Below are 112,468 nucleotides of genomic sequence, written 5' to 3'. Positions count from 1 at the left end.
GCTCGCCGCCGAGCTCGGCCGCGTCGACAACGCCCTGCGCCAGGAGGTCGACCGCTGGAAGGTCGCGGTGGGCACCGGGCCGTTCAAGTTCGAGCGGGTCCGCGCCGACGCCGCTCTCGATGATCTGCTGCAGCGTGCCGTCGCCCGCACCAAGGACGGCCCATTGGTGCTGTTCATCGACGAGGTCACCGTGCTCGCACGCAACCTCGAACGCGAAAAGCCCGGCGGCGGAGACGCGTTCCTGCACCTGCTGCGCCGCTTCCGCCAGGAACACTCCGGACGCCTGGCCACCGTCCTCTCCGGTTCCATTGGCTTCCACCATGTCTCGGAAGACGCGCTCAGTTCGGTCAACGACATCCGCAAGGTCACGGTCGGGCCCATCCGCCACGACCACGCCACATACCTCGCCGAGTGCCTGCTGCTCGGTGTGAACGTCCCGACCACCGACCGACATCAGGTCGCGGAATCCATTGCAGCAGCGGCAGAGAACGTGCCGTACTACATCCAGCACCTGGTCGCGGGCGCGGCACGAGAAGGGTCCGTCAAGCCAGACCGCATCGCGGAGCTGCTTTCCGCCGCCATCACCGATCCGCACGACCCCTGGGACCTGCGGCACTACCGCGACCGCCTGCGCAACTACTACGGCGACGACGCCCCCGCCATCGCCGGACTGCTCGACATCTACGCCCACGCCCCAACCCCGTTGAGTGTCAACGCAACACTGCAGTTCCTGAAGACCGAGGGCTCACCCATCACCGACCGCGACCAGCTGGTGTCCTTCATCGAGCGCCTCGAGCAGGACCACTACCTGCGCCGCGTCGGCGACGACGACTGCTTCGCCTCCGGACTGGTGCAGTCGGCTTGGCGAGCCATGAGGCGGTAGGTGATGACTCATCCCGCCTTCTCCCCGGGCACCGTCGACCCCGACGAACTCGACGCCCGCACCGTCGGGCGCGGGCCCCTGCTGAAGCGACTGACGGATCGCATCGTCAGCTCCGCGCAGGACGGCTCCCGGCCGCACACCTTGCTCATCGCCCCTCGCGGTGCCGGTAAGACCCACACGCTTCGGGTCGCGATCCATCGCGCGCTGAAGCAGCGTAAGGCCGCCAAAGCCACTCTGCTGCTGGCACTTCCAGAGGACGCCCTGGCCATCGGCAGCTATCCGGACCTGCTCGTCGAACTGCTGCGCACGCAGGGACCGGACACATACGAACGAGCGCAGGAGCTTCGCGGCGACGCACTGGAGCTGGAACGGGAAATCCTCGACCTGGCCGCGGGCCGCATGGTGCTGGTCGCGATCGAGAATGCCGACCGCATCTTCGATGCCATCGGCGAGGCAGGTCAGGGCAGCTTTCGCGCCTGGGTCGAAACATCCACCGCCGTCCTGGTTTTCGCGACGGCACCGGCGTTGTTCCCGGCAGTCTCGTCCCGCACCCACCCGTGGTATGGCTCGTTCATCATCGAGGAACTACCTGACCTCGCTAACGCTGACGTCGCCGAGCTCCTCACACAGCACGCCCGCGCGCGCGAATTGGCCTCGTATGTCGAGACTTCCGAGGGCCGGGCCAAGATCGACGAGGTGGCCCAGATCATCGGCTGGTCACCGCGTAGCTGGCAGATCATCGCCGAGACCGTCGACCGCGCCGCACTGGAAAGCGTCACTCCCGCTGCCCGCGCGGTATTGGAACAGCTGACGCCGCACTACCAACAACTCCTCTGGCAGCTTCCGGCCGGCGAACAACGCCTGATCGTCGAACTGGCGCGCGCCGACGGCGCCCGGACTGTCACCGATCTCGCTGCCGCCGTGGGCATTTCGAATCAGTCGGCGTCCGCGGCGCTGGGCCGCCTCACCACCGGCGGCTGGGTCCACGCTGCAAAAGCAGACTCCGGCGATCGCCGCGCCACCTGGTACGACCTCAGTGATCCGCTGCTGCGGAACTACTTGCACTACCGCGAGCGACGCCAACACTGACGCCGTGAGCGGGCCGCCAGAGCACACACATGGCAGAGGTGCGATCAGCGGCGGCGACCCGACTCCTTGACGAACCTGTCACTTAGTGACACAGTTGGACTGTCACTAAGTGACAGAAGGGAGGGCTATGAGCGACAAGCAGGACCAGGCGCGGCTTGCGGTGTCGCGCATTGCCTGTGCCCTGTTCTGGGAACGGGGCGTCGCCGGAACCAGCGGTGACGACATCGCCGCGGCCGCCGGACTCTCCACCCGCACCATCTGGCGCTATTTCCGCAGCAAGGAGAGTTGCGTCGAACCCCTGCTCGCCAAGTCAGCCGACCGGTTCGTGGCGAGCGCCCGGCGCTGGCCGCATGAGCTGTCGTTGTCGGAACACCTTGCGGCAGATGCCATTACGCATCCGCTGTCACCGCAGGACATCGAGGACGAGCTCAGCGCGATCCGGCTGGCGACCATGACAGCATCCGACCCCGCGCTGCGCACTGCGTACCTGATGGTCCATGACCGCATGGAGCAGGGACTCATCCCGGTCATCGCCGACCGATTGGGCTTACCCGACGACGATCTCACCGTCCGCCTGTGCGCGGCGGCCGTCACGGGCGCCTTCCGGGTCGTCGACGAAGACGTGAGCAGGGCAATCGTGGTCGACGGCAAGAAAGTCAGCCAGGAGGAGGCGCTGACGCTCATGGACCGGGCGATCCGCGAAGCCACCAACGGCAGGCTGGGCGGCCCAGTCAAGCGCTGAATATCCCGCATTTATCACGAGCCGGCGATGCCGGCCCGTCGAACAAGCTTGTCCAAGAGAGGAATTCCCATGGCATTACCCGAACTCATCTCGGTCGAAGACCTTTTCGGCGCACCCGAGCGCACAGCGGCGACGATCTCGCCCGACGGAACCAGGATCGCGTACCTGGCACCGTGGAAGAACCGTCTGAACGTCTGGGTGCAGGACGTCGAAGACGACGCGACAGCGCGGTGCGTCACGGCCGACGAAACGCGCAGTGTGTACATCTACCGGTGGACCGACAACCCACGATGGATGCTCTACATGCAGGACACCGGAGGTGACGAGAACTGGCATGTGTACCGCATCGACCTGGAGAACCCCGATACGCCCGCGGTGGACCTGACCCCGTTTCCCGGCACGCGAGCGAGTTTCGAACTGCCGAAGAGGTTGCCGGGGAAGGCCATCGTGCAGCTCAACAAGCGCAATCCCGAACTGTTCGATGTCTACGAACTCGACATTGCCACAGGCGAACTCACGCTGCGCGCGGAGAATCCCGGCAACGTCGTCAACTGGCTGAGCGGGCCGAGCGGCGATCTGTTCACCAATACGCTGACCGCCGAAGGCGACGTCGAGATCTCGCATTGGGACCCGGCAACGAGCACGCTACGTCCGGTCAAGGTCTACGACGGCAGCGACTACCCGGTGGGCATCTTCCCGGTCACCGTCACGCCGGACGGCACGGGCATCTGGCTCCCCTCCTACGAGAACAGTGACCGGTCTCGACTGGTCGTGGTCGACGTCGCTGACGGCACCGAGACCGAGATCGACAGCCACCCGACATTCGATCTGGGTAACCAGATGGTCCTGCCCTCACCGTTCATCCTCAGCCAACGGACCGGTGATCTGATCGGCGTCCGCTACTACGGCGAACGTCAGGTCATCCACCCGCTGGACCCGAATTTCGCTGCGGTGCTGGAGAATTTGGTCAAACTCTCGGACGGCGACCTCGCCGGCATGTCGTCCGACGACAGCGGTCAGCGGTGGGTGGTCAGCTTCACCCATGACCGTGATCCGTGGGCCACCTACCTCTACGACCACTCGACTGGCGAAAGCCGGCTGCTGTTCCGGCCTTACGCACGTCTGGATCCCGATGCGCTCGCCCCTATGACACCCGTGACCATCACGTCGCGCGACGGGCTGGACCTGCATGGGTATCTGACGCTGCCGGTCGGGATCGAACCCGTTGGGCTGCCGTTGATCCTGCTGGTCCACGGCGGTCCGTGGGCGCGCGACTGCTGGGGCTTCCAACCCGATGTCCAACTGCTGGCCAATCGCGGATATGCGGTGCTGCAGGTGAACTTTCGCGGCTCGACGGGCTACGGCAAGGCCTTCACCAAGGCCGCGATCGGGGAATTCGCGGGCAAGATGCACGACGACCTGATCGACGCCGTGGACTGGGCCGTCAAGCAGGGCTACGCCGATCGGGACAAGGTGGCGATCTACGGCGGCTCGTACGGTGGCTACGCCGCGCTGGTGGGCGTGACGTTCACCCCGGACGTGTTCGCGGCGGCCATCGACTACGTCGGGATCTCCAGTCTCGCGAACTTCATGCGCACCCTGCCCAACGTGGCCCGGCCCTTTCTTGCCACCAACTGGCACACGTACGTGGGCGACCCCAATGACCCTGCGCAGGAGGCCGACATGCTGGCCCGCTCCCCCATCACCAAGGTGGATCAGATCCGCACACCACTGATGGTTGTCCAGGGCGCCAACGACTCTCGCGTCGTGCAAGCAGAATCCGACAACCTCGTCGAAGCATTGCGCGCCCGCGGAGTCGAGGTCGAGTACATGGTCAAGGCCGACGAGGGACACGGATTCCTCAACCCCGACAACCAGATCGACATGAACCACGCCGTCGAGCGCTTCCTCGCCAAGCACTTGGGCGGTCGCGTCTGACCGCACATTCGCCGCGAAACACAACAGGCCCCCACCAGAAGGTGGGGGCCTGTTGTGCAGAAAGGAATTACAGCGACTGCAGGATCTCGCGAGCCAGTGCAGCGGTGGCCGACGGGGTCTTGCCGACCTTCACGCCGGCAGCCTCGAGGGCTTCCTGCTTGGCGGCGGCGGTGCCCGACGAGCCCGAGACGATGGCGCCGGCGTGGCCCATGGTCTTGCCCTCCGGAGCGGTGAAGCCCGCGACGTAGCCGACGACCGGCTTGGTGACGTTGGCCTTGATGTAGTCGGCGGCACGCTCTTCGGCGTCGCCACCGATCTCGCCGATCATCACGATGACCTTGGTCTCGGGGTCCTTCTCGAACGCCTCGATGGCGTCGATGTGGGTGGTGCCGATGACCGGGTCGCCGCCGATGCCGATGGCGGTCGAGAAGCCGAAGTCACGCAGCTCGTACATCATCTGGTAGGTCAGGGTGCCGGACTTGGAGACCAGACCGATCGGGCCCTTGCCGGTGATGTTGTTCGGCGTGATGCCGACCAGCGCCTCACCGGGGGTGATGATGCCCGGGCAGTTGGGGCCGATGATGCGGGTCTTCTGACCCTTCTCGACGTTGTAGGCCCACGCGTACGCGCTGTCCTGCACCGGGATGCCCTCGGTGATGACAACCAGCAGCGGGATCTCGGCGTCGATGGCCTCGATGATGGCGTCCTTCGAGAACGCCGGCGGGACGAAGGCGATCGACACGTCGGCGCCGGTCTCCTTCATGGCCTCGGCCACCGTGGCGAACACGGGCAGCTCGATGTCGTTGCCGTCCTTGTCGACGTGCGAGACCTTGGTGCCGGCCTTGCGGGCGTTCACGCCACCGACGACCTGGGTGCCGGCCTTCAGCATCAGCTTGGTGTGCTTGGTGCCCTCGCCGCCGGTGATGCCCTGGACGATGACCTTCGAATCCTTGTTCAGGAAGATAGACATAAGTTGTTGGCTCCCTTACTTGTTCGCCAGCTCGGCGGCTTTGTCGGCACCGGAATCCATGGTCTCGGCCTGGATCACCAGCGGGTGGTTGGCCTCGGCCAGGATGCGCCGGCCCTCTTCGACGTTGTTGCCGTCGAGACGGACGACCAGCGGCTTGTTGGCCTCGTCGCCCAGCATTTCCAGAGCCTTGACGATGCCGTTGGCAACCGCGTCACACGCGGTGATGCCACCGAAGACGTTGACGAAGACGCTCTTGACCTGGCTGTCGTTCAGGATGACGTCCAGACCGGCGGCCATGACCTCGGCCGAGGCGCCACCACCGATGTCGAGGAAGTTGGCGGGCTTCACGCCGCCGTAGTTCTCGCCGGCGTACGCGACGACGTCCAGCGTCGACATGACCAGACCGGCACCGTTACCGATGATGCCGACGGCGCCGTCGAGCTTGACGTAGTTGAGGTCGTGCTCCTTGGCCTTGAGCTCGAGCGGGTCGGTGGCTTCCTTGTCCTCGAACTCGGCGTGGCCGGGCTGACGGAAGTCGGCGTTGGCGTCCAGGGTGACCTTGCCGTCGAGGGCGAGGATCTGGTCGTCCGGGGTGCGAACCAGCGGGTTGACCTCGACCAGGGTGGCGTCCTCGGCGACGAAGACCTCCCACAGCTTCTGGATGGTCACGGCCGCGGCGTCGAGCACCTCGGCGGGCAGGTGGCCCTTCTCGGCGATCTCACGAGCGAAGGCCAGGTCAACGCCCTTGACAGCATTGACGGGAACCTTGGCGAGACGCTCCGGCTTGGTGGCGGCGACCTCTTCGATCTCCATGCCACCCTCGACCGAGCACATGGCCAGGTAGGTGCGGTTGGCGCGATCGAGCAGGAAGGAGATGTAGTACTCCTCCGCGATGTCGCTGGCCTCGGCGACGAGCAGCTTCTTGACGATGTGGCCCTTGATGTCCAGACCGAGGATGTTCTGCGCGTGCGTGAGGGCGTCCTCCGGGGTGGCGGCGTACTTCACGCCACCGGCCTTACCACGGCCACCGACCTTGACCTGAGCCTTGATCATGACGGGCTTGCCGATCTCCTCGGCGATCGCCTTGGCGTCATCGGCGGACTCGGTGACCCGGCCCGGTGTAGTAGGGACGTTGTGCTTGGCGAACAGCTCTTTCGCCTGGTACTCGAAGAGATCCATGAGCTCTGAGAAATCCCGTTCTGTCTGCGTTGACGGTTGAATTCACTTCAGCATTGGGCCGCACTGGCTCGCTCGGCACTTTAGCCACGTACTAATGAGTAGCCAGCACCGCCTACTACCCATGTGGTACATCTCACCTGAGAGCAACCAGTGAGGCAAATCACAGTTCCCGGCCAATGACACCTATAGGTTGCCAATCGGTTCTGATTTTCAGTACCGTCATGGGCGGTCTCGGTAACGGTACGGTCACGGAGCAAAGGAATTTTCGGTTGGCTGAGCACGATTCGTCTGGTACTCCCCTCGGAGAGGCGACGAACGCCGGCAACACTGAGAACGCTGCCCGCACCACCATCAAGCTCTCCCGCGCTGTGAGCCCTGCCGAAGTGACCGACATCATCCCGTTCAACGAGTTCGGCGACCTGCACGATCTGGACCTTTCTGAGAGCGCTTTCGACCGCGATTCCCGCGTCAACGCCGCCCCCGAGCTCGACGATCTGAACGACACCGACGACGAAACTCCCCTGACCCTGACAGTTCCGGCCGAATTCCGGCAGCCCGAGGGCGCTCAGCGCCTCTCCGCGAGCGCCTACCGCGACAGCCACACCGACACCAGCAACGGTCTCGACGACACGGACGTCATCGATCTGCGCGCGAGCCGTGGCACTCACCGCAAGCCTGAGCCCGCCAATGGCGTGAAGGGCCGCCTGGTCGCCGCCGCGATGGCCGTCGGCGCCACCGCCGCCGCCGGGTACTCGATGATGACCAGCGCCGACCAGCCGACCAGCACAAAGCTGGCCGCTGACCAGGTCATCCGCGCGGACGGATCGACCGGATCCTCAGATGGCCTCCAGATCGTCAACGTCGAACCCGCCGCTTCCTCCGGCGCGGTGCACGCCCAGGAGCTCGCCAATGGCGCAGCGTTCGCACAGGAGCGCGCCGAGCGCGAAGCCCGGCTGGCCCGCCCGCTGTTCGTGATGCCGACCAAGGGCGTTTTCACCTCCGGCTTCGGTTACCGCTGGGGCGCACTGCACGGCGGCATCGACATCGCCGGCCCGATCGGCACGCCGATCGTCGCCGTATCCGACGGCGTCGTCGTCGCCGCGGGCCCGACCGCCGGTTACGGCGCCTGGGTCAAGGTCCGCCACTCGGACGGGACCGTCACGCTGTACGGCCACGTCAACACCTGGGTCGTCTCGGTCGGCCAGCGCGTTTTCGCCGGCGACCAGATCGCCACCATCGGCAACCGCGGCAACTCGACCGGCCCGCACTGCCACTTCGAGGTGCTCCTCGGCGGCAGCCAGCGCATCGACCCCGTGCCGTGGCTGGCACAGCGTGGCCTGAGCCCGGGTAACTACGTCGGCTGATTCGTGACGGACGACAACAACGCCGACGGGCCAGCCCAGACGCATTCGTCCGACCCCACCCAATCTTTCGGACGCCAGTCTGACGACGAACCCAGAACGGGGTTGATCCGGCGTGCGCCGACGGGTGCCATTCCCGTCGCCGACGCACCGGCGACCAGCATCATCCGCCGCACACCAACCGGCGCCATTCCCATCGCCGATGCACCTCCGACGAGTGTCATCGAGCCCGCGACCGGCCTGATCCGGGCCGAGGATGCACCTGCGACCACGTTCATCCCGGCCTCGGGCCCCGCTCCGGCAGCGGCTCCCGCTCCCGAGTCCGCTCCGACGCCGGCACCGAAGCCGCCGCCCGGCCCATTCGCCGCCTGCGCCACCGCCACCGCGTGCATCTTGAGTGGCTGGGCGACGGCCGTCATCGCCACCTCCCTGATCGCCGGGTGGTGGCGCACCGATCCGCTGTTCTGCGTCGCCATCGGTTTCCTCGCCGCGGTCGGCTGCGGCGCCACCATCGGCGGGCAGATCGCGGTCCTGCTGCGGCGCCGCACAGGCCGGGTCGTGGTGGTGGTCGGTGCCTTGGTGACGCTGGTGATCTTCGCCAGTTTGTTCGTCGCCGGGGCCCAACTGCCGCCGATCGTCTACGGCATCCCGGTGCTGCCGATCGCCAGCATGGTGCTGGCGATGCTGCCCGTTACCGGACGCTGGTGCACCAAAACCTGACGCACCGAAGCGATTCCGGCTAAAAATCAGGGAGATCGCACCGTCCGACTTTCGCGCGCGCCGACGCTAAAGCTTCTGCACCGGAGCGTGGTTGTGCATCAGTTTGACCCGGCCGGAGCTGCCGAAGTCGATGAGCGACATGGCCGACTCGCCGACACCACTGACCTCTTCGACGCGGCCCAGGCCGTACTTGTCGTGCGTGACGCGGTCACCTGGTGAGAGCACCACCAGCGGCTTGTTGCGGTTCGGCGCCGGCCGCATGGGCGACGGACGTCCACCACCGAGACCACCACCCGATCCGCCGGACCCGTAGCCCCGCGGCGCCGACAACGATGGTGGCGGCTCGACGCGACGCCAGTCGATCAGCTCCTGCGGAATCTCCTGCAGAAAGCGCGATTCCGGGTTGAGCATGGGCTGCCCCCACGACGAGCGCACCTTGGCGCGGCTGAGATACAGCCGCTGGCGCGCCCGGGTGATGCCGACGTACGCCAGCCGGCGTTCCTCGGAGAGTTCGGTCGGGTCACCGAGGGCGCGCATGTGCGGGAACATGCCGTCTTCCCAGCCGGTCACGAACACCACGGGGAACTCGAGGCCCTTGGCGGTGTGCAGCGTCATCATCGTGACGACGCCGTCGCCGTCTTCGGGGATTTCGTCGGCGTCGGCCACCAGCGAGACGCGTTCCAGGAACGCGGCCAGCGCTCCGGTGTCGGGCACGTCCTCGTCCAGTTCCTCTTCCTGCAACGCCTGTGCGTTGGCCAGGTCGGTGCTGAATTCGTGTGCGACGCTGACCAATTCGTTGAGGTTGTCCAACCTCGCCTGATCCTGCGGGTCACTGGACGCCTCCAGCTCGCGGCGGTAGCCCGTGCGGTCCAGCACCGTCTCGACCAGGTCGCCCAGCTCGCCGTCGAGCCCGCCGCGCAGGCTGTCCATGAGCTCCACGAAGCTGGCGATCGCCTTCTCCGATCGGGAGTTCAGCATCGGTACCCGGCCCTCGGCCGCGGCTTGCAGCGCGTCACTGAAGCTGGCGCCGGTGTTCTCGGCGTACACCGCGACGCAGGCTTCGGCGCGGTCACCGATGCCGCGGCGCGGGGTGTTGAGAATGCGTCGCAGGCTCACCGCGTCGCCCGGATTGTCCAGCACCCGCAGGTACGCGACGATGTCGCGAATCTCCTTGCGCTCGTAAAAGCGCATGCCCCCAACGACTTTGTACGGGATACCGGCCCGGATGAAGATGTCTTCCACCGACCGCGACGAGTTGTTGGTGCGGTAGAACACCGCGACGTCGCCGTAGCTGAACTTCGTGTCGATCCCGCTGCCCTTGGTGGTCAGCGCGTCGATCTCCTCGGCGATGAACCGTGCCTCGTCGTGCTCGTTGTCGGCGACGTAGCCGACGATCAGCTCACCCTCGCCGGCGTCGGTCCACAGCTTCTTGTCGCGTCGTCCGGCGTTGCGGCTGATGACCCCGTTGGCGGCCGACAGGATGTTCTGCGTGGAACGGTAATTCTGTTCCAGCAGAATGGTTTTCGCGTTCGGGAAGTCGCGCTCGAAATCCTCGATGTTGCGGATCGTCGCGCCGCGGAAGGCGTAGATGGACTGGTCGGCGTCACCCACCACGCACAGTTCGGCAGGCGGGACTTGATTGTTACTGTCGGCGCCTTCCGCCAAATGGTGCCCGACGAGCTCGCGCACCAGCACGTACTGGGCGTGGTTGGTGTCCTGATATTCGTCGACCAGGATGTGCCGGAAACGGCGCCGGTAGTACTGCGCGATCTGCGGAAAGCTCTGCAGCACAGCGACTGTCTCGCCGATCAGGTCGTCGAAGTCCATGGCGTTCGCGGCCCGCAGCCGGCGCTGGTATTCGCCATACACCTCGGCGACGATGCGCGGCAGGTCCTCGTCGGCCTCGGACGCCTCTGAGGCGGCCTGCAGCGGGTCGATCAGTTCGTTCTTCAGGTTCGAGATCGCGGTGGCCAGCATGCGCGGTGAGTACCGCTTGACGTCGAGGCCCAGGTCCTTGCCGACCATCATCAGCAGCCGGCGCGAGTCGTCGGCGTCGTAGATGGAGAAGTTGGAGTTCAGCCCCGGCAGCAGCGAGGCCTGGTTCCGCAGGATGCGGACGCAGGTGGAGTGGAACGTCGACACCCACATGGACTTGGCGCGCGGACCGATCAGCTGGACGACGCGCTCACGCATCTCGGCGGCAGCCTTGTTGGTGAACGTGATGGCCAGGATCTGGCCGACGCCGACGTCGCGATTCGCCAGCAGGTAGGCGATGCGCCGGGTCAGCACCGCGGTCTTGCCCGAGCCGGCACCGGCCACGATCAGCAGCGGCGAACCCTCGTGCAGCACCGCTGCACGCTGCTGCGGATTGAGGCCGTCGAGAAGCTGATCGATGTCGGGGGCTGTGCTCGTCATATCAGCTCAAACTTACCGCCGGGGTGCGACAAGCCACGCATTTCCCCGGTCGCTTCGCTCGCCTCTTTGCGCTGGCACCGGCCGGGATGGCACACTCAAAACGTGCTCAATGCGCAGCAGCGATTTTTCTACGGGTACCGGACGCCGGTACCCGGGGTTTAGCTGCTTCCCTTCAGCCCCGTGGTCCGCATCCGGATCCGGGGCTCGTTTGTTGTGTGAGGCCTGAATTCGGATGACACCAGAATCCACCAACAGCGAGGAAACCATGTCGACCGAAACTGAACTCCCCAACATCGACGAGCTCCGCCTGGAGATCGATGAGCTGGACGCCACCATCCTGGCGGCCGTCGCCCGTCGCACCGAGGTCTCCAAGATGATCGGCAAGGCCCGGATGGCCTCCGGCGGCACCCGGCTGGTGCACAGCCGCGAGATGAAGGTCATCGAGCGCTACAGCGAGCTGGGCCCCGAGGGCAAAGACCTCGCCATGCTGCTGCTCCGCCTGGGCCGCGGACGCCTCGGCCACTGACCAGACTTCCCGCGAGCGGCCGTGTCTGCACGGCGACACGCCGACTTCGGTGTGTGGTTTGCGCACCCTCGCGGCTGGTGAGCGGCCCCATTTGTACAAGCAACCACGGCGTGTTGCGTACAGACACGGCCGCTCGCGCCAAGGGTGAGGGGCGGCTAGGCGTCAGGGGGTCAGGGCGATGTACTTGGTGTCGAGGTATTCCTCGATGCCTTCGGTGCCGCCCTCGCGGCCGAATCCTGACGACTTCACTCCGCCGAACGGCGCCGCCGGGTCCGATATGACTCCGCGGTTGACGCCGACCATGCCGGATTCCAACGCCTCGGACACCCGTAGCGCCCGGTCCAGCGACTGCGTGTAGATGTAGGCCGCCAGGCCGTACTCGGTGTCGTTGGCCGCGGCGATCGCCTCGTCCTCGGTGTCGAAGCCCGTCACCGGGGCGACGGGCCCGAACACCTCTTCCTTGAGGATGCGGGCGTCCGCGGGTACATCGGCCAGGACCGTCGCGGGATAGAAGTAACCCGGCCCGCCCGGTGCCGTGCCGCCGACCGCGACGGTCGCGCCGCGCGACACCGCGTCGGACACCAGGTCGGTGACGGTGCCGACCTGCTTGGCGTTGATCAGCGGGCCGAGCGTCGCGTTCTCGTCCAGGCCGTTGCCGAGCGTGAACTCGCTCATCCGCTGCACCAGCTTCGTCGTGAACTCCTCCCGCACCGCGTTGGCGACGTGGAATCGGTTGGCCGCCGTACAGGCCTCGCCGCCGTTGCGCATCTTCGCGAGGATCGCGCCGTCGACGGCGGCATCGATGTCGGCGTCGTCGAACACCAGGAAGGGCGCGTTGCCGCCGAGTTCCATCGACATGCGGAGCAGCTTCTCGCCGCCCTGCTGCACCAGCGCCCGGCCGACGCCCGTCGACCCGGTGAAGGTCAGCTTCCGCAACCGACCGTCGTCCATGAGGGCCTTGGTCAGCTCGCCTGGGCTGGTGGTCGGCAGCACGGACAGCACGCCCTTGGGCAGGCCGGCGTCGGCCATCAGTTTGGCCAACAGCAGCATGGTCAGCGGGGTTTCGGCAGCGGGCTTGACCAGCATGGTGCAACCGGCCGCCAGGGCCGGGCCGATCTTGCGAGTACCCATGGCCAGCGGGAAGTTCCACGGCGTCACCGCATAACACGGGCCGACGGGCGACTTGGTGACGACGATGCGCCCGGTGCCGGCCGGGCTCGGGGTGTAGCGGCCGCCGATGCGGACGGCCTCTTCGGCGAACCAGCGGAAGAACTCGGCGCCGTACTTGACCTCGCCGCGGCTCTCGGCGAGCACCTTGCCCATCTCGAGCGTCATCAGCGTGGCCACGTCCTCGGCCCGGGCGGTGATGGTCTCGAACACCGACCGAAGGATTTCGCCGCGCTCACGGGGCGGAGTTGCCGCCCACTCCTTTTCGACGGCCGCCGCGGCGTCGAGTGCGGCGATGCCGTCCTGCGGCGTGGCGTCGGCGACGCGCGCGATGACATCCTCGGTAGCCGGGTTGTGCACTTCGAACGTGGATTGACCGACGCGCTCCTCACCGCCGATCCAGAGGCCAGTTGGGACAGACGACAACAGCGCGGCGATGTCCATACACCCATCATGTACGGCGGCGTTTCCTGCGTCACACTAGGGTTTGAGGCATGGCTGATCACACTCCCGCTGCCGACATCACCACCACCTCAGCCTGGAAGGCGCTCAGCGCGCACCATGCCGCGGTCGAGGCGACCACGCTGCGCGAGTTGTTCGCCGACGACCCGGACCGCGGCCGGGAGCTGACGCTGACCGTCGGCGACCTGTACATCGACTACAGCAAGCACCGCGTGACAAGGGAAACCCTTGCGCTGCTGCTCGATCTGGCCCGGGCAGCCGGTCTGGAGGAGCGGCGCGACGCCATGTTCGCCGGCGAACACATCAACACCTCCGAGGACCGCGCCGTGCTGCACACCGCGCTGCGGCTGCCCCGTGGCGCCTCGTTGGTGGTCGACGGCCAGGACGTGGTCGCCGACGTACATTCCGTGCTCGATGCAATGGGGACATTCACCGATAAGTTGCGCAGCGGTGAGTGGACCGGAGCCACCGGGCAGCGCATCACGACCGTCGTCAACATCGGTATCGGTGGTTCCGATCTGGGGCCCGTGATGGTCGACCAGGCCCTTCGTCACTACGCCGACGCGGGTATCTCGGCCCGGTTCGTGTCGAACGTCGACCCGGCCGACCTGGTGGCCAAGCTCGACGGACTCGACCCTGCCACAACGCTTTTCATCGTCGCCTCCAAGACGTTCTCGACGTTGGAGACGCTGACGAACGCCACTGCCGCCCGGCGCTGGCTCGTCGCCGCGCTGGGTGACGACGCGGTCGCCAAGCACTTCGTCGCGGTATCGACCAACGCAAAGCTGGTGTCCGAGTTCGGCATCGACACCGCAAACATGTTCGGGTTCTGGGACTGGGTCGGTGGCCGCTACTCCGTGGACAGCGCCATCGGGCTCTCGGTGATGGCCGTCATCGGCAAGGAACGGTTCGGCGAATTCCTGGCCGGCTTCCACCTGGTCGACGAGCACTTCCGCACCGCGCCGCTGGAAGCGAATGCGCCGGCGCTGCTCGGCCTCATCGGCCTGTGGTACTCGGATTTCTTTGGGGCACAAGCACGTGCGGTGCTCCCCTACTCCAACGACCTCGCCCGGTTCGCGGCCTACCTGCAGCAGCTGACCATGGAGTCCAACGGCAAGTCGGTACGCGCCGACGGCAGCCCGGTGACGACCGATACCGGCGAAATCTTCTGGGGCGAGCCGGGAACCAACGGCCAGCACGCCTTCTACCAACTGCTGCACCAGGGCACCCGGCTGGTGCCGGCCGACTTCATCGGGTTCAGCGAGCCGACCGACGACCTGCCCACCGCTGACGGCACCGGCAGCATGCACGACCTGCTGATGAGCAACTTTTTCGCCCAGACCCAGGTGCTGGCGTTCGGCAAGACCGCTGAGGAGATTGCGGCGGAAGGGACGCCGGCCGACGTCGTCCCGCACAAGGTGATGCCCGGAAACCGGCCCACCACTTCGATTTTGGCGACCAAGCTGACGCCGTCGGTGGTCGGTCAGCTGATCGCGCTGTACGAGCACCAGGTCTTCACCGAGGGCGTCATCTGGGGCATCGACTCGTTCGACCAGTGGGGTGTCGAGCTCGGCAAGACGCAGGCCAAGGCGCTGCTGCCGGTCATCACGTCCGACGCCTCGCCCGCCCCGCAGTCCGACAGCTCGACCGACGCCCTCGTGCGTCGCTACCGCGTCGAGCGCGGCCGCGTTTCCTAGGGATTTGTGCACGATTTTCCGCGGCCGGCGCGGAAAATCGTGCACAAATCCCTAGGCGAAGTACTTGGTGAAACGCGGCGGCACCAGCTTCATCACCTCGACCAGCGGCCACCACGGCCAGCCGGGGACGACGGCGCGGCCCTTCTCCTTCTCGATGGCGTCGACCATGGCTTTCACGCCGGTCTCGTTGTCGACCATGAGCATGGTCGAGTTGGACTTGGCCGTCATCTCCGACTCGATGTAGCCGGGCTCGAGGACCGTGATCTTGAGGGGTCCGGACGGGTACTCGGCGCGCAGCGACTCACCCAACGACGTGACGCCGGCCTTGCTCGCGGCATACGCGGCCTTGAATCCCGGCACCCCGACGTTGCCGAGCACCGACGACACCAGGACCAGGTGGCCCCTGCCCGCGGCCTTGAACATCTCCAGCGCCGTTTCGATCTGCACCAGCGCCGCAACGAGATTCGTCTCGATGGTCGCCTTGTTCGCCCACAGCTTGCCGCCGCCCAGCGGGTAGCCCTTGCCGATGCCGGCGTTGACGATGACGCAGTCGATACCGCCCAACTGATCGGACAGCTCCTCGAACACCTTGGGCACCTGGTCGTGGTCGTTGACGTCCAGCGCCGCGATGGCCACGGTGACCCCGGGGTACTGCGCCGTCAGTTCGGCCTTCAGTTCTTCGAGGTTGTCCAGCCGGCGGGCACACAGCGCGAGGTCGCGGCCCTTGGCGGCGAACTGCCGGGCCATACCGGCGCCCAGGCCCGAGCTCGCGCCGGTGATGAGGATTTTCTGCCGAGTCATGCCTGCAGCGTAACCAACTCGACACCTGTCAAGAAAGGTCGGATGATGCAGGATCGAAGGATGAAGCTCGCCGTCCTGCTGGTCGCCGTCGTGGGCATGACGTCGGTGCCCCTCGCCCACGCCTACGACGACCCGCTGTTCCGGTTGGTCGACACCGCCGCTCAGCGGCTGCAGACCGCCGATCCGGTGGCCGCGGTCAAGTGGATCAACGGTGGCTCGATCGAAGACCCCGCACGGGTGGAGCAGGTGCTGAAAGCCGTCGGCGCCCAGGCCACAGCGTCGGGTACCGACCCGGAGTTCGTGCAGAAGGTGTTCACCGACCAGATTCACGCCACCGAGGGCATCGAATACCTGCGGTTCAGCCAGTGGAAGTTCGATCCGGCCGCGGCGCCGACCACCGCCCCGGATCTGTCCGAATCACGCACGGCGATAGACGGTTTCAACCACACCATGGTCGCCGAGCTGGCCGCACAGCAGGGCATCCTGCACGGTCCGGGCTGCGCCGCCGCGGTCGATACTGCCCGCACACAAGTCACCATGAACCGGCAACTCGACCCGCTGTACCAGCAGGCGCTGGTGGCAGCGACCAAGAACTACTGCAGCTGAATCACTTGAGCAGCTTGGACATCCGGCGGTCGGCCAGCACCTTGCCGCCGGTCTGGCACGTCGCGCAGTACTGAAAGGACTTGTCCGCGAAGGACACTTCCCGGACCGTGTCACCGCACACCGGGCACGGCAGCCCCGTGCGGGCATGGACCCGCAGCCCAGAGCGCTTCTCCCCCTTGAGGGTTGCCGCCCCCTGCCCGACCGATCGGGTCACGGCATCGGTCAGCACCGAGATCATCGCGTCGTGCAGCGCACTCAGCTGTTCGGCCGTCAGCTTGCCCGCGGTCGCGAACGGCGACAGTTTGGCCACGTGCAGGATTTCGTCGCTGTAAGCGTTGCCGATCCCCGCGATTACCCGCTGGTCGGTGATGACGTTCTTGATCCGGCCGGTGTTGCCGGCCAGCACCGCGCCCAATTCCGCCGGCCCGAGTGACAGCGCGTCCGGGCCCAACGTGGCGATCTGCGGCACGGCCAGCGGGTCGTTCACCAGCCAGACCGCCAGCCGCTTCTGGGTTCCCGCCTCGGTGAGGTCGAAACCCGGTGCCTCACCCGGTTTTCCGAGATGCACCCGCAGGGCGATCGGCCCCTTGCCCGGTTTCAGCGGCGCGGCCGCCAGCTTCTCCGACCACCGCAACCAGCCCGCCCGTGACAGGTGGGTGATCAGGTGCAGGTCGCCGACCTGCAGCCCGAGGTACTTGCCCCAGCGGTTGGCACCCGTCACCTCCAAGCCGTACAACGCGGTCGGTGGCGGGTCGAAGGTTTTGAGCACCGAGAAGGCGGAGACATCGATGCGGCCCACCGGCAGTCCGACCGCATGACGACGCAGGTGATCGGCGAGCGCCTCGACCTCGGGAAGTTCCGGCATGGGTTCAGGCTAGCGACTGGATGTACCGCATGCTGTACACATGGCAGACCGCTCGGCACCCGCCCCGGCCACCAATCCACTGCGACGCATCCTGGTCATGAATACTGTGCCGCGCCGCTGGCCGTTCGCGCTCCGGGCCTCGATCTGCATGGTGGTGCCGATTCTCGCCGGGTGGGCAGCCGGCGATGTGTCGGCCGGGCTGATCGCCACCATCGGTGGATTCACGTCGCTGTACGGCAGCGGGCGCCCGTATCTCAACCGCGCGATGTATCTCGGCGCCATCGCCGTCTCGTTCGCGGTGGTCGTGGCGCTCGGCGACTGGGCGGCGGCAACCCCGTGGTCGGCGGTGCTGGCGGTGACCGTGATCGCGATGGTTGCCGTCCTGATCTGCCAGGCCCTGTCGGTCGGACCGCCCGGTGCCTACATGCCGGTGCTGGCGTGCGCGGCTGCCGTCGGGATCGCGGCCGAGCACCTCAGCCCGTGGCGGCTGGGCGCGCTGGTGCTGGCCGGCGGCGCGTTCGCCTGGGTGGTGCACATGGCCGGGGTACTGGTCCGTCCGCGCGCGCCGGAACGCGCCGCGGTCGCCGCTGCCGCCGAAGCGGTGGCCACCTACATCGAGACCTCATCACCCGACGCGCGGCACCGCGCCGCGCAGCTGCTGCACGAAGCGTGGATCACGCTCGTCACGTTCCAGCCCGTCCACCCCAAGCCCGATGACGCCCTCTATCGGCTGCGGATGACGAACCGCCGGCTGCACGTGTTGTTCGCCGAAGCCATGGCGGCCGCCGACCGCGGCCAACCACTGTCCGTCGACGACGCCGCGCGGGCCCGGCAGCTGGGCACGGTGCCCGACGACATCGGCGGCAGTTTCGAGGGCCTGATCCCGCTGGGACGGCCGTCCGTCGCGACGCTGCTGCGCCGTGCGGTGACGCCGGGGTCTCCCGCCCTGACCGCGGCACTGCGCACCGCGGTCGCCGTCGCGATCGCCGGCACCGTCGCCGTCGGTCTGAACATCGACCACGCGTACTGGGCCATGGCGGCGGCGGTGCTGATGCTGCATCAAGGCTTCGATTGGCGGCGCACCGTACAACGCGGCATCGAACGCACCCTGGGCACCTGGCTCGGCCTGGTGCTGGCGGGCGGTGTCCTGATCGCCGCGCCGGGCGGACCGTGGCTCGCCCTGATCGTCGGCACGCTGCAGTTCGTCATCGAGATGTTCGTGGTGCGTAACTACACCGTCGCGGTCATCTTCATCACGCCCGCGGCCTTGACCATCGCGTCGGGCGGACACCACATCGCCGACGTCCCCGCCATGCTGCTCGCCCGCGGCATCGACACCGTGATCGGTTGCGCGGTGGCACTTCTGGTGTTGTGGGTGACGCGGCGCGGCCATCCCGCGGCGCGCCCCGCCGAGTCGATCGCGGCCACGCTGGACGCCGTCGCGGTCGTGGTCGGCCATCTGGCCGCAGGTCAGGTGACCACCGATCAGGCCCGCAACGACCGTCGCGACCTGCAGCTCCGCGCGATGGCCATGCTTCCGGTCTACGACACCGCCATCGGCGGTTCACCCCGGAGCCGCGTTGCGGCAGAACGGCTTTGGCCGACGATCGTCGCGACGGAGCAGCTCGCCTACCGGACGCTCGCCGCGGGCTGGGCCACCGAGCGATCCGAAGCGCCGATCACCCCGGACGCCGCCGCACAGCTGACCGCGACGCTCGCCGACCTGGCCGACGCGGTCCGCACCGGACGCCCGGCAGCCGACATCACCGAGCCACCGGCGTTCGGCGCCAACGAGTTACGCGCGATCGAGGCGTCGCTGACGTAGGGTTTGTGCACGATTTTCCGCGCCGACCGCGGAAAATCGTGCACAAATCCCTAGCTCTCGACGGCGCGCTGCACCAGACCCAGCGCCCAGCCGACGATCGACAGCAGGATCGCCGCCCAGATCGCGGTGAACCAGAACTGGTCGATGCCCAGGCCCCAGTGCGTGGTGTTCTCGGTGATCCACGAGGTGATCCACAGCATCCAGGCGTTGATGACGATGTGGATCAGGCCGAGGGTGAGGATGTACAGCGGGATCGCGAACAGCTGCACGATCGGCTTGATGATGGCGTTGACCAACCCGAAGACGAACGCCACCACCAGGATGATGCCGACGCGCTCGAGTTGGCCGGCGCCCACGGGGAAGACGAAATAGATCCCCGACACCATGCGCGTGACCAACCACAACGCCAGGCCGGTCACGCAGGCCCGCAGCAGCAACGATTTCATGCTGTCGATTCTGCCCGCAGCAGATAGGTGTCCATGATCCAGCCGTGCCGCGTCCGGGCCTCGGCGCGCTCCCGGGCGATCCGTTCCCCGACCTCGCCGACGGTGCCGGCGATGAGCATCTCGTCGGGCGTGCCGAGGTAGGCGCCCCACCAAATCCGGTTCTGCGGTGGGCATTCCAGGAACGAGCACTCGCCGTCGAGCATCACCACCGCGGCGCCGGCCAGCCCGTGCTCACGCAGCTGACGCCCCGTCGTGATCAGCACCGGCTCGCCAATGTCGTTGAGCGGGATGCGATGTCGAGCCGTGAGAGCCTGGATGGCCGTGATGCCGGGGATGACGTCGAACTCGAACTCGACGTGTTCGGCGACGCGGTCCAGGATGCGCAGCGTGCTGTCGTAGAGCGACGGGTCGCCCCACGCGAGGAAGGCGCCGACGCCGTCGGGCCCCAGTTCGGTCTCGATGGCCTCCGCCCACAGCCGCGCTCGTGCGGCGTGCCATTCGGCCACCGCTTCGTGGTACTCACGATCTTTGGCCCTCACCGGATCCGGCAGCGCCACGAACCGGTAGGCCGGGTCTTCGATGAAACGCTCACAGATCAGCCGGCGCAGCGCGACGAGGTCGTCCTTGGTGTCGCCTTTGTCCATCGCGAAGAACACCTGCGTGTCGTTGAGCGCCGCGACGGCTTGAGCGGTGACGTAGTCCGGGTCGCCGGCACCGATACCGATGACGTGGATTGTGCGCATCCGCGAAGGCTAGCGGCCCGCGACGGCCCAACTTTTATCCAGTACCGCAGGTATTGACTACCTCTGGTATCGGACGTAGCTTCGGATTACAGACACTTTCGAAGGGATGTCAACGATGACAGCTTCGGTCAAAGGCCAGACGACGCGCGCGGAATTCGCCGAACGCCTGCTCAAAGGCTCGGTGCGCAAGTCTTACGCGCCGATCGTCGACATCGACTGGGACGCGCCGATCGACCCGGACGAGTACTTCCTGCCACCGAAAGTGGTGTCGCTGTACGGCACCCCGCTCTGGGAGTCGATGAGCCGGGCCGAGCAGATCGAGCTGTCCCGCCAGGAACTGGTCAACACCCTGTCGGCGGGCATCTGGTTCGAGAACATCCTCAACCAGGCCCTGCTGCGCAAGGCGATGCATCAGGACCCGACCGCGAGCGCCACCCACTACGAGCTGACCGAACTCGGCGACGAAACCCGCCACATGGTGATGTTCGGCAAAGCCATCGAGAAGGTGGGCGCCGACCCCGTACGGCCCAAGTGGTATCAGCGCACCATCATCAACATGCTGCCGTTCGCCTTCCAGGGCTCGGTGCTCTGGGTGGCGGCGCTCATCGGCGAGGAGATCTTCGATTCGCTGCAACGCAGGATGATGGACGATCCCGAGCTGCAGCCCATGGTGCAGCGGCTCATGCGAATCCACGTCACGGAAGAGGCCCGGCACATCCAGTTCGCCCGCGACGGCCTGCGCAAGCGCGCGCCGGAGATGTCGTGGCCCAAGCGCTTCTGGATCGGCAACCTCAACGGTGTCGGCGGCCTGTTCTTCCGGTTCCTGTTCACCAACAAGGTGCAGTACCGCCGCGTCGGACTGGACGCGCGGGCCGCGCGCCGGATGGCGCGGACGTCGCCGCACCGGATCGAGACACAGATCGCCGGGTTCGCGCCGCTCGCGTCGTTCCTGGAGGAAGTTGGACTCCTCGGCCCCATCGCACGGCGGATGTGGCGGCGGAGCGGGTTCCTGCCCGGAGGTCCGGTGGCGCCTGCGGCGCGGGCGGAGATCGCCGAGGCCGAAGACCTGTACGACGGACCCGCCACCATCGACGGCCGCGACGTCCGGGTCCGGCTGGCCGGACACCTCGATCCGATCGACGGCCAGTACCACTGGCGTGGAACGGTTTTCGAGACGCTCGACGAACTGCCCCGCACTGCCGTCACCGTGGCGGTGGGCGAACGCACCGCGACGGCACGCGTCACCGAGCGCAGCCAGCAGGGCGGCTACGCCATCAGCGGCACCGGCTTGCCGCCGTTCCCGCTGAACTGACGACCACTGAATGGGCCGTACCCGGTCCATGAAACTAGAACACGTTCTAGTATCGCTTCATGAGGTTCACCTACGCCGAAGCGATGACCGATCCGAAGTACTACATCCCGCTGGCCAAGGCGGCCGACGAGGCCGGCTACCACGCGATGACCATCCCGGACAGCATCGCGTACCCGTTCGAGTCCGACTCGTCGTACCCGTACACCGCCGACGGCAGCCGCGAGTTCCTCGACGGCAAGTCGTTCATCGAGTCGTTCTCGTTGATCGGGGCCCTGTCGGCCGTCACGACCAAGCTGCACTTCAACATCTTCGTGCTGAAGCTGCCCATCCGGCCGCCGGCCTTGGTGGCCAAGCAGGCCGGGTCCCTGGCCGCACTCTTCGACAACCGCCTGGGCCTGGGCGTCGGCACCAGCCCGTGGCCGGAAGACTACGAGGTCATGGGCGTGCCATTCGCCCGCCGCGGCAAGCGCATGGACGAGTGCATCGACGTCATCCGCGGCCTGACGCAGGGCGACTACTTCGAGTACCACGGCGAGTTCTACGACATCCCCAAGACCAAGATGACGCCCGCGCCGACCAAGCCGGTGCCGATCCTCGTCGGTGGTCACGCCGATGCCGCGCTCAAGCGTGCCGCCCGCAACGACGGCTGGATGCACGGTGGCGGCGACCCGGCCGACCTCGACCCGCTGCTCAAGAAGCTCGCGCAGTACCGGGAATCCGAGGAGCGCATCGGGCTGTGCGACGAGTTCCAGATTCACGTGATCTCGATCGACGGCTTCACTGTCGACGGCGTGAAGCGCCTGGAAGACAAGGGCGTCACCGACGTCATCGTCGGCTTCCGCGTGCCCTACATCATGGGCGAGGACACCCAGCCGCTCGACGAGAAGATCAAGCACCTGGAGATGTTCGCCGAGAACGTCATCGCCAAGGTCTGAGCGGCTATTCGTCGATGACGTGGACCGCGGCCTCCTCGGCGGAGGCCGCGCTCCCGTCGATGCCGACGTCCCCGGCGAGCAGCTCACCGTCCTGCTCGCCGGCCACGAGCCGACCGGACCGCTGGTCACCGACCTCGTCGTCGCCCCACTGCTCGTCGGGATCGTCAACATCGTCAAGCTGCAGTGCCGGGTCCGGCTCTTCCTCGGCGAGCAGTTCATCGAGGGTCTCGTCATCCCGGGGCTCGCGCCACTCGTCCGGCGGCGAGTAGCCCTCGTCCAGCAGGTCGTCGACGCCGCGGTCGATCAGCATGTCCTCCTGCGTCAGCTGATCGTCATCCTCGTCGGTGTAATCGCCTGAGCTCATGGCCCCAGAATGCCACCGAACGGCCCCTTTCGCGAGCAGACACAAATGTCCCCGACACGGCGAGGTGTCGGGGACATTTGTGTCTGCTCGCGGAACGGGATCACAGCGTGCGGCTGATGATCTCCTTCATGATTTCGCTTGTGCCGCCGTAGATCTTGTTGACGCGCGCCGCCGCGTAGGCCCGGCCGATCGGGTACTCCATCATGTACCCGTACCCGCCGAAGAACTGCACACAACGGTCGACGACGGCCACGGCCCGGTCGGCGGCGATTAGCTTGCCCATGGACGCGATCGCCGGATCGTTGTCGCCGTCGATCAGGGCCTGCACGCAGTAGTCCACGGTGGTCTTGATGGACAGCACCTCGGCCTTGAGCTCGGCGAGCTGGAATCGGTTGTGCTGGAAGTTGATCAGCGGTTTGCCGAAGGCCTCGCGCTGCTTGGTGTACTTGATGGCCTCCAGTACCGCGGCCTCGGCCATGCCGGCGCAGATCGAGCCGATGACGAGCCGCTCGCGCGCCAGCTGCGACATCAGCTGGTAGAAGCCCAGGCCTTCCTGCTCACCGAGCAGGTTGGTGACGGGCACGCGCATGTCGGTGAAGAACAGCTCGCGGGTGTCCTGGCCGTGCTGACCGACCTTCTCCAGCACCCGGCCGCGCTCGAAGCCCGGCAGGTCGTTGACCTCGGCGACGATCAGAGACACCCCGGCCGCCCCCTGAGTGGGATCGGTCTTGGCGACGATCACCACCATGTCGCACAGAGATCCGTTGGAGATGAATGTCTTTGAGCCGTTGATGACGTAGTGGTCACCATCACGGATGGCGGTGGTGCGGACGGCCTGCAGGTCAGAACCGGTGCCCGGCTCGGTCATCGCGATGGCCAGCACCGTCTCGCCGCTGATGATCTTCGGCATCCAGCGGGCCTTCTGCTCCGCGTTGCCGTAGGTGTCGATATAGTGCGCCACGATCGGCGAGTGCACCGACCAGCCCGAGGCCGAATCATGGGCCAGCGCAAACTCTTCGGCCACCACGGCCGAGAACCCGAAGTCGCCGCCCGCACCGCCGTACTCCTCGGGCAGGTCCAGGCCCAGCAGGCCGGCGTCGCCGAGCTTGTTCCAGAACTCCCGGTCGACCTGGTGGTTCTTGGCCCACCGCTCCTGGTTGGGCGTCGCCTCCTTGGCGAGGAACGCCGCCGCGTGCTGCCGCAGCTCGCGGTGCTGATCGGTCTCCCAGCTGGCCCGGTACTTCGGGAAAAGCTCTGACATTGGTCCACCTCGCTAAATTTCGCGCTATACAACTGTATAGGCCACTGTTCATGTGTACAGTACATTGATCTGGTTGCCGACGGGAGGTCTGATGGTTGATCCGAGGGCAACTGTCGACGACCTGACAGCCAAGGCACGCATCCGCAACACCGCGCTGGACCTGTACGCCAAGCATGGCGAAGACCGAATCTCGTTGCGCGCCATCGCCGCCGAGGCCGGCGTCGCGGTCGGCCTGGTGCAGCACCACTTCAAGACCAAGGCCGGCCTGCGGAACGCGGTGGACCAGCTGGTGGTCGACTACTTCGCGGGCGCCCTGGCCGAGGTGCCCGAAGACGCCTCCACCGCAGTGCGCGACGCCGCGGTCCGCGACATGCTGCGGGCCAATCCGGCGGTGGTCGACTACGTGCGCCGCGCCCTGCTGCAACCGAACGTCGCCGACAGCCACCTGGTCGACGTCATCGTCGACCTGACGCAGCGCGAGGTCCGAGCGGCCCGCAAGACCGGTCGCGCCTCGACCACCCGCCGCGAGAACACCCAGGTCGTCGCCGTGCTGGCCCGGCAGATGGGCGAACTACTGTTGGCGCCCATGGTCGATGCGGTGTGGGCACGGGTGGCGCCGGATACGAAGCCGCCGCGGCTTCGGGTGACGGTCGACGAGGCCGGCCAATGACCGTCACCGTCGATGAGTTCGAGGTCGCGGACACCGCCGACGCGTGGACCGCGGCCGGCTTCACCGTCGACCCCGACGACGCGTGCCGGATCGGCGGCGTCCGTATCCGGTTGGTCGGACGCGAGCGTGGCACGGGCATCGTCGGATGGGCACTGCGCGGCGTGCCGTCCGACCAGCCGCTCGACGGTATCCCCACCACGCGATCGGTCGCGCCGCCGCCGACGCCTGCCGAGCATGCCAACGGCGCCGTATCGGTCGACCACGTCGTGCTGCTGTCCCCCGATCTGAAGCGGACCGTCGCAGCGCTGGCGGCCGTCGATGTCCACCCGCGCCGGGAACGGGACGGCCAACTCGGCGGCCGGCCGATGCGGCAGATCTTCTTCCGTCTGGGTGAGGTGATCCTCGAAGTCGTCGGCTCGCCCGACGCCACGGGAGACGGCCCGTCCGCGTTGTGGGGGCTGACGTACGTCGTGCAGGACATCGACGCGACCGCCGCGTTCTTCGGCGACCGCACCGCGCCGGTCAAACCGGCGGTGCAACCCGGACGCCGGATCACCACGCTGCGACATCAGGAATTCGGGATGTCGGTCCGCACGGCGATGATCTCCGGGCACTGAGCGCCGACGCAATGTCCTTCTGAGCGCGCCGATAAACGTATATGCGGTTAGCGACGCGCTCAGCCTGACGTTGTGATCGAGCCGGCCCGGGACGCTAACCTCACTCCATGACCGACCGCGGCCCCGTCTTCGACGGCATCTCGATCGGCCGACCCGCTACCGGCGCACTCATCGACGCCGGTTACCACTCTGTCGCGGACCTGCCGGCTGATCTCGATGAGCTTCTCGCCCTGCATGGTGTCGGACCGAAGGCTGTACGACTGCTCCAGGAGGCACGCCAGTCATGAGCGACGACGTCGTGGTCATCCACACCGACGGCGGCTGCCGTCCCAACCCCGGCCCCGGCGGCTGGGGCGCCGTGCTGCGCATGCGCCATCACGTGCGCGAAATGTTCGGTGGCGAGGCCGGTGAAACCAGCAACAACCGCATGGAGCTGACGGCACCCATCATGGCGCTCGAAGCACTGACGCGGCCCGTCGTCGTGCACCTGCACACCGACAGCACCTACGTCCGCAACGGCATCACCAAATGGGTCCACGGCTGGGAACGCAACGGGTGGATGACGGCGGCGAAGCAGCCCGTGAAGAACGTCGACCTGTGGAAGCGGCTGCAGGCCGCGTGCGCACGGCATGAGGTCGAGTGGTTCTGGGTGAAAGGGCACGCCGGCGTCGCCGACAACGAATTGGCCGACCAGCTGGCGACGCGCGGCCTCGAAGAGGCTGTCGCCGGCGCACTCTGCGGACCGTGATTTGTGCACGAAAATCCGCGGTGGGCGCGGAAAATCGTGCACAAATCACTCCCAGGTGACCTCCCCCGGCGTCTTGTCCGGGCGGAGGCCACGCCAACTGGGCTGGCGCAGGCGGTTGTCGGTCGTGCGCTCGCTGTAGCGCACCTCGCCCACCAGCTCGGGCCGCACGTACGTCACGCCTTTGGCATCGAGCGTGGAAAGCGGTGCGGTAAAAGGCGATTCGCGGGTCTCGAGCGGCTTGAGCATCGCCTTCAGATCAGCCAGCATCTTGTCGGTGAACCCGGTACCCACGCGGCCGACGAACTGTAGGCCGTCGCCCTCGGGAACCCCGACCAGCAGCGCCCCGATGCCGCTGGTGCGGCCGCCCTCCCCGGCACGCCAGCCGCCGATCACCACTTCCTGTGTGCGCCAGAACTTGTCCTTCACCCAGGCCTCCGACCGCCCGGGCCGATATCCGGAATCCCACTTCTTCGCGACCACCCCTTCGAAGCCGCGCTCGTCCGCGAACTTCAGGGGGCTCTCCGCGGGCAACAGCGGCGGCACCGTCAGCGCACCGTCAGAGGCCAGGGTTTCCAACAGCTTTCGCCGATCCCGATACTTTGCGCGAGTCAGGTCGCGTCCGTCGAGGGACAGGATGTCGAAGCACCAGAATTCGATGTGACTGCCGGAGCCGCGGTTCTGCATGGCCTGAAAACTGGGTACGCCGTCCTGCAACGCCACCACCTCGCCGTCCAGGATCACGTGGTGATCAGCGAGATCGGCTGCCACCGACTGCAATTGCGGAAACTCCCCCGTGACGTCGCGGCCGCTGCGGGCGGTCAGCCGGATTCGGCCGTGGTCGGCGTCGACCAGCAGCCGATAGCCGTCCCACTTTCCCTCGAATGCCCAGTGGTCCGGAGATAGTCGATCTACCGAGCCGTGCGTGGCCAGCATGGGTTGCAGCCGTTGCTCTTTCATCCGGCGCACCAGCCAGTTCTTGCCTTCGGTCTGGATCAGCACGTACCGCCCGGAAACCCGGCTGCCGTGGAGGTTGACGATCACCTCGCCGTTTTCGCCTGAGTCCCGGAACTTTTCGGTGTCGTAGGTGCCCGAGTCCCAGATCGTGACGTGCCCGCCGCCGTATTCACCCTTGGGGATGTCGCCTTCGAAGGTGGCGTATTCCAGGGGGTGGTCTTCGGTGTGCACCGCCAGGTGGTTGACGGTCGAGGTGTCCGGAAGATTTTTCGGGACGGCCCAACTGACCAGCACGCCGTCGCGTTCCAGCCGGAAGTCGTAGTGCAACCGGCGGGCGTGATGCTCTTGGATGACGAAGCGGTTGTTGAGCCCCGACGCGGGCCGGGCCGCCGGCACCGGCTCCGGCGTCCGGCCGGGGTCCCGCATGCTGCGGTAGGTGGTGAGCCGATCGGCCACCGGCGCGTCGCCATCCATGTCGGCGAGCAGGTCGCCGTCGCGGGCCAGCCGGGCCAGCACCTCGTCGAACCGCAACTGGTGCAATTCCGGATCGTCGAGTTCATCCCAGGTTCGCGGGGCAGCGACCGTCGGCTCGTCGCGGCCGCGCAACGAGTACGGCGCCACCGTCGTCTTGGCCGAGGAATTCTGGCTCCAGTCCAGGAACACCTTGCCGGCCCGCAGACTGCGGGTCATGGTCGCGGTGACCAGCCCGCTCATCGATGATTCGAGTTGCTGGGCAACACGTTTGGCGACAGCCGACGCACCGCGGGAGCTGACGGGCGAGGCCAGCGGCACATAGAGATGCAAACCCTTGCTGCCGCTGGTCACCGGATGGGCCTCCAGATCCATGCCGGCGACGAGTTCGCGGACGGCACGCGCCACCTCGCACAGCTGCGCCATGGTGACGCCCTCGCCGGGATCCAGGTCGAACACGATGCGTGTCGCGGGTCCCGGAGCGGGGACATCGCGCGGCCCGCCGCCCGCACCGACGAAGCGCCATTGCGGCACATGCACTTCCAACGACGCCTGCTGGGCGATCCAGGCGAGCCCCTCGGGGGTGTCGATGATCGGGTAGACGGTGGTCCCGCTGCGATGTGTGATGGCGCCGCGGTCCAGCCACTCCGGCGCCGACGAGGCCAGCTGCTTCTCGAAGAACGGCTGCTGCGCAACACCATTGGGCCACCGCTTGCGCGTCACGGGACGGCCCGCGATGTGCGGCAACATCGCGCCCGCGACGGCGAGGTAATAGTCGAAAACGTCGGCCTTGGTCGTGCCGGTCGCCGGATAGAGCACCTTGTCGGGGTTGGTCAGCCGCACCCGCCCGAATTGCTCCACACCCCAAGTATCCAAGCCGCGGCGCGATCATGGGCCATACTGGGGTATGCGGTCCATCTGGAAGGGGTCAGTCGCCTTCGGACTGGTCAATGTGCCAGTGAAGGTGTACAGCGCCACTGAGGATCACGACATCAAGTTTCATCAGGTGCACGCCAAGGACAATGGCCGCATCCGATACAAGCGGGTGTGCGAGGTCTGCGGCGAGGTCGTCGAGTTCCGGGACATCGCCAAGTCTTTCGAATCGGAGGACGGCCAGACGGTCATCATCACCGACGAAGACATCGCCACGCTGCCCGAAGAGCGCAGCCGTGAGATCGAGGTCGTCGAGTTCGTCCCGGCAGAGCAGATCGATCCGCTGATGTACGACCGCAGCTATTTCCTCGAACCCGACTCGAAGTCGTCGAAGTCGTACGTGCTGCTGGCCCAGACGCTGGCGCAGACCGAACGCGTGGCCATCGTGCACTTCTCGCTGCGCAACAAGACGCGGCTTGCCGCGTTGCGCGTCAAGGATTTCGGCAAGCGCAACGTGATGATCGTGCACACGCTGCTGTGGCCCGACGAAATCCGCGACCCCGATTTCCCGGTGCTGGACAAGGAAGTCGAGATCAAGAAGGCCGAGCTGACGATGGCCGGCCAGGTGGTGGACTCCATGACCGAGGACTTCCAGCCCGAACAGTTCCACGACACCTACCGCGAGCAGATGGAAGAGCTCATCGAAGCCAAGATCGCGGGCGGAGAGGCATTCACCACCGAGGAAGCGGCGACCGAACTGGACGCGACCGAGGACGTCTCCGATCTGCTGGCCAAGCTGGAAGCCAGCGTGAAGTCGCGGAAGTCCAGCGCCAAGTCCGGTGCGAAGTCCAGCGCGAAGTCCCGGTAGCCCCGAGGGGCGGCGGTCTCTCGCCTCAGTCGCCCGCGCGTCCTACGACGAGTGTGTCGCTTTGGTGCACTCCTCGGCGGATCCGCGCCCGAAACCTGCACACTCGCCGTAGCACCGTGGGCGGCACCCGATGGCTGGTGCGGTCATCGCGTCGGCGGCCGATTGAAACGTGTTCTAGAAATTCGTTCCCGCAGCGCCTCTAACTTGCTAGCGTGCCTAACAACGACCACGACGAGGCGAGTGAGGCACACGTGATTCTGGACAGATTCCGGCTCGACGACCAGGTAGCGGTGGTGACCGGCGCGGGCCGCGGCCTCGGCGCGGCCATTGCCGTCGCATTCGCCGAAGCCGGTGCTGACGTGGTGATTGCCTCGCGGACCGAGTCCCAGCTGCAGGAGGTCGCCGCGCAGGTCGAGGCGGCCGGCCGCAAGGCGCACATCATCGCCGCCGACCTGGCCCACCCGGACGAGACCGCCAAGCTCGCCGCCGCGGCGGTCGAGGCGTTCGGCCGACTAGACGTCGTCGTCAACAACGTCGGCGGCACCATGCCGGGACCGCTGATGTACACCTCACCGCAGGATCTCAAAGACGCCTTCACGTTCAACGTCGCCACCGCGCACGCGCTGACGCAGGCCGCGGTCCCGCTGATGCTGGAGCACGCCGGCGGCGGCAGCGTCATCAACATCACCTCGGCCGTCGGCCGGCTCGCGGGCCGCGGATTCGCCGCGTACGGCACCGCCAAGGCGGCACTGGCGCATTACACCAAGCTCGCCGCGATGGACCTGTGCCCGAAGATCCGGGTCAACGGCATCGCACCGGGTTCGATCCTGACCTCGGCGCTGGACATCGTCGCCTCCAACGAGGCCTTGCGCGACCCCATGGAGAAGGCCACCCCGATGCGCCGCCTCGGCGACCCGGAGGACATCGCCGCCGCCGCGCTGTACCTGGCCTCACCGGCCGGTGCCTACGTCACCGGCAAGGTGCTGGAGGTCGATGGCGGCCTCACGTTTCCCAACCTCGATCTCCCCATCCCGGACCTGTGAGGAACGCCCACATGCCCATCAAAGTCGCCGCAGTCGGCACTGGCAACGTCGGCCGCCATGCCCTGACGCAGCTCATCAATGACCCCGCCTATGAACTGACGGGCGTCTGGGTGTCCTCGGCCGCCAAGGCCGGCAAGGACGCCGGAGAGCTTGCCGGCCTTGATATTTCGACCGGCGTCACGGCCACCGATGACCTCGACGCCATCTTGGCCGGCAAGCCGGACTGTGTCGTCTACACGGCCATGGCCGACAACCGGCTACCCGAGGCACTGGAGGACTACCGGCGCATCCTGGCCGCCGGCGTCAACGTCGTCGCCAGTGCGGCGGTGTTCCTGCAGTACCCGTGGCAGGTGCTGCCCGCCGAACTGATCGCACCGCTCGAAGATGCCGCAAAAGAAGGCGGATCGTCCCTGTTCGTCAACGGCATCGACCCCGGCTTCGCCAATGACCTTCTCCCCCTTGCCCTCATGGGCACCTGCCAGAGCGTCGAGCAGGTCCGATGCATGGAGATCGTCGACTACGCCACCTACGACAGCGCGACGGTGATGTTCGACGTCATGGGCTTCGGCAAGCCCATCGATGAATTGCCGATGCTGCTGCAGCCCGGCGTGCTGAGCCTGGCGTGGGGTTCGGTCGTGCGGCAGCTGGCCGCGGGCCTCGGCATCGAACTCGACGAGCTGACCGAGATGCACACCCGGGTGCCCGCGCCCGAGGACTTCGACATCGCGTCGGGCCACATCCCGGCGGGCACGACGGCAGCCATGCGATTCGAGGTGCGCGGCATGAAGGACGGCCACCCGGCCGTCGTGCTCGAGCACATCACCCGACTGCGCGACGACATCTGCCCCGACTGGCCGCAGCCCGCACAGGAGGGCGGCTCGTACCGCGTCGAGGTGACGGGCGAGCCGTCGTACGCCCTGGACCTGTGCCTGAGCAGCCGCAAGGGCGATCACAACCACGCCGGCCTCGTGGCCACCGCGGCCCGCGTCGTGAACGCGATCCCGGCGGTGGTTGCCGCCGAACCGGGCATCCGCACCACGCTCGACCTGCCATTGATCACCGGGAAAGGGCTGTACCGCGGCCCACGTTGATCCGAAGCGCAGATTTCGGCTACCCTAACTTTTCTATTCGCAAACCCGGATAGAGAGTGAGTGCATGCTGACCGAGACCCGCGCACCGTCGCGCTCGTCGCGCCCGACCTGGTCCCTGTTGGGCCCGGCGTTCGTCGCTGCCATCGCCTACGTGGATCCGGGCAACGTCGCGGCCAACATCAGCGCGGGCGCGAAGTTCGGTTTCCTGCTGGTGTGGGTGATCCTGCTGGCCAACGTGATGGCCGGCCTGGTGCAGTACCTGTCGGCCAAGCTGGGCCTGACGACCGGCCGGTCCCTGCCGGAGCTGGTCGCCGAGAACTGCCGCACGCCAACCCGGCTCGCGTTCTGGGTACAGGCCGAAATGGTGGCCGTGGCAACCGATCTCGCCGAAGTGGTGGGCGGGGCCATCGCGCTGCAGCTGTTGTTCGGCCTACCGATGCTCATCGGCGGTGTCATCACCGGTGTGGTCTCCATGTGCCTGCTGTCGGTACAGAACCGGGGCAGTCAGCGCGCATTCGAACGGATCATCGCCGGCCTGCTGATGGTCATCACCATCGGCTTCCTCACCAGCCTGATCGTCGATCCGCCCGCGCCCGGCGATGTTCTCGGCGGCATGGTGCCCCACTTCGCCGGACCCGAGAGCCTCCTGCTGGCCACTGCGATCCTGGGCGCGACGGTCATGCCGCACGTCGTCTACCTGCACTCCGGTCTGGCTCGCGACCGGCACGGGAAGCCCGAGGCCGGCGCGCCACTGCGCCACATGCTGCGCGTCACGCGCGTCGACGTCGGCCTGGCGATGGTGGTCGCGGGCGCGGTGAACCTGTCGATGCTGCTGGTCGCGGCGACGCATCTGCAGGGCGTCGCGGGCACCGACACCATCGCGGGCGCGCACGCCGCGGTCGGCAATGCCCTGGGTCCGGCGATCGCGCTGTGCTTCGCCATCGGCCTGCTGGCTTCGGGCCTGGCGTCCTCGTCGGTCGGCGCGTACGCCGGCGCGATGATCATGCAGGGCCTGCTGAACCGGTCGTACCCGCTGTTGCTCCGCCGGGCCGTCACGGTCATTCCGGCGCTGGTGGTGCTGGCCGTCGGATTCGACCCGACGCGCGCGCTGGTCATCTCGCAGGTGGTGCTGTCGTTCGGCATCCCGTTCGCGCTCATCCCGTTGGTCCGCCTGACCAGCAACCGCGCCGTGATGGGCGAGAACATCAACCACCGGCTCGTCACGGCACTGGGATGGGCTGTGGCCGTGCTGATTTCGGTCCTGAATGTGGTCCTGATCTACCTGACCGTCACGGGCTGATTGCCGCCGCGATCTCGCCGCTGCGGACGGCCACGTTCGAAAGCAGCGTCGCGCCGAGCCCGTGGCTGTGTTCGACGGTCGCACCGTTGAGGTAGATGTCGCCGGGAGCGCCCGGCCTGGCCACCAACTGGTAATCGCGCGTGGCCAGCGGGCGGCCATGGTCGTCGAACTCGTAGCAGGACGCCAGCTCGCCCAGGAACGCCGGCACATCCATCGGCGCGTAGCCGGTCGCGTACACCACGGCATCGCAGCGCACGGTCTCGGTCGTGTTGTCGATGCGGTTGCGCAGGCCCAGCCGGACCTCCGCGTCGTCTTCGTCGGCACCGGTGACGCTGCATGCCCGATGCAGGAACAGCCGGCGGGCCCCGCTGACGCGTTCGTCGTATTCGCGTTCATACAGGTCCGCGATGAGGTCGACGTCGACGGCCGAGTAGTTGGCCGACCGGTGGTAGTCGAGCAGACGCTGACGTTCCGCGCCGTCCGCGCCGTAAAACTCGTCGACCGCTGCGGGATCGAAGATGCGGTTCACGAAGGCACTGTCGTCGGCGAGGCTGTATCCGTACCGGCCGAACACCGCGTGCACCTCGGCGCGCGGGTAGGTGCGGTGCAGGTGGGAAACCACCTCGGCGGCGCTCTGCCCCGCACCCACCACGGCGAACCGGCCGCCGTCCACCGCGCCGAGCGCCGCCACGGCACTGAGCAATTGGTGGCTGTGCCACTGGCGCAGGGTCGAGCGCGTGCCCGTCGGCAGCACCGGGTGCAGGCCCGTGCCCAGCACCAGGGTCCGTGTCGAGATGACCTCGCCGGGGTCGAGCTGCACCGCGAATCCGGCATCACCTGCCGTCACCCCGACCACGCGGCGGCCGTAGCGCACGTCGTCCGCGAACCGGTCCGCGGCCCACTGCAGGTAGTCGTGGAATTCGTGCCGGCTCGGGAACACGTCGTGGCGACCGATGAATTCGACCAGCCTGCCGCGATCACTCAGGTAGTTCACGAACGTGAATGCACTCTGCGGATTGCGCAGCGTCGCCAGGTCTTTGAGGAACGGGATCTGCATCCGGGTGCCGGGCAGCAACATGTCGCGGTGCCAGCCGAACCGCGGCTGGGCATCGACGAAGCGGCCGCGCACGCCGCGCTCGGCGAGGGCCACGGCCAGCGCCAGATTCGACGGCCCGAACCCGACTCCCAGCATGTCGGGAGCGTCAGGTCTGGACATGGTTACGGGTGAGCCGGGCAAGGTAGAGCTGATGCACCATGTCCCGGTTGATCAGCACCACGAAATCGGCCATGTCGAATTCCGGGTCGTACGACGGTTCCCCACAGATCACACCGCCGATCCGCAGGCTGCCGGCCACCATCGGCGGCACCCGCACGCGGCCGGGATCGGGCAGGTCGGCGAGAGGTATTCCGTTGACCTGCACCGGGTTTCGTGGTGTCACGCGGAACTCCGGCGGTGCCGGGTGCCGCCGGTACGCCCGGTCGAGAACGCCGCGCACCAGCGCACCACGCGCACCGCCGTCCTCCATGCGCACCGACAGACTGCCGATCGCCCACCGGTATCCGGTCAGTTCCTGATAGCGCAGAATCCCGGCCCACAGCATCGCCATCACCGCACCGTTGCGATGGTCGGGATGCACGCTGGCACGGCCCAACTCGACCAGTGAGGGCCGCAGCGCGTCGATGCCGGCGCCGAGCTTGAAGTTGGTGTCGGTGAAGATGCCGCCGGCCGCCCGCGCACCATCCGGGGGCAGCAAGCGGTAGCAGCCGACGATCGCCCCCGTCTGTTCGTCGCGGGCCAGCAGGTGATCGCTGTAGACGTCGAAGCGATCGACGTCGATCATCTCGCCGGTGCGCGGTCCGCGAATCGCTTGCGGGAGTGCGGCACCCAGCTCTTCGGCGAACGTCTGGTACCGCAGACGCTGCGCCGCTTCGATCTCATCGGGATCGTCGGAGATGACGATGCTGTAGCGGCCGGAATCGGTCGCTGGGATGAGAACAGCAGCGCCGAACATAAGCTTCGAAAATATCCGCATTGCGGCTCGGCCGTAGCAACTTCGGCTAATCCACAGACTCTGCATGGATTGTTTGCCGGGCGCCCATCCGGACGAGCAGCGCCACGAACAACGTCGCCGTGGTGGCGGCCAGCGCGGCGACGGCCAAGGCGGACTGCATGCCGGCCGCACTGGCTTCCCGCGCGACCACGGCGAGCGCGGGACGCAGCCGGTCGGGTACCACCTCCAGCGCCCGCAACCCGGCGCCGGCCGCCAGCCCGTCACTGAGCTGCCGGCCCGCTTCGGCGCCGAGGCCCGGCACTGCGGAAAGCCGCGACGTGGCAAGGTCGCCCGCGTGCCGGCTGAACAAGGCGCCCAGCCCGGCGACACCGGCCAGGATGCCGATCTGCCGCGCCGTGCTGACCGTTCCCGTCGCCATCCCGGCGTCGGCGACCGGCACGAAACGCAGCGCCGCGTCAGACGTCAACGCCGACAGTCCACCGAGTCCCAGCCCGGCCACGACCGACCCCGAGATGAAGTGCGTCCATGTCGTGTTCGCGTTTACTGCCGTCATCATCCACATACCCGCGGCAATCAATGCGACGCCCGCCGGGATGGTCGCGACCACCGGTATCCGCCGCGCCGCGATCATCGCCAGCGGGGCACCCAGCACGATGGCCAGCGTCAGCGGCAGCGACCGTAACCCGGCGCCAAAGGGGCTGAACCCCAACGTGTTCATGAAATACAACGCGAGGTAGTTCGTCGACGCGATCAGCGTCCCGGTCGCGGCGAACGCGGCCAGGGAGACACCCGCGAATCCGGGACCGGCGAGCAGCCGCACGTCGAGCATCGGCTCGGCCAGACGGGATTCGCGTAGCCCGAATGTGGCCAGAGCGGCCACACAGAAAACACTCAGTCCCAACATGATCGGGCTGCCCCAACCGAAGTGGTTGCCCTCGATCAGCACGTACACGCCCGCGAACAGCGCCGCCGTCAGCACCACCGTGCCCCAGATGTCGACGGGACGTGACCGCGGGACGACGCTTTCGGGGACGGCGAAGATGACGATGTACAGCGCGACCACGCCGACCGGCAGGTTGATCAGGAAGATCGACGGCCACCCGTACGCTGTGACCAGCGCACCGCCCAGCAGCGGCCCGACGGCACCGCCTGCCCCCATCGCCGCGCCGTACGCCGCAATGGCGCCCGCCCGCTGGCGCGCGTCGGGGAACGTGGCCGCGAGCATCGGCAACGACACCCCGAGCAGCACCGCGCCGGCCGCGCCCTGCACCGCCCGCAGCCCGTTGAGTGCGTCGATGTTGCGGGCCAGCGCGCACCCGGCCGACGCGAACATGAACACCACCAGGCCGCCGAGATACAACCGCCGCCGCCCCAGCCGGTCCCCCACCGTCGCCGCCGTGAGCAGTAATCCGGCCATCGGCAGCGCGTAGGCGTCGACCACCCACTGCAATCCCGACAGCGGCGCGTGCAGTGAAGCCTGGATGTCGGCCAGTGCCGCGGCCACGATCGTCATGTCGAGCAGCAGCATGAACACCACCACGCAGACCGCGGTCAGTGTCAGTCTGGGGCGCACACCTGCAGTTTGCACCGGCGGGCACGCTCCGCGCGTCCGTAAGGTCGAACACATGACGAGAGATTTCCGGTTCGGCGTCGGCCTGCGGCACACCGACAGCCGGTCAGCGGTCCAGGACGCGGCGCGCCGTGGCGAGGACCTCGGCTACGACGTCCTGCTCGTGCCCGACCATCTGGGCGCACCGGCCCCGTTCCCGGTGCTGGCGACCGCCGCTGCCGCGAGCAGCACACTGCACCTGGGCACCTTCGTGTTCAACGCCTGCTTCTACAAGCCCGCGCTGCTGGCCCGCGACATCGCGGCCATGCGCGACCTGACCGAGGGGCGTTTCGAGGCAGGCCTCGGCGCCGGGTACGTCAAGGAAGAATTCGATGCCGCCGAACTGCCGTTCCCCAGCGCCGGGAACCGGGTGGCGTACACCGCGCACGTGACCTCGTATCTGCGCACCCACCTGCCCGACGTGCCGGTGATGATCGCCGGTGCCGGCGACAAGCTACTGACGGTCGCCGCCCAGCAGGCGCAGATCATCGGGCTGACCGGGGGTGGGCCGCCGTCCGCCGACCACGATCCGCTCGCGGAGCGAATTTCGTTCGTGCGCAACGCCGCCGGCGACCGGTTCGATGAACTGGAGCTGAACCTGGCCATCACCGCGGTGCCGACCGACGGGTCCGGGATACCGGACCTTTCCATGACCCGGCGCTTCCAGCCCGACCTCAGCGACGCAGAGCTGTTGACGACTCCGGGCGCCCTCAGCGGCAGCACCACCGACATGGCCGCCCGGATCCGCGACCTGCGGGATCGCTACGGGGTGACCTACTTCATTGTCCAGCAACAGCATTCGGAGGCGTTCGCCAAAGTCATCGCAGAACTGCGCTGACGGCGTGCCAGGGCCACGTTTGGGCGACGCCTCCGGGGGTATCAACAGCCACGTGCTCAAGGAACTGCAAGGCCGCCGGATCGCCATCCTCGCCGCCGACGGCGTCGAAAGGGTCGAGCTCGATGAACCGCGCGCCGCGGTCGAGGAAGCCGGCGCCGCCGTGGAGGTGTTGTCGATCACGGCCGGCGAAATCCAGGCCCGCAATCACGACCTCGAACCGGCAGGCACCATCGCGGTGGACCGCACCGTCGGCGAGGTACGGGTCGACGCGTTCGACGCGCTGATCCTGCCGGGCGGCACCGTGAACCCCGACAAACTGCGGGTCGACGACACCGCGGTGGCGTTCGTCGGCGACTTCGTCCGCTCCGGCAAGCCCGTCGCCGCGATCTGTCACGGGCCGTGGACCCTCGTCGAGGCCGACGTCGTCCGCGACCGCAAGGTGACCAGCTATCCGAGTGTCCGCACCGATCTGCGTAACGCCGGAGCCACCGTCGTCGATCAAGCAGTGTGTATCGACGGCAATCTCATCACCAGCCGTTCGCCCTCCGATCTGCCGGCGTTCTGCGAGGCCATCACCGAGGCATTGGCGAGCAGTCCGGCCCAGACCTGAGGTCAGCCGGGTTATGACAGCCACCACCACACATAGCCCCACCGACGTGCCGGACGCGGCTCCCAGCGTGCGGCAGCGCAACTTCGTCTTCCTGGCCGTCGTTCTCGGGATGCTGCTCGCCGCCCTCGACCAGACCATCGTGGCGACGGCGCTCCCGACGGTCGTCGCCGATCTCGGTGGCGCCGGCCACCAGTCCTGGGTCGTCACGAGCTACCTGCTTGCCTCGACGATCGTGACCGCGGTGGTCGGCAAGCTCGGCGACATCTTCGGCCGCAAGAAGGTCTTCCAGGTCGCGATCCTGCTGTTCCTGGCCGGCTCGGTCCTGTGTGGGCTCGCGGAATCGATGGGGATGCTCGTCGCGTCGCGGGCGCTGCAGGGCCTGGGTGGTGGCGCGATCACCGTGACGGCCGTCGCGGTGATCGGCGAGGTCATCCCGCTGCGCGAAAGAGGCAAGTATCAAGGCGCTTTGGGCGCGGTGTTCGGTGTCACGACCGTCGTCGGCCCGTTGCTCGGCGGGCTGTTCACCGACCATCTGGGGTGGCGCTGGGCGTTCTGGATCAACGTGCCGGTGGCGGTGGTGGTCATCGGGATCGCGGCCGTGGTCATTCCCGAACTGGCGCGCGCCGGGCGACCCGTCGTCGACTACGCGGGCATCGTGCTGGTCGGGCTCGGCGCTGCCGGCCTGACACTGGCAACCAGCTGGGGCGGCACCACGTATGCCTGGGGTTCGGCGACGATCATCGGGTTGTTCGTCGCCTCGGCCGTGGCCATCGCAGGCTTCGTCATGGTGGAACGCCGTGCGCCCGAACCGATTCTGCCGATCCGCTTGTTCGCGAACCCGGTCTTCACGGTGTGCTGTGTGCTGTCGTTCGTCGTCGGCTTCGCGATGCTGGGTGCGTTGACGTTCCTGCCGACCTACATGCAGTTCGTCGACGGTGTCTCGGCAACCGCGTCAGGGCTGCGCACCTTGCCGATGGTGGCCGGTCTGCTCGTCACCTCACTGGGCAGCGGCGCGATCGTCGGCCGCACGGGGCAGTACCGCATCTTCCCGATCGCCGGTACGGCCATCATGGCGTTGGGGTTCGTGCTGCTGTCACGGATGGACGCCGACACCTCGACGCTGACCCAGTCACTGTTCCTGCTGATTCTCGGCACCGGGATCGGGCTCAGCATGCAGGTGCTGATTCTCGTGGTGCAGAACACCGTCGACTTCGCCGACCTCGGCGTCGCCACCTCCGGCGTGACGTTCTTCCGCACCATCGGAAGTTCTTTCGGCGCAGCGATTTTCGGGTCGATGTTCGCGAACTTCCTGGGTGACCGCATCCCCGCGGCCATGAGGGCCGGCGGCGCGCCACCCGACGCGGCGACGTCGCCGAAAGTGCTGCACAGCCTTCCGCACGACACCGCCGCCCCGATCATCAACGCCTATGCCGATTCGCTGAGCCAGGTGTTCCTGCTGGCGGCGCCCGTCGCGGTCGTCGGCTTCGTCCTGGCGTTGTTCCTCAAACAGGTGCCGCTTCGTGACGCTGCCGCCAGTGGCAGCACCGACATGGGCGAGGGTTTCGGCATGCCGACCACCGAGTCGCCGGAGAAACTCATCGAAGTCGCCGTCGGCCGGTTGTTGCAGCGCAGCAACGGCATTGACCTCGAAGCGGTGGCTCGCACCTCGAACAGCCGCTTGGGGACCGCACAATTGTGGGCACTGATGCTGATCTACCGGTACGCCGCGGTGACCGGCGCCGCAGACCTTCTCGACATCGCGGACGACCGACGGGTGCCACCTCAGGTTCTCGAACCGATCTTCGATCGCCTGGTGGCCACCGGGTTCGCGACGCGCTCCGGAACCGAATACTCGCTGACCCCGGCGGGTTCGGCCGAGGTGGGTGCGGCCCGCAACGTGATCTCGAGCTGGATCACCGAAACCCTCACGCAGTCGGACGAATTCCAGGGCGCACCTGAGCGCATTCACGTCCAGAGCGCACTCGACCGTATTGCCCGTGGTCTGCTGACCGAACGGGAGTCGGCCCGGCGTGAGCGGCGGCCGACGAAACTCGGGCCACCCCATCAGTTTGTCGCCGAGCAACCCACCACGCGCATGCGCGCGGCGCGGCCCGACGAACCCCCGACCCGACCGTTCCGCCCCCACGCGACGCTGCCGCGCCGCTGACGCGATCAGCGCCGGACTCAGATACCGGATTGCCGGGACGGTCCTGTTTGCGGCTGGACCGTCCCGGCGGTGCCGGTGTCGACCGACCGGACGCCCGGATCTGTGGAACCGGAGAGAAGCGACGGCAGTGTCGGAGCCACTCCAGCGGACGTCGAGTTCGGAATCCACCTGACGCCGGTTGAATACCCGCTCCGGTGCTTTGAAACACGCAGTGTGGATGCGAGACAGCAAAATCCGGTGGGTTCAGATTCACGACCGCGGGTATATGACGACCGGTGCCTGGCGGATGCCGTCCAACCGATCTGCATCCAGTCGGCAACGAAACACAGAGGAGGACATGCCATGACGCTTCGATTCACCAGCCTGACCCCGGTACTGGCCGCCGTACCGCTGTGTCTGAGTCTGATCACACCCGCGACGGCGATTGCGGAAGCCGACTGCAGCCCGGAATCCGTTGCTAATACCGTCAGTTCGGCCACCGGAGCGGCCAGCAATTACCTGACAGCGCATCCCGATGCCAATCAGGTTGTGGTGGCGTCATATTCGCAGCCGCGGCCGATGGCGTCGGCCGATATCCGGGCGTACTTCACGGCCCACCCCCAGCAGTATCAGGACCTGCGTGGAATCCTGGCGCCGATCGGTGACACGCAGCAGCGGTGCAACGTGACGGTGCTGCCGCCCGAATTGGCTTCCGCCTACGCCGAATTCATGGCCGGTTAGGCATGGCGGTGACCGGACCTCCGAATGGTTGCCACCGGACCTCGTTGTGGTTGGCCGACCGCGAGATGTCGCCGACTTCGCCGCCGTCGCCGGAGTCGACGGACCTCGCGTCGCCCGCCGACGTGGTCGTGATCGGCGCCGGCATCACCGGGCTGACGACCGCCGTGCTGCTGGCCCGAGCGGGCAAGAACGTCACGGTTGTCGAGGCGCGGCATGTGGGTGCCGGCACAACCGGCAACACCACCGGCAAGTTGACCGTCTTGCAGGGCAGCAAGCTGGCGCGCATTGCCGCCAAGCACAGCGCGGATGTGTTGCGCGACTACGTCCGCGGCAACGCCGAGGGACGTGATTGGCTGGTGCGCCATTGCGAGAACCATGCGATCCCGTGGCAGGCCGAACCCGACCACGCCTACGCCCAGACGTTCTCGGGTGTCGCCACCGCGCGTGACACGTTCAGCGCCTGCCAGGAAGCGGGATTGACGCAGGCGCAGTGGGTCGACACCGCCGATGTGCCGTTCCCGTTCCATGGCGGCGTGCGGCTACCGGAACAGGCACAGGTCGATCCGATGCCTCTGCTGAACAGTCTGGCGGTCGAATTCGAAGCCCACGGCGGCACCCTGCTGCAGGGCGTCCGCGCGGTGTCGGTGGCCGACGACGGATTGGTGCGCGTGGCGCTGCAGGCAACGCACCCCACGGTTGATGCCGCGGGGTCCAACATGTCGGTCACCGCGCACCGGTGCATCCTGGCGACCGGAACACCGATCCTGGACCGCGGCGGCTTCTTCGCGCGGCTGACGGCGAAACGCTCCTACTGCATGGCTTTCGACGTCGCCCGCGAGGCGACGGGCGGCATGTTCATCTCGGTCGATTCCCCCACCAGGTCGGTGCGGTACGCGCCATCCGCGAGCGGCGAAAAACTCATCGTCGGTGGCGCCGGCCATCCGGTGGGCCGCGCGCACACACCCGCCCACGACGTGGCCGAGCTCACCAAGTGGGCGGAACTGCACTATCCGGGTGCCCGTCCGACACACTTCTGGTCAGCCCAGGACTATTCGCCCATCGATGAGTTGCCGTACGTCGGCCCCCTGCTTCCGGGTTACGAAAAGATTCGGGTGGCAACAGGTTTCGACAAGTGGGGCCTGACCAACGGTGTTGCGGCGGCGCTCGCCCTCTCGGCGCAGATACTCGGCGGCCACATCGAGTGGGCTCGCGCGTTCGCCAGTTGGAGTCCGCACGAACTGCGCGGCGTGACGGCCGCGCTGCGCGCGAATCTCGAGGTCGGACTGAATCTGGCCAAAGGCTGGATCATGCCGCTTTCCGCGTCGCCGGACGGGATCTCCGAAGGCGCCGGGGTGGTCAGTGGACCCCCGTGGCAGCTACGCGCCGAAAGCCTGGTCGACGGGGAACAACGCACCGTGTCGGCGATCTGCCCGCACCTGGGCGGCGTGGTGCGGTGGAACGACGCCGACCGGGCCTGGGAGTGTCCGCTGCACGGTTCGCGGTTCGCGCCGGACGGTCGACTCCTGGAGGGGCCCGCCACCCGAGGTCTCGCGGCGAAAACCCAGGCACGATAACCGAGCTGGTCAGCCGCCCGTCACTTCGAGCGGTTGCGCCGATCGGCCGCGCTGCGCAGTGCGCTGTTGTCGTCTTCCAATTCGAGGATCCTGCTGATTCCCGCGATGTTCACGCCCGAGGCGACCAGGGCGACGATCCGCCCGATCCGGGCCACGTCGTCGGCGCTGTAGCGGCGGGTGCCGCCGTCGGTGCGCGCCGGTGTGAGAAGCCCGTGCCGCTCCCACAGCCGCAGTGATTGTGTTGGGGCACCGGAGAGTTCCGCGGCGACCGTGATCCCGTACACCGCATGATCGGATGCCGGGCCCGCGGCAGCGGGTCCTGCGCTCGGCGGCACCAGCCGGCGATCTGCATCGTTCATGAGATTCCCTGTTCCACTACTTGCATTGAATCACGCATTGGTGCTATATAGAAATCTATGTCAGTTGCCATAGATAAACTACCTTGAGTTGAACAGGCGGTAAAGGAAACGACGGTTGAGGTGACCGCCGGAGGGCCTGGCCTTCCGGCTGAGCTGACGAACATGAGCTTGTGTGCCAGATCTGGGCTGGATTTGACACACAAGCTCAGTCTCGGCGCCCGAATCGGTCATCAGCCTCAGGAACGGCTGGAGCACAAGTGATGTCAGCAGAGAAGCAGGAAATGCACCTCGCGTACGTCGAGCGCATCGGCGCAGCTCATCAGGCGCTGCGCGCCGCCCAGCGTGAACTGCGCGAGGCTGTCGAGGCGGCACATGCCGCCGGCCACACCTGGGACGTCATCGCAACGGCGCTGAGCGCCACCGCATCTCCCTCGACCGACATGTCCGACGACATCCCCACCATCGACGACGTCGTTCAAACGGTTCTCGGGATCGACCGCAAGGCCGGACCACCAGACCACCAGGACTCCGTCGCCGGTCTGCAGTAGCAGCCGGTCGCGACGCCACGTTGCGTTTCGTCGGGTTCGGACACGTCGGAGGCCTTCGGTTCGGTTGCTGCCGTCACCATCAATTGTCGGCGCGGCGCGCCGGAATGGGGGCCACCCGCGGAAATTGATGCCCCTTTGTTCGTCAGGGACAACGATTCGGGCCAGATCGCCAAAAGATTGTCTCGGCGGTACCTGGGTCGCCGCGTGCCCGCGCCGTACCGTTCTGGTATCAGCTTCCCCGTTGAGAAAACTCCAAATATCAACGGAACAAATATATTTCATCAATCCAGGAGCACAGCCATGTTCGAGCCCGCCTTCATCTTCGACGCCATCGTCCTCTTCTCCATCGGCCTGTGGCCGCTGCTGCTGGTCGTCGGCGCCGCCGGCGTCCGCTGGTTCAACGCCCGCCGCAGTGCCGCCGCTGCCGCCGTCCACTCGGTGGCGTTGCCGCACGTCGCCGCGCCGGCCCGCGCGCGCACCCTGGCCTACGCCACCGGCCAGTAACAAATTGACGATCCAGTCAGTCGCGGGTCGCGCCCGCATTCCCAGATAGGCACGCCCGCCAAGCCATAGAGTCGGGCGATGTCGCGAAGCCACGACACCGGGACACTCGCCGCCGAGACCGCCGCGATGATCGTGGATCGGTTGGGCGACAAGCTGCCGGCCACGACCCGTTCGATCCAGGAATTGCTGGCTCAGGAGCGGTCCGAGATGGCCGGTGACGGCGAGTTGATGGAGCTGCTCTACGACGCCGTGCAGGGCAACCTCGAAGCCTTCTTCCCCGCCATCCGCCACGGGATCCCCATCGACCGCATCGAACCGCCCACGGCAGCGCTGGAACACGCGCGCCGGATGGCGCAGCGCGGCACCGATGTCGACGAGTTGGTGCGGGCGTACCGCCTCGGTCACCACAGTGTCCTCAAGTTGATCCTCGATGAGGTGCGGGCGGCGCAGCTCGACGCCGAGCTGGGATGGCAGGTCTTCGAAGAGATCGCCGCCAGCTCGTTCACCTACATCGACCAGGTCTCGCATCAGGTCGTCAACGCCTACCAGGTCGAGCGCGACCGATGGCTGGCCAATCGGAACCAGATGCGGGCACTGCGCGTGCGCGAGGTGCTCGACGGCGGCGATCTCGACATCGACGAGACGACCGACCTCATCCGCTACCCGCTGCACCGGGTCCATCTGGCGCTCATCGTGTGGTGTGCGGAGCATGCCGACGGCGACGAACTGGACGTCATGGAGCGGTTCGTGACCGATCTGGCCGCCGCCCTGGGCGCGCGGGAACGCCCGTTGTTCGTCGCATCGGATCAGGTGACCGGATGGGCCTGGATTCCGCTACCGGCCGGCGCCGACGATCCGGTGGGTCAAATCCGCGCGTTTGTCCGGTCCCGCCCGGACGCGCCATGGCTGACCGTGGGAAACCCGCTGGGCGGGCTGCGCGGTTTCCGCGACTCACACCGTCAGGCCGTCGCCGCCAGGACGGTCGCGATGGCGCCGGGCGCCCCGCCACGGCCGGTCACCGCCGCCGATGAACCGGGCCTCGTGGTCGCAGCACAGTTCAGCTCGGACCTCGAACATGCCCGATCGTGGGTCGGCCAGGTGCTCGGCCCGCTTGCCGCGGATACCGACAGCGATGAACGGCTGCGGGAGACCCTCCGCGGGTTCCTGCGCAACAGCTCCAGCTTCAAATCCAGCGCCGACGAGCTGCACCTGCACGTCAACTCGGTGAAGTACCGGGTGCAGCGCGCCATCGAGCGCCGCGGCAGACCGATCGAAGAAGACCGCATCGACGTGGAAGTCGCACTGCTGCTTTGCCATTGGTTCGGCGCCGCGGTTCTCGCTCCTTAACGCAACCTGTGGATTCCGGCAAAGTCCATACGCCATCGGGGTCGACAAGGGACGCTGTGGGGAGAACGAGCAGCGCCACGGGGCGCTGCCGCAACCGAGGAGCGCCTGGTGTACGCACGCTCAACCACGTTTCAGGCCGAGCCGGCGTCGATCGACGCGGGCGTTGCGTACATGCGCGACACCGTGCTGCCCGCACTGGAGGAGCTGGGGGCCGCGGGGATGTCACTGCTGGTGGACCGGCGCCTGGGGCGCTGCATCGCCACCAGCTCCTGGGAGTCCGAAGCGGTGATGCACCTGACGGCGCATGCCGCCCGTCCCCTCGGGGAACGCGCGGCAGAGCTGCTGAACGGAACCCGGAAGGAGATCAGCGAGTGGGAGGTCACGGCGCTGCACCGCCGCCACCGCTCGCCGGAGGGCGCCTGCCTTCGCGTTGCCTGGTTCTCCGTCGAACCCCATCAGGCGGACCTGCTCACCGACTTCTACCGGACGCTGGTCCTGCCGCCGTTGGAGAAACTCGAGGGATTCTGCAGCGCCAGCCTCCTGCTCGACAAGCCGTCCGGACGCGCCGTTTCGTCCGTGACGTTCGACAGCGCCACGGCGCTGGACAACAACCGCGAAGAGGCCAGCGCGCTCCGCACCGAAAAGCTCGCCCAGCTGGGCGGCAGTCTGGTCGACATCTGTGAGTTCGAACTGGCCATCGCTCATCTGCGGGTGCCGGAACTCGTCTGACGCACCGCCGGTCGGCCCACTCAGGGCGCGGTGGTGTGTCCGATCGCGCGATAGACCATCTGCTCGTACTCGTTGAAGACCCGGTTGAAGTCCTTTCGAGTGACCGGCGACCGCCATTGCTGCAATCCGACGAGCAGGGTGATGCCCATGATGGCGAGCGTCTCGGCTTGCCGGCGGGTAGCCACCGCCGGCCGGAGCAGGTTGGTCAGGATCTCGACGCGCCTGGCGTCGACCGCCTTCTGAACTTGGGCCACTTGCGAATTCGCGTGCGCCCAGCCCCGGATCGCCGCCTCGGCATCGTGCGGCAGTTTCGCCGTCAGGGTCTTCATCAGATGAACCCGCGTCGCAAGATCCTCTGGCACGTTGGACAATTCGGCGATCCGCTCGGTCTGGGCGCGCTCCCAGTACGCGAGGAACTCCGTGACGAAGCCGTCCATGCTGCCGAAGTATCCGTAGAACGAGCCCGACGTGACGCCCAGCGATTTGCACAACGGAGCGATCTTCAAGCCGGCCACCCCGGTCGAGGCCAGGATCTCCATCGCGGCGTTGAAGTAGTCATCGCGCGTCACCGACAGCCGCACTCGCCACACCTTTCACTCACGCAGTGCCCATCGTAAGGGAACCTATATTTGGTGCGCCCTCACCATGGTTTCGAACTGCTCGAACAGGCTGTCGCGGTCCGCGGCTCCGGTGTCTGAAAACAACTGCTGGTAGCCGATCAACAGAGCCATGGCGACTTCGGCGAGGCGACCGCAGTGCTCCGCCGGCACGAGCTTGCCGAGGATGGCTGCCAGGGCTGCGCCACGTTCGATGTCCAGTCGATGCTGGAGCTGCGCCGCGACGGCACGGCGCGGGGCCCAGGCGCGCAGTGCCGTCTCGGCATCGTGCGGAACGATGTCGAGAAGCTCGCGTAACCGGGCCATGATCGCCTCCGACGTGTCATCGGAAGCAGCCAACTCGAGTAGGCGCCGGTTCGGCTGCGACAGCCGGGTCGTCAGGAGCCGGGTGACGAACTCGTCGAGACTGGCGAAGTAGCCGTAGAAAGAGCCGGTGGTGACCCCCAGGGCACCGCACAGGGCGCCGACTTTGATGCTGTCCGGGCCCTGCGTCGCCAACAGTTCCACGCCGGCGTCGAAGTAGTCTTCGACACCGACGATGCGTCGCATCCCGTCATCCCCTCGCCGGCGCCACGTACTGCTGAACGAGCTTGCGCTTGACCAGTTTTCCCGTCGGGGTACGCGGCAGGCTCTCGACGAAGTCGACGGTCTTGGGTGTCTTGAACGACGCGACCTTCGCCCGGGAATGTTCGATGAGTTGGGCCGCCAGCTCGTCGCTGGCGTCAACTCCGTCACGCAGCTGGACGACCGCTTTAACCTGCTGTCCCATGGCCGGGTCCGGAACCCCGATGACGGCGACGTCGAACACCGCCGGGTGCAGCGCGAGGGCGTCCTCGACTTCCTGCGGATAGATGTTCACACCGCCGGAGATGATCATGAACGACTTCCGGTCCGTCAGAAAGAGATAACCGTCGGCATCGACGTAGCCGATGTCGCCCACCGTCGTCCAGTTGTCGTGCGCCGGGTGCTCGGCATCCTTGGTCTTGGCCGGGTCGTTGTGGTACTCGAACGGACGCACATCGCGCTCGAAGTACACCAATCCCGGCTCACCGGTGGGCAATTCCGCGCCGTCGTCACCGCAGATGTGCACCGGGCCGAGCATGCTCCGGCCCACCGAACCGCGCTTGGCCAGCCACTCGTGCGAGTTGATGACGGTGAAGCCGCAGGCCTCCGTCGACGAGTAGTACTCGACGAGAATCGGCCCCCACCAATCGATCATGGCCTGCTTCACATCGGGTGGGCACGGCGCCGCGGCATGCACCGCCAACCGCAGACTCGAGACGTCATAGGACGCCCGGGCGTCGTCGGTCAACTGCAGCATCCGGACGAACATGGTCGGCACCACCTGGATGACCGTGGCCCGGTACTGCTGGACGGCGTCGAGCGTCGTCTCGGCCTTGAATCTCTCCAGCACCACGACGGTGCCGCCATGCGCCTGGATCGCGCCACACCAGCGCAGGGGCGCGGCGTGATAGATCGGCGCCGGAGAGAGGTAGACGTCGTCGGCCATCACACCGAAGGCGGAGCCGAGCAGCCCCGTGATGGGATCGCCCGGCTCGTCGACCTGGATCGGCAGCAGTGGCGGCTTGATCCCTTTCGGGCGCCCCGTGGTGCCCGACGAGTACAGCATGTCGCTGCCGCGGGGTTGGTCAGGCAGGGTCCGGTCACCGGCTGAGGCCAAAAGGTCTGCGTACGAATCAAATCCGGCGAGGTTGTCGCCGAAGCTGAAGGCATGTCCGACGTTCGGGACCAGGGCCCGCACCTGCTCGGCCAACTCCCCCAACCGACCCGCGGCGATCAGCACCTTGGCACCGCAGTCGTCCACGATGTAGGCGGCTTCCTCGGCGGTGAGGTGGAAGTTCACCGCGGTCAGGTACAGGCCGGACCGCAGTGCGGCCCAGTAGATCGTGAAGCACTCGGCAGCGTTGTCGCTCAGCATTGCGATGACATCGCCTTTGACGAGGCCGAGATCGGCCAGTGCGACAGCGAGTTGCCGTGAGCTGTCGTCGAGTTCGCGATAGGTGACGGTGCGCCCCGACTCGGCCATGATGACGGCCGCCTTGTCCGGCATCGTCAGCGCGTGAGTTCCCGGGAACATGGTCAGCCTTCCCGGGTGCCCGGCGTGAAGCGCACCGGCATCGAGGTCAATTCGTTGGAGAACGTCGAGACCAGCCGGGTCACCGGTCCGGTGATCTCCATGTCCGGGATGCGGCGCAGGAGTTCCTCGAACAGCACCCGCAATTCCAGGCGCGCCAACTGATTACCGAGGCAGAAGTGTGCGCCACCGCCGCCGAACGCCATGTGCGGCATCTTCCCGCGCGACACGTTGAAGGTCTCGGGGTTCTCGTTCTTCTCCGGGTCACGAGAGCCGGCCGGGTACCAGAGGCATACGCGCTCACCCTCTTTCAGCGGGTGTCCGCCGACGACGGTGTCCTCGGTGACGGTGCGGGTGAAGTAGATGACCGGGGACACCCAGCGCAGCATCTCCTCGACGGCACCCGGGATCAGTTCCGGGTCGTCGAGCAGCTTCTGCCGTTCGGCCGGATTCTCGATGAGCGCCCGCAGGCCGCCCGAGGCGGTGTTGCGGGTGGTGTCGTTGCCCGCGAACATCAGGATCGCGAAGAAGAACGTGATCTCGGCTTCGGACAGCCGCTCACCGTCCACCTCGGCCGCCAGCATCCGCGACAGCAGGTCCTCGCCGGGGTTCTCTTTGCGCGCCGCGGTCAGCGCCGTCAGGTAGCCGCCGATCTGGATCAGGGCGCCCATGCCCATCTGGGAGTCACCGGTGGCCGCCGCGCGGGACAGCATGTTGGTCCACTCGAACAGCTGTCGGCGGTCGTCCTGCACGACACCGAGCATGTCGGCGATCACGATCAAGGGCAGTTCGATGGCGATCTCCTCGACGAAATCACATGTACCCCTTTCGATCACGTCGTCGATGAGCCGGGCGACCGTGGCGCGGACCTCGGCCTCCATCTGCCGGATCATGCGGGGCGTGAACACCGCCTGCACCACCATGCGCTGCTGGGTGTGCCGCGGCGGGTCCATCCCGAGGATGACTTCGCGCAGGGCTTCGATCGGCGCGGCGCCCCGGGAGGCCGTGAAGAAGACCCCGCCCCGCGCCGAGGAGAACAGCTGGGAGTTGCTGCTGATCGCCTGGATGTCGTCATATCTGGTGAACGACCAGAAGCCGGGTTCGTCGGCGTCCGTCAGTGCGTTCCAGTGCGGGCCGGGCTCTTTGCGCATGCGGGCGAACAACTCGTGCGGCGGTCCGTCCTGGAAATACGACAGGTCGGTGAGATCGACTGTGGCGAGGTCGATGTCGGTAAAGGTCTCGGTGCTCATGGTGGACTCCCTTGCTTGTTGGTGCTGATGTCGAGGTCAGAGGTCGAGGATCAATTTCTCGGAGCGCGAATGCGAAACGCAGGGCAGGATGACGTCGGCCGCGGCTCGCTCGGCCTCGGTCAGCAGCGAGTCGCGGTGGTCGGGGATGCCCTCCAGGACGGTGGTCCGGCAGGTGCCGCAGACGCCTTCACCACAGGAGGACATGATGGGAATGCCGGCGTCCTCCAATGCCTCCAGCATCGGCACGCCGTCGGACACCTCGACCGTGACTCCCGACTGCCGGCACACCACCTGGTAGCTGTCCAACGCCTCGGCGAGCGTCTCGGCAGACGGCGCCTGCGCCGCGAACCGCTCCACGTGCAGGCTGCCGTCCGGCCAGTGGGCGCAGTGCTTTTCGACCGCCGCGAGCAGCGGCTCCGGTCCGCAGCTGTAGATCACGGTGTCGTCGGCCGGTTCTGCCAGCACGGCCGCCAGGTCCGCGAAGCCGCCGCGCTCGTCGTCGGCCCACACCGTCACGCGGTCGCCGTAGGTGTGCTGCAATTCTTGCTGGAACGCCATGGTCGACCGGGTGCGGCCGAGGTAGAGCATGGTCCAGTCGAGGCCCGCACGCTCTGCGCTTTCCGCCATGGCCTTCACCGGTGTGATGCCGATGCCGCCGGCGATGAACAGGTATTTCGGTGAGTCGACGAGCCGAAAGTTGTTGCGGGGACCGCGAACCCGGATGGCAATGCCTTCGTGCAGATGCTCGTGCACATGCTGCGAGCCGCCCCGGCTGTTCGGGTCGAGCAGGACGCCGACCTGCCAGCTGCGGACCTCGCGCGGATCACCGCACAGCGAGTACTGGCGCACCAGGCCCTCGTCGAGCAGCAGATCGATGTGAGCGCCTGGCTCCCATGCGGGCAGCGCGTGGCCCTGCGGATCGACGAGCTCCAGGGCCACCACCCCGTCGGCCGCGTTTGTTCGCCGCCGCACCACCAGTTCAGCGGTGAATTCGTCGGCAGTTGCTGTCATCACTCCGGAATCCTTTCTGCGTTCGCCAAGGCGGACAGGTCATCCAGTTCGCGGCGGAAGTCCGCGATCAGTTCCCAGGCATCCGGTAAAGCCTTGGCGTCGCCGACGATTCCGATGTCGAGGCCATCCTGATAGCTGACGACGGTGATGTTGAGAGCGAAGCCGTCGAACACGACGCTGCCGGGGTAGGCCGCCAGGAGCGGTGCGCCGGAGCAGGTCATCCGGGTCGGCGACCCCGGCACGTTGGAGATCACCAGGTTGATCGGCGGGCGCGAGAAGCGCGATGAGATCAGGTCCATCAGGGCGCGTGCCGCGAAGCCGAACAACGGCACGGGAATCGGGTCGTTCACATCACTCAGCAGGGTGTCCGGAGCCTCGCTGGTGCGATGCTTGGCCTGCGTCATGGTTTCGTGTGCGTACGAAAGCCGTTCTCCGAGTTGGGAAAGATGAACCGGCACGGGCGCGATGATGGAGCTGATCGCGTTGCCGAAGCGGTCCTGCGCATCGGGTGACCGCTTCGACACCGGAATGTAGGCGACCAGTGGCTGCGCCGGTACTTCGCCGGTCTCGGTGAGCCGGCGCCGCAATGCCCCTGCACACAAGGCGATCACCACGTCGTTGACGGTGATTCCGAAATGCGTCTTCAGTGCCTTGATCTCACCGAACGGAACCGTCCCGAACGCCACTGTGCGCTCGCCCGAAAGTTTCACGTTGAACCGTGTCCGTGGCGAGTGCAACACCTTCGCGTCGCCGTCGCGCCGGATCAGCTGCGCCAGGGTCTGCACGCCCGGCAGGGCGCGGATCGCCGGAACCTGGTCGAGGTTTGCCAACGTCTCCGGTGCGGACAGCAGTGCCCGCACCCCGCGGACCGGGAGTGCGGCGAGCCCACGAGTGGCCAGCTCCAACGGATTCGGCTCGGCTTCCGGGCCTCGCGTCTCCAGCGCCGGTTCGTCGTCGCTGTCCATGATCGCGGCCAGGACCTCACTTGCCGCGATTCCGTCGGCGGCGGCGTGGTGCAGCGTGATGACGACCGCGGTACGGCCGGGAAGTCCATGGATCACGTCCAACCGCCACAGCGGCTTGTCGCGGTCCAATCGCGTCGACAAGATGCGGGCCACCGCATCTCCCAGCATTTCGTCGGTGGCCGGCGCGGGTAAGGAGGATTCGAAGATGTGCTCGTCCAGATCGACGTCGGTCTCGACGAACACCGGATGGTCGAGTCCCAACGGGACCGTCACGACCTTCCAGTGCAACGGAGGCAGCCGGTCTATGCATGCCGCCACCCGGCTCTTCATCGTCGCGGCGGTGATGGTGGTGTCGTCGACGGTCTCGAACAGCGCGAGGCCACTGTAGTGGGCTGCGAAGCGGTCATGTTCGGCCGCCAGGAACTGGGCATCCAGGCTCGAAAGGCGGCGCATCAGAACACCTTTCGCATGAGCTTCATGGCCACCCGGCCGTAGGGCGGGTAGAACAGCGTGGGGTCCGGGCTGCTGCGCTTGGCCAGCACTGCCCGGCGGTGACTCATCGCTTCGAAGCCCCACCGCCCGTGGTAGGCACCGATCCCGCTCGGTCCGACACCGCCGAACGGCAACTGCGGCACCATCACGTGCATCGCGATGTGGTTGACAACCGCGCCACCGGACGGGACCGCGTCGATGATCCGCCGCGCCTGCGATGTCGATTCGGTGAACACGTACAGCGCCAACGGTTTCGGCTTGGCGTTGACGTATCGGATGGCCGCGTCGGCCGAGCCGACCCGGACCACCGGCAGGATGGGACCGAAGATCTCCTCGGTCATGACCGGGTCATCCGCCGCGGGGTCGATGATGACGGTGGGTTCGATACACAGGGTCGATCGGTCTGCCGCGCCACCGGTCACGACGGTGCCCGTGGTCGAGGCGATCAATCCGACGAGCCGGTCGAACTGCCGGTCGTTGATGATGCGCTGCGACTTCGTCTGCTCCGCCGACCGGAACCGTTCGATGTTCTCCGCGATCTTGGCCACGAGTTCGTCGGCGATCGGCCGTTCGGCCAGTACGTAGTCCGGGGCGATGCAGGTCTGCCCCGAGTTGAGGAGCTTCACCCACGCGATCCGCCGGGCCGCGACGTCGATGTCGGCGTCCGCGGTGACGATGACGGGGCTCTTGCCGCCGAGCTCCAGCGTGACCGGGGTCAGCGTCGGGGCCGCCCCGGCCATGATCTTCTTCCCCACCTCGGTGCCGCCGGTGAACAGGGCGTGATCAAACCCCTGCGCCAGCAGCGCCTGCGTGGCGGCTCCGTCGCCTTCGACGACCCAGATCGCCTCGCGGTCAAGGTATTTCGGCAACAGGCGTGCGAGCAACGCAGAGGTCGACGGAGCGAGTTCGGACGGCTTGACCACGGCGCAGTTGCCGGCCGCGACGGCCGCGACCAGCGGTCCGACGCTGAGATAGAAGGGGTAGTTCCACGCCCCGATCACCAGCACCACGCCGAGCGGGTCGTACTGCACCCAACCTTTGCCCGGCCATTGACTCAGGGGCAGGCCAACCGAAAGCCGGCGCATCCACTTCTTGAGATGCTTACGCGCATATGCCGCTTCGGCCCTGGTGGACGCGATGTCGGCGAGCCACCCGTCGAACGCGGGACGTCCCAGGTCGGCGGCGAGTGCTTCGACGATCTCCTGCTCGCATTCGTCGCACATCCGCTCGATGCCACGCAACTGCTCGAGCCGCCAGCCGATGTCGCGAGTGCGGCCAGTGGCGAACACCTCACGCAGCCCGGTGACTACAGGCGTTTCCTGCTCTGTTGAACCCATCATCCGCTTCACCAATTTTCGTGTGCCGAAGGCCGTTGAGAGTGCGCACGCGAGCGGTCTACTCCATGTGACCAGGCCGGCGTGGTATTCGAAACATAACTTAGGTTACATTCGAGCGTCAAGACCTCTTGCGCGTCAAATGTAGGTTCATTTACATTCGAGGCATCACGACGAACTCGAGGAGCAAGCCATGGGCGCCACTTCCCTACGTGGACGACGCATCGCGATCACCGGCGCCGGCCGCGGCATCGGCCTGGCGACCGCCAAGGCGTTGTACCGACGTGGCGCCACCATCGTGATCGGCGACCTGGACAGCGAGTCGGCCGTCGCGGCCGCGGGCATCGTCGGCCCGGGCACCGAGGGCCACCCCGTCGACGTCTCCGACTACGAGTCGTTCGCCACGTTCCACAAGGAGGCGACCGCCCACGCACCGCTCGACGTCCTGATCAACAACGCCGGGATCATGCCCATCGGCCGCTTCCTCGAGCAGCCGGCCGACCGGCACCGGCGCGCCGTCGAGATCAACGTCATGGGCTGCATCAACGGCATGCACTTGGCCCTGCCTGCCATGGTCGAGCGCGGGTCCGGCCACATCATCAACATCGCCTCATCCGCAGGGAAGACTCCGGTACCCGGCGGTCTCACCTACTGCGCCACCAAGGCCGCCGTCATTGCGCTCACCGAGACCGCGCGCGTCGAATACGCCGGCACGGGAGTGGAGTTCACCTGCGTGATGCCGTCGTTCACGAACACCGAACTCATCGCCGGGACCGCCGGGCTGAAGTTCATCCCCACCGCGCAACCCGACGACGTCGCCGAGGCTATCGTTGCCGCGGTCACGCGGCCGACCGCAGATGTGTTCGTGCCCAGGATCATCGGGCCGATCCTGCGCAGCCAACCGCTGATCGGACGCAGGCTGCGCGACGTCGTCAACCAGCGACTGGGCGCGTACCGCACGTTCCTCGACTTCGACCCAGCAGCGCGCGCCGCCTACCAGCACCGCATCGACGAGTCCTGACTCAGCGGATCGTAAGACCCGTCACCGCCCGCGAGATCACCAGCCGCTGAATCTCACTGGTGCCCTCGAAGATGGTGAAAATCTTGGCGTCGCGGTGCATCCGCTCGACCGGATAGTCGCGGGTGTACCCGTTGCCGCCGAGAATCTGAATCGCCTCGTCGGTCACGTACACGGCAGTCTCGCTGGCCACCAGTTTCGCCATCGAGCCCTCGGCGTTCTCGAACGGCACATTGTTGCGCGCCATCCAGCCGGCCCGCCACACCAACAGGCGGGCGGCGTCGATGCGGGCCTTCATATCCGCGAGCTTGAACGCGATGGCCTGGAATTCGCCGATCTTCTTGCCGAATTGCTCACGCTGGCAGGCATATTCGAGGGCATACTCGTAGGCGGCCCGGGCCACCCCGACCGCCATCGCCCCGACCGTCGGACGGGTCCGCTCGAACGTCTTCATCGCAGCCTGGCCGCCCGCGGACACACCTGACTTCACCCGAGCCACCCGGGCCTCGAACTTCTCCCGGCCGCCGAGGATCGCGTCCTCCGGCAGCCGCACGTTGTCGAGCACCACCTCCGCGGTGTGTGACGCCCGGATGCCGTGCTTCTTGAACTTCTGCCCCTGGGACAGCCCCTTGGTGTCCGGCCCGATGACGAAGCTGGCCTGGCCGCGCGACCCGAGTTCCGGGTACACGGACGCGACCACGATGTGGACGTTGGCGATGCCGCCGTTGGTGGCCCAGGTCTTGGTGCCATTGAGCACCCATTCCCGGGTCGCCTCGTCGTAGCGAGCCCGGGCTCGGATGGACCCGACGTCCGAGCCCGCGTCGGGCTCGGATGAACAGAAGGCCGCGACCTTCGGGTCCGCGGCCGAGCCGAACATCTCGGGCAGCCAGCGACCGATCTGTTCAGGAGTTCCGTTGCCCGCCAGGGCCGCCGCGGCCAGGCCGGTACCCATGATGGACAGCGCGATTCCGGCGTCTCCCCAGAACAATTCCTCGAACACGGTCAGCATGCCGAGCCCGCTCGGTTCGGCAGCCTGGGTGCCGAACAGCTCCGGTGAGTACAGCCCGATCTTCGCCGCTTCCTGGATGATCGGCCACGGCGTCTGCTCCCGTTCATCCCATTCCGCGGCGGCAGGGCGGACGACCTCGGCGGCGAACTGGTGTACCCAGTCGCGCACCTCGATGACGTCATCGCTGAGCTGTAGTGAGAATGTCATGTCACTCCTGTTGGTAGTAAACGGGTTTCAGTTCCGCGAAAGATCAATCGCTCCGCCACGCGGTGGCACCGACGTTCAGATACCGAATCTGGCGCTCGAGCATCGCGGCGGCCGCGTCCAGATCGCGCACCGTCGTCTCTTCGTCGAGTCCGCGCGCGATGACCTCGAGCATCGAGTCGATGCCGGCGAGGATCGTGGCCATCAACATGCTCGACAGCATCTCCACATCGCCGACGCTCCACGACCGGATGGGTTCGAACCGGGCCATGTAGGTGGCCAATTGACTGGCGTACAAACGGATCTCCGACCGGATCTCGCGCCGGAGCACCGAATGCCCGGCCGCACGTTGGCGCGCCAGGAACGCCAAGTGCGCATGGTCCCGCGAGACCACACCACGAAGCGCCTGCACCCCGACGTGGATGGCGCCACCGGACGAGTCGATGTCGAGCGTGGCCATCTCGCCCATGATCTCGCGGAGCGTGCGGAACGTCTCATGGATCACTGCGAGGCCGAGGTCGTCGAGCGACTGGAAATAGCGGTAGAACGCCGACGGCGCGACACCCGCCTTACTGGCAAGCTGCCGCAGGCTCAGCGCATCGAAGCTCGACCCGTTGCCGGTCAGTTCCAGCGCCGCCGTCATCAACGCGCGGCGGGTGTGCTCGCGGCGCTCCTGCTGCGTCCGACGCCCATGCCGATCCCGCCCGTTGCCGGAGTCCGCCTCGACAGATAGAGAGCGTTTGTTCTCTGTGTTGCCGGTCACGAATCCAACTATAGCTATTGACCTCGCCATATCGGCAACCATATCTTACGGAACATTCGTTCTCTAACTTGAATGGAGAGATCATGGCACGCATCGCAACCCGCCTACCCGGCGAGCGCAACCTGGCCGACGAGGACCGCAACCGGATCGCCGCGATCCGGGGCGAGCTCATCCGCATCGGCAACGGCTGGCGGGAACGCCATCCGTTCCTCACCGCCCACCAGGACGGCGTCGGGATGGCGATCTTCCTGGCGTCGATCGCCGGCGTCCTCGTCGACGCCGCCCTCTACGCGGCCGGCATCCTGCCCTGGTACGCGACCATCCTGATCACCGCGTTCTGGCTGTCACTGCTGCACGAACTGGAGCACGACCTCATCCACTCGATGTATTTCCGGCAGAACCGCCTGGTGCACAACGTGATGATGTTCGGGGTCTGGTTCTTCCGGCCCAGCACCATCAATCCCTGGATCCGGCGGACGCTGCACCTGCACCACCACGAGGTCTCGGGCACCGATTCAGATCTCGAGGAACGGGGCATCACCAACGGCGAAGGCTGGGGCAGCCACCGGCTGCTCAGCCTGCTCGACTCGATGCTCGGCATCTACACCAAGCCCCTCCGACAGCGCGCCATCGTCACCGCCTACATCAAGCACGAGGCCCGCTCCCCCGAAGAGGCACGCCAGCTCGCAGCCAAGACGCTCGCCCTGTACTTCCCGCTCGGAACCATCCACTACACGCTGTGGCACCTGTTCATCGGTGTGCACGTCTACGAATTCGTCACCGGCAGCGGTATTTCCGGCAGCTGGGTGACGGCGCTGAACTTCGTGGCCGTCACGCTGCTGGCGCCGAACGCGGTGCGCACGTTCTGCCTGCACTTCGTCAGTTCCAACATGCACTACTACGGCGATGTCGAGGAGCACAACGTGATGCAGCAGACCCAGGTCTGGACGGCCAAGTGGCTCAAGCCGTTCCACGCCCTGTGCTTCAACTTCGGCGAGACCCACGCCATCCACCACTTCCTGGTGCGTGACCCGTTCTACCTCCGCGAGGCGATCAAGCACGATTGCCAGAAAGTGCTGCGCGACAACGGTGTCCGCTTCAACGACTTCGGCACCTTCGGGCGGGCCAACCGCTTCAGCCTCGCCCCGGCGCACGTCGAGCCCTGACCACACCACTTCTCCGAACGGACACACCATGACCGAGACCCAAACCGCCCAGCTGTGGATCTGCGTGCGCTGCGGCATGATCTACGACCCCGCCGACGGCGACCCCGACAGCGGAATCGCCCCCGGCACCGCGTTCGAGGACATTCCTGACAACTGGGTGTGCCCCGTGTGCGGGGTCAGCAAGGACGAGTTCGTCCCCTACGAGGACTGAGCCGCGCGCCAGGCACCACGCCGGAGCAGCCGCAGTCCGTTGAGCCCGACGATGATCGTCGAGCCTTCGTGACCCGCCACCCCCAACGGGAGGGGCAAGGTGCCGACGAGGTCCCAGACGACCAGCACCGCAATGAAAGTCGCCGCGATGGCCAGGTTGGCCATCACCACGCGGCGGGCGCGCCGCGACAGTGCCATCACCGCGGGGATGGTGCGCAGGTCATCGCCGATGACGACGGCATCCGCGGTCTGCAGGGTCAGATCCGATCCAGCGCCGCCCATCGCCACGCCCAGGTGCGCCGCCGCCAGCGCGGGCGCGTCGTTGATGCCGTCGCCGACCATGACGAGCCGATGGCCGTCGGCCTGCAAGTCCCGGACGGCCGCCACCTTGTCGTGCGGCAGCAGGCCGGCGCGCACCTCGGCGATGCCCACCTGACCGGCCAATTGCCTTGCCGCCGCGGCATTGTCACCGGTGAGCAGGACCGGGGTCTGCCCCGTCAGGGCGGCGACGGCGGCGACCGCGCCGTGGGCGTCGGGGCGAAGTTCGTCGGTCATGCCGAACACTGCGACCGCACGACCGTCGACCGCCATGACGACCGCGGTGCAACCGCGCTGCTCCAACTGAGCCACCGCCTCGTCGCTTTCCGTCGACGGTGAGGACACGGTGATCGGGTGTCCGTTCACGGTGGCCCGCACGCCGCGGCCCGGTTCGGCGGCGAAATCGGCGACACGCGGCAGGACCAGTCGACGCGCCTTCGCCGCACGGACGATGGCCGCGCCCAGCGGATGTTCGCTCGGATGCTCGGCGGCCGCGGCCAGCGCCAGCACCTGGTCTCGTGTGAAATCAGCTGTCAGTAGCCGAATCTCCGCAAGTTCCGGCGTCCCCCGGGTCAACGTTCCGGTCTTGTCGAACGCCACGCGGGTGGCGGTGCCGAGCTGTTCCATGACCACCGCCGACTTGACGAGCACGCCGTGGCGCCCGGCATTGGCGATCGCCGCCAACAATGGCGGCATCGTGGCCAGCACCACCGCGCACGGGGACGCGACGATCATGAAGGTCATGGCCCGCAGTAGCGCCTCCCGCACGGAGTCGCCCGCGAGCAGCGGGATCACGAACACCGCGAGGGTGACGACAACCATCCCGATCGAGTAGCGCTGCTCGACTTTCTCGATGAACAGCTGCGTGCGGGCCTTGGTCTGGGACGCCTCTTCCACCAGCGCCGCGATACGCGCCACGACCGAGTCGGCGGCCCGTCGGTCGACCCGAATCTGCAGTGCCCCGGTGCCGTTCAGCGTGCCGGCGAAGACCTCGTCGCCGACGGCCTTGTCGACGGGCAGCGGTTCACCGGTGATGGTCGCCTGATCGACCTCGCTGGCGCCGTCGAGCACCGTGGCGTCCGCGGAGATGCGCTCCCCCGGGCGCACGAGCACCACGTCGCCGACCGCCAGCTCACTGGCCGGCACGACGTGCTCGCAGTCGTCGGACAACCGGGTCGCGGTGTCGGGCGCCAGATCCAGGAGACCGCGCACCGAGTCCGCGGTCCGTGCGGTGGCCAACGCTTCCAGTGCGCCGGAGGTCGCGAAGATGACGATCAACAGGGCGCCGTCGGTGACCTGGCCGATCGACGCCGCACCGATCGCGGCGACGACCATCAGCAGATCCACGTCGAGGGTCTTCTCGCGCAGCGCCTGCAGCCCCGCCAGTGCCGGTTCCCAACCGCCGGTGACGTAGCAGGCCAGGTACAGAGCCCACCACGTCCACGTCGGCCCACCGGCCAACTGCAGCACCAAACCGGCCAGGAACAACACCAAAGCTGCTGCCGCCCAGCGCATCTCGGACAGATCAAACCACCTGCGGCGTGACGGTGCCACCGCCGCGGCGACCCTCTCCGGGCGAGCAGCCTGAATCACCGTCGCCATGACGCACCTCGCGAACACATGCAGCCAACGTTATCAGAACAAATGAATACGTCTTCATGTGTGCGCCCTAGTACACTACAACGGTGGGACATGGTGTCGAGGGACGTGATCGCCCAACCGGGCGGCTCGACGCTGACGCCGCAGCCCAGGTCGCCACGACGCTGCAGGCGCTCGCGACACCGAGCCGGTTGATGATCCTCACCGAGCTACGCCAGGGCGCTCGCTCCGTCACCGACCTCGCCGACGCCATCGGACTCGAACAATCCCTCGTCTCCCACCAACTCCGGCTGCTGCGCAATCTCGGGCTGGTGACCGGTACCCGGAGCGGCCGCAGCATCGTCTACACCCTGTACGACAACCACGTCGCGCAACTGCTCGACGAAGCCGTCTATCACAGCGAGCACCTGAGACTGGGGCTGGCAGACCGCACAGGCAACGCGGGCTGAGGGCCGGGTGGGCTCGCGAACCGTTGCGCCACATCGCAAGGAGGGTCCATGTCCACGACACCCACGAGCACCAATGTCGCGACCTTCGAGCGATTCCACTGCAGTTGCAACAGCGGAGACATCGACGACATCGTGAGCACGATCGACGACGTCCTCCTCCCCGACGCCGTGGTCCACTCCCCGCTCGCGGCCGGTTCCGGGCCGGACACCATGAAACGCATCTGGACCCTGCTCCTGCGCGCCTTCCCTGACATCCACGTCGTGGTCGAAGACATGGTGGTCGACCACGACAAGCTCGCCTCACGCCAGACTGTGACCGGGACACATCTGGGCGAGTATCGCGGACTGGCGCCGACCGGGAAAACCGTTGTGTACGAAGAGATGTTCATCATCCGGTTTGCCGAGGGACAGATCGCCGAAGTCTGGGGTGTCGTCGACACGTTCGCCCAACTACAACAACTCGGCGCCATCGACAGGGGCTAGCGCGCGGGGTACGCGTGGATCAGCGCCGTCGTGAGCTTGGGTACGGCGTGCACCAGACGATGCTCGGCGTCGTGGGCGATCTGGTGGGCCTGCGCCAGGCTCAGCTCGGGATCGAGGTCGAGTTCGACGTCGGCGTGCAGGCGATGCCCCAGCCACCGCATGCGCACGCTGTGCACCGACCGCACCCCCGGTTCGGCTGCCAGCGACTGCTCGGCGGTGTCGACGAGCGCCGGGTCGACACCATCGAGCAAGCGGCGGAACACATCTCGCACCGCTGTGCGCAGCACCGCCAGGATCGCCACCGTGATGATCAACCCGACGATCGGATCCGCGAGCGGATATCCGAGGGCCACTCCGCCGGCGCCGAGCACCACGGCAAGTGACGTGAAGCCGTCGGTGCGTGCGTGGATGCCGTCCGCGACCAACGCCGCCGACCCGATCTGCCGCCCCACCCGGATGCGGTAGACCGCCACCGTCTCATTGCCGAGAAATCCGACCAGTCCGGCCAGCGCCACCCACCCCACGTGGTCGATGACCTGCGGATGGATCAACCGCCGTATCGCCTCATAGCCGGCGATGACCGCCGACAGCGTGATCATGCCGACCACGAACAATCCCGCCAGGTCCTCCACCCGGCCGAAGCCATAGGTGTAGCGGCGGGTTGCGGCCTTGGCGCCCAACGCAAATGCGATCCACAACGGCACCGCGGTCAGGGCATCGGAGAAGTTGTGAATCGTGTCGGCAGCCAGGGCCACCGACCCGGACGCCGCCACGATGGCGATCTGCACGACTGTGGTGAGGGCCAGCACCAGCAGACTGATCTTGACCGCCCGGATGCCGGCGGCGCTCGATTCCAGCGCGCTGTCCAGGCTGTCCGCCGCGTCATGCGAATGCGGAGCGAACAACCCGCGGATCGCCCCCCACCCACCGTGGGAGTGGCCGTGGTCGTGCGCATGGTCGTGGACGTGGTCGTGGTCGTGGTGGTGGTGCGCGCTCATCGTCGGCCGCCCTTGCGCACAGCGGTGTCGGCGTCGAGCCTCCGCACACCGGGATCCTGACGATGATGTGCCGGCACCCCGGGACCCGCGTGCTCGGCGTTGTGCACGGCGTCGACCACCAACTGACGCACGTGCTCGTTCTCGAGGCTGTAGAAGATCGTCGTACCGGCACGTCGCGTCTGGACCAATCGCGCCATCCGCAGCTTCGCCAAATGCTGCGACACCGAGGGCGCGGGCTTGCCGACGCGCTCGGCCAGTTCATTGACCGACAGCTCGCATGCGCTCAACGCCCACAGCAGTTGGACGCGGGTCGGGTCGGCGAGCATCCGGAACACTTCGGCCACCAGACGCACCTGGTCGTCGGCGAGCGGCGCCGGCACCTGGTTATCTGCATTCATACGCAGATAATAGACCGCCGGCCGCCGATCGGCCCGCGGAGCGACGCTCAGCTACCGCGGTCGACCAGGTCGAACACCTTGACCGCATGCGAAAACGGCTGCGGGGTAACGCCTATGGGGCCGAACGGATGGTCGAGGGTGTAGATGACGTACAGCAGCAGTGACAACAGGATGGCGACGGCGCCGACCAGTACCGCGTGCGCACGGGCGTTCTCCAGCCGCATGAAGCACGTCAGCAGGATCAACACCGCCCCGCCGAAGATCAGGGCGCACCACAACAGTGCCGGGATGCGCTGGTGGGAATTGAGGATGCGCTCGCTGCGGTCGGAGGCCAGCACCGTCAGCTCGCTCAGGAACTGCGAATCGATCGGACTCGCGCTCGGCCCCGAACCATGCGTTCCCACAACGCGATACAGCTCGCTGAGCGCAGCGCGGCCGTTGTTGCTGATGTCGGCGAATTCGTCCATGCCCCAGGCAGGGCCCTGCACCGCGGCGGCGTACTTGCGCAGCTGCTCGCGAACCTGCGCCTGCTCGGGTTGCGGCATCGCGACGGTCTGGCGATACAGCGTCGTCAGCGTCGATGCTTCGTTGGCGACATTCGTCTCCGCACTGAGGAACTGCTGCCAACCGACGACCACCGTGAATCCCAGGAGCGCCCCGTAGACGAGGCCCACGACGGTGAGGAACGGGGACAGGAACGAGTTCTGTTCCGGGCGCGCATCCCGGGCGATGATGCGTCGCGTCACGAACACACAGCCGACCGCCACGCAGACCGCCCCGCCGACGACCAAGGCGAGCATGAGCCACGCGCCGAACACTCCGAGATCACCCATAGTGGACCAAGCATGCCAAGCTCGCCGAGGGCTTGCCAAGCAATCTCCGCAAACTGCCTAGAGCACGAAACCGCACAACACGACGCAGTTGTCCGGCGCTTCGGCAACTTGCGGCGGCGCCGGAACCGCGGGCTCGACGGCTAGCGGCGGAACGTGCGGCGCGCGGCCTTCGGGCACCCCGGCGGACGTATCGCTCTGGTTCTGCTTCTGGTTGACCGCGGGCGCATCCGATGCCGGCGCCGGCACTGCGGACGGCTCCGGCTCAGGCGGAATCGGACTCGGACTCAGCTTCGGCGGCGCTTGCACAGCAGGCGAGGCGGGTACGTGTGCCGGTGCCGGCGTGGGCGATGGGCCGGCAGAGCCGAGAGGCATGGTCGCGACAAGAGCCGAAACCAGCACCATCGCCGCGAGCGCCACCGGTGTCAGCCAAACCGGCTTCCTGGCAAGGCGTTTGGGGCCAGGCTCGTCCACACCCGCGGGAGCTGCGTCGCGAGCCGAGGCCAACGCGGCACCACGCGCGAGCGCCAGGATCGAATCGGCATCCGAATCAACGCGAATGTGGTTCGACAGTTCCGCAGCGACTGAATGCACGTGCTCGTCGGCGCCGACGAGCACGAGCCGCCGAGACCGACTGTCGAGTCCGCCGAGGACCTCGGCCAGCCAGTCGGCCGCGTCGTCGTCATACAGTCCAACCGCAACGGCGGCCCGAGGTTCGCCGGTATCCGCGACAACGGCGTGACCCCGTAGCCCGTGCTCCACATCCGGTTCCAAGACGCAGACAACCGTGTCGGCATAATCGGAATCGGACACCAGCGCCGAGCCTGCCGATGCCAGCGGGACCGGCAGCAGATCGACATCCAGCTCGGCCGGCAGTCCGCTGAATCCGGCGACATGACCGTCGGCGTCGGCGGTCCAGGTGACGGCGACCGAGCGGGCGCGGCAGCCACGTTTGGCACCCTGCGCGTAGATGCGGCGCACCGCGCCGGCCAGTTGAGCGCCCGCCGATCGCCGGTCATCGAAGGACACGGTCACGCCGTCGGCAGCGGCGTGGGGCGCCTCATCGCCGGACGCGAGCGTGATGCCCGCCGTAGTTGCGGTGAGCGCAACACCGATCACAGCATCCATGGACCACTCCTCGTCACTCACCGCGTTTGCCGAATGCCTCGGCAATCGGTCAGCGCGTTACGTCCGCTCATCAGAGGAACGCACCGGCACCGGACGTACATCCGGTTTGCCAATACATCGTTCTTGACGGTGAATCGTGTTTCCCATAGTGAAAAACAACACACCACGAGTTAGCCAGAATCGGCCTTGACGGCGCGCGGCAGCGCCTCCGCCAGTGGGTCCGCTGAGCTGCAACCACGCAGGGCGGTCACGATTCCGATTTGCCGGCCCAGAAAATGTCGCCGGAGTCAATCCGCCTGCTACAGTCCGGCTGTGTCGGGTGGTCGATCCGCCCGGAAAAGGCACTGTGGAAAGGAATACGGCAATGGCCTTCACCAAATCGGTCGCCCAGCGGGCGGTCGTAGCTGCCGCAGGAGCCGCCATGGCCGTCATGGCCGCCGCCCTGCCGATGTCGGGTCAGGCGATGGCCGCCCCGACGGCGCCCAACTGCACCCCCGCGGACTTGGCCGGGGTGGCTTCGGGTGTCGCCGCTGCCGCGTCCGCCTACCTGTTCACGCACCCGGACGTCAACGACTTCTACGGCAGCCTGCAGGGCAAGCCGCGCGATGAGGTCGCCAACGAAGTCCGCACGTTCTTCAACGCAAACCCGCAGGCGCACAGTGAACTTCAGGCAATCCGTCAGCCCATGACCGATTTCCGTGACCGCTGCGGCCTCGAGCAGCCCGACCGTCCACTGCTGGGCGACTGATGCGTACCGTCTCGCCGCGCCCCCGGCTGATTGCCGCCGCGCTGGCCGCAGCCGCCGTACCCGGATTGATCGCGGTCGTCCCCGCGGGCACCGCCAGTGCAGATGTCTGCTTCGGCGCCGGACGACGCATCACGGTCAGTGGATGTACCGACTTCGGCGCGGTCGCGCCGTATGCGCCGCCGCCGGCCTATTACGCACCGCTGCCCGAGGACATGCCGCCGCCACCGCCGCCACCGCCGGTTCAGGGCTGCGTCGGCTGGAACGGCCGCTGGGTCAGCGCCAACACCTGCCGCTGAGCCCGCACCCGCCTCGGACCACGCCGGTCAGTACGCCCTTGCGGTGGCCGGCCGGTCCGCGGCGTCGGTGCGGCCACGCAACGCCCAGTGCAGGCGCTTGGCCGCGGCCAGCGCGCCGCTGGGCGCGTGCGGCTGGCCATAGTGAATGAGCAGTGTCACGCGCCGCTGGCCGGAAGCGATCGGCATGTTGGCATGCAGGCTCCGGTAGCCCCAAAACAGGTACACGTCACCGACATTCATGTCGACGACGGTCGGGCCGTGGCTGCGGCCGAGGCTGTCCAGGATCCGCTGCCGGAACGTGGCGCTCTGATGGACGATCTTCTCGAAGATGTTGACCATCACCGAACGGCGGAACGGCCGCTTGTTGAAGTAGCCCACCAACTCTCCCGACCGACCCGGTTCCGCTTCCGGGAGGAACAACGGGACCACCATCGTCACGACGCTGGCGTCATAGTGGAACCACCAGGCATCGCCGTCGGCATGTGGCCCGGCAACGATGCGCACCGCCGTACCGTCCATTTCATGGGCACGGTCCGGGAACCGCTGGCGGACGACATTGTCGAGAAATGCGCGAACCGAGTCGCTGGCCATGAACGCGTGAATCGATTCCAGGTGCCCGTCCTGTGGCGATAGGACGAAATGGTCTTTCTCGCCGTACTCGGCCAACCAGCGATCGATTTCCGCCCGGGATTCAAGCACCCAATCCCATTGCACTGCGTTTGCTACCCGAGCGACGCCCGTCGCGTCCAACTGGTGCGCCACATCGACGGGATCGCACGCTTTCATGTCAAATTCACACATTTGGACGGAAGTGTAGACAACCAGAGAACGTCATTACCACGATTGCTGTGATTTGACATTCACCCGGTCGTGGGCATGCAATTGGCGAATCAAGAGAATGATTCTGCAATCACGTAAATATCGCCGAATTACTGCACTTCAAGCCCAGTAACCATGCACCGAGGGCGCGTTGCGTTACCGCTCGATGGGGGTGAGTCCGAGAACCGGAATCTTCCGCGTGGTTTTCCGCTCGTATTCGGCGAAATTCTCGAAGCGGCCGGCCTGTGTCGCGTAGATGCGTTCCCGTTCGGCGCCATGCAACTCGCGCACCTGAACCGCGAACTTGGCAGGCCCGATTTCGACCGCGACCTGCTCGGGATGAGCCAGCGCGTTGTGGTACCAGGCGGAACTCGTGTCCTTACCGTTGTTGGACGCGAAGACGTAGATCTCGTCGCCATCAGACTTCTGGTACGCCATCGGGTTCTGCCGCGGCTGGCCGGACTTGGCGCCCACGGTGTGCAGGATCAGCATGTCGAACTGGGCGAACCAGCCGTCGACCGCGCCGTTTTCGCGAATCTGCCTGATCACGTCGTTGTGGAAATCCGTCTCGTCCCCGGGAGTGCTCATGACCCCATCGTGCTGTCGCCGCGGCCTACATGTCAACCAAATTGACATAGCTGCAGGTGCGTCCCTCGCGACAACCTCGCACACCCGCTCGGCGGTTTCACGCCGCGGCAAGTCAACCCTGAGGTGAAGACTGACCGACGCCGGCCGGGGAAAGCCCAGGGCCGGGCAGCGGCTCGACGTCACGCGCTGTCAGCTCCTGCGAACAACGACTGCATTGCAACACCGCATGCGCCTCACCGCCGCAGTCGCGGTGCGAATACAGCACAGGAGACCCTTCCGGCGCCATGTAGGCATCGCCCCAGTCCTTGATCGCCATCAGCACCGGGTACAGCGCGCGGCCCTTGTCGGTCAGTCGGTATTGCTGACGGCCGGACTCCCCTGACGGCTGCTTGACCAGGATCTCGTGCTCGACAAGCCGATCGAGACGATCCTGCAGACGGCTACGCGATATCCCGAGCGCCGACCGGAAGTCGTTGAATCCACGCACGCCGGCGAACGCGAACTTGAGCACCAACAGCGTCCAGCGGTCACCCAGCACCACCAGAGGTCGGGTGATCGAACACGGGAAATCGGCCAACTCCTCGTAACGCATGACCAGTCACCTTACTCACCAGGTCTCAAATCGAGACTCAACGTGCTAGCGTTTGGTCTCAAAATGAGACCGCAGGAGGAATCATGCGACAGTGGGTCGTCCGGACCGGAGCCGGCATTGACGGGATCCACCTGACCGATGTCGAGGTCCCAACCCCGGGGCCGGGTGAGGTTCGGGTCAAACTGAGGGCGGCGTCGATCAACGCCCGGGATTTTCAGATGACCGAGGGGCGATATCGGGTCCCCACGCCGCCCGAATTCGTGCCATTGACCGACGGCGCCGGCGAGGTGACGGCGGTCGGCACCGGCGTCGAGAACGTCACGCCGGGAAGCAGGGTGGTGAGTACCGCCAATGCCGAACACCTCTTCGGCCCGATGCGCCCGTCGATGATCCCCGGCATGCTCGGGGTCCTCAAAGACGGTGTCCTGCGCGAGGAGTTCGTGGTCAAGGCCACCGGACTGACGCCGATTCCCGATTCGATGTCGTACGAATCGGCCGCGTGTGTTCCGTGCGCCGGGGTGACCGCCTGGAATTCGATTCTCGGCGCCGGAGGTGTCGAACCCGGACAATGGGTCGCCGTCCTCGGCACCGGCGGCGTCGCAATGTGGGCGCTGCAGATCGCGAAAACAGTTGGTGCACAAGTGATCATCACGTCGAGTAGCGATGCCAAACTCGACCACGCTCGCCAACTCGGCGCCGACGCCACCGTCAACTACACGAGTCATCCCGACTGGGATCACGAGATCCTGGCCATCACCGGCGGCCAGGGAGCTGATGTCGTCGTCGAGACCGGCGGGCCTGCGACCTACCGGCGGTCGATTCAGGCGACCCGGCCGTTCAGCGGGCGCGTGTGCGTCGTCGCCGTCCAGGGCAGCCCGGCACCGGGCCAGGACATCGCGATCGTGGATGCCATGAGACGCATGGTCAGCCTCATCCCGATCGCCATCGGCCCCCGGACGATGCAGGAACAGATGATTGCGGTCATGCACAGCAACGGCATTCAGCCCGTCATCGGCGCCCGTGTGCCGTTCGACAGCGCCCCCGACGCCTACAAGCTCATCCGGGACGGCGGCGCGCACCTGGGGAAGGTCGTCATCACCACCTGATCGGACAGACCGCCGTCGCCCGGCGTCCGGCACACTGGGTGGCGACCGTCAGGAGGAGTTTCATGGCTGATCCCGCATACCGCCGGATGCGTCCGGAGGAGCGCCGGGAACAGATCCTCGCTGCGGCCCTGAGCCTCATCGCGGTCTCCGGGTATGACGGCGTGGCGCTCGAGGATTTCGCCACTGCGGCCGGAGTGACCAAAGCCGGTCTACTGCACTATTTTTCGTCGAAGGAACAGCTCCTGATCGCGGTGCTGGAACGCCGTGATGAGCTCGATCAGGCGGCCGGCGAAATCCCGGACATGCCTGCGACCGATGCGGCCGGTGCGCGCAAGGTGATGGACCAGGTGGTGAGCCGCAATATGGATCAGCAAGAGCTCATCCGCCTCTTCACGGTGCTGTCGGCAGAAGCCCTCGATCCCGCCCACCCGGCGCACGAATACTATTGCCGACGGCAAGACCGGGTCCGGACTCTGCTCACGGAGCAGTTGTTCGCCTGGCATACCGACCCTGAGGACGCCGCCGTCGAATTGATGGGCTTCCTCGACGGCCTGCAACTGAACTGGTTGCGGGATCCGACAATCGACTTCCAGCGGCATTGGGCCTCGTTCGCCGATCGGTTGTTCGGCGTCCGGCCGGGCAGCACCGACGCACCGTAGGCCCGCGCCCGCGAAATCCGGCCAGTCAAACCAAACCCTCGACCGGCACGCAAACTCCGTGCTAGCTTGCCTACCAAATGGTATATAGCAGCAACGGCCATATACCGACAGTTGACGCCGGGGCGAAGAGAAGCACTGTGCTGCAACGAAATAACTGATTGAGGGGCATCAGATATGGCCAAACGCATCGAAGCCACGAAAGCCTCCGCGTACATCGGACGGGTTGGAGGTTTGGCCGTCGCCCTGGGTATCGGCGCCGCACTCACCTCCGGAGCCGGGACCGCGTGGGCCAATGAGGGCAGCCCCGGAGATACCGCCGGTAGTCACAGCTCCACCGACAAGACCGGTGGCTCAGCGTCTCCGTCGAAAGCCGCGGCGGCCGGCGCGGGCAAGGCGAAGGATTCGGATGCTGCCAAACGCGGCAAACCCCGCGGCGGCAGGCACGTGCCCACCGCCGGCGAGAAGGCTGCCGACGATCACCCCGCCAAACCGGCCGGCCCAACGTCTTCCCCGGCTTCGGCGACAACCCACGACGACGGGCCGTCGGCCGTCGCCACGGCGTCAACCGGCACCGCATCGACGGGAAAGACGAAATCGGTTACCACGAAACTCAATTCGTCGACCGACAACTCACCGTCCGCCCCGTCGGATCCGCCGGCCGATTTGGCCATGCTGGCCGCCGCGCGCCGCGAATCCACGCATTCGCGGTCCAAGGCCAACACGGCGGCGGCCGTCAACACCACGTCCCTGGTCAGCGCGACTTCTGCGACTCAGCCGACTGCCGCCGCGTCGCCGACTGCAACCGTCGCGCCGACGACGACACCAGCGGCCGTCGTGCCCAAGCTGCCGTCCAACCCGGCCGGGTGGTTCCAGGTCCTGGTCTACAACCCGCTACACACCGGCGTCCAACTCTGGATCACCAGCCCACTCGGCGCCGGGGTCGACGCCGCCATCAACCGATTGGCCGGGACCTACGTGCTCGGCAACGGCACCCGCGGGACCGCGGCCGCACCCAACGGCACTGCCGGTGGCTGGCTGCTGGGCGACGGCGGTGCCGGGTGGAACAGCACCGAGGCCGGTGTGCATGGCGGCAACGGCGGTGCGGCCGGACTGCTGGGCGACGGTGGGATCGGCGGCAATGGCGGCGCGGGCGCGGCCGGTGGAATCGGCGGCAGCGGCGGAAAACTGATGGGCATCGGTGGCAACGGCGGCGCGGGCGGCACGTTGCCCGGCGGCACCGGTGGTGCCGGTGGTCAGGGCGGGCACGGCTCGGGCTTGCTCTTCGGTATCGGCGGCAAGGGCGGCAACGGCGGGGCCGGGCTCGACGGCGGCCGCGGCGGTAATGGCGGCAACGGCGCTTTCATCCTGGGCATCGGAGGCAACGGCGGCGACGCGGGCAACAGCGGCGTCGGTGGCACCACCACCAAGCTGCCGGCCCTCGGCGGGGCCGGGGGCACAGCCGGACTATTGGGCAACCATGGCGCAGTGGGCAAGTACGGCACCGGGTCGTCACTGGTGCAGACCCCCTCTGGCAGTTCAATACTGAGCATCACCGCCAATGGGATGTACCTGACCAACAGCGACGGTCAGGTGGTCCTGTTGCACGGTGTGAACGAGGTGTACAAGCTGGCCCCGTACGAGCCGTCCGCCAGCGGATTCGACGAAGCCGACGCGGAGTTCCTGGCAGCCAACGGATTCAACGTGGTGCGGTTGGGCGTCATCTGGGCCGGTGTCGAACCCAGCCCCGGCGAGTACAACGCCGCCTACATCGCATCGATCCAGCAGACCGTGAACATGCTTGCCGCCCATGGCATCTACACCATCCTCGACATGCATCAGGACCTGTACAGCGCCTCGCTCGGCGGCGAAGGCGCGCCGGAGTGGGCCACCAAGACGGGCGGACTGCCGAACCTGAACGCCGGCTTCCCGGCCAGCTACTACCTGAGTCCCGCCCAGACCGCCGCCTGGGACAACTTCTGGAACAACTCCAAGGCATCCAATGGCCTTGGGCTGCAGGACAATTACGCGGCCGCTTGGCAATACATCGCGGCAGCATTCGCGGGCAACAACGCTGTGATCGGGTTCGACATCATGAACGAACCGTTCCCCGGTACTTCATGGCTGCCGACGCTGCTCGGTAGCCCGTTCTTCGCGTACCAGGAACTGACCCCGATGTATCGCCAGGTGGCGTCCGCCATTCGATCGGTCGATCCGAACGCGGCATTGCTCGTGGAGCCGGCCAACCCGGCGGTGTCCGAGGTCGGAGCCATCCTGGGCCTTCCGCTACAACTCGGCACCATTGATGACCCGAACGTCGTGCTTGCGTTCCACGACTACTGCGCCGGATCGGCCACCGCCAGCTTCTGCGGATGGCTGGCGTCGCAACAGGCCAACACCGCCCAGGCCTACGCGAAGGCCCACCAGATACCGGTGATCATGAATGAATTCGGCGCCTCCAACGCGCGGTCGGACCTCTATGCCGAGATGAACGCGGCCAACGCGAACCTGATGAGCTGGGCAGTGTGGGCGTACACCGGCTACGGGGACATCACCACCAGCGGCAACACCGACGGCGAGTCGCTGGTCTACAACCCGCAGTTGCCGCCGACAGGCTCCAACGTCAACACGAGCGCATTGCAGGTCCTGACCACGCCGTTCCCGCAAGCGATCTCCGGCACCCCGATCGCGTTCTCAAATGCCCACGGCACGTTCGATTTCAGCTACTCGACCGCCAAGGCCGACGGCTCGGGCAACTTCGCCCCCGGCTCGCAAACCATGATCTCGGTGCCCGCCATCGCATATCCGAATGGCTACTCGGTGACCGTGACCGGCGGCCAGGTGGCGTCGGCCGCCAACGCGCCCGTCCTGGTGGTCACCTCCGACAGCGGCGCTGGCATGGTCAGAGTTGTCGTGACCGCCGGTTCGTGATCGCCGCAGCCGATAGCGCCGACAGCAGCACCATCAACTCGATTGTGCAGTAAGGTAATTCAGGGTTCTCGACTGTGGCGCCGGCGAGCGATGATCGGGAAGGCGAAAACCCGGAGCGGGCGGGTTTGCACGCTGGCACGTCGCACGTACCCCGCGCGACACACCGGCACCACCGACATCACGAGCACCGACCCGCCGGGGGCCAGATACCGCCGGCGGCCGCCTTCCTACTACCATGAGGCGTCCCTATGGGTTTTTCGACACCTATCTCGATAGGTCCCTGGCCCCCGTAGCTCAGGGGATAGAGCACGGCTCTCCTAAAGCCGGTGTCGCAGGTTCGAATCCTGCCGGGGGCACTTTGCTGGTATCGAATATGCGCAGCTAAACGCCAGTGCTGGCGTTAGCTATCCGAACCGGCGTGCTCTGCGCGTGCTTTCCGGTGCCCCACGCTGACCCGGTGATTCGTTAGCTGGTCGGCCCTCCCCCGATCATTCAATCGAGCATCTTTGGCCGCCACCTGGCCCACAGGGTGCAGAACCGCGCCGCCCCGGCCATACCCTCCCGGTTGCGCCGATGGGCCAAACCGGGCAGTACAGCTCCCCCGGTCGCTTGCACACACAGCGCCACCAATTCCGCCATTTGACTAAAACTCGCACTTTAATTCAATTGAGCTAAAAGAAAATTGGTCCCATAACGTGCAATTTGGTGCCAACACCTGTAATGTCGGCATTGCTCCCCCGTGAGTAGCGATATCTCAATCACGCCATTGTCCGCCCGCGTGAGCCTGACAGGATATCAAGTCACGCGAGAACGCTTTAGAGCGTTGACATTCATTCCGCTACGCTCAAAAGGGTTGAACTATGCAAATTCCCGATGGACTAATGCACTTGCCGACTGTCATTGAATTGACGCGAGAAGGCGCAGACCTGACCGAATACTTTAAATTGATGGAGCGCTACCGCGCTCAATTGAATGAGGCTCTGTCAACATTCGGACTAGCGACAGACGAACTTGTCAGAGCCGCCCCGACCATCACTGATGAATCCGATGGCAACGAAAAGCGAGAACTAAAGACGGTTGCCGAACTGCGGGCAATCGCTCGAACGCTTGAGATCAATGGACGCTCGCGTATTGCAAAAGAAGAACTAATGAGAACCATCTATCAGCATCACGGTATCAAGGCTCATGGTTAGGAATATGACAATGCCTGAAAAATTGATGTCGCTCACGGAAGCCGCCGAATATCGCGGCGTCAGTCCGAATTCCGTGCGGAACTACATTGCCAAACAGAGGCTCAAATACCAGGGGGTCGGACAAAAGCTGATCAAATTCCGCAAGCATGACCTAGATGAGTTTATTGATCGCTAACCCAACCCGCCTAAGCGGTCGTTCGGAGTGCATTCAGATTCCCAACCTGAATGCCCACCTTCGTCCTACACTCCAAACATGGATACCGGCTTTGGCGTGAAGCAGCTGTATAGCGCCTGCAGACTGACGATGACTCATCACTACCCAGACATCGAGCACGAATGCAAGCCGCTGACTGGAACGGGCTTCCTTGTGGAGTTCCCAACACCCGACAACCGCATAGGGCTGGTCACCAATCGGCACTTAACAGACGCGCCGTTCCACAAACCGAGTTACAAAGGCACAACGATAAAATCCATAAAAGTACAGTGGTGGCAGAGCAAGCAATTACGGCTCGAACACATAATCACCGACCCGAAGCCGCTCTACCATTCAGACCCGCTTATTGATGTCGCCGTGGTTCCAATCGTTGGCACAAAAGACTCGCCAATAAGTATTGAGGGATCACTGTACGCAGACGTAGAAGAATTTGTGGCGAACGCCGACACCGATACATTGATGTTCAACCATGCACACGATTGGGACTACCTCATGCAATGCGAGAAATTGTGGCCCCAGCTAGAACCAGGAGAGTTCGTCACTTTTCCCGGCTATCCAACTTGGTACGACCGGCTACAAATACGACCAGTCCTGCGCTCTGGCGTAATAGCGAGTGACCCCCAAACCGATTATCGGTACGGAAAAGGCGAGCCGACTAACACCGATAGCCACCATCAAGTGTTGTTCGATGCGTTTTCTACAAACGGAAACTCCGGAAGCCCAGTTTACGTCGCACAGCGCGGACTTCCGCCGATAGATATGCAGTTCCCGGCCATTGCAGGCAGACCCGGATATCGCGGTCAACTGACCTATAACAACTACCGCCGATCCTTTCTCATCGGCATAAACGCAAGTCACTACAACGACACCGATAGTCCGCGGCCCAACGATCACGCCGGACTTTCAAGAATGCACAAGCTATCGGTCATCTTGGACATCTTGCGGGAGAATGAGGCTCCATTCGATCCAGACGCAAGGCGAATCAGGATCGCAATACCCGCGCCCCCAGACTTAAAGATCAAGCCCAAAGCAAAACCCGATGCGGCGGTCCGCGATCAATCAATCATGGCCCTACATCGAGACGGCAAGTCGAACCGAACGATTGCAGCCGAAGTTGGCTGTTCTGCTAGCACTGTCGGAAGAGTCATAAAAAAAGCACTCTCCGAACGCACCCTGACCTGCGCGTTCGGCCAGGACTGATACGCGACCGCCGCAAGACTGCCCGGTGTGTGCCCGTGGAGCCACGAATATCGCTGACCGGTGCAAATGTGCTCGGCGAACCGCTATCGACACCCTGCTGAGCTGCGGTTTTGTTCTCGGGAGAACGATTCAGCAAGTTGGCCCGGCGATTGAGTAACCAACGCCGTTTTAGCAGGTCAGGCCGGTAAAATGGCCGTATGCAGTACACGGGTCCAGAGCCCGTGCCCGCGCACGAGGACTAAGAGGCGTATTTCGAGCTGGCGCTAGCTGATGCCGTCGAACACGGTCAGAGGCCGGATAACCCGTGTCTGCTGACCTATGACGCTCTCTATGGCATGCTCGGCATCTGCGACCGTTTGCCCGATGTCGACCCCAAGGGCATTCAAGACATGAAAGAGCGCCAGGCCGTCCACATGGACTGGCTCAACGGTCCAGAGAAGAAACAGGAGCTTTTCAAGCGGGCGTTCGCAGATGCGTACCAGCGTGGCAAGCGTCCCAATGACCCCAGATGCTCGATGAAGGCGTCTTTTCGCTTCATTCTGGACATGTGCGACCCAATGGCCCAACTTGCGAGATGACACGCTGTCGGCGGTTCTAGACGCCCAAGACGCCTACCTGGAGACAACAGCCCCAAGCGCACCTTACCGCCCTGGTGAGCGTCCGATGCGCCGGCAGGCTGATTGCCGGTGTTCCTGGTGCCCGTCTCGGCTATGCCGAACACCGCTGGTAAGGCAGAGGCCCGCAGAAGTAGAAGGGCTCGAGGAACGCAGCCATGAATGCGCTACCGTCGGCGACACCGTCGAAGCCAAACCAACTATCACGGGCCGATAACCGTAAAGGCGAACAACCACAACGGATTCCAATAGCAGATGGCCGGCAAGGACTGCGGTGACCGTGCCACCTGCTCGACGGAATGCCGTGATACCAGTGCTTTTCAGCGTTTGGAACCCCGGTAATCGAGTAGGCTCCAGCCGCGTTTGGCCAGCTCGAACGCTGCGAGATATGGGCTGGCCATGACGCTGAATGTCCCGCCGACGGTGAAGGAGGCCATTCCCGTGCCGTCGCCGGCTTCAGTCTGCTTCATCGCCCCCGTGTTGAAATGAGGCCAGAGCTGACCGTGCGCGGCACCCGACCCTGCCTGCCAGGCGAGCAGAGCTTCTTGATGCAGGGTCTCCCGCCCGACAAACACAGCTTTCGTAGCGGAGTCGATCATGTTGGTGGCATTGAGGATTTCATTCTGTCCATCGGCAAGGCGCTTCGCCTCAAGGTCAGCCAACCGCACGCGATCGTGAGTCAACTGCTGTGATGTTCCCGCCGGGTCGTACTGCTTCAGCTTTTCTAAGCCTTCGAGGTATCTGATGCGGTGTTTGTAGATGTACGCCGCGACGATTCTGGCGCGCTTGACTCGTGTTGCAGAGTCAGTCGGTGAGAGAATCCAAACGGCCTGGGCGGCTCCAAGGAGTGCGCTGCGACTCAAGGTGAGTGACGAGAAGGGAAATAGCTCCGTCGACTCAAGGTGGCTTCGGACGCTGTTGAGGTGGTCTGTCGCGCAGGCAAGACCCGTCCAGACGAGATGTGAGGCAGGCATCCACGGCCAATCAATGTCGTCGGCGGCAAGTGCGCTACAGGGTGCAGGCACAAATGCGCGATCAGCAAGCCGATCCCGCCATGCAATGAGTCGCTCGAACGTGGATTTGATTGCTGCGTGGGATTGTTGATCCGCCTCGGTCGCCGTCGACATTGGAGCAGACTACGGTTCCCGCCACAGCCATACAGGAACCCAATGTGTGAGTCTGCTGTACATCCGCTATCAAGACTTCTACGATCCAGCACCATGCGACTGAGCTCCACTCAGCAACGAAACGCTGTTTCCGAAGGAATGGCCTTCGGGTTGTACATGTCTGGGTGTGACACCCTCGCGTTCGACAAATTGCGAATCGACCTAGCTTTCGAAAACGCGTGGCGCGACTGGCCGCACAAGAGCAGGTATCCCCAAGTGAACACCGACCTCAGTAAGGGCACCGATGCTGTCTGGGTAATGACACGGGCTGACGAAAAGAAGCGCACCTACGCGTTCTGTTGGCAAGGTTGGAATGGCGGCGCGCTCACTCTGCGTCCGCGCCAGCACGATTGGGAACGCGACGATCCCAATGACGTGGAGTTCGCGGTGAGTGTCATCGACGATCACGTACCGCTCGCGGGTTGGCTATCTCTCGCTCAGCAGTTCTTGTCTGAGCTTAATCGTTAGCCGCCGCACTGGAGCATTCAGCGAATCCTCCGTAGTACCACCTATCTAAGTTTGATTGGCGTTGTAATCTGCGATCCTGGTCCCGCCGACCCAAGGGGGCTGGCTAGTTGTCAGCGGTGCAACCGTCCCGGTGGCGGGGATCGATCCGGGATACGGCAGAGTGCGTCCGAACAGCTATGGCGATTCCGACCGGCTCAGCCGGCCGCAGAGCGACCGGACCGGATCGCGAGTGCAAAAAAATTTACCCGGCCAGGCCAGCTCGGCACGTCACCGGAGAGGACGCCAGACAGGTAGCTCGCGAACAGCGTGCCACCATGGCAGGAGACTAGTACGGCGGATATAAAACCTGCGGGGGTAACGTCCTGAGCTAGACAAACACCACGAGCACTCATGTACCTGCCTTTTAGCTACCCATAGAGTCGAAGCGTCCTGATTGATTGTCATGCATCCATCGGCGACACTACTGGCGCAACTTCTCCGCTAGCTCTAGCTGCTTGCTTTCTAGCTCTACCCGCTTGCGCTGGAGTTCAAGCTGACCCGCTTCTCGCTTCTCGGCAATCTCTTGACGCTTCGCTTCCAGTTCTAGTTGTTTCCCGTCGTATTCGACCTGGCGCATTCTTTCTGCGTGAGCCATGTCGCCAGCATCTTTCGAGGCCCTCGCCAGCCGCCAATACGCCAAATAGGCTGCAGGGCTGATTCCTAGGATTAGCGGTGCGGCGATGAACATGTGCGCCACCGCCAGTGAGATGCTCCCGACGACCCCTAAGACCATCAAAAGGAGCATGAGGTCCGACCATTGCCGACTTCGGATCGCTGACGCGCGGTGCGCGCTTTGCAGTTGGTCAGCCCGTTCTAGCAGGTGTTTCTTGTCCTCAGTCAATTGGTCGTAGCGTCGGTACAGCCAGGATTTGTCCTCGGTCTGTTCCGATTCGAGCATCTGCTCCAACGCAGGCAGAACGCGCTCAATTTCACGTACTCGCTGCTTTGCCTGTGCGACGATCGGTTGCCCTGCAGTCGCCATATACGTGTCGTCGGCAGCCCGGCCTGCTCGAATGACTGCCGCGTACCCAACCACTGTAGGAACAACCATCGTTAGCTCGACCACCTCCGCTCGAAAACGTTCTGCGGCGGCTAGCAAGACGCTCATAGCGGCGAATTATTGCACGGTCAGCCTCACGACCTGGCGCAAGTGACATCCGTCCTGATTCATGCCGACTTATTCAATTCGGCCACGTATGTGCCGATAGATCAGCGGCCAATCTCTTGGCCGCTGTTGTCCGTAGCCTGCTGATACAGGATTGCGGCCATAACCGTCTTGTATCCAAGGCGTTTCATGTTCTCAGCCGTAGTGGCACCAACGGCCGCGTTGGTTGTGCCTGCGAACCATTGCAGGCCGTGAGCTGACAAAATCCGCTCGGTCAACCACCTTCGCGGCCTGTTGAAAGACAGCTTGTTAAACACTCAATCACCCAGATGACAGCCACCGCGAGCGGGTACAGACAGGAGTGATTCAGGACCACCGCCGACGTAGAGCATCATGTGATCTTTGATGTCCTGATTGTGGCTTGCCGAGATTCCGTCTCGCGTGTCGCCTCGTCAGCCCCCACGCTCGACGTAGGACGCTAACCCGGCAGGTAGATCAGCCGGGCCATAACCACCGTGATCACCATCGTCAGCGCCAGCAGCGGCACGCCGACTTTCGCGTAGTCCGAGAACCGGTAGCCGCCGGGCTCCATCACCAGCATGTTGGTCGGCGACGATACCGGCGTCACGAACGCGGCGGAGCAGGCGATGGCGACCGTCATCGCGAATCCCTGCGGCGAGACGTGCAATGCCTGCGCCGCTTCGATGGCCACGGGCGCGATGAGCACGGCGGTCGCGGAGTTCGAGATGAACAGCGCGACCACCGCGGTCACCAGGAACACCACCGCGAGCATGCCGGTCGGACCCAGGTCGCCCAGCGTGTCGACCAGGTGACGGGCGATCAGCGTCGTCGTCCCGGTCTTGGCCAGCGCCGTGGCCAACGGCAACATCCCGGCGATCAGGACCAGGGTGTTCCAGCTGATCGACCGGTAGATGCTGTCGACGCGAACGCAACCCGCCCCGACCATGGCCAGCGCCCCGAGCAGCGCCGCGTCAGCACTGGGCAGCCAGCCGAACGCCATGCACGTGACCATCGCGATGAGGATGACCACGGCGACGCGCGCCCGGCCCGGCGCCACCAACCGCTGCTGATACTCGGCGGGCAGGTTCAACAGGATGAAATTGCGACGGGTGTCGCTGAGCCGCTCGATGTCATCCCAGTTGCCGCCCACCAACATCGCGTCACCGAAGTCGAGGGTGCGGCCGGGCAGGTCCTCGGTGAAGTTCTGCCCGCGGTGCCGGACGGCCAGGACGGTCACGTTGTGGGCGGCGGCCAGATCGAGGTCGCCGAGCGTCATGCCAATCGACTTCGACTCGGGCGCGAGCATCACCTCGGCCACCCCGACGTTCTGCAGCACTTCGCGGCGCTCGTCTTCGGCGCGCGGACCCGTCACCTGACAGCGCAGGTCGGCCGCCACCGCAGCGGTCTGCTGTTCATCGACCAGCGTGAAGACCAGATCGCCGGCCTCGAACACGGTTTCCGGCCGCGCCGACAGGTACTGAGCCGGGCCGTGGGCGTGCTTCTCGAAACCGAGAAGATCGAGGCCGTAGCGGTCGCGCAGCGGTTGGCGTTGCGCCGCAACCGATTGCCCGACCAGTGGTGAATCCGCGGATACGTGCAGCAGGTGCCAGCGGGGCCGCAGCCCGTACGACGCGATGACGTCGAAGGTGGAGGGTTCCTGCGCATCGGCCGCACCGGTCCGGTTGCGGCTCAAGAGGTTACGCCCGATCACGAGCATGAACACGACGCTCACCGCGAGCGTGACGACACCGAACGGCGTGAAGCCGAAGAAGCCGAGCGTCGGCGTGATGCCGCGCTGACTGAGGATGCCCTCGATGATGATGTTCGGCGACGATGCGATCGACGTCATCATGCCGCTGATCATGACGGCCACACACAGCGGCATCAGCATGCGTTTGCGGTTCAAACCTGTTGCGGCCGTGACGGTGAGCACCACGGGGATGAGCATCGAGACGATCGCCGACGAGTTCATGACCGACCCGATACCGGCCGACAGGACCATGATCAGCGCGACGAGCCGAGCTTCGCTGCGGCCACCGACCTTGACGACGAACTCACCGAGCCGCTGCGTGATCCCGGTGTTGACCAGGCCCGCGCTGACGATGAATATGCCGGCCAACAGAATCACCACCGGCGAGCCGAAGCCGGCCAGCGCCTCGGCCGGGGTCAGCACTCCCGTACTCATCAATGCAACGACGACGAGCACCCCGACGATGTCGGCGCGCGGACGTCCCGATACGAACAGGCCGATGGCGCCGGCCAGGATGCCGACGACGATCCACATCTGATGAGTCACTGGCGAACCTGGACACCGAACGAAACGAACACCCTTGATCAATAACATTCGGCGCCGCGGATCGGTCGGAGATGCCCCGAATCCGACGTGCACGTCGCCGCCACGCCAATTGCCACAGCACGCATTCGACCGTCGAAAAACTACGCATTGTCCAGGAATTTCCGCAGTCGTACAGTCAAGCTGGCAACCACATTTCTGGAGGTCCAGACAATGACTGTGGATGAAGACAAGCTCAACGAATTTCTCGGCAAGGCGATCGGCGACATGGGAGCCGCGATCAGTGCCAGCCTGGTCCTGATCGGGGACCGCCTCGGGCTCTACAAGGCCCTGGCAGCCGGGCCGCTCACGGCCACGCAGCTGGCGGAGAAGACCGGCACCGTGGAGCGGTACGTCCGCGAGTGGCTCGCCAACCAGGCCGCCGGCGGCTACGTCCAGTTCGATCCGGACAGCATCACGTGGTCGATGAGCCCGGAACAAGCCGCGTGCCTGGCCGACCCGAACGGACCGGTCGACATCCCGGGCGCCTACAACATCGTCGAAGCGGTGTTCCACGTCCTCGACCGCACGACCGAGAACTTCCGGACCGGCGGCGGCCTCGAATGGGGTGAACACCATCCGTGCCTGTTCACCGGCACCGAGCGGTTCTTCCGCGCCGGCTACAACGCCGAACTCGTCGGCTCCTGGCTCCCGGCGCTCGACGGCGCAATCGGACGCCTCGAGTCCGGAGCCAAGGTGGCCGACGTCGGCTGCGGCCACGGCGTCAGCACCATCCTGATGGCGAAGACCTACCCGAACTCGACCTTCATCGGCTACGACTACCACCCGCAATCGATACATGTCGCCGCCGAACACGCCGAGGAAGCCGGAGTGCCGAACGCGCGCTTCGAAGTCGCCGATGCAACGAGCTACGCGGACAACGGTTTTGACCTGATCGCGTTCTTCGACTGCCTGCACGACATGGGCGATCCGGTCGGCGCCATGCGGCACACCCGGGCCGCACTCAACGACGACGGCATGGCGATGATCGTCGAGCCGTTCGCCGGGGATCAGGTGCAGGACAACATGAATCCGATCGGCCGCATGATGTACGGCGCCTCATCGCAGATCTGTGTACCGGTGTCACTCGCCCGGAACGGACCGGCGCTCGGCGCGCAGGCCGGCGAGGCCAGGCTGCGCGACGTCGTCGTCGACAAGAGCGGCTTCACGCGATTCCGGCGCGCTACCGAGACGCCGTTCAACCTCGTCTTCGAAGCGCGGCCGTAGCGGCGCTCAGGGAATGAGGATGTAGCTCATCCCCGGGATGTGCTGGGTGTCGCGCGTCCACCAGGCGAACGGCCCGCCGTGGGACTCGTTGTTCATCTCGGTGATGTTGATCCAGCGGCCGGACACCGAGTTCACCCACGCCACGTGGCCGTACTGGCTCACTCCGGGCAGTTCGGCCGGGTATACCGCGATGGACCGGGCCTGCGGCTCATCCACGACCGTCCAGCCACGGGAGCGCGCGGAGTCGGCCCAGACCCTGGCGTTGCCGTGAATGTCCGGGTAATAGCCCACATTCTCGAAGGCCTTCTGCAGTGCACCCCAGGTGCACTGACCCGGCCAGCCAGAGTTGGAGGCCTGGATCGCACCCATGGTCCGGGCGGGGCCGGCGTACTGCTGGCCGGCTGGCTGACCGGTCTGCTGACCGTAGGACATGGGGTCGACGTACGACGCCGAATCGGCGTTGCTCGGGGGCGCAGCCGCGACCCCCGCGCCGGCGATCAACGCGGCCGCGAGCATGACACCCGCATACGACTTGAAGCTCATTGCGTACATCCGTCCCCCCGATCAAGCGAACGAACCGATGCTTGGATCAAATCACAATTCGGTCACGATTAGACACGAATTCAAAAACATAGCTTGGCAAACTGTCAAGTTTTGCTCAAGAGATGCTGATCACGGGGTCGGGGGAAGTTACCGGTTCAGGCGGAATTGCAGGTTGTTGCGCACTGCGGGCCATTCGACATCGAGGATCGAATACACCACGGTGTCACGGCGGGAGCCGTCACTGAGCAACTGGTGCGAGCGCAACACCCCGTCGAGCTTGGCTCCGAGCCGCTCAATCGCCGCGCGACTCGCCGAGTTGAAGAAGTGAGTTCGCAGCTCCACTGCTATACAGTCGAGCGCTTCAAAAGCGTGCCAGAGCAGCAGGAGCTTGGCTTCGGTGTTCACCCCGGTCCGCCGAACAGACTCGACATACCAGGTGGCGCCGATCTCCAGGCGCCGGTTCGGACCGTCCACATTGAGGTAGCTGGACGACCCGATGAGCCGGCCGTCGAGCGCGCGCACAACGAACGTCAGCCCGGTATCCGGGCGCTGCACCGCCAGCCGGGCCCGCACCCACTCCCCTGCCGTCGCCGGCGAGGGCGCGGAGGTGAACCACAACCGGCCCGGGTCCCCATCGGCGGCCACCTCGGCGATCTCGGGGATGTGATCGGTCGTGAGCGGTTCCAGCGTCACCCACCGCTGCCCCGTCAGCACTACGGGTTCGACGAATCCCATCACGACCGCCAGGCGACGACGGAGGCCAGCACCGACAGCACGATCGCCAGCGCCGCCGACACCAGACCGACGTACAGCCCGTACGACGCGACCACCGGGCTGTGCACGTACAGCACGTGATACCAGACTCCGAGCGCCGTCAGCCCGGCCGAAAGCACCAGGGCCACAACGGAAGCGACGCGCGAAGACAGCCGGCGCGCGGCCATCGTGGCCGCCACGAGCAGGCACGAGGACAGCAGCACCATCAGCTGCCCGACACCGAAACCCGGTGGCGGAACAGTGATGTGCCCGACCTTGCCGCCGATGGCGTTCGCATGCCCCGCCGGGCTCTGCAGCCACGGCAACCAGGCACTGACCAACAGCACCAACGCGCACAGCGCGACGATCCAGGCGGGCCGCAACCGTTCCATGACATGAGCGTATCGACCATCCGGCAGGCCGACACAGCTGATCAGCCGTAGCCTCAAGTGCCATGACCGATCTCCCCGATTGGGCGCGGCAGCTCGACCTGTCGCCGCATCCGGAAGGTGGCTGGTACCGCGAGACCTGGCGCAGCGACCTGACCGTCCCCCAATCCGCGCTGCCCGCGCAGTATTCCGGTCCGCGCAGCGCCGGGACCGCGATTCTGTTCCTGCTGATGCCCGGCCAGCAGTCCGCCTGGCACACCGTGCACAGCGCCGAACTGTGGCTGTTCCACCGCGGCAGCCCGCTGCTGCTGGAGGTCGGGCCGGAGCAGGCGACCGCGGATACCGTGCTGCTCGGCGCGGACGTCGCGGCGGGCGAACGGCCGCAGGCGCTGGTTCCGCCGGGGCACTGGCAGCGGGCCCGTCCCCGTGACGATGAACCCACCCTGGTGAGCTGTGTCGTGGTGCCCGGCTTCGACTTCGCAGACTTCGCGCTGGTTGGTCAGTAGGGCACATGCACGGGCACGTCATTGTCTGCGGCACCGACGCGCTGGCCAACCGGATCACAGAGGGGTTGCAGACGGCGGGCGCCACCGTCGTGACGATCCACGAACCCGCCGGCCTCAAGGCGGCCATCGTCACCAGCGCCGCCGCGATCGTCTGCGCCGGTGACGACGATGCCGTCAACCTCGAAATAGCGCTGCTGGCAAGGGAACTCAACCCCACCGTCCGGGTGGTGACGCGGCTGGCCAACAGCGTGCTGCGCGCCGCGGTGGCGCAGGACAACGGTCCGGGCGCGGTGCTCGACGTCGCCGACCTGGCCGCACCGTCGGTCGTGGAGGCCTGCCTGGCCCGCACCACCCACACCATCTCGGTGGCCGGCGTGGACTACGTCATCTCCGGCACCGACGCCCCGCGCGACGCCACGCTGCGGGAGATATTCGGCGACCTGGCGCCCGTCGCCGTCGTCCGCGGTGAGAACTCGGACTCACCCGGCGAGGTGACACCCTGTCCCGGTAGGGATTTCGAGGTGCGCGCCGGCGACTGGACCGCCATGATCGGCACCGCCGACGAACTCGCCGACGCCGGCATCACCGTGCCGCGCCCGTTGAGCAACCGAACCCACCGCCCATGGCCGCGGCGCGTGGTCGACACGCTGCGCGTCATGCGCGACGACATCAACCCCATCTTCTGGTGGGCCCTCGGCACGTCGATGTCGCTGCTGCTCGGGTCGACGGTGTTGCTGCGCTTCGCGTATCACAACCCGGCCGGCATGAGCTGGATCGATGCGCTGTACTTCTCCACCGAGACCATCGCGACGGTCGGCTACGGCGACTTCAGCTTCATGCATCAACCAACCTGGTTGCGGCTGTGGGGCATCGGGCTCATGTTCGCCGGCGTCACCACGACCGCGATCCTGGTCGCGTTCGTCGCCGACGCGCTGTTGTCCCGTCGGCTCGGCAACTCGTCCGGGCGCCGGCGGGTGCAGCATCTGCGCAACCACATCGTCGTGGTGGGCCTCGGCTCGTTCGGTATCCGGGTGGTCAGCGACCTGGCCGCGGCCGGCTACGACGTCGCCGTCATCGAACGTGACGAGTCCAACCGGTTCCTGGCGCAGGCCGCCCAACTGGACGTCCCGGTGATCTTCGGCGACGCCACCCTGCGGCAGACGCTGGAGCTGGCCCGGCTGGACCGGGCGCGCGCCGTCGCGGTGCTGACGCAGGACGACATGGTCAACATCGAGACCGGCATCGTGCTGCGCGAGATGCTCAGTCCCCGGGTGCTGCCGGAGATCGACCGGCCCGACGTCCCGCTGGTGTTGCGCATCTACGACCGCACCCTCGGCGCGGCGGTGGCGGGGCGCTTCGGCTTCGCACACGTCCGGTCGACGGTCGAGCTGGCGGCCCCGTGGTTCGTCGGCGCGGCGATGGGGCTACAGGTGCTGGGCACCTTCTCGGTGGGCCAGCAGTCGTTCACGGTGGGCGGCGTCCACGTCGACGCGGGCAGCGCGCTCGACGGCATGCGGATGGGCGAAGTGCCGACGCAGATCCGGGTCATCGCCATCGCGCGGGCGGGCACCACGCTGCAGCGACCGCGGCGCGACGCCCAGCTGTGCGCCGGCGACACCGCGTATCTGGTCGGCCCGTACCGCGAACTGATCGAGACGCTGCTGACCGGCCAGCGGACGCCGTAGCGCCATCGTCAGGCCGCGATCATCAGGTCGATGGACAGCTGGTCGCAGATGGTGTGGGTGGTGGGCCAGTCACCGCGCTGCGTCGCGCGGGCGAGTTCGTCGGTCAACGGGCTCTGCACACCCAGTTCGGCGAGCCAGCCCGCCACCGTCGCCGCGACACGGTCCGCGGTGACGCCGACAGCGTGGCGATCGTGGAGCTGGTCGACGATCTCGTAGGTCGGCCCATCGGTGATAGTCGCGGGGTGCTGGTGCCGCCAGTGGATGTTCATGTAGGTAGGAGCACCGGGCGGGCCGGATCGGGACAGTTTTTCCGAACTTTTTCGGCCCGTTTCGCCGGAGGGTTCAGTCACTCTCTTAGTTGTAGTAGCGTGCCCGGAATGGACGTCTGGATCCTGGGCGGCTACCAGAGTGATTTCGCCCGTAACCTGCACCGAGAAGGTGTGGACTTCGCCGGCCTGACCGCGGAGGTGGTCCGCGAAACCTTGACCGTTGCCGAGGTGCGGGCCGCGGATATCGGGGTCATCCACGTCGCGAACGCCTTCGGCGAGATGTTCACCGCACAAGGTCACCTCGGCGCGATGCCCGCGACCATCGACGAGGAGTTCTGGGAGACCCCGGCCACCCGGCACGAGGCCGCGTGCGCGTCGGGCGGCGTGGCGACCCTCGCCGCCATGGCCGATCTGCGCTCCGGCACCTATGACAGCGCGCTCGTTCTCGGCGTCGAACTGGAGAAGACGGTGCCCGGCGACACCGCCGCACAGCATCTCGGCGCCGCGGCATGGGCCGGCCACGAGGGCACGGACGCACAATTCATGTGGCCGTACATGTTCAGCCTCGTCGCCGACGAATACGACCGCCGTTACGGCCTCGACGACCGCCATCTCGACGCCATCTCCGCCCTGAACTACGCCAACGCCAAGCGCAACCCGAACGCCCAGACACGGTCCTGGTCCGTCGATCCGGCATCCAATCCGCCTGTCGAAGGCCGCATCCGGCGGCTGGACTGCAGCCAGATGACCGACGGCGGCGCCGCCGTCGTCCTCGTGAACGACAACTTCCGGCGCAATCACCCCACGGTCCGGCCCATCGCCCGCATCGCCGGCTGGGGCCACCGCACCGTCGGACTGGAGTTGCAGCAGAAGCTCACCCACGCCGCCGACGACCCGTACGTCCTACCGCACGTGCGCCGCGCCGTCCTCGATGCCTTCGAACGGGCACGGGTCGGCCTCGACGACCTCGATGGCGTCGAGGTGCACGACTGCTTCACGCCCAGTGAGTATCTGGCTATCGACCACCTGGGCCTGACGGGCCCGGGCGAATCGTGGAAAGCCATCGAGAACGGCGAAATCGAGATCGGTGGCCGGCTGCCGGTCAATCCCAGCGGCGGCCTGATCGGCGGCGGACATCCGGTCGGCGCCTCCGGGGTCCGGATGCTGCTCGACGCCGCCAAACAGGTCAGCGGCACTGCGGGCGACTATCAGGTCGAGGGTGCGAAGACGTTCGGCACCTTGAACTTCGGTGGCAGCACCGCCACCACCGTCAGCTTTGTCATCGGGTCGGCCCAGGAGGCTTCATGAACACCGACGTCGTCGCCAAGTACCTGTCCACCCTGCCGGAAGACGACGACCACCCGTACCGCACCGGAGCCTGGCGCCCGCAGACAACGGAGTGGGACGCCGACGATCTGGAGGCCGTTGCCGGCGAGATTCCCGCCGACCTGGACGGCGTATACCTGCGCAACACCGAGAACCCGTTGCATCCGGCGTTCAAGTTCTACCATCCGTTCGACGGCGACGGGATGCTGCACATCGTGGGCTTCCGGGATGGAAAAGCCTTCTACCGCAACAGGTTCGTCCGCACCGATGGACTGCTCGCCGAGATCGAGGCGGGTGGTCCGCTGTGGCCGGGCATCGCCGAGCCGGTCGAGTTGGCCCAGCGGGACCACGGTTGGGGCGCCCGCACCTTCATGAAGGATGCCTCGAGCACCGACGTGACGGTGCACCGTGGTATGGCACTCACCAGCTTCTATCAGTGTGGCGACCTGTATCGCATCGACCCGTACACCGGCGACAACCTCGGCAAGGAGGACTGGCGCGGCAGCTTCCCCACCGGCCTCGGGGTATCCGCGCACCCGAAGTCCGACGACCGTACCGGCGAACTGCTCTTCTTCAACTACGGCAAGCAGACGCCGTACCTGCACTACGGAGTTGTCGACGCCACCAACACGCTGGTGCACTACGTCGACGTCGAACTGCCCGGACCGCGACTGCCGCACGACATGGCGTTCACCGATAACTTCGTGATCCTCAACGACTTCCCGTTGTTCTGGATGCCGAACTGCTCAAACAGAACGCGCACATCCCACGCCTGCACCGCGATGTCCCGTCGCGGTTCGCGGTCCTGCCCCGGCGCGGCACACCCGACGACGTGCGGTGGTTCGAGGCGGACAGCACCTATGTCCTGCACTTCACCAATGCCTACGAGGACGGTGACGAAATCGTGCTCGACGGGTTCTTCCAGGGCGAGCCCGCCCCGAGCGCGGGCAGCGACAACGGCATGGATCGCAAGTGGCAGCACATCTTTCGCGGCCTGTCGCTCGACGGGATGCAGACCCGGCTCCATCGCTGGCGGTTCAACCTCACCACCGGACAGACTCGCGAAGAGCAATTGTCCGACAGCATCACCGAATTCGGCATGATCAACGCCGCCAACGCCGGCCGCGACTACCGCTACGTCTACGCCGCGACGGGAAAACCCGGCTGGTTCCTGTTCGACGGTCTGGTCCGGCACGATCTGCACACGGGATCCGAACAGCGGTTCGCGTTCGAAGACGGGGTGTTCGGCAGCGAGACGGCCATGGCACCGCGTGTCGGCAGTACCGGCGAGGACGACGGCTACCTGGTCACCATCACCACCGACATGAACGCCGACGAGTCCTATTGCCTGGTATTCGACGCCGCGCGGGTCGCCGACGGCCCGGTGTGCAAACTCCAACTGCCCGAAAGGGTATCGAGCGGCACGCATTCGACCTGGGCCGCCGGCTCGGAGCTGCGGCGCTGGCGCGACTGATGGCGCCCGGCCCGGATGTCAACGCCGTCGGCCGGATGCTCGGCCTGCTCGGCGACGAGTGGACCCTGCTGATCGCACAGCAGGCCGCGCTGGGCGCCACCCGGTACGCCGAGTTCGCTGCGCGCCTGCCGATCTCCCATGCGGTGCTCAGCCGGCGGCTCGCCATGATGACCGACGCCCGGCTGCTGAACCGTGTTGAATACCAGTCGAATCCGCCCCGACACGAGTACCGGCTCACGGGACGCGGCCGGTCGCTGTGGCCGGTGCTGGTATCGATCTGGGCGTGGGAAAGCCGGTGGGTGCCCGAACACAGCCTGCCCGCCATGCGGCACACACTCTGCGGGCACACCTTCTGCCCCGCACTGACCTGCCGTGCCTGCGGCAGCCTCGCCGACGAGAAGAGCCTTGTCGCGCAATGGGGTCCGAGCGGATCGTGGCCCCGCTCCATGCCGGTGTCCGCGACCCGGCGGCGCTCCCACGGCGACCGCGGCGGCCAGGCCGAGCTGTTCCCGCAGACCATGAGCATCCTCGGCAATCGGTGGTCGTTCGCGATCATGGTGGCCGCATTCGTGGGAACCACCCGATTCACCGATTTCGCCGACCAACTCGGCGCCCCACCGGGATCACTGACCGACCGGCTGCAGATCCTGGTGGCCAACGACGTGCTGGCGGTCAACGACGGGCGATACCGCCTCACCGAGAAGGGCCGTGCGGTGCTGCCCATCATCGTCACCGCTCTCGACTGGGCGCAGCGCTGGTTCGCCACGCCCGAGGGCCCGGCAGTGCTCGTCACCCACTGGCGGTGCGCCAACGAATTCCACGCCGAGCTGGCCTGCGACCACTGCCAGGAGTCGCTGAGCGGGTCCGAGATCGAGCAGCGACCGACGTGAAGTAGATGGCGAGCATCCTCGCCATCTACTTCACGCTCGGCGTCAGCCCTTTATCGACGACAGGTTGAACGCGGCGCCCGTCGGATCGGTGACCGCCGCCAGCCGGCCGTACGGGGTGTCCTCGGCGGCGCGCACGACGGAGCCGCCGTTGGCGGTGATCAGTTCGATGGTCTTGTCGACGTCGTCGCTGCCGAGGAAGACGTTCCACGTGGAACGGTCGAAGCCGGGAATGACGGAGCCGTCCATCACGCCGATCAGCGGCTCGCCGTCGAAGATGGCGTTGCTGTAGCGGAATTCGGGGCTGTCGGCCTCGACCTGCAGCTGCCAGCCGAACACCGTCGTGTAGAACTCGGTGGCCTTGGCGAAGTCGGTCGTGGTGAGCTGGAACCACACCGGGGCGCCGGGCTCCTCGTAGGCCTCGAAGCCCTGGTGTCCGGTCGGCTGCCACAGCCCGAAGAAGGCGCCCGTCGGGTCGGTCAGCATGGCCATCCAGCCCTTTTCGGGCACCTCCATGGCCGGGATGCAGTTGGTGGCACCGGCGGCGACAGCGGCGTCGATGGTGGCCTGGATGTCAGCGGTGTGCAGGTACACGGTCCAGGCGTCGGGCGCGTTCCACGCCGGGTCGCTCGCCATCATGCCGCCGACGTAGCGGCCGTCGCGCCGGGCGTTGATGTAGCCGCCGTAATCGGGCCCCGGATTTTCGTAGTCCCAACCCAGCACCGTGCGGTAGAACGCCTGGGCGCCGGCCACATCCGAGGTGGCGAGGTCGATCCAGACGGGCGCGCCCAGCGGGGTTGCAGTACGAGTGGCCATGATGTTCTCCCTAGACGAGTGACGGGGTGGTCACCGATACAGACAAGCACTCCGCAGAAAACTCATCGCGGCGGCCTCAACATGAAGAAAGTGGCGAGAATCCGAAAAATTCTCGCCACCTTCTCCGCGCGCTGGACGGGGTCTACACCGATGCGAACAGCGCTTTGAACTTCTCCAGCGAGTGGTGGATGTCGGACCGCAGAGCGGCCGCCACCACCATGCCGATGGGACCGAACAGAGCCGGACCGCCGAGGTGGATGTCGAACGCCACGTTCGAACCCGCTTCGGCCGGCGTGATCTTGGCCATCAGCTTGACCCGGACCCCACCCTTGCCGACACCGTTGAGGGTCAACGATCCCGGCGGGTTGTAGTGCACGATGGTCCAGTCGACCCGGTTCAGCATGCCCTTGACCTCGACGACGGACGAGATCTGCGTGCCCTTCCCCAAGGTCTCGGGCAACGGGCTGCGCCACATCCGGTGGATGGAGAGCCAGTCGTCATACCGGGAGAGGTCCGACGCTGCCTCCCAGGCCTTATCGGGCGACAGCGGTACTTCGATGGAACTTGCGAGCTTTGCCATGACTACTGCTGTTCTTGCGTCCCCTCGGCAGGAGCCTCAGCGGCAGGCTGGTCCCCTGCGACGGCCTTCTTCGCCGCCTCCTGAGCGCTGTCGACAACGCCCTTGAACTTGCCTTCGGTCTTCTCGTCGACGATGTCGCCGACCTTCTCGATAGCGGCCTCGACCTTGTCGGCGTTCTGCGCCGCCAGGTCCTTCACCTTGTCCAGAAATCCCATGATTCCCACCCTATCTATTGCCGGATTGTCCGGTGAACGTGCTCATTCTTCATTGCTCATCGGTTCGCCACAACCGTCGCGGCTCGCCCAGCCAGCGGCCCTGCAGCCACCACAGCACCTCGATCGCACCGGCGCCCACCAGCCCGATTCCGACGGCCGCCGAGGTCAGCGCCAGGTTCGACGGATCGAGCATGAACTGTTGCTGCGCCCAGGGAATCGAAAAAATCACCACGTACGCCAACGCCGACGCCGCGACCAGCGCGACGCGCCACCACTGGTACGGCCGTGCCACCACCGCCAGCACCCACACCGCCGATACCAGCAGCGTGATCAGCGCGGCGGTGGACGCCTGGTTCTGCTGGACCTCGTCCGCGTACTTCCCGTGGTAGGCCAGCAGGTACGAGACGAACGTCGCGGCACCCACCACCAGGCCCGACGGCAGCGCGGCCGTCATCACCCGGCGCACGAAACCGTGGTGTGCCCGTTCATTGTTCGGCGCCAGCGACAGCACGAACGCCGGAATACCGATGGTGAACCACGCCGCGATGGTGACGTGAATGGGCTGGAACGGATACAGCACCGGCTCGGTGCCGAAGAACCGGGCGGACAGGCCCGCCAGCCCCACGAGCACGGCGAGCAGCACCGAGTACACGGTCTTGGTGAGGAACAGGTTCGAGACCCGCTCGATGTTGCCGATGACGCGGCGACCCTCCCCCACCACATAGGGCAGGGTGGCGAACTTGTTGTCCAGCAAGACGATCTGCGCGACGGCCCGCGTCGCGGAACTGCCCGACCCCATCGCGACGCCGATGTCGGCGTCCTTGAGGGCCAGCACATCGTTGACGCCGTCGCCGGTCATCGCGACGGTGTGACCACGGGACTGCAGGGCATGCACCATGGCGCGCTTCTGGTCCGGCCGCACGCGGCCGAAAGTGGTGTATTCGCTGACGGTTTCGGCCAGCTGCTCCGGATCGTCCGGCAGGTGACGGGCGTCGAGTGTCTCGCCGTGCAGTCCGAGCGATCCGGCCACCGCACCCACCGACACCGCGTTGTCGCCGGAGATCACCTTGACCGAGACATGTTGCTGCGCAAAGTACTCCAGCGTCTCCCCGGCATCGGGCCGGACGCGCTGCTCGAGGGTCACCAGCGCAGCGGGCGTCACCTCTCCGGGCGCGTCGGGTGCGTCGACCGGCCGGTCCGAGGAACCGAGCAGCAGCACCCGCAGGCCCTGCGCGCCGATCCGTTCGGCCTGCTCAGCTTCGGGTGAACCGGCGGCGAGCAGGACGTCGGGCGCACCGAGCACCCAGTTGCCGTGCTCGCCGTAGGACACCCCGCTCCATTTCGTCGCCGATTTGAACGGCGCGTTCGCGGTCTGGGTCCAGCCCGGCGGCAGTTTGTACGCCTCGGCGATGGCGGCCATGCTGGCGTTGGGCCGGACGTCGTCGGCCGCCATCTGCGCCAAGACGTCGGAAGCCGCGACGGTGCCGTCCGAGGCCGTGAAGGTGCTCAGATCGCTTACCCGCATACCGTTTTCGGTCAGCGTTCCGGTCTTGTCAGCGCACACCACGTCGACGCGGGCCAGGCCTTCGATGGCCGGCAGCTCCTGCACCAGGCACTGCCGCCGGCCCAGCCGCACCACGCCGACGGCGAACGCCAGCGACGTCATCAGCACCAGGCCTTCGGGCACCATCGGCACCAGGGCACCGACGGTCCGCAGCACGGACTCCTTCCAGCCCACGCCCGTGACGGTGAACAGCTGGGTGTAGATGATCAGCGCACCGGCCGGCCACAGCAGGTAGGTGATGAACCGCAGGATGGTGTTGATGCCGCTGCGCAGCTCGGACTTCACCAGGGTGAATTTGCTTGCCTCGGCGGCCAATTGGGCGGCGTATGCCGCGCGGCCGACTTTGGTCGCACGGTAGGAACCGCTCCCGGCGACCACGAAGCTGCCCGACATGACGGTGTCGTCGGTGCCCTTGTCGATGGGGTCGGCCTCGCCGGTGAGCAGTGACTCGTCGACCTCGAGGTTGGCGGCTTCCAGCACGATTCCGTCGACCACGATCTGATCACCCGGACCGAGTTCGATGACGTCGTCGAGCACCACCTCGCCGGCCGGGCGCTCCGCTGTGCCGGACTGCCTGCGCACCAACGGTTTTGCCTGCCCGACGATCGCCAACCGGTCGAGGGTCTGCTTGGCCCGCAGCTCCTGGATGATGCCGATGGCGCTGTTGGCGACGATCAGCAGCCCGAACAGCCCGTTGATCACCGAGCCCGTCGCCAGCACGATCAGGAACAGCGTCCCGAGAATCGCGTTGATCCGGGTGAAGACGTTGGCGCGGATGATCTCCGAGACGCTGCGGGCCGCGCGCGTCGGGACGTCGTTGGTCTGGCCGGCGGCGACGCGCTGGGCGACGTCGGCATCCGACAGACCGCTGAGATCCGTCGTCACGCTGCGTTCCGGATCGTCGACAGTCACGCTTCATTCCCCCACGAAGTCGGGATTTGTGCACGAAAATCCGCGGCAGGCGCGGAAAATCGTGCACAAATCGCTATTGAGACGGCCGCCACCACTCATCGAGGCCCGGCAGCCGGGCCGGCTCCACCCGTTGGCCCGGCATCGGCACGGCCACGTCCACCGATTCGTCGCGCGCGGCGATGATCATGCGCTCGACCGGCTCGGACCACGGGTGCGGCGCCAGCCGGAACGTCGCCCAGTGGATCGGCACCAGCAGGCCGCTGTCGGTCACATCGCGATGCGCCCGCACCGCGAACTCGGGGTTCATGTGGATGTCCGGCCAGCCCGGGTGGTACGCACCGATGGGCATGAGGGTCAGATCGAACGGCCCGTAGTCGGCGCCGATGTCTCCGAAGCTCTTGGTGTAGCCGGTGTCGCCGCCGAAGAACGCCCGGTGCTGCGGGCCGATCAACGCCCACGACGCCCACAGCGTGGTGTTGCGGGTCAGGAAGCGTCCCGAGAAGTGCCGGGCCGGGGTGCAGACGAGGGTCAGCTCGCCGAGCTTGGCGCTCTGGTTCCAGTCGAGTTCGACGATGCGCTCGGCCGGGATGCCCCACCACCGCAGGTGCGCGCCGATGCCGAGCGGCACGAAGAACTTGGCCCGCTGCATGCTGGCCAGCTGCGTGACGGTGTCGATGTCGAGGTGGTCGTAATGGTCGTGGCTGATGATCACCGCGTCGACGGCCGGCAGCGCCTCAAGCGGCGCGGGCACCTCATGGAGCCGCTGCGGACCAACCCGGCGCGACGGTGAGCACCGTCGGCTCCAGACCGGGTCGGCCAGCACGCGGTAGCCGTCGATCTCGATCAGCGCCGAGGAATGCCCGTACCACGTGACCGCGAGATCCCCGGCCGGGAGACCGGGATCGGGGACCACCAGCGGGATGGGCATGGGCGGGCGCTGCACGGCGCTGCTGGTCAGCAGTTCCCGCACCAGCCCGGCCTGCTGCTCCCGGCTCAGCTCGGTGCCGGACGGCGGCTCGAGGTTGACGAACACCCCGTCGTGATAGTTGGGCGAGTTGGCCGCCACCGCGTTGATGTCCACGGGGCCGGCGCCGAGCGCGGCGGGCGCCCCATTGAGCGCCCGCACCACCCAGCCTCCGGCTACCAGCGCCGCCGTTCCCCACATCAGCCGCAGTGCCCGTCGCAGCATCAGGCGCCCTGGAACCTCGGCGCCCGCTTCTCGAACCGGGCCACCTGCGCCTCGATCACGTCCGGGCTGGCCCAGGCCTTGTTGAACATGCGGGTGTGTTCGCCGCGGACGGTGTCGTAGGCACCGTCGTCGTTGAGCACGCGCTTGGAGTGTGCCAGCGACAGCGGCGCGTAGCCGGCGATCTCGGCGGCCCAGGCCTGCGCGTCGGCCAGCGAACCGGTGCGGTTGACCATGCCGGTCTGCAGGGCGGTCTCCAGCTCGAGACGCTCGGCGGCGAGCAGCATGGCGCGGGCGCGGCCGTGGCCGACGAGGGACGTCAGCCGGCGGATGCTCCAGTTGTCGAGGGCCAGGCCGTATTTGGCGATGGGGAACTGGAAGAACACGCCCGGCGCGGCGACCCGCAGGTCGCAGATCATGGCCAGGATGACGCCGGCGCCGATCGCGGGGCCGTTGAGTGCCGCGATGATCGGGATCGGGCTGGCGTCGATCGCCAGGTTCAGGGCCAGCGCCTTGTCCGGCAGTTCCTTGGCCACGCCCTCGGCGTCGGACAGGTCGGCGCCGGCGCTGAACACGGTGCCCTGCCCGGTCAGCACGATCGCGCGGGTATCCGAGGGCGAGGCCTTCTCGATTTCTTCGCGGACGCCGTCGACGAGCGCGGCGTTCAGCGCGTTGCGCCGCTCGGGGCGCTGCATTTCCAGGGTCAGGACATTGCCGTCCCGGGTCACTCCGATCATTGGGCCAGCCTAGGCGGTGCGACGACCGAGCGTCGCGCCGCGTTGCGCAGTACCGCCGGTGTTCAGGTGCGACGATTGCCGCGTGCCGCCCACTGCGCCTGAACAACCCCGGGCGAATCAGTTCGCCCATGTGTTGACGCTCGTCGCGGCCAACGCGATTCCCGCGGTCGGTTGGTTCACGCAGGAGTGGTCCGCGGCGACGACGTTGATCGTCTACTGGTTCGAGACCGTCGTCGGACTGCTGTTCATGTACGCCCGCGGCGTCCTGCAGCAGCGGTGGAATCCGCGGGTCGGCCATTTCCGGTACGAAGCGCCGCAGTCGAAGGGCCCGGTGCGCACGCGAGGAGCAATCGAGGCCCAGGGCAAGCCCGGTTCTTTCATCAAGGGGTTCTTCTTCATCAACGCGGTGTTCTGCGCGGCGCACGGCGTCTTCATCGCCGTGATCCTGCTGATCCTCACGCACAACGGGAACGCCGAGCTCGTCGGCCTGGACTGGCGTAGCGCGGGCATCGGCTGCCTGCAGATGCTCGTCATCGTCGCGGTCGATTTCCTGGTGGATGTGCCGTACCTGCGCCGCTGGTCGTTCGGGCTGCTCGAGCAGACCGCCAACCGGAGCTTCGGGCGGGTCGGCGTGGTGCATCTCGCGCTGATCTTCGGCATATTCGCCGCCGCGGTGACCAACTCCCCCGCCCGGATGTTCGGGGTGTTCGTGGTGTTGAAGACGCTGTACTCCCTGGCCTCGGCGCTGCCGATGTACGAGCCGGCCACCCCGCCGAAGTGGCTGAGCCGGGCGATGAATCGGCTGCGCCGCGAGCCGGAGGGACAGCGGTTCGAAGACATGTGGGTCAAGGATCAGGCCGCCGAGGCCAGGCGCCGGACGCGAAACGACGAAGTGTGGACCGGGGCCCGGCGGTAGCCGACTAGCCTGACCCGGGTGAGTCGGACCGGAGCCCGTCAGTTCTTCGACGCCATCCTCGACGACGGATCGTTCCGCAGCTGGGACGGACCGCCCCTGGAGGTGGCCGTCACCGACGATTACCGCGCCGAACTGGCCGACGCGACGCTGCGCACGGGGCTCGATGAGTCCGTCCTGACCGGCGAGGGCACCGTCTCCGGCCGGCGCGTGGCGGTGGTGGCCTGCGAATTCGACTTCCTCGCCGGCTCCATCGGGGTGGCCGCGGCCGAGCGGATCACCGCTTCCGTACAGCGCGCGACGGCGCTCGGATTGCCGCTGATTGCCTCGCCGTCGTCCGGCGGGACGCGCATGCAGGAGGGCACCGTCGCGTTCCTGCAGATGGTGAAGATCGCCGCGGCCGTCGAGCTGCACAAGAAGGCGCACCTGCCATACCTTGTGTACTTGCGGCACCCGACGACCGGCGGGGTGTTCGCGTCGTGGGGATCGCTCGGGCACCTCACGGCCGCCGAACCCGGCGCGCTGATCGGGTTCCTCGGGCCGCGGGTGTACGAGCACCTGTACGGCGAGCCGTTCCCCGAGGGGGTGCAGACCGCCGAGCACCTGTTCGCCCATGGCGTGATCGACAGCGTGGTGCCGCTGGACAAGCTGCGCGGCGTCGTCGATCGCGTGCTGACGGTGGTCTCCGACCCGCCCGCCCCAGGGATTTGTGCACGAAAATCCGCGGTGGGCGCGGAAAATCGTGCACAAATCGCTGAGGTGCCGGCGTGGGAGTCGGTGGAGGCGTCGCGGCGCGCGGACCGGCCGGGCGTGGACTACCTGCTGGCGCACGGGTCGACGGACCGGGTGCTGCTGTCCGGGACCGGCCGCGGCGAATCGGGGACGACGCTGCTGGCGCTGGCGCGGTTCGGCGGGCAACCCGCCGTGGTGGTCGGTCAGCGCCGGGTGATCGGCGGCCTCGTCGGGCCGCGCGCGCTGCGGGAGGCCCGCCGCGGCATGGCGCTGGCGGCGGGTTTGCAGCTGCCGCTGGTGCTGGTGATCGATACCGCCGGGCCCGCGCTGTCGCAGCAGGCCGAGGAGGACGGGCTCGCCGGGGAGATCGCGTTGTGCCTCGCCGAACTCGTCACGCTCGATACGCCGACGGTGTCGGTGCTGCTGGGTCAGGGCAGCGGCGGGCCCGCGCTGGCGATGGTGCCGGCCGACCGGGTACTGGCGGCCCAGAACGGCTGGCTGGCTCCGCTGCCACCGGAAGGCGCCAGCGCCATCGTCTACCGTGACGTCGACCACGCGCCGGAACTTGCTGCCGCGCAAGGGGTTCGGTCTGCGGATCTCCTCAAGGCCGGCATCGTCGACGTCATCGTGCCCGAGGAAGTCGACGCCGCCGACGACCCGCCCGGGTTCACCGAGCGGATGTCTGCCGCCATCGCCGCCGAACTGCACGCGCTGCACACCGTGCCCGCGGCACAGCGGCTCGGGGTGCGGCTGCAGCGCTATCGGCGGATCGGCGTCCCCGACAGCTGATCACGCCTCGTCGAGATAGCGCTGCAGCGTCGGCGCGAGCCAGTGGACGAGGTCGCCGTCGCTCATCGCGACGATGGGCGGCAGCTTCAGCACGAACCGGCACATCGCCATGCCGAGCACCTGCGTGGCGATCAGTCCGGCGCACCGCGCGGGATCGGTGGGCTCGAGCCGCGCGATGGCGGGCCGCAGCTGGTCGGCGAAGATGCTCTGCATGCGCTGCGCCGCATCGGCATTCGTGGTCGACGAGCGCAGCAGCACGATCAGCCCCTCGTCCTGCGTCCAGCGATCGAGGAAATGCGTGACCAGCGCCGCGCCGAGTTCGGTCTTCGGGACGCCTGACAGGTCGGGGAAGCGCAGGTCGAATTCGGCTGCTGCGGCGAACAATTGGTCCTTGTTGCCGAAGTAGCGCATCACCATCGACGGGTCGATGTGCGCGTCGGCGGCGATGGCCCTGATGGTCGCCGCCTGATAGCCGGTCGTGGCGAACCGCTCCCGGGCGGCGGCCAGGATCACGGCCTTGGTCTCTTCTGACGATCTGCGCATGCCAACAACTGTATGCCAACACCTGTTGACTTCAGCGCCGAAACGCGTAACCATGGCTATGCCAACAACTGTTGGCATACGCGGAAGGAGACGCAGATGACTGACACCGATGTGCTGATCGTCGGAGCCGGCCCCACCGGACTGGCCCTCGCCGCGGCGCTGCAGGCCCGGGGTGTCGACGCCCTGGTGGTCGACCGCCTGGCCGCGGGCGCCAACACCTCGCGCGCAGCGGTGGTGAACGCCCGCACGCTGGAGGTGCTCGAAGAACTGAGTGTGTCCGAACTCCTGGTTGAGCTGGGCATTCCGGCGCCGCGGTTCACCATCCGCGATGGCCACAAGACCCTGATCCCGGTCGACTTCAGCACGCTGCCGACCCGCTACCCCTACAGCCTGATGGTGCCGCAGTGCACCACCGAGCAGGTGCTGCTCGACCGCCTGGCCGAGCTCGGCGGCAAGGTCATCCGGCCGAAGACCCTGACCGGCGTCAGGCAGGATGCCCTCGGCGTCACGGCGCAATTCGAGGACGGCGACGTCATCCGAGCGCGGTACCTCGTCGGCGCCGACGGCATGCACAGCGTCGTGCGGGAACAGGCCGGAATCGGGTTCAGCGGCGGGCAGTACGGGCAGTCGTTCGCCCTGGCCGACGTCCGCCTGAGCGGCGACGTCACCGACGACGAGGTGATCCTGTTCTGGGCGTCCACCGGGCTGACGGTCGTCGCGCCGCTGCCCGGCGGCACCTACCGGATCGTGGCACCCGTCGACTCGGCGCCCGAGGAACCGTCCGTCGCCTTCGTCCAGAACCTGCTCGACACGCGCGCCTTCGGGCCCGGCCGGGTGACGGTGACCGGCGTCGAGTGGGGCTCCCGGTTCCGGGTTCACCACCGGGTCGCCGACAGCTACCGTGCCGGGCGGGTCCTGCTCGCCGGCGACGCCGCCCACGTCCACAGCCCCGCCGGCGGACAGGGCATGAACCTGGGCATCCAGGACGCCCTCGCGTTGAGTCAGGCGCTGGCAACGGCTTTGGCGACGGGGCGCGACGGTGTTCTCGACGAATACAGCGCGACCCGGCGTCCCCTGGCGCAGCAAGTGGTGACCCTGACCGACCGGCTGACGCGGCTGGCCACCTTGCCGGCGCCGGTCCGTCCGATCCGCAACCTGGCGATCGGATTGGCGGGCCGCGTTCCCGCCGTGCGAAATCAGTTGGCGTGGCGGCTTTCCGGGCTGTCCAACCGCTGAACAGCCCCCGACAACGGAAAGCCGGGCCTGGTCTTCGGGGGTGACCAGGCCCGGCAGCTCATTTCCCGCTCAGCCGTTGCAGCAGTGCGACTTCTTCGGCGAGGGCGGCACATTCAGCGCCGGGTTGCGATCGAAGAAGCTGACCGGCTTGAGCTTGAATCCGGCGTAATCCACCGGCATCACGGGCCAGTCCTCGGGCCGAGGGAAGTGCGTCAGCCCGAAGGTGTGCCAGACCACGATGTCCTCCCCTTCGATGTTGCGGTCCTGCGCGACGTACGACGGCAGGCCGGCATCACCGGGATGCTGGTTGACGAACTGGCCGGCCGGATACCGCTCTGCCGGATCGTATTTCGTCACCCACAGGTGCTTGGTCGCGAAGGCGGCGCGCTTGGCGATGGAGCTCGACGGGTCGGCCAGCAGAGTGGGCTGGCCCTCCGGGTGCAGCGCGTAGCCGACGTTCTGGCCCAGCCGGTTCTGCTTGGTGGGGTTGGTGATGTGCCAGACCCGGGCCTTCAGGTTGTCGGCGGTCCGCATGGCTTCGAGCTCGTGCGTCAGCTTGGTCTTCTGCGGGCGGAATGCGTTGCCCCACGGGTTCTCCGGGCCCATCGGGACACCGACTGCGTCCACTTCTTCGACGGTGTTGGTCAGTCCGTCGACCGCCATGTCCAGACGAGCGGAGAACATGTGCTGGTGGAACGGCGCGCCCAGGCCCGGTGCCATCTCGGTCGAAAAGCCTTCCGGCCCACGGTAAGCCGACGCGAACACGATGCCGGTGGCCTTGGCCTCCAACTCGATGGTGCCGTCGAGGTACAGGTACCAGTAGAAGCCGTAGTCGTAGTTGCCGATGGTCAAGAAGAACGAGATGACCAGCCGCCGCGACCGCCGGACCTCGGCCATGCCGTTGAACATGTCGGTGTGCTTCCACAGCACGCCGTAGTCCTCCTCGTGCAGGCAGATCGCGTTCTTCATCAACTTGGGCTCGCCGTTCTCATCGGCGATGGTGACGTCGAAGTACTTGATCTCACCGAGGCAGTCGCAGCCCAGTTCGAGGGCGTTGGTGTAGCGGCCGAACAGGTACTCACCCTGGTCGAAGTAGTTCTGCCAGTAGCGGACCGGCGACGGATCGGCATAGGGCACCACCATCTCGGCGATGGACGCGCGGTACACCACCGGCCGCCCGTCGATCGACAGCTGGTGCAGCGTCAGGCCCTCACGGACGTCGAAGCCGAAGCGGAAAGACCAATCGGCCCAGGTGATCTGGTTGCCGTCGACCGTGAAGCTCGCGCCCTCGGGCTGGGTGATCTCGATGGGCTTGAGGTCGGTGCGGGCCGGGACGGCATGTGGCGCGGCATCCCACTCGCCGCGTTCGGTGGGCAGCGGCAGCTCGATCTCGTCGATCACCTTGACCACCTTGCGGCCCGTGAGGTCGACGTAGGCGACGACGCCGTCGATCGGGTGCGCCCAGGGCAGGTCGGCCGCGTCGTACTGGTAGAACGCCAGCACACGGACGATGCGCCGGCCGACCTCCTCCTCGTGACCGAAGACGCCGGCCGACAGCGGAACCGCCCGCACGTCAGTCGGATTCAGCTTGCGCTTCGTCATGGCCTCGATCCATTCGGGACAGTCGAGCAGGAACGCCTCGATGTCCTCGAACTCCTGGTCCAGGATCGGCACGTGGCCGTCGCGGGTGCTGTCGATCGCCACCTCACTGACGACGCGGCCCTCGGTCACCGACACCACCAGATCGGAACCCTGGCCCGTGGCCCGGTCCAGCAGCAGCACCCGGGCGCGCCGGTCCATGGCGTCGCCGGGACGGAAGGCCAGCACCTCGCTCTTGTGCGGCTCCTCCAGTGCGACGAACACGAAGCGGACGCTGTCGCCGAGCAGGCCGTGCGCGTCGACGATGCGGCGTGCCGCGCGGATTTCGTCGGCGCTCAGCGGCGTGAGCGGGTGGTCCGGAACTGTGGTCACCTGAGGTTCAATGGTGGCAGTCATCGTGCGATCTCCTTTGCGATATCAGGGTTTTCGTTGTGTTGAGTTCCGGCGTGCGGCCGCAACAGCGCGACCACGATGCCGCCGGCGAAGGCACCGACCAGCAGGACGCCGATGATCGCGGCCAAGGTTCCGGAGCCGCCGACCAGGAGCGGCAGGTTGATCGCCGTCATCACCGAAAGGACTGCCAGACCGGCGAATCCGAGGCTCGGTGCGACGACGGTGTGCCACGGCCGGGTGTCCAGCCGGGTACGGCGGAAGTAGACGACGACGGCCGCGGATGTCAGCGTCATCAGCACCACGATGCCCACCGAGGCGGCGCCGACGAACCAGGTGAACACCTGGGTCACCGGGTCCAGCCCGGCCAGGACCGACGCCGCGACCAGCACCAGCGCCGAGAGGGTCTGCGCGAACGAGGCGATGTGCGGGGAGTCGTGCCGCGGGTGCGAGCGGCCGCAGCGCTCGGGCAGCGCCCGGCTGTTGCCGAGCGAGAAGATGTAGCGGGCCAGCACATTGTGGAAGGACAGCAGTGCCGCGAAAAGGCTTGTGATCAAGAAGATCTGGACCAGGTCGCCGGCCACCGCACCGACGTAGTGGGTCGCGGTCTCGGTGAGCATGGTCGCGGGGTTCTTCGTCGCCTCGTCGACCGCACCGGCGTCACCCCACGCGCTGACGAGCGCCCAGCTGCTCAGCGCGTAGAAACCACCGATCAGCAGCAGCGCGGCGTACGTCGCCCGCGGGATGGTCCGCACCGGGTCGCGGGCCTCGTCGCGGAACACCGCCGTCGCCTCGAAACCGATGTAGCCGGCCAGCGCGAAGATCAGGGCGATGCCCGGCGCCCCGGAGAAGAAGTTGCCCGAGTGCAGCACCGCCGTCGAAAGCCCCTGCGCGCCGCCATGTCCGATGACGGCGGCGTTGATCACCAGCACGATGCCGACCTCGCACACCAGCAGGACACCGAGCACCTTGCCCGACAGCTCGATGTGCCGGTAACCCAGGAACCCGGTGACCGCCATCATCAACAGCGCGTAGAGGTACCACGGCACGGCGGGTCCGCCATGGGCGGTGACGAGCTCGTTGATGGACGCACCGATGTAGCCGTACACCCCGACCTGGACGGCGGTGTACGACAGCAGCGCCAGGAACGCGGCGCCGAGCCCGGCATGCCGGCCGAAGCCGTGGGCGATGTAGGTGTAGAACGCGCCGGCACCCGTGATGTGCCGGGCCATGGCGGTGAAGCCGACCGCGAACAGCAGCAGCACCGCGGTACAGATCACGTACGACCCCGGGTAGGCCGCCCCGTTGCCGGCGGAGATGCCGATCGGGAAGGTGCCGGCGACGACGGTCAGCGGCGCGGCGGCCGCGACGACCATGAACACGATCGCCACCGGGCCGAGGCGGCCCGTCAGCCGGTTGGGCTGAGCACCGGTGCTTCGACCGGCATCGAGAACTGCGTCAGTTGTCATGACAGCACCTTCGCTGGAATTGAATGTAAATTGGTTGCGGTGCGGTAAGGCTTGAGTGAGTTCAAATGAGAATTGCCGAATGGGCGAATTCTCATTTGACGCCGAAATTCACAGCGCGATGTTGATGGCTTTCGTCTGGGTGTATTCGGCGATGGCGCCCTCGCCGAGTTCGCGGCCCCAGCCCGATTGTTTGTATCCGCCGAACGGCAGCGCGGTGTCGAACGCGTTGTGGCAGTTGACCCACACCGTGCCGGCCTTGATCTGCTGCGCCACCCGGTGCGCGGTCGAGACGTCGCGCGTCCACACGCTGGCGGCCAGCCCGTAGGGCGTGTCGTTGGCGGCTTCGCGAACGCCACGATCCCGGTTGAAGGGCACGGCCACGGCGACCGGCCCGAAGATCTCCTCCTGGTAGACGTTGAAGTCGCGGTGCACGTCGACCAGCAGCGTGGGCTGCACGTAGAAGCCGCTGTCACCGTGCCGACCGCCACCGGCCAGGGCCCGCGCGCCCTGCGCGATGCCGTCGTCGAGATAGCCGGTGACCTTGGTGAGCTGCTCACGCGAGACCAGCGGGCCGATGTCGTTGGTGGGGTCCAGCCCGGGCCCGATCCGCAGGCCGGCGGCGTGCTCGGCGACGCCCTGGGTGAACTCGTCGAAGATGGCGTCCTCGACCAGCAGCCGGGTGCCGGCCGTACACGTCTGACCGTGGTTGAAGAGAAATCCGCTGGCCACGCCCGGAATCGCGGCCTCGAGATCGGCGTCGGCGAAGACCACCTGCGGGCTCTTGCCACCCAGTTCCAGCGAGACCTTCTTGAGGTTGCCGGAGGCGGCGTTGACGATCTTCTTGCCCACCTCGGTGGACCCGGTGAAGGCGACCTTGTCGACGCCGTCGTGCGCCGAGAGTGCCGCGCCGACGTCACCGAAGCCGGTCAGCAGGTTGAACACCCCGGCCGGGACGCCGGCTTCGGCGATGACCTCGGCGAGCAGCACCGCGGTCAGCGGGGTCTGCTCGGCGGGCTTGAGGATGACGGTGTTCCCGCAGGCCAGGGCCGGTGCGACTTTGAACGCGGCCATGACCAGCGGGAAGTTCCATGGGGTGATCTGGGCGCAGACACCGACGGGCTCACGCAGCGTGAAGGCGTGGAACTTGGCGCCCGGCGCCCACGGCACCGACACCGGGACGGTGCGGCCCTCGATCTTGGTCGCCCAGCCCGCGTAGTAGTAGAAGATCTCCGCGGCCCAGGTGACGTCGACGGCCTTCGCGACCGCGACGGACTTGCCGTTGTCGATGCTCTCGAGTTCGGCGAACTGATCGGCCCGGGCCGTGATGCCCTCGGCGATGCGCCAGATCATCCGCTGCCGCTCGGCGGGCGTCAGCGCCGGCCACGGGCCGTCCTCGAACGCCCGGCGCGCTGCCCGCACCGCCCGCTCGACGTCTTCGGGGCCGCTGTGCGGGACCGTCGTGATGACCTGCTCGGTGGCCGGGTCGACGGTGTCGAACCGCCGGCCGGACACCGATTCGACCCACTGTCCGTCGACGTACATCTGCTGCGGACGGGAAATGAAATCGGCGGTCCGCGGGTCCAGATTCGTACTGAGCGTGACTGTCATGGGAATCATGTTTACGCCCCGATGTGGTGCGCGTCACCACTAATTCCGAATGGGTATTTCGCGAATTCTGATTCTCATTTGAAATGGCTCCGGAATTCTCATTCGAGCCGGCCGATAATCGCAGTTCGCGTCGACCATGAGATGCGGTCACGGGGTCTTTCGGGACGGTGCGCCGCCCCGATTCTCATTTGAAGTTTTTCGATGTTTACCCGACAACGCCGCCGAGGTCGGCGGCGATCGGCTACCTTCCGACAAATGGGCCCCACCCGAACCATCCGGAGCCGCTCGCCGGTCGCCGGGCTTCAGCGTGCGCAGCTGACGTTCACCCAGGTTCTCGGGCAGTCGGTGTCGGCGGTGGCGCCGTCGGCGGTGATGGTCACCCTGCCCGCGCTGGTCCTGCCGGCGGCCGGCCACACCACGATCGCGGTGTTCATCCTGACCGCGCTCATGATGACCGCGGTCGGCTACTGCATCACGCAGTTCTCCACCCGCATGGTCGCGGTGAGCGGGCTGTACAGCTATACCGTCAAAGGCCTCGGCCCGGTTCCCGGTATCGCGGCGGGCTGGTCGCTCGTCGTCGGCTACGCCGCAGCCGCGATGGCGAGCGCGCTCGGCGCGGCCAGCTACCTGGCGACGCTACTGGGCCGCGTCGGGGTACCGGCAGGCAAACCCGTCATCGCCGGCCTGACCGTATTGGTCGGCGCCGCGGCGCTGATCCTCATGGTGCGCGGCATCAGGCTGTCGGCGCGCATTTCACTGGCCGTCGAGCTGTTCGCGATCGTCGTGGCCGGGGTGGTGTTGATGATCGCCTTCGGCGGAGCGGTGACCGGTAGTGCTGCGTCACCGAAAACCGTTGCGGAAGCGCCACATTCAGCGCTGGGATTCGCCCTGCTGCTCGCCATCACCTCATACGTGGGCTTCGAGAGCGCCAGCACCGTGGCCCGCGAGGCGCAGCGCCCGTTCGTCACCGTCACCCGCGCCATCCGCTGGACGCCGCTGGCGCTGGGGGCGCTCTACACCTTCGCCGCCGTCCTGCAGACCACCGGCACGATCCAGACCCGAACCGGGTCGACGCCCATCGTGCTGTCCCTCCCGGACTCGGCCGACACCTTGGCCGGCGCGCTGTCCGTCGCCATGGAAGTCGGCATCACCGCGTCCTGGATCGCGTGCGTCATCGGCTCCACCACCGCGCTGTCCCGGACGCTGTTCGCGATGGGACGCGAGGGCCTGCTGCCCGACGCCCTGGGCCACGCCCACCCGCGCTATCGCACGCCGCACGTCGCCCTCAGCGTCGCGATGCCGGTGATCGTCGCGGTACCGGTCGCCTACCTGTTCGCCGCGGAGTCCAGCCGCGACGTCCTCGTCGGACTGTTGGCGGTGTCGGCCCACGGCTACATCGTGGCGTATCTACTGGTGTGCCTGGCCACTCCGGCATTTCTGCGCCGGATCGGCGAGCTCACCGCCGTGCCGCTGATCGTGGGGCTGGCGACCGCCGCCACCATGATCGCCATCATCGTCTGGGCCGCGCTCTCGGTGGCGTCGCCGGTGTGGATCGCCACCGCGGTCTACTCCGCGCTGCTGGCACTGGGTCTGGCGGCGTTCCTGGTCCGCCGCCGGCATATCCCCGACCTGGCCGAGCGGGTCGGGGTGTTCGACGAAACCGTCGCCGGTGACGTGTTCGCCGACTACAACCCGTGGGAGGTGCGCCGATGAGCCCCGCCGACGGCGCACTGTCCGGTCGCCAGCCCAAAGCCGTGCAGAGCGCCCTTCAGGTGCTCGAGGCCGTGGCGCTGGCCGGCACGGGGGTCACCGCGAAAGACATCGCCGAGCACCTGTCCATGCCGTCGGCCACCACCTATCGGCTGCTGAATCTCCTTGTCGCCGACGGCTACATCGTGCGCCTGCCGGACCTGTCAGGGTTCGCACTGGGCCCGCGGATGGGCCTGCTGATCGACGCCGCGGTCTCCCCCACCGTATGTACCAAGGCCCGCGAGACGCTGGCCGAACTGCGGCTGTCGGTGCGCTTCGGGGTGCACCTGTTCTACTTCACCAACACCTCGGTGCGTCTCGCCGACGCCGACGGTGAATACCCGCCGCCCGCAGACGAATCGGTGCTCAACCGGCACCTGCACGCCAGCGCCGTCGGCAAGCTGCTGCTCGCCGAGAAGCGCGATGCCGAGACGCTGCTCGCCCTCACCCCGGCGGCGCTCACCGACCGCACCATCACCTCGAAATCCGCTCTGGCCGAACAGCTCGCCGAGGTCCGGGAGCGCGGGTATGCCGTCCAGACCGGGGAGCTGCGGGCCGATTCGGCGTGTGTCGCGGTGCCGGTCCGGTCCGCCGCCGCGACGTTGGTGGCCGCGGTGGCCATGTCGGGACGGGGCGAGCAGGAGCAGCTCCTGCGGAAGCAGATTCCGGTGTTGCAGGACTGCGCAACCCAATTGGCGCCGCTGCTGGCGTGAGGCCGGTCAGAAGGGGATCGAGGCGATCATCGCCCCGTCGCCGGTGACCAGGCTGTCCTTCTTCAGCGTCGTGCCGAAGTATTTCGCCCGCGGATCGACCACCACCCGCTGATCGTCGTGATGGATGGCCAGTACCTCGCGAGCCAGCCGGGAGAACGGGATCTTCTCGGGCCCACCGATGTTGACCACGTGGTTACGCGGTGGCTCGATCGCGACCTCAGCGAGGAAGGCCGCCACTTCGTCGGCCGCGATCGGCTGGATCAGCGCGTCTGGCACCCGCACATCATGCTCGTCGCCCTCATCCGTGGCGGCCTCGACAACCATCGACTCGACGATCGCTTGCGCGAACTCGCGGAACTGCGTGGCCCGCACGATCGTGTAGGGCACCCCCGACGCCTCGATGATCCGCTCTTGCGCAACCTTGGCCCGCATGTAGCCACTGTCCGGTAGTTCGTCGACGCCCACGATCGACAGTGCGACATAGTGGCCGACCCCGGCCGCCCGTGCCGCGGCCACCAGATTGGTGGTCGACCGGACGAAGAAATCCATCACCTCGTCGTCCGCGAACGACGGCGAGTTGGTGACGTCGACGAGGGCCTCGGCGCCCGTCAAGGCTTTCGCGAGGCCCGCCCCGCTGAGCACATCGACACCCGAGCGCCGGGACGCGGCGACCACGTCCTCACCCTCGCGCGTCAGGAGATCGACAAGGAGCGTCCCGATGAGGCCACTGGCCCCGATCACTGTCACCTTCACTGTGCCAACACCTTTCGCCGTCGCCACACCGACTCGGGAGCCGGATTACTCAGCCTACGTCGCACGTCGTGCCGCAGGTTGCGAAACCGGCATCCGAGGACACCCTGGCGGCCCATGCTTTCGACGCCGCGCGAAGCACCCACCACGGCGGCCGACTCCCGTATTGAGGAACCACGCAACACAATTGGTGCCGCCGCCCGCGTGATATCGCCTGCCCACGGACGCGCGCCCCTGAGCGTTTGCGGTATTGACGCACGCGTCGGTACTGTGCGACAGTCGGCGAGGACGAATCGGGATACGCACAGCAATGCAATGCATCGGACGGTCAGCGTGGTAAATCGGCTGCTTACAGTGCATCAATTGGTCGTTCTGCTGCAGTCCGCAAATCAAGTCGAGTTGCTGCTGACCGCTGCGGCAGGGACGGCCTCGATCGTCACGGCGGCACGCGGCGCGGCAGACGATGTTGCTGGCAGCGGTTCGGAGCGCCGGCACACGGACCTGTGTACCTGCCAGGACGGCGACACCTCGCACTGTCCCGCACGCGATTCACTGTGAGCCGCAGGTGGGCGCGGCACCACCGGTACCACGCCCACCACCGTCAGCCGCTGATCGCCTCGGCGACCTTCACCCCGACCAGCACCACCGCCACCAACAGGTAGCCGCGCAGTGCGACCATGCCCGCCACGCGCAGCGGCGACCAGGCTGGCCGGTCCAGGGTGTCCAGCGCGGGCGTGCGGAAGCTGTCCCGTTCCTGCTTCCGCAGCGCCTTCCGGACGGCGCGGTCGTCGGGTTGGTCGTCCAGATCCTCCACCTGCTCCGGGTCCAGACCGCCCAGCTCGGCGGCCACATCGACAGCGGCCTGCTTCCGCTGCCGGTGCCGTGACCGCAGCGTCGCACCGGCGATGGCGCCGCCGCCGAGCACGCCGACGCCGACTCCGACCCCGAAGCCCCACTCGAGTTGTGCGGCAGTCAGATTCGGGAAGAACGTCGCGGCCGTCAGGGCCAGCGACAGCAGCACCAGGGCCCACACGATCACGCCGGCCATGATGTTCTGCCGCATGGTGTTGACCCACGGGCCCAGCACCGCCTTGTCGTTGCACAGCAGCACCAGGAACACCGTCGCCGACGGCAGCAGCACCCCGGCCAGCGCCTGCACACCCTGGGTCAGGAGTCCCAGCACGTGATCCGGGCTGAACGACACCGCGGCCGCCACCGCGAGCAGTGCCGCGTAGCCGAGATAGAAGGCCGGTGCCTCGCTGACTTTCCAGTGCAGCGAGTGCCGCTTGCCCATGGTGTCGCCGAGGGCGTAGGTGGTGGCGAGGCCGACGGCGTTGGCGCCGATGAGCGAGGCGTCCAGCAGCAGGATGGCGAACAGCGCACCCGCGGTGGGCGACACGTGTTGACCCAGCTGAGTCGCCACGTCACCGGCGTCGGTGAAATTGCCGGCCGCGGCGCTGCCACCGAGCCCGAACGCGGCAGCGGCCATGATCGCGACCGCACCCACCATCACGACGACGATGCCGATCCACAGATCGATCCGCTCGTAACGAATCCACTTGGGGGTCAACCGCTTGTCGACGATGTTGGACTGCTGGAAGAACAACTGCCACGGCGCGACGGTGGTGCCGAAGATCGCCACGATCAGCAGCAGGAGCGTCGAGTTGAGGCCGCCCGGGAACGACGGGATCAATCCCTTCGCCGTCTCGGTCGCGTACGGGTGCACGATGAACGCCAGCGGGAAGATCACGATGTTGATCGCGATCAGCGCGAAAATGAAACGCTCCCAACGGCGGAACGAACCACCGGCCACCACGGCGAACAGCAGCACTGCCGCCAGCGGCACCGAGATCGTCTTGGGCAGCCCGAAGTAGTTCAACGCCATGGACACCCCGACGAATTCGGTGACGATGGTCAACGCGTTGACGATGAACAGGTCGCCGACGCTGAAGGCGCCCCAGAACTTGCCGAACCGCGCGAAAATCAGGCGGGCGTGCCCCACTCCGGCGACGGCGCCGAGCCGGACCACCATCTCCTGGTTGACGTACAGCACCGGAATCAGCAGCGCCATGGTCCACATGAGCGCCATGCCATAGTTCTGGCCGGCCTGCGCGTAGGTCGCGACGCCGCCGGCGTCGTTGTCCCCGACCATGACGATGAGGCCGGGCCCCATCACCACCAGCAGCATCTTCAAGCGCTGCCAGCGGCTGCGGCCGGTGGTGGTCTCGTCGGTGCGGATGGTGCCGAGGGCGCCGACGATGTCGCCGACGTGCGCGGTGTCGAGCACCGCGGTGCGTGGTGAATCACGTTGCCGCACTGACGTTTCACCGGTGGGGCGCGGGGTACGAGCGAACAGGGCCATGTCGAGATTCCTCCCGGGAAAATGGCAGCACAGCAGGGGTCCGCCCACCGGAATCGGTGGGCGGACCGTGCGGCCGAACGGATCAGAAGTTGGGGTGCGCCCCGAGAGACGCCGAGATCACCGCGAGCGGCGTGTGCGACAACTGCAGGTTGTACCGTTCCTGCGGGGTCAGGTGCGTGCGGGTGTGCAGCAGCCGAGCGATACGACGAACGGTGCGGTTGCGAAATACGGTCATGACAGAACTCCTGTCGGGATCGGACTCCCGCGGCCTGTCGGTCAGGCAGAACCCGCCGGTCGGCGGGTTGACGGAAGTACTCGGATACTGATGTCTACGTGGTGTTTTCGTCCCAAACTGGAACTGTCGCCATCGCCAGATCTCACGTCGTACCTCACCTCCTCGCCGTCGGGCCCACGTCGGGGCAGCTATCCCATGACAACACAAAAGGGAGATGGCAGCGACCGGATACCCATTAAAAGGCTGTTAAAACCAGGCGCTGCCGCACCCCTCTCGTCAGAGCTTCGGCACTGGACGACGTAATCCACCGGGGTGGATAGCCACTTTGGGTAACCCCTTAATCCGGGGAGACCTGTCCTGACCCTGGGCGTCTCTCGACGTCGTCGGATCAGTGGCTTCTGTTCGTCCAGGAGCCTCGCCTAGCGAGGTGCTGACGTAGCCAAGGTAACCCGGGTGCGCAGACCCGTCAACTCGATTGGTCGGGCCGTTCCCCACGAGCGTGCCAACAGATCGCGATTTCGTCGAAGATCGCGAGCTGTACGCACATTCGTAGCGAGGGCCGACGCGGCGTCGCCACGAATGTGCAACCAGATCGCGAAAATTGTCGGCGTATTCAAGGGATCGATGCAACACCCGTCTGATTGAGGAGTGTTGTGGGTTCCAATCTGGTGTTGCGGGCACGGATGCGGACGTTTTGGGTTCTTGTCCGGCAGGGGTTTAGTCCGGGGGATGCCGGGCTAGCCGTCGGTGTGTCAGAGGGCTGCGGGCAGCGATGGTTCCGTGACGCTGGTGGGGTGAAACCTTGTGATTACCAGCCTCATTCGTCGGGCCCTCGGCGGCGGCTGGCGTTAGAAGAACGCATCGAGATCCAGGTCGGTGTGCGTACCGGAGAGTCGTTGCGGTCGATCGCGCGGCGTCTGGGGCGGGCACCCTCGACGATCAAGCGTGAGGTCGACAACAACTGCGAGCTGCGTAACCGCTATGAGGGGCGCAAGTCGGGGTATCGGCGTAAACATGCGTTCGGGGCCCGCCAAGGCGGCCGCAGTGCCACTGTGCACTACCGGGCTCTGAGTGCGCACGATCGCAGCGCCGAGAGCGCCCGGCGTCCCAAGGCGGGCCGGTTGGCCCTCGATGACAGGCTCCGTAACGAGGTGCAGACTCGGTTGAAGCTGCGGCACAGCCCGCAGCAGATCGCTCGCCGGCTGCGCGAGGATTTCCCCGACGATCCGGAGATGTGGGTGTCACACGAGGCCATCTACCAGGCCATTTACGTGCAAGGACGGGGCTCGCTGCGCCGCGAGCTGCACCAGTGTTTGCGCACCGGGCGGGCAGTTCGCCGCTCCCAGAATGTTTCTGGGGAACGGCGCGGCCGTATCCGGGACATGGTCATGATCAGCGACCGTCCCGCCGCCTTCTCCGACCGCGCGGTGCCGGGGAGCTGGGAGGGTGATCTGATCATTGGCAGCACCGTTTCGGGGTCGGCGATCGGCACCCTGGTCGAGCGCAGCACTCGCTTCGTGATGCTGCTGCACCTGCCCGATAATCACGGCGCACTCGCGGTGCAGGAGGCCATTGTGGCCAAAATGGCTGAACTGCCCGAGCATCTGCGCCGCGCGTTGACCTGGGATCAGGGCAAAGAGATGGCCAACCATGCCACGATCGCCAAGGCCACCGGCCTAAGAATCTACTTCTGCGATCCGCATTCACCGTGGCAGCGTGGCACCAACGAGAACACTAACGGCTTACTGCGCCAGTATTTTCCGAAAGGCACCGACCTGTCGCTGCACGGCCCGGGCATCTTGGACAACGTCGCCGCCGAACTCAACGGCCGACCCCGCGCAACCCTGAACTGGAGAACACCCGCCGAAGCCCTCGACGAACTACTGTTGAATCCGCCAACTGTTGCATCGATCCCTTGAATACGCCG

Annotated in this window: 107 protein-coding genes, 1 tRNA gene, 2 pseudogenes and 1 riboswitch (1 of these 111 cut by a window edge); of the genes and pseudogenes, 57 read left to right on the top strand and 53 right to left on the bottom strand. The window is 66.6% G+C overall.

Features of this window, described 5'->3' with window-relative positions:
• The 4 genes from BR47_RS0127495 to BR47_RS0127480 all read left to right on the top strand — a co-directional run.
• A protein-coding gene (locus BR47_RS0127495) for an ATP-binding protein (protein ID WP_020099025.1) crosses the window boundary here: on the top strand, window positions 1-883 show its 3' portion. It extends 230 nt beyond the left edge of the window; only the last 883 of its 1,113 coding nucleotides appear in the window; its start codon lies beyond the left edge, outside the window; it ends in the stop codon at window positions 881-883.
• A 3-nt stretch (window positions 884-886) separates the two neighbouring features.
• A complete protein-coding gene (locus tag BR47_RS0127490) occupies window positions 887-1,972 on the top strand; it encodes a MarR family transcriptional regulator (protein ID WP_036428023.1) in 1,086 nt (361 codons plus the stop codon).
• Between the two features lie 127 nt (window positions 1,973-2,099).
• The gene (locus BR47_RS0127485) at window positions 2,100-2,714 is read left to right on the top strand and encodes a TetR/AcrR family transcriptional regulator (RefSeq protein WP_020099023.1); all 615 of its coding nucleotides are present in this window, start codon (window positions 2,100-2,102) and stop codon (window positions 2,712-2,714) included.
• Between the two features lie 69 nt (window positions 2,715-2,783).
• Window positions 2,784-4,652, top strand: a complete 1,869-nt coding sequence (locus tag BR47_RS0127480; protein ID WP_029121444.1) for a S9 family peptidase — start codon at window positions 2,784-2,786, stop codon at window positions 4,650-4,652.
• Window positions 4,653-4,719: 67 nt separating this feature from the next.
• On the opposite strand, the gene sucD is transcribed toward BR47_RS0127480, so the two are convergent.
• Complete coding sequence (sucD, locus tag BR47_RS0127475) at window positions 4,720-5,622, bottom strand: succinate--CoA ligase subunit alpha (RefSeq protein WP_020099021.1); 903 nt, start codon at window positions 5,620-5,622, stop codon at window positions 4,720-4,722.
• Between the two features lie 15 nt (window positions 5,623-5,637).
• Complete coding sequence (gene sucC / locus BR47_RS0127470) at window positions 5,638-6,801, bottom strand: ADP-forming succinate--CoA ligase subunit beta (protein ID WP_029121443.1); 1,164 nt, start codon at window positions 6,799-6,801, stop codon at window positions 5,638-5,640.
• Between the two features lie 269 nt (window positions 6,802-7,070).
• Here sucC and BR47_RS0127465 point away from each other — a divergent pair, with 269 nt between their 5' ends.
• Entirely contained in the window at window positions 7,071-8,165 is a 1,095-nt protein-coding gene (locus BR47_RS0127465; protein WP_029121442.1) for a M23 family metallopeptidase, read from the top strand.
• 3 nt (window positions 8,166-8,168) lie between these two features.
• On the top strand, window positions 8,169-8,882 hold the full coding sequence (locus tag BR47_RS0127460; protein WP_502685834.1) for a hypothetical protein: 714 nt from the start codon (window positions 8,169-8,171) through the stop codon (window positions 8,880-8,882).
• A 66-nt stretch (window positions 8,883-8,948) separates the two neighbouring features.
• Here the strand turns inward: BR47_RS0127460 and pcrA are convergent, their stop codons facing one another.
• A complete protein-coding gene (gene pcrA / locus BR47_RS0127455) occupies window positions 8,949-11,297 on the bottom strand; it encodes a DNA helicase PcrA (RefSeq protein WP_029121440.1) in 2,349 nt (782 codons plus the stop codon).
• Between the two features lie 232 nt (window positions 11,298-11,529).
• Between pcrA and BR47_RS0127450 the strand changes: the two genes are divergently transcribed.
• Window positions 11,530-11,823 carry a chorismate mutase gene (locus BR47_RS0127450; RefSeq protein WP_020099016.1) on the top strand — a complete coding sequence of 98 codons (294 nt, stop codon included), beginning with the start codon at window positions 11,530-11,532 and terminating at the stop codon, window positions 11,821-11,823.
• A gap of 162 nt (window positions 11,824-11,985) precedes the next feature.
• Here the strand turns inward: BR47_RS0127450 and BR47_RS0127445 are convergent, their stop codons facing one another.
• A complete protein-coding gene (locus tag BR47_RS0127445; protein ID WP_029121439.1) occupies window positions 11,986-13,434 on the bottom strand; it encodes an NAD-dependent succinate-semialdehyde dehydrogenase in 1,449 nt (482 codons plus the stop codon).
• A gap of 50 nt (window positions 13,435-13,484) precedes the next feature.
• On the opposite strand from BR47_RS0127445, the gene pgi reads away from it, so the two are divergent.
• A complete protein-coding gene (pgi, locus tag BR47_RS0127440) occupies window positions 13,485-15,149 on the top strand; it encodes a glucose-6-phosphate isomerase (RefSeq protein ID WP_029121438.1) in 1,665 nt (554 codons plus the stop codon).
• A 51-nt stretch (window positions 15,150-15,200) separates the two neighbouring features.
• Here the strand turns inward: pgi and BR47_RS0127435 are convergent, their stop codons facing one another.
• Window positions 15,201-15,950 (bottom strand): SDR family oxidoreductase, encoded by a 750-nt coding sequence (locus tag BR47_RS0127435; protein ID WP_029121437.1) that lies wholly within the window; start codon window positions 15,948-15,950, stop codon window positions 15,201-15,203.
• Window positions 15,951-15,995: 45 nt separating this feature from the next.
• On the opposite strand from BR47_RS0127435, the gene BR47_RS0127430 reads away from it, so the two are divergent.
• On the top strand, window positions 15,996-16,556 hold the full coding sequence (locus BR47_RS0127430; protein ID WP_286154337.1) for a chorismate mutase: 561 nt from the start codon (window positions 15,996-15,998) through the stop codon (window positions 16,554-16,556).
• 1 nt (window position 16,557) lies between these two features.
• On the opposite strand, the gene BR47_RS33925 is transcribed toward BR47_RS0127430, so the two are convergent.
• Both BR47_RS33925 and BR47_RS33920 read right to left on the bottom strand, forming a co-directional pair.
• Window positions 16,558-17,031, bottom strand: a complete 474-nt coding sequence (locus tag BR47_RS33925) for a zinc finger domain-containing protein (RefSeq protein WP_231387951.1) — start codon at window positions 17,029-17,031, stop codon at window positions 16,558-16,560.
• Between the two features lie 147 nt (window positions 17,032-17,178).
• A pseudogene (locus BR47_RS33920) lies at window positions 17,179-17,421 on the bottom strand (DNA-formamidopyrimidine glycosylase family protein); the annotation flags it as partial.
• Between the two features lie 40 nt (window positions 17,422-17,461).
• Here BR47_RS33920 and BR47_RS0127420 point away from each other — a divergent pair.
• Window positions 17,462-19,246, top strand: coding sequence for an FUSC family protein (locus BR47_RS0127420; RefSeq protein ID WP_029121434.1), 1,785 nt, complete (start codon window positions 17,462-17,464; stop codon window positions 19,244-19,246).
• Window positions 19,247-19,296: 50 nt separating this feature from the next.
• On the opposite strand, the gene BR47_RS0127415 is transcribed toward BR47_RS0127420, so the two are convergent.
• Window positions 19,297-19,692: a phage holin family protein gene (locus tag BR47_RS0127415; protein ID WP_029121433.1), complete on the bottom strand. Its 396-nt coding sequence runs from the start codon at window positions 19,690-19,692 to the stop codon at window positions 19,297-19,299.
• Window positions 19,689-20,435, bottom strand: coding sequence for a precorrin-6A synthase (deacetylating) (gene cobF / locus BR47_RS0127410; protein ID WP_029121432.1), 747 nt, complete (start codon window positions 20,433-20,435; stop codon window positions 19,689-19,691). Before cobF ends, BR47_RS0127415 begins: the two co-directional genes overlap by 4 nt.
• A gap of 115 nt (window positions 20,436-20,550) precedes the next feature.
• On the opposite strand from cobF, the gene BR47_RS0127405 reads away from it, so the two are divergent.
• Together BR47_RS0127405 and BR47_RS0127400 are read left to right on the top strand one after the other, a co-directional pair.
• Window positions 20,551-21,747, top strand: coding sequence for a diiron oxygenase (locus tag BR47_RS0127405; RefSeq protein ID WP_029121431.1), 1,197 nt, complete (start codon window positions 20,551-20,553; stop codon window positions 21,745-21,747).
• 59 nt (window positions 21,748-21,806) lie between these two features.
• Window positions 21,807-22,682 carry an LLM class flavin-dependent oxidoreductase gene (locus BR47_RS0127400; protein ID WP_020099006.1) on the top strand — a complete coding sequence of 292 codons (876 nt, stop codon included), beginning with the start codon at window positions 21,807-21,809 and terminating at the stop codon, window positions 22,680-22,682.
• A gap of 4 nt (window positions 22,683-22,686) precedes the next feature.
• On the opposite strand, the gene BR47_RS0127395 is transcribed toward BR47_RS0127400, so the two are convergent.
• On the bottom strand, window positions 22,687-23,046 hold the full coding sequence (locus BR47_RS0127395) for a DUF5709 domain-containing protein (RefSeq protein ID WP_020099005.1): 360 nt from the start codon (window positions 23,044-23,046) through the stop codon (window positions 22,687-22,689).
• A gap of 100 nt (window positions 23,047-23,146) precedes the next feature.
• Window positions 23,147-24,307: an acyl-CoA dehydrogenase family protein gene (locus tag BR47_RS0127390; protein WP_020099004.1), complete on the bottom strand. Its 1,161-nt coding sequence runs from the start codon at window positions 24,305-24,307 to the stop codon at window positions 23,147-23,149.
• Between the two features lie 91 nt (window positions 24,308-24,398).
• Between BR47_RS0127390 and BR47_RS0127385 the strand changes: the two genes are divergently transcribed.
• The 4 genes from BR47_RS0127385 (at window position 24,399) to rnhA (ending at window position 26,342) form a co-directional block, all read left to right on the top strand.
• Window positions 24,399-24,977 (top strand): TetR/AcrR family transcriptional regulator, encoded by a 579-nt coding sequence (locus tag BR47_RS0127385; RefSeq protein WP_020099003.1) that lies wholly within the window; start codon window positions 24,399-24,401, stop codon window positions 24,975-24,977.
• Window positions 24,974-25,594, top strand: coding sequence for a hypothetical protein (locus tag BR47_RS0127380; protein WP_029121430.1), 621 nt, complete (start codon window positions 24,974-24,976; stop codon window positions 25,592-25,594). The genes BR47_RS0127385 and BR47_RS0127380 overlap by 4 nt, the downstream gene beginning before the upstream one ends.
• A gap of 107 nt (window positions 25,595-25,701) precedes the next feature.
• Window positions 25,702-25,881 (top strand): helix-hairpin-helix domain-containing protein, encoded by a 180-nt coding sequence (locus BR47_RS0127375; RefSeq protein ID WP_029121429.1) that lies wholly within the window; start codon window positions 25,702-25,704, stop codon window positions 25,879-25,881.
• Window positions 25,878-26,342 carry a ribonuclease HI gene (gene rnhA, locus BR47_RS0127370; protein ID WP_029121428.1) on the top strand — a complete coding sequence of 155 codons (465 nt, stop codon included), beginning with the start codon at window positions 25,878-25,880 and terminating at the stop codon, window positions 26,340-26,342. Before BR47_RS0127375 ends, rnhA begins: the two co-directional genes overlap by 4 nt.
• Window positions 26,343-26,387: 45 nt before the next feature.
• On the opposite strand, the gene ligD is transcribed toward rnhA, so the two are convergent.
• Window positions 26,388-28,628, bottom strand: coding sequence for a non-homologous end-joining DNA ligase (gene ligD, locus BR47_RS0127365; RefSeq protein ID WP_029121427.1), 2,241 nt, complete (start codon window positions 28,626-28,628; stop codon window positions 26,388-26,390).
• A gap of 46 nt (window positions 28,629-28,674) precedes the next feature.
• On the opposite strand from ligD, the gene ku reads away from it, so the two are divergent.
• From ku to BR47_RS0127345, 4 genes are all read left to right on the top strand, one after another.
• Entirely contained in the window at window positions 28,675-29,508 is an 834-nt protein-coding gene (gene ku, locus BR47_RS31660) for a non-homologous end joining protein Ku (protein ID WP_036428019.1), read from the top strand.
• Window positions 29,509-29,759: 251 nt separating this feature from the next.
• The gene (locus tag BR47_RS0127355) at window positions 29,760-30,551 is read left to right on the top strand and encodes an SDR family oxidoreductase (protein ID WP_029121426.1); all 792 of its coding nucleotides are present in this window, start codon (window positions 29,760-29,762) and stop codon (window positions 30,549-30,551) included.
• 11 nt (window positions 30,552-30,562) lie between these two features.
• On the top strand, window positions 30,563-31,642 hold the full coding sequence (locus BR47_RS0127350; RefSeq protein WP_029121425.1) for an NAD(P)H-dependent amine dehydrogenase family protein: 1,080 nt from the start codon (window positions 30,563-30,565) through the stop codon (window positions 31,640-31,642).
• Between the two features lie 64 nt (window positions 31,643-31,706).
• Entirely contained in the window at window positions 31,707-32,942 is a 1,236-nt protein-coding gene (locus BR47_RS0127345; RefSeq protein ID WP_029121424.1) for an Nramp family divalent metal transporter, read from the top strand.
• On the opposite strand, the gene BR47_RS31655 is transcribed toward BR47_RS0127345, so the two are convergent.
• From BR47_RS31655 to BR47_RS31650, 3 genes are read right to left on the bottom strand one after another with little or no spacing between them, the layout of a single operon-like run.
• Complete coding sequence (locus BR47_RS31655; RefSeq protein ID WP_036427920.1) at window positions 32,932-34,134, bottom strand: lysine N(6)-hydroxylase/L-ornithine N(5)-oxygenase family protein; 1,203 nt, start codon at window positions 34,132-34,134, stop codon at window positions 32,932-32,934. The two genes, BR47_RS0127345 and BR47_RS31655, sit on opposite strands and share 11 nt — an antisense overlap.
• 10 nt (window positions 34,135-34,144) lie before the next feature.
• On the bottom strand, window positions 34,145-34,954 hold the full coding sequence (locus tag BR47_RS0127335; RefSeq protein ID WP_029121423.1) for a GNAT family N-acetyltransferase: 810 nt from the start codon (window positions 34,952-34,954) through the stop codon (window positions 34,145-34,147).
• 46 nt (window positions 34,955-35,000) lie between these two features.
• Window positions 35,001-36,515: an MFS transporter gene (locus tag BR47_RS31650; protein WP_353583011.1), complete on the bottom strand. Its 1,515-nt coding sequence runs from the start codon at window positions 36,513-36,515 to the stop codon at window positions 35,001-35,003.
• Window positions 36,516-36,579: 64 nt separating this feature from the next.
• Between BR47_RS31650 and BR47_RS0127325 the strand changes: the two genes are divergently transcribed.
• From BR47_RS0127325 to BR47_RS0127305, 5 genes are all read left to right on the top strand, one after another.
• The gene (locus BR47_RS0127325) at window positions 36,580-37,401 is read left to right on the top strand and encodes a TIGR03621 family F420-dependent LLM class oxidoreductase (RefSeq protein ID WP_029121422.1); all 822 of its coding nucleotides are present in this window, start codon (window positions 36,580-36,582) and stop codon (window positions 37,399-37,401) included.
• 52 nt (window positions 37,402-37,453) lie between these two features.
• Complete coding sequence (locus BR47_RS0127320) at window positions 37,454-38,011, top strand: type 1 glutamine amidotransferase domain-containing protein (protein WP_029121421.1); 558 nt, start codon at window positions 37,454-37,456, stop codon at window positions 38,009-38,011.
• Window positions 38,012-38,024: 13 nt separating this feature from the next.
• Complete coding sequence (locus BR47_RS0127315) at window positions 38,025-40,178, top strand: MDR family MFS transporter (RefSeq protein ID WP_036427917.1); 2,154 nt, start codon at window positions 38,025-38,027, stop codon at window positions 40,176-40,178.
• 342 nt (window positions 40,179-40,520) lie between these two features.
• Window positions 40,521-40,898, top strand: a complete 378-nt coding sequence (locus BR47_RS0127310; protein ID WP_020098988.1) for a heme-binding protein — start codon at window positions 40,521-40,523, stop codon at window positions 40,896-40,898.
• Window positions 40,899-40,900: 2 nt separating this feature from the next.
• A complete protein-coding gene (locus BR47_RS0127305) occupies window positions 40,901-42,472 on the top strand; it encodes an FAD-dependent oxidoreductase (protein ID WP_051635050.1) in 1,572 nt (523 codons plus the stop codon).
• 20 nt (window positions 42,473-42,492) lie between these two features.
• On the opposite strand, the gene BR47_RS0127300 is transcribed toward BR47_RS0127305, so the two are convergent.
• Window positions 42,493-42,831 carry a MerR family transcriptional regulator gene (locus BR47_RS0127300; RefSeq protein ID WP_020098986.1) on the bottom strand — a complete coding sequence of 113 codons (339 nt, stop codon included), beginning with the start codon at window positions 42,829-42,831 and terminating at the stop codon, window positions 42,493-42,495.
• A 260-nt stretch (window positions 42,832-43,091) separates the two neighbouring features.
• Between BR47_RS0127300 and BR47_RS0127295 the strand changes: the two genes are divergently transcribed.
• The 4 genes from BR47_RS0127295 (at window position 43,092) to BR47_RS0127280 (ending at window position 45,959) form a co-directional block, all read left to right on the top strand.
• On the top strand, window positions 43,092-43,379 hold the full coding sequence (locus tag BR47_RS0127295) for a hypothetical protein (protein ID WP_020098985.1): 288 nt from the start codon (window positions 43,092-43,094) through the stop codon (window positions 43,377-43,379).
• A 300-nt stretch (window positions 43,380-43,679) separates the two neighbouring features.
• Window positions 43,680-43,883 carry a hypothetical protein gene (locus tag BR47_RS0127290; protein WP_020098984.1) on the top strand — a complete coding sequence of 68 codons (204 nt, stop codon included), beginning with the start codon at window positions 43,680-43,682 and terminating at the stop codon, window positions 43,881-43,883.
• A gap of 78 nt (window positions 43,884-43,961) precedes the next feature.
• Entirely contained in the window at window positions 43,962-45,230 is a 1,269-nt protein-coding gene (locus tag BR47_RS0127285) for a PucR family transcriptional regulator (RefSeq protein ID WP_020098983.1), read from the top strand.
• Between the two features lie 108 nt (window positions 45,231-45,338).
• Entirely contained in the window at window positions 45,339-45,959 is a 621-nt protein-coding gene (locus BR47_RS0127280) for a hypothetical protein (RefSeq protein ID WP_020098982.1), read from the top strand.
• Between the two features lie 20 nt (window positions 45,960-45,979).
• Here the strand turns inward: BR47_RS0127280 and BR47_RS0127275 are convergent, their stop codons facing one another.
• From BR47_RS0127275 to BR47_RS0127245, 7 genes are read right to left on the bottom strand one after another with little or no spacing between them, the layout of a single operon-like run.
• Complete coding sequence (locus BR47_RS0127275; RefSeq protein ID WP_020098981.1) at window positions 45,980-46,540, bottom strand: TetR/AcrR family transcriptional regulator; 561 nt, start codon at window positions 46,538-46,540, stop codon at window positions 45,980-45,982.
• A gap of 42 nt (window positions 46,541-46,582) precedes the next feature.
• On the bottom strand, window positions 46,583-47,125 hold the full coding sequence (locus BR47_RS0127270; RefSeq protein WP_020098980.1) for a TetR/AcrR family transcriptional regulator: 543 nt from the start codon (window positions 47,123-47,125) through the stop codon (window positions 46,583-46,585).
• Between the two features lie 4 nt (window positions 47,126-47,129).
• On the bottom strand, window positions 47,130-48,674 hold the full coding sequence (locus BR47_RS0127265) for an acyl-CoA synthetase (protein ID WP_029121418.1): 1,545 nt from the start codon (window positions 48,672-48,674) through the stop codon (window positions 47,130-47,132).
• 2 nt (window positions 48,675-48,676) lie between these two features.
• Window positions 48,677-49,921: a cytochrome P450 gene (locus tag BR47_RS0127260; protein ID WP_029121417.1), complete on the bottom strand. Its 1,245-nt coding sequence runs from the start codon at window positions 49,919-49,921 to the stop codon at window positions 48,677-48,679.
• 36 nt (window positions 49,922-49,957) lie between these two features.
• Window positions 49,958-50,932, bottom strand: coding sequence for a PDR/VanB family oxidoreductase (locus BR47_RS0127255; RefSeq protein ID WP_020098977.1), 975 nt, complete (start codon window positions 50,930-50,932; stop codon window positions 49,958-49,960).
• Complete coding sequence (locus tag BR47_RS0127250; RefSeq protein ID WP_020098976.1) at window positions 50,932-52,350, bottom strand: wax ester/triacylglycerol synthase family O-acyltransferase; 1,419 nt, start codon at window positions 52,348-52,350, stop codon at window positions 50,932-50,934. The genes BR47_RS0127255 and BR47_RS0127250 overlap by 1 nt, the downstream gene beginning before the upstream one ends.
• The gene (locus tag BR47_RS0127245; RefSeq protein WP_029121416.1) at window positions 52,350-53,729 is read right to left on the bottom strand and encodes an aldehyde dehydrogenase family protein; all 1,380 of its coding nucleotides are present in this window, start codon (window positions 53,727-53,729) and stop codon (window positions 52,350-52,352) included. Before BR47_RS0127245 ends, BR47_RS0127250 begins: the two co-directional genes overlap by 1 nt.
• Window positions 53,730-53,916: 187 nt before the next feature.
• Here BR47_RS0127245 and BR47_RS0127240 point away from each other — a divergent pair, with 187 nt between their 5' ends.
• Window positions 53,917-54,744, top strand: a complete 828-nt coding sequence (locus BR47_RS0127240; protein ID WP_029121415.1) for an SDR family oxidoreductase — start codon at window positions 53,917-53,919, stop codon at window positions 54,742-54,744.
• 1 nt (window position 54,745) lies between these two features.
• Here BR47_RS0127240 and BR47_RS0127235 read toward each other — a convergent pair whose 3' ends face one another.
• On the bottom strand, window positions 54,746-55,957 hold the full coding sequence (locus tag BR47_RS0127235) for an acyl-CoA dehydrogenase family protein (RefSeq protein WP_029121414.1): 1,212 nt from the start codon (window positions 55,955-55,957) through the stop codon (window positions 54,746-54,748).
• Between the two features lie 43 nt (window positions 55,958-56,000).
• Window positions 56,001-56,717, bottom strand: a complete 717-nt coding sequence (locus tag BR47_RS0127230; protein ID WP_029121413.1) for a TetR family transcriptional regulator — start codon at window positions 56,715-56,717, stop codon at window positions 56,001-56,003.
• Between the two features lie 83 nt (window positions 56,718-56,800).
• Here BR47_RS0127230 and BR47_RS0127225 point away from each other — a divergent pair, with 83 nt between their 5' ends.
• Window positions 56,801-57,883 (top strand): fatty acid desaturase, encoded by a 1,083-nt coding sequence (locus BR47_RS0127225; RefSeq protein WP_036427914.1) that lies wholly within the window; start codon window positions 56,801-56,803, stop codon window positions 57,881-57,883.
• Window positions 57,884-57,911: 28 nt separating this feature from the next.
• A complete protein-coding gene (gene rd, locus BR47_RS0127220; RefSeq protein ID WP_020098970.1) occupies window positions 57,912-58,094 on the top strand; it encodes a rubredoxin in 183 nt (60 codons plus the stop codon).
• Here rd and BR47_RS0127215 read toward each other — a convergent pair.
• Window positions 58,082-60,013, bottom strand: coding sequence for a heavy metal translocating P-type ATPase (locus BR47_RS0127215; RefSeq protein WP_029121411.1), 1,932 nt, complete (start codon window positions 60,011-60,013; stop codon window positions 58,082-58,084). The two genes, rd and BR47_RS0127215, sit on opposite strands and share 13 nt — an antisense overlap.
• An 83-nt stretch (window positions 60,014-60,096) precedes the next feature.
• Between BR47_RS0127215 and BR47_RS0127210 the strand changes: the two genes are divergently transcribed.
• A complete protein-coding gene (locus tag BR47_RS0127210; RefSeq protein ID WP_029104663.1) occupies window positions 60,097-60,459 on the top strand; it encodes an ArsR/SmtB family transcription factor in 363 nt (120 codons plus the stop codon).
• Window positions 60,460-60,507: 48 nt separating this feature from the next.
• Window positions 60,508-60,942, top strand: coding sequence for an ester cyclase (locus tag BR47_RS0127205; protein WP_029121410.1), 435 nt, complete (start codon window positions 60,508-60,510; stop codon window positions 60,940-60,942).
• Here the strand turns inward: BR47_RS0127205 and BR47_RS0127200 are convergent.
• From BR47_RS0127200 to BR47_RS0127185, 4 genes are read right to left on the bottom strand one after another with little or no spacing between them, the layout of a single operon-like run.
• Window positions 60,939-61,940 carry a cation diffusion facilitator family transporter gene (locus BR47_RS0127200; protein WP_029121409.1) on the bottom strand — a complete coding sequence of 334 codons (1,002 nt, stop codon included), beginning with the start codon at window positions 61,938-61,940 and terminating at the stop codon, window positions 60,939-60,941. The genes BR47_RS0127205 and BR47_RS0127200 overlap by 4 nt on opposite strands.
• Window positions 61,937-62,338 (bottom strand): ArsR/SmtB family transcription factor, encoded by a 402-nt coding sequence (locus tag BR47_RS0127195; protein ID WP_020098965.1) that lies wholly within the window; start codon window positions 62,336-62,338, stop codon window positions 61,937-61,939. The genes BR47_RS0127200 and BR47_RS0127195 overlap by 4 nt, the downstream gene beginning before the upstream one ends.
• Before the next feature lie 47 nt (window positions 62,339-62,385).
• Window positions 62,386-63,171, bottom strand: coding sequence for a bestrophin-like domain (locus BR47_RS0127190; RefSeq protein WP_020098964.1), 786 nt, complete (start codon window positions 63,169-63,171; stop codon window positions 62,386-62,388).
• A 57-nt stretch (window positions 63,172-63,228) separates the two neighbouring features.
• Window positions 63,229-64,296: a DUF7159 family protein gene (locus tag BR47_RS0127185; protein ID WP_141772196.1), complete on the bottom strand. Its 1,068-nt coding sequence runs from the start codon at window positions 64,294-64,296 to the stop codon at window positions 63,229-63,231.
• Window positions 64,297-64,660: 364 nt separating this feature from the next.
• Here BR47_RS0127185 and BR47_RS0127180 point away from each other — a divergent pair, with 364 nt between their 5' ends.
• Both BR47_RS0127180 and BR47_RS0127175 read left to right on the top strand, forming a co-directional pair.
• A complete protein-coding gene (locus BR47_RS0127180; protein WP_020098962.1) occupies window positions 64,661-65,044 on the top strand; it encodes a heme-binding protein in 384 nt (127 codons plus the stop codon).
• Window positions 65,044-65,340 carry a hypothetical protein gene (locus BR47_RS0127175; RefSeq protein ID WP_029121407.1) on the top strand — a complete coding sequence of 99 codons (297 nt, stop codon included), beginning with the start codon at window positions 65,044-65,046 and terminating at the stop codon, window positions 65,338-65,340. Before BR47_RS0127180 ends, BR47_RS0127175 begins: the two co-directional genes overlap by 1 nt.
• 27 nt (window positions 65,341-65,367) lie before the next feature.
• On the opposite strand, the gene BR47_RS32335 is transcribed toward BR47_RS0127175, so the two are convergent.
• The 3 genes from BR47_RS32335 to BR47_RS0127160 form a co-directional block, all read right to left on the bottom strand.
• Window positions 65,368-66,090 (bottom strand): hypothetical protein, encoded by a 723-nt coding sequence (locus BR47_RS32335; protein ID WP_141772195.1) that lies wholly within the window; start codon window positions 66,088-66,090, stop codon window positions 65,368-65,370.
• Window positions 66,091-66,315: 225 nt separating this feature from the next.
• Window positions 66,316-66,747: a nitroreductase family deazaflavin-dependent oxidoreductase gene (locus BR47_RS0127165; protein WP_029121406.1), complete on the bottom strand. Its 432-nt coding sequence runs from the start codon at window positions 66,745-66,747 to the stop codon at window positions 66,316-66,318.
• A gap of 112 nt (window positions 66,748-66,859) precedes the next feature.
• A complete protein-coding gene (locus BR47_RS0127160; protein WP_029121405.1) occupies window positions 66,860-67,339 on the bottom strand; it encodes a winged helix-turn-helix transcriptional regulator in 480 nt (159 codons plus the stop codon).
• Between the two features lie 83 nt (window positions 67,340-67,422).
• On the opposite strand from BR47_RS0127160, the gene BR47_RS0127155 reads away from it, so the two are divergent.
• The 8 genes from BR47_RS0127155 to BR47_RS0127125 all read left to right on the top strand — a co-directional run bounded on the left by BR47_RS0127155 (window position 67,423) and on the right by BR47_RS0127125 (window position 75,217).
• Window positions 67,423-68,445: a zinc-dependent alcohol dehydrogenase family protein gene (locus BR47_RS0127155; RefSeq protein WP_029121404.1), complete on the top strand. Its 1,023-nt coding sequence runs from the start codon at window positions 67,423-67,425 to the stop codon at window positions 68,443-68,445.
• Window positions 68,446-68,507: 62 nt separating this feature from the next.
• Window positions 68,508-69,104 (top strand): TetR/AcrR family transcriptional regulator, encoded by a 597-nt coding sequence (locus BR47_RS31640; RefSeq protein WP_051635046.1) that lies wholly within the window; start codon window positions 68,508-68,510, stop codon window positions 69,102-69,104.
• Between the two features lie 174 nt (window positions 69,105-69,278).
• Window positions 69,279-72,032, top strand: a complete 2,754-nt coding sequence (locus BR47_RS34075; protein WP_286154336.1) for a cellulase family glycosylhydrolase — start codon at window positions 69,279-69,281, stop codon at window positions 72,030-72,032.
• Window positions 72,033-72,315: 283 nt separating this feature from the next.
• Window positions 72,316-72,388 (top strand) — tRNA-Arg (locus tag BR47_RS0127140).
• A gap of 504 nt (window positions 72,389-72,892) precedes the next feature.
• Window positions 72,893-73,225, top strand: a complete 333-nt coding sequence (locus BR47_RS33365) for a Rho termination factor N-terminal domain-containing protein (protein ID WP_141772194.1) — start codon at window positions 72,893-72,895, stop codon at window positions 73,223-73,225.
• A gap of 4 nt (window positions 73,226-73,229) precedes the next feature.
• The gene (locus BR47_RS32860) at window positions 73,230-73,400 is read left to right on the top strand and encodes a helix-turn-helix domain-containing protein (protein WP_177127358.1); all 171 of its coding nucleotides are present in this window, start codon (window positions 73,230-73,232) and stop codon (window positions 73,398-73,400) included.
• 78 nt (window positions 73,401-73,478) lie between these two features.
• On the top strand, window positions 73,479-74,639 hold the full coding sequence (locus BR47_RS32855) for a helix-turn-helix domain-containing protein (protein WP_081831417.1): 1,161 nt from the start codon (window positions 73,479-73,481) through the stop codon (window positions 74,637-74,639).
• Window positions 74,640-74,974: 335 nt separating this feature from the next.
• The gene (locus BR47_RS0127125; RefSeq protein WP_029121403.1) at window positions 74,975-75,217 is read left to right on the top strand and encodes a hypothetical protein; all 243 of its coding nucleotides are present in this window, start codon (window positions 74,975-74,977) and stop codon (window positions 75,215-75,217) included.
• A 356-nt stretch (window positions 75,218-75,573) separates the two neighbouring features.
• Here BR47_RS0127125 and BR47_RS31625 read toward each other — a convergent pair whose 3' ends face one another.
• Complete coding sequence (locus tag BR47_RS31625; RefSeq protein WP_141772193.1) at window positions 75,574-76,380, bottom strand: hypothetical protein; 807 nt, start codon at window positions 76,378-76,380, stop codon at window positions 75,574-75,576.
• A gap of 93 nt (window positions 76,381-76,473) precedes the next feature.
• Here BR47_RS31625 and BR47_RS0127115 point away from each other — a divergent pair, with 93 nt between their 5' ends.
• Complete coding sequence (locus tag BR47_RS0127115; RefSeq protein ID WP_141772192.1) at window positions 76,474-76,887, top strand: hypothetical protein; 414 nt, start codon at window positions 76,474-76,476, stop codon at window positions 76,885-76,887.
• A 460-nt stretch (window positions 76,888-77,347) separates the two neighbouring features.
• Here BR47_RS0127115 and BR47_RS0127110 read toward each other — a convergent pair whose 3' ends face one another.
• Both BR47_RS0127110 and BR47_RS0127105 read right to left on the bottom strand, forming a co-directional pair.
• Window positions 77,348-78,034 carry a hypothetical protein gene (locus BR47_RS0127110; RefSeq protein ID WP_029121401.1) on the bottom strand — a complete coding sequence of 229 codons (687 nt, stop codon included), beginning with the start codon at window positions 78,032-78,034 and terminating at the stop codon, window positions 77,348-77,350.
• Window positions 78,035-78,509: 475 nt separating this feature from the next.
• Window positions 78,510-80,348, bottom strand: coding sequence for an SLC13 family permease (locus BR47_RS0127105; RefSeq protein WP_029121400.1), 1,839 nt, complete (start codon window positions 80,346-80,348; stop codon window positions 78,510-78,512).
• Window positions 80,349-80,558: 210 nt separating this feature from the next.
• Between BR47_RS0127105 and BR47_RS0127100 the strand changes: the two genes are divergently transcribed.
• Window positions 80,559-81,611: a class I SAM-dependent methyltransferase gene (locus tag BR47_RS0127100; RefSeq protein ID WP_029121399.1), complete on the top strand. Its 1,053-nt coding sequence runs from the start codon at window positions 80,559-80,561 to the stop codon at window positions 81,609-81,611.
• 6 nt (window positions 81,612-81,617) lie between these two features.
• On the opposite strand, the gene BR47_RS31620 is transcribed toward BR47_RS0127100, so the two are convergent.
• The 3 genes from BR47_RS31620 to BR47_RS0127085 all read right to left on the bottom strand — a co-directional run bounded on the left by BR47_RS31620 (window position 81,618) and on the right by BR47_RS0127085 (window position 83,299).
• A complete protein-coding gene (locus BR47_RS31620) occupies window positions 81,618-82,154 on the bottom strand; it encodes a CHAP domain-containing protein (protein WP_051635043.1) in 537 nt (178 codons plus the stop codon).
• A 147-nt stretch (window positions 82,155-82,301) separates the two neighbouring features.
• Complete coding sequence (locus BR47_RS0127090) at window positions 82,302-82,892, bottom strand: GNAT family N-acetyltransferase (protein ID WP_029104658.1); 591 nt, start codon at window positions 82,890-82,892, stop codon at window positions 82,302-82,304.
• Window positions 82,889-83,299, bottom strand: coding sequence for a hypothetical protein (locus tag BR47_RS0127085; RefSeq protein ID WP_029121398.1), 411 nt, complete (start codon window positions 83,297-83,299; stop codon window positions 82,889-82,891). Before BR47_RS0127085 ends, BR47_RS0127090 begins: the two co-directional genes overlap by 4 nt.
• A 62-nt stretch (window positions 83,300-83,361) precedes the next feature.
• Between BR47_RS0127085 and BR47_RS0127080 the strand changes: the two genes are divergently transcribed.
• Entirely contained in the window at window positions 83,362-83,802 is a 441-nt protein-coding gene (locus BR47_RS0127080; protein WP_029121397.1) for a cupin domain-containing protein, read from the top strand.
• Window positions 83,803-83,807: 5 nt separating this feature from the next.
• Entirely contained in the window at window positions 83,808-85,487 is a 1,680-nt protein-coding gene (locus tag BR47_RS0127075) for an NAD-binding protein (protein ID WP_029121396.1), read from the top strand.
• Window positions 85,488-85,495: 8 nt separating this feature from the next.
• On the opposite strand, the gene BR47_RS0127070 is transcribed toward BR47_RS0127075, so the two are convergent.
• Window positions 85,496-85,756: an Rv2628 protein family gene (locus tag BR47_RS0127070; RefSeq protein WP_029121395.1), complete on the bottom strand. Its 261-nt coding sequence runs from the start codon at window positions 85,754-85,756 to the stop codon at window positions 85,496-85,498.
• Window positions 85,757-85,864: 108 nt separating this feature from the next.
• Here BR47_RS0127070 and BR47_RS0127065 point away from each other — a divergent pair, with 108 nt between their 5' ends.
• The 3 genes and pseudogenes from BR47_RS0127065 to BR47_RS0127055 all read left to right on the top strand — a co-directional run bounded on the left by BR47_RS0127065 (window position 85,865) and on the right by BR47_RS0127055 (window position 89,446).
• Window positions 85,865-87,064, top strand: a complete 1,200-nt coding sequence (locus BR47_RS0127065) for an acetyl-CoA acetyltransferase (RefSeq protein ID WP_029121394.1) — start codon at window positions 85,865-85,867, stop codon at window positions 87,062-87,064.
• A pseudogene (locus BR47_RS31615) lies at window positions 87,061-88,556 on the top strand (carotenoid oxygenase family protein). The gene BR47_RS0127065 and the pseudogene BR47_RS31615 overlap by 4 nt, the downstream one beginning before the upstream one ends.
• On the top strand, window positions 88,556-89,446 hold the full coding sequence (locus BR47_RS0127055; protein ID WP_029121393.1) for a winged helix-turn-helix transcriptional regulator: 891 nt from the start codon (window positions 88,556-88,558) through the stop codon (window positions 89,444-89,446). The pseudogene BR47_RS31615 and the gene BR47_RS0127055 overlap by 1 nt, the downstream one beginning before the upstream one ends.
• Window positions 89,447-89,488: 42 nt before the next feature.
• On the opposite strand, the gene BR47_RS0127050 is transcribed toward BR47_RS0127055, so the two are convergent.
• The 6 genes from BR47_RS0127050 to BR47_RS0127025 form a co-directional block, all read right to left on the bottom strand.
• Window positions 89,489-90,259 (bottom strand): VOC family protein, encoded by a 771-nt coding sequence (locus BR47_RS0127050; protein WP_020098940.1) that lies wholly within the window; start codon window positions 90,257-90,259, stop codon window positions 89,489-89,491.
• 142 nt (window positions 90,260-90,401) lie between these two features.
• Window positions 90,402-90,839, bottom strand: coding sequence for a type II toxin-antitoxin system Rv0910 family toxin (locus BR47_RS0127045; protein WP_020098939.1), 438 nt, complete (start codon window positions 90,837-90,839; stop codon window positions 90,402-90,404).
• Between the two features lie 2 nt (window positions 90,840-90,841).
• Window positions 90,842-91,054: an antitoxin gene (locus BR47_RS0127040; protein ID WP_020098938.1), complete on the bottom strand. Its 213-nt coding sequence runs from the start codon at window positions 91,052-91,054 to the stop codon at window positions 90,842-90,844.
• A gap of 49 nt (window positions 91,055-91,103) precedes the next feature.
• A complete protein-coding gene (locus BR47_RS0127035) occupies window positions 91,104-93,503 on the bottom strand; it encodes an HAD-IC family P-type ATPase (RefSeq protein ID WP_029121392.1) in 2,400 nt (799 codons plus the stop codon).
• Window positions 93,504-93,603: 100 nt separating this feature from the next.
• A complete protein-coding gene (locus tag BR47_RS0127030) occupies window positions 93,604-94,719 on the bottom strand; it encodes an MBL fold metallo-hydrolase (protein ID WP_020098936.1) in 1,116 nt (371 codons plus the stop codon).
• Window positions 94,719-95,453, bottom strand: coding sequence for an enoyl-CoA hydratase (locus BR47_RS0127025; RefSeq protein WP_020098935.1), 735 nt, complete (start codon window positions 95,451-95,453; stop codon window positions 94,719-94,721). Before BR47_RS0127025 ends, BR47_RS0127030 begins: the two co-directional genes overlap by 1 nt.
• A gap of 82 nt (window positions 95,454-95,535) precedes the next feature.
• On the opposite strand from BR47_RS0127025, the gene BR47_RS0127020 reads away from it, so the two are divergent.
• Together BR47_RS0127020 and BR47_RS0127015 are read left to right on the top strand one after the other, a co-directional pair.
• A complete protein-coding gene (locus tag BR47_RS0127020; RefSeq protein ID WP_029121391.1) occupies window positions 95,536-96,369 on the top strand; it encodes a DUF6498-containing protein in 834 nt (277 codons plus the stop codon).
• 18 nt (window positions 96,370-96,387) lie between these two features.
• Entirely contained in the window at window positions 96,388-97,887 is a 1,500-nt protein-coding gene (locus tag BR47_RS0127015; protein ID WP_029121390.1) for a carboxyl transferase domain-containing protein, read from the top strand.
• Here BR47_RS0127015 and BR47_RS0127010 read toward each other — a convergent pair whose 3' ends face one another.
• Window positions 97,888-98,430, bottom strand: a complete 543-nt coding sequence (locus BR47_RS0127010) for a TetR/AcrR family transcriptional regulator (RefSeq protein WP_020098932.1) — start codon at window positions 98,428-98,430, stop codon at window positions 97,888-97,890.
• A 96-nt stretch (window positions 98,431-98,526) separates the two neighbouring features.
• Between BR47_RS0127010 and BR47_RS0127005 the strand changes: the two genes are divergently transcribed.
• A complete protein-coding gene (locus BR47_RS0127005; RefSeq protein ID WP_029121389.1) occupies window positions 98,527-99,666 on the top strand; it encodes an FAD-dependent monooxygenase in 1,140 nt (379 codons plus the stop codon).
• Between the two features lie 69 nt (window positions 99,667-99,735).
• Here BR47_RS0127005 and BR47_RS0127000 read toward each other — a convergent pair whose 3' ends face one another.
• From BR47_RS0127000 to BR47_RS0126990, 3 genes are all read right to left on the bottom strand, one after another.
• Window positions 99,736-101,661: a primary-amine oxidase gene (locus tag BR47_RS0127000; protein ID WP_051635040.1), complete on the bottom strand. Its 1,926-nt coding sequence runs from the start codon at window positions 101,659-101,661 to the stop codon at window positions 99,736-99,738.
• Window positions 101,658-103,124 carry an APC family permease gene (locus tag BR47_RS0126995; RefSeq protein WP_029121387.1) on the bottom strand — a complete coding sequence of 489 codons (1,467 nt, stop codon included), beginning with the start codon at window positions 103,122-103,124 and terminating at the stop codon, window positions 101,658-101,660. The genes BR47_RS0127000 and BR47_RS0126995 overlap by 4 nt, the downstream gene beginning before the upstream one ends.
• A 108-nt stretch (window positions 103,125-103,232) precedes the next feature.
• Window positions 103,233-104,732, bottom strand: coding sequence for an aldehyde dehydrogenase family protein (locus BR47_RS0126990; RefSeq protein ID WP_029121386.1), 1,500 nt, complete (start codon window positions 104,730-104,732; stop codon window positions 103,233-103,235).
• A 255-nt stretch (window positions 104,733-104,987) separates the two neighbouring features.
• Here BR47_RS0126990 and BR47_RS0126985 point away from each other — a divergent pair, with 255 nt between their 5' ends.
• Together BR47_RS0126985 and BR47_RS0126980 are read left to right on the top strand one after the other, a co-directional pair.
• Entirely contained in the window at window positions 104,988-106,445 is a 1,458-nt protein-coding gene (locus BR47_RS0126985) for an APC family permease (protein WP_029121385.1), read from the top strand.
• The gene (locus tag BR47_RS0126980; RefSeq protein ID WP_020098926.1) at window positions 106,442-107,194 is read left to right on the top strand and encodes an IclR family transcriptional regulator; all 753 of its coding nucleotides are present in this window, start codon (window positions 106,442-106,444) and stop codon (window positions 107,192-107,194) included. The genes BR47_RS0126985 and BR47_RS0126980 overlap by 4 nt, the downstream gene beginning before the upstream one ends.
• A 6-nt stretch (window positions 107,195-107,200) precedes the next feature.
• Here the strand turns inward: BR47_RS0126980 and BR47_RS0126975 are convergent, their stop codons facing one another.
• The 3 genes from BR47_RS0126975 to BR47_RS33620 form a co-directional block, all read right to left on the bottom strand.
• Window positions 107,201-107,947, bottom strand: coding sequence for an SDR family oxidoreductase (locus tag BR47_RS0126975; protein WP_020098925.1), 747 nt, complete (start codon window positions 107,945-107,947; stop codon window positions 107,201-107,203).
• Window positions 107,948-108,545: 598 nt separating this feature from the next.
• A complete protein-coding gene (locus BR47_RS0126965) occupies window positions 108,546-110,306 on the bottom strand; it encodes an NRAMP family divalent metal transporter (protein ID WP_231506793.1) in 1,761 nt (586 codons plus the stop codon).
• Window positions 110,307-110,388: 82 nt separating this feature from the next.
• Window positions 110,389-110,541, bottom strand: a complete 153-nt coding sequence (locus tag BR47_RS33620; RefSeq protein WP_020098922.1) for a hypothetical protein — start codon at window positions 110,539-110,541, stop codon at window positions 110,389-110,391.
• A gap of 261 nt (window positions 110,542-110,802) precedes the next feature.
• A riboswitch (M-box (ykoK) riboswitch) is annotated at window positions 110,803-110,975 on the bottom strand.
• A 249-nt stretch (window positions 110,976-111,224) separates the two neighbouring features.
• On the opposite strand from BR47_RS33620, the gene BR47_RS0126955 reads away from it, so the two are divergent.
• Window positions 111,225-112,460: an IS30 family transposase gene (locus tag BR47_RS0126955; protein ID WP_051634881.1), complete on the top strand. Its 1,236-nt coding sequence runs from the start codon at window positions 111,225-111,227 to the stop codon at window positions 112,458-112,460.
• The last annotated feature ends 8 nt before the right edge of the window (window positions 112,461-112,468 follow it).

The organism is Mycobacterium sp. UNC410CL29Cvi84 (assembly GCF_000686745.1).
Taxonomy (GTDB): domain Bacteria; phylum Actinomycetota; class Actinomycetes; order Mycobacteriales; family Mycobacteriaceae; genus Mycobacterium; species Mycobacterium mucogenicum_B.
Note: the sequence above shows the minus strand (reverse complement) of the source record. Positions and strands in the feature narration are given on the sequence as shown.

What these genes read in the sequence shown, in the direction of transcription:
- BR47_RS0127285 (WP_020098983.1), top strand. Translation starts at nt 43,962, where the DNA reads ATGTCGCGAAGCCACGACACCGGGACACTCGCCGCCGAGACCGCCGCG.
- sucC (WP_029121443.1), bottom strand. Translation starts at nt 6,801, where the DNA reads ATGGATCTCTTCGAGTACCAGGCGAAAGAGCTGTTCGCCAAGCACAAC.
- BR47_RS0127450 (WP_020099016.1), top strand. Translation starts at nt 11,530, where the DNA reads ATGACACCAGAATCCACCAACAGCGAGGAAACCATGTCGACCGAAACT.
- BR47_RS0127165 (WP_029121406.1), bottom strand. Translation starts at nt 66,747, where the DNA reads ATGAGCACTCCCGGGGACGAGACGGATTTCCACAACGACGTGATCAGG.
- BR47_RS0127295 (WP_020098985.1), top strand. Translation starts at nt 43,092, where the DNA reads ATGTCAGCAGAGAAGCAGGAAATGCACCTCGCGTACGTCGAGCGCATC.
- BR47_RS0127055 (WP_029121393.1), top strand. Translation starts at nt 88,556, where the DNA reads ATGGCGCCCGGCCCGGATGTCAACGCCGTCGGCCGGATGCTCGGCCTG.
- BR47_RS0127005 (WP_029121389.1), top strand. Translation starts at nt 98,527, where the DNA reads ATGACTGACACCGATGTGCTGATCGTCGGAGCCGGCCCCACCGGACTG.
- BR47_RS0127390 (WP_020099004.1), bottom strand. Translation starts at nt 24,307, where the DNA reads ATGTCAGAGCTTTTCCCGAAGTACCGGGCCAGCTGGGAGACCGATCAG.
- BR47_RS33620 (WP_020098922.1), bottom strand. Translation starts at nt 110,541, where the DNA reads ATGACCGTATTTCGCAACCGCACCGTTCGTCGTATCGCTCGGCTGCTG.
- BR47_RS0126955 (WP_051634881.1), top strand. Translation starts at nt 111,225, where the DNA reads ATGCGGACGTTTTGGGTTCTTGTCCGGCAGGGGTTTAGTCCGGGGGAT.
- BR47_RS0126985 (WP_029121385.1), top strand. Translation starts at nt 104,988, where the DNA reads ATGGGCCCCACCCGAACCATCCGGAGCCGCTCGCCGGTCGCCGGGCTT.
- rd (WP_020098970.1), top strand. Translation starts at nt 57,912, where the DNA reads ATGACCGAGACCCAAACCGCCCAGCTGTGGATCTGCGTGCGCTGCGGC.
- BR47_RS0127175 (WP_029121407.1), top strand. Translation starts at nt 65,044, where the DNA reads ATGCGTACCGTCTCGCCGCGCCCCCGGCTGATTGCCGCCGCGCTGGCC.
- BR47_RS0127490 (WP_036428023.1), top strand. Translation starts at nt 887, where the DNA reads ATGACTCATCCCGCCTTCTCCCCGGGCACCGTCGACCCCGACGAACTC.
- BR47_RS0127115 (WP_141772192.1), top strand. Translation starts at nt 76,474, where the DNA reads ATGCGACTGAGCTCCACTCAGCAACGAAACGCTGTTTCCGAAGGAATG.
- BR47_RS0126965 (WP_231506793.1), bottom strand. Translation starts at nt 110,306, where the DNA reads ATGGCCCTGTTCGCTCGTACCCCGCGCCCCACCGGTGAAACGTCAGTG.
- BR47_RS31625 (WP_141772193.1), bottom strand. Translation starts at nt 76,380, where the DNA reads ATGTCGACGGCGACCGAGGCGGATCAACAATCCCACGCAGCAATCAAA.
- BR47_RS0127265 (WP_029121418.1), bottom strand. Translation starts at nt 48,674, where the DNA reads ATGTTCCCGGGAACTCACGCGCTGACGATGCCGGACAAGGCGGCCGTC.
- BR47_RS0127190 (WP_020098964.1), bottom strand. Translation starts at nt 63,171, where the DNA reads ATGGGTGATCTCGGAGTGTTCGGCGCGTGGCTCATGCTCGCCTTGGTC.
- BR47_RS0126995 (WP_029121387.1), bottom strand. Translation starts at nt 103,124, where the DNA reads ATGACAACTGACGCAGTTCTCGATGCCGGTCGAAGCACCGGTGCTCAG.
- BR47_RS0127300 (WP_020098986.1), bottom strand. Translation starts at nt 42,831, where the DNA reads ATGAACGATGCAGATCGCCGGCTGGTGCCGCCGAGCGCAGGACCCGCT.
- BR47_RS32860 (WP_177127358.1), top strand. Translation starts at nt 73,230, where the DNA reads ATGACAATGCCTGAAAAATTGATGTCGCTCACGGAAGCCGCCGAATAT.
- BR47_RS0127260 (WP_029121417.1), bottom strand. Translation starts at nt 49,921, where the DNA reads ATGAGCACCGAGACCTTTACCGACATCGACCTCGCCACAGTCGATCTC.
- BR47_RS0127430 (WP_286154337.1), top strand. Translation starts at nt 15,996, where the DNA reads ATGCAGGATCGAAGGATGAAGCTCGCCGTCCTGCTGGTCGCCGTCGTG.
- BR47_RS0127415 (WP_029121433.1), bottom strand. Translation starts at nt 19,692, where the DNA reads ATGAAATCGTTGCTGCTGCGGGCCTGCGTGACCGGCCTGGCGTTGTGG.
- BR47_RS0127420 (WP_029121434.1), top strand. Translation starts at nt 17,462, where the DNA reads ATGGCAGACCGCTCGGCACCCGCCCCGGCCACCAATCCACTGCGACGC.
- BR47_RS0127065 (WP_029121394.1), top strand. Translation starts at nt 85,865, where the DNA reads ATGGACGTCTGGATCCTGGGCGGCTACCAGAGTGATTTCGCCCGTAAC.
- BR47_RS0127180 (WP_020098962.1), top strand. Translation starts at nt 64,661, where the DNA reads ATGGCCTTCACCAAATCGGTCGCCCAGCGGGCGGTCGTAGCTGCCGCA.
- BR47_RS0127045 (WP_020098939.1), bottom strand. Translation starts at nt 90,839, where the DNA reads ATGGCAAAGCTCGCAAGTTCCATCGAAGTACCGCTGTCGCCCGATAAG.
- BR47_RS0127255 (WP_020098977.1), bottom strand. Translation starts at nt 50,932, where the DNA reads ATGACAGCAACTGCCGACGAATTCACCGCTGAACTGGTGGTGCGGCGG.
- BR47_RS0127480 (WP_029121444.1), top strand. Translation starts at nt 2,784, where the DNA reads ATGGCATTACCCGAACTCATCTCGGTCGAAGACCTTTTCGGCGCACCC.
- BR47_RS0127240 (WP_029121415.1), top strand. Translation starts at nt 53,917, where the DNA reads ATGGGCGCCACTTCCCTACGTGGACGACGCATCGCGATCACCGGCGCC.
- BR47_RS0127030 (WP_020098936.1), bottom strand. Translation starts at nt 94,719, where the DNA reads ATGCTGCGACGGGCACTGCGGCTGATGTGGGGAACGGCGGCGCTGGTA.
- cobF (WP_029121432.1), bottom strand. Translation starts at nt 20,435, where the DNA reads ATGCGCACAATCCACGTCATCGGTATCGGTGCCGGCGACCCGGACTAC.
- BR47_RS0127395 (WP_020099005.1), bottom strand. Translation starts at nt 23,046, where the DNA reads ATGAGCTCAGGCGATTACACCGACGAGGATGACGATCAGCTGACGCAG.
- BR47_RS0127345 (WP_029121424.1), top strand. Translation starts at nt 31,707, where the DNA reads ATGCTGACCGAGACCCGCGCACCGTCGCGCTCGTCGCGCCCGACCTGG.
- BR47_RS0127085 (WP_029121398.1), bottom strand. Translation starts at nt 83,299, where the DNA reads ATGGAACGGTTGCGGCCCGCCTGGATCGTCGCGCTGTGCGCGTTGGTG.
- BR47_RS0127445 (WP_029121439.1), bottom strand. Translation starts at nt 13,434, where the DNA reads ATGGACATCGCCGCGCTGTTGTCGTCTGTCCCAACTGGCCTCTGGATC.
- BR47_RS0127155 (WP_029121404.1), top strand. Translation starts at nt 67,423, where the DNA reads ATGCGACAGTGGGTCGTCCGGACCGGAGCCGGCATTGACGGGATCCAC.
- BR47_RS0127125 (WP_029121403.1), top strand. Translation starts at nt 74,975, where the DNA reads ATGCTCGGCATCTGCGACCGTTTGCCCGATGTCGACCCCAAGGGCATT.
- BR47_RS0127080 (WP_029121397.1), top strand. Translation starts at nt 83,362, where the DNA reads ATGACCGATCTCCCCGATTGGGCGCGGCAGCTCGACCTGTCGCCGCAT.
- BR47_RS0127485 (WP_020099023.1), top strand. Translation starts at nt 2,100, where the DNA reads ATGAGCGACAAGCAGGACCAGGCGCGGCTTGCGGTGTCGCGCATTGCC.
- BR47_RS0127435 (WP_029121437.1), bottom strand. Translation starts at nt 15,950, where the DNA reads ATGACTCGGCAGAAAATCCTCATCACCGGCGCGAGCTCGGGCCTGGGC.
- BR47_RS31620 (WP_051635043.1), bottom strand. Translation starts at nt 82,154, where the DNA reads ATGAGCTTCAAGTCGTATGCGGGTGTCATGCTCGCGGCCGCGTTGATC.
- sucD (WP_020099021.1), bottom strand. Translation starts at nt 5,622, where the DNA reads ATGTCTATCTTCCTGAACAAGGATTCGAAGGTCATCGTCCAGGGCATC.
- BR47_RS0127070 (WP_029121395.1), bottom strand. Translation starts at nt 85,756, where the DNA reads ATGAACATCCACTGGCGGCACCAGCACCCCGCGACTATCACCGATGGG.
- BR47_RS31640 (WP_051635046.1), top strand. Translation starts at nt 68,508, where the DNA reads ATGGCTGATCCCGCATACCGCCGGATGCGTCCGGAGGAGCGCCGGGAA.
- rnhA (WP_029121428.1), top strand. Translation starts at nt 25,878, where the DNA reads ATGAGCGACGACGTCGTGGTCATCCACACCGACGGCGGCTGCCGTCCC.
- BR47_RS0127185 (WP_141772196.1), bottom strand. Translation starts at nt 64,296, where the DNA reads ATGGATGCTGTGATCGGTGTTGCGCTCACCGCAACTACGGCGGGCATC.
- BR47_RS0127400 (WP_020099006.1), top strand. Translation starts at nt 21,807, where the DNA reads ATGAGGTTCACCTACGCCGAAGCGATGACCGATCCGAAGTACTACATC.
- BR47_RS0127325 (WP_029121422.1), top strand. Translation starts at nt 36,580, where the DNA reads ATGACGAGAGATTTCCGGTTCGGCGTCGGCCTGCGGCACACCGACAGC.
- BR47_RS33365 (WP_141772194.1), top strand. Translation starts at nt 72,893, where the DNA reads ATGCAAATTCCCGATGGACTAATGCACTTGCCGACTGTCATTGAATTG.
- BR47_RS0126980 (WP_020098926.1), top strand. Translation starts at nt 106,442, where the DNA reads ATGAGCCCCGCCGACGGCGCACTGTCCGGTCGCCAGCCCAAAGCCGTG.
- BR47_RS0127110 (WP_029121401.1), bottom strand. Translation starts at nt 78,034, where the DNA reads ATGAGCGTCTTGCTAGCCGCCGCAGAACGTTTTCGAGCGGAGGTGGTC.
- BR47_RS0127050 (WP_020098940.1), bottom strand. Translation starts at nt 90,259, where the DNA reads ATGGCCACTCGTACTGCAACCCCGCTGGGCGCGCCCGTCTGGATCGAC.
- BR47_RS0127235 (WP_029121414.1), bottom strand. Translation starts at nt 55,957, where the DNA reads ATGACATTCTCACTACAGCTCAGCGATGACGTCATCGAGGTGCGCGAC.
- BR47_RS32855 (WP_081831417.1), top strand. Translation starts at nt 73,479, where the DNA reads ATGGATACCGGCTTTGGCGTGAAGCAGCTGTATAGCGCCTGCAGACTG.
- pcrA (WP_029121440.1), bottom strand. Translation starts at nt 11,297, where the DNA reads ATGACGAGCACAGCCCCCGACATCGATCAGCTTCTCGACGGCCTCAAT.
- BR47_RS0127350 (WP_029121425.1), top strand. Translation starts at nt 30,563, where the DNA reads ATGCCCATCAAAGTCGCCGCAGTCGGCACTGGCAACGTCGGCCGCCAT.
- BR47_RS0126990 (WP_029121386.1), bottom strand. Translation starts at nt 104,732, where the DNA reads ATGACAGTCACGCTCAGTACGAATCTGGACCCGCGGACCGCCGATTTC.
- BR47_RS0127315 (WP_036427917.1), top strand. Translation starts at nt 38,025, where the DNA reads ATGACAGCCACCACCACACATAGCCCCACCGACGTGCCGGACGCGGCT.
- BR47_RS0127100 (WP_029121399.1), top strand. Translation starts at nt 80,559, where the DNA reads ATGACTGTGGATGAAGACAAGCTCAACGAATTTCTCGGCAAGGCGATC.
- BR47_RS0127305 (WP_051635050.1), top strand. Translation starts at nt 40,901, where the DNA reads ATGGCGGTGACCGGACCTCCGAATGGTTGCCACCGGACCTCGTTGTGG.
- BR47_RS0127205 (WP_029121410.1), top strand. Translation starts at nt 60,508, where the DNA reads ATGTCCACGACACCCACGAGCACCAATGTCGCGACCTTCGAGCGATTC.
- pgi (WP_029121438.1), top strand. Translation starts at nt 13,485, where the DNA reads ATGGCTGATCACACTCCCGCTGCCGACATCACCACCACCTCAGCCTGG.
- BR47_RS0127245 (WP_029121416.1), bottom strand. Translation starts at nt 53,729, where the DNA reads ATGATGGGTTCAACAGAGCAGGAAACGCCTGTAGTCACCGGGCTGCGT.
- BR47_RS0127250 (WP_020098976.1), bottom strand. Translation starts at nt 52,350, where the DNA reads ATGCGCCGCCTTTCGAGCCTGGATGCCCAGTTCCTGGCGGCCGAACAT.
- BR47_RS0127075 (WP_029121396.1), top strand. Translation starts at nt 83,808, where the DNA reads ATGCACGGGCACGTCATTGTCTGCGGCACCGACGCGCTGGCCAACCGG.
- BR47_RS0127215 (WP_029121411.1), bottom strand. Translation starts at nt 60,013, where the DNA reads ATGGCGACGGTGATTCAGGCTGCTCGCCCGGAGAGGGTCGCCGCGGCG.
- ku (WP_036428019.1), top strand. Translation starts at nt 28,675, where the DNA reads ATGCGGTCCATCTGGAAGGGGTCAGTCGCCTTCGGACTGGTCAATGTG.
- BR47_RS0127310 (WP_020098988.1), top strand. Translation starts at nt 40,521, where the DNA reads ATGACGCTTCGATTCACCAGCCTGACCCCGGTACTGGCCGCCGTACCG.
- BR47_RS0127200 (WP_029121409.1), bottom strand. Translation starts at nt 61,940, where the DNA reads ATGAGCGCGCACCACCACCACGACCACGACCACGTCCACGACCATGCG.
- BR47_RS0127040 (WP_020098938.1), bottom strand. Translation starts at nt 91,054, where the DNA reads ATGGGATTTCTGGACAAGGTGAAGGACCTGGCGGCGCAGAACGCCGAC.
- BR47_RS0127375 (WP_029121429.1), top strand. Translation starts at nt 25,702, where the DNA reads ATGACCGACCGCGGCCCCGTCTTCGACGGCATCTCGATCGGCCGACCC.
- BR47_RS31655 (WP_036427920.1), bottom strand. Translation starts at nt 34,134, where the DNA reads ATGCTGGGAGTCGGGTTCGGGCCGTCGAATCTGGCGCTGGCCGTGGCC.
- BR47_RS0127010 (WP_020098932.1), bottom strand. Translation starts at nt 98,430, where the DNA reads ATGCGCAGATCGTCAGAAGAGACCAAGGCCGTGATCCTGGCCGCCGCC.
- BR47_RS0127380 (WP_029121430.1), top strand. Translation starts at nt 24,974, where the DNA reads ATGACCGTCACCGTCGATGAGTTCGAGGTCGCGGACACCGCCGACGCG.
- BR47_RS0127000 (WP_051635040.1), bottom strand. Translation starts at nt 101,661, where the DNA reads ATGACTGCCACCATTGAACCTCAGGTGACCACAGTTCCGGACCACCCG.
- BR47_RS0127270 (WP_020098980.1), bottom strand. Translation starts at nt 47,125, where the DNA reads ATGCGACGCATCGTCGGTGTCGAAGACTACTTCGACGCCGGCGTGGAA.
- BR47_RS0127385 (WP_020099003.1), top strand. Translation starts at nt 24,399, where the DNA reads ATGGTTGATCCGAGGGCAACTGTCGACGACCTGACAGCCAAGGCACGC.
- BR47_RS0127225 (WP_036427914.1), top strand. Translation starts at nt 56,801, where the DNA reads ATGGCACGCATCGCAACCCGCCTACCCGGCGAGCGCAACCTGGCCGAC.
- BR47_RS0127290 (WP_020098984.1), top strand. Translation starts at nt 43,680, where the DNA reads ATGTTCGAGCCCGCCTTCATCTTCGACGCCATCGTCCTCTTCTCCATC.
- BR47_RS0127025 (WP_020098935.1), bottom strand. Translation starts at nt 95,453, where the DNA reads ATGATCGGAGTGACCCGGGACGGCAATGTCCTGACCCTGGAAATGCAG.
- BR47_RS0127195 (WP_020098965.1), bottom strand. Translation starts at nt 62,338, where the DNA reads ATGAATGCAGATAACCAGGTGCCGGCGCCGCTCGCCGACGACCAGGTG.
- BR47_RS0127335 (WP_029121423.1), bottom strand. Translation starts at nt 34,954, where the DNA reads ATGTTCGGCGCTGCTGTTCTCATCCCAGCGACCGATTCCGGCCGCTAC.
- BR47_RS0127405 (WP_029121431.1), top strand. Translation starts at nt 20,551, where the DNA reads ATGACAGCTTCGGTCAAAGGCCAGACGACGCGCGCGGAATTCGCCGAA.
- BR47_RS0127160 (WP_029121405.1), bottom strand. Translation starts at nt 67,339, where the DNA reads ATGCGTTACGAGGAGTTGGCCGATTTCCCGTGTTCGATCACCCGACCT.
- BR47_RS34075 (WP_286154336.1), top strand. Translation starts at nt 69,279, where the DNA reads ATGGCCAAACGCATCGAAGCCACGAAAGCCTCCGCGTACATCGGACGG.